Annotated in this window: 86 protein-coding genes and 8 pseudogenes (2 of these 94 running past the window's edge); 93 read left to right on the top strand and 1 reads right to left on the bottom strand. The window is 46.3% G+C overall.

Annotated features, from left to right (window positions below):
• The 28 genes and pseudogenes from L0M14_RS27710 to L0M14_RS27575 form a co-directional block, all read left to right on the top strand.
• On the top strand, nt 1-71 hold the end of the coding sequence (locus L0M14_RS27710; RefSeq protein ID WP_235119613.1) for an NADH-quinone oxidoreductase subunit C. The gene continues 340 nt to the left of window position 1, outside the view; only the last 71 of its 411 coding nucleotides appear in the window; its start codon lies beyond the left edge, outside the window; its stop codon occupies nt 69-71.
• Nucleotides 72-74: 3 nt separating this feature from the next.
• The gene (locus tag L0M14_RS27705) at nt 75-1175 is read left to right on the top strand and encodes an NADH-quinone oxidoreductase subunit D (protein WP_235119612.1); all 1101 of its coding nucleotides are present in this window, start codon (nt 75-77) and stop codon (nt 1173-1175) included.
• Nucleotides 1176-2182: pseudogene (gene nuoH, locus L0M14_RS27700) on the top strand (NADH-quinone oxidoreductase subunit NuoH).
• Nucleotides 2183-2306: 124 nt separating this feature from the next.
• Nucleotides 2307-2759 carry an NADH-quinone oxidoreductase subunit NuoI gene (gene nuoI / locus L0M14_RS27695; RefSeq protein WP_235119611.1) on the top strand — a complete coding sequence of 151 codons (453 nt, stop codon included), beginning with the start codon at nt 2307-2309 and terminating at the stop codon, nt 2757-2759.
• On the top strand, nt 2752-3282 hold the full coding sequence (locus tag L0M14_RS27690; protein WP_235119610.1) for an NADH-quinone oxidoreductase subunit J: 531 nt from the start codon (nt 2752-2754) through the stop codon (nt 3280-3282). Before nuoI ends, L0M14_RS27690 begins: the two co-directional genes overlap by 8 nt.
• Nucleotides 3283-3285: 3 nt before the next feature.
• Nucleotides 3286-3597, top strand: coding sequence for an NADH-quinone oxidoreductase subunit NuoK (nuoK, locus tag L0M14_RS27685; protein WP_235119609.1), 312 nt, complete (start codon nt 3286-3288; stop codon nt 3595-3597).
• Nucleotides 3598-3612: 15 nt separating this feature from the next.
• A complete protein-coding gene (gene nuoL, locus L0M14_RS27680; protein WP_235119608.1) occupies nt 3613-5538 on the top strand; it encodes an NADH-quinone oxidoreductase subunit L in 1926 nt (641 codons plus the stop codon).
• Nucleotides 5528-7150, top strand: coding sequence for a complex I subunit 4 family protein (locus tag L0M14_RS27675; RefSeq protein WP_235119607.1), 1623 nt, complete (start codon nt 5528-5530; stop codon nt 7148-7150). The genes nuoL and L0M14_RS27675 overlap by 11 nt, the downstream gene beginning before the upstream one ends.
• A 4-nt stretch (nt 7151-7154) precedes the next feature.
• A complete protein-coding gene (locus L0M14_RS27670; protein WP_235119606.1) occupies nt 7155-8666 on the top strand; it encodes an NADH-quinone oxidoreductase subunit N in 1512 nt (503 codons plus the stop codon).
• 132 nt (nt 8667-8798) lie between these two features.
• On the top strand, nt 8799-11327 hold the full coding sequence (locus tag L0M14_RS27665) for a S8 family serine peptidase (RefSeq protein WP_235119605.1): 2529 nt from the start codon (nt 8799-8801) through the stop codon (nt 11325-11327).
• Nucleotides 11328-11345: 18 nt separating this feature from the next.
• Nucleotides 11346-11600 carry a DUF1146 family protein gene (locus L0M14_RS27660; RefSeq protein ID WP_235119604.1) on the top strand — a complete coding sequence of 85 codons (255 nt, stop codon included), beginning with the start codon at nt 11346-11348 and terminating at the stop codon, nt 11598-11600.
• Nucleotides 11601-11842: 242 nt separating this feature from the next.
• Entirely contained in the window at nt 11843-13162 is a 1320-nt protein-coding gene (gene murA, locus L0M14_RS27655; RefSeq protein WP_235123049.1) for a UDP-N-acetylglucosamine 1-carboxyvinyltransferase, read from the top strand.
• A gap of 147 nt (nt 13163-13309) precedes the next feature.
• Nucleotides 13310-14341, top strand: a complete 1032-nt coding sequence (gene spoIID, locus L0M14_RS27650) for a stage II sporulation protein D (RefSeq protein ID WP_235119603.1) — start codon at nt 13310-13312, stop codon at nt 14339-14341.
• Nucleotides 14342-14431: 90 nt separating this feature from the next.
• Nucleotides 14432-15187: a M23 family metallopeptidase gene (locus L0M14_RS27645; protein WP_235119602.1), complete on the top strand. Its 756-nt coding sequence runs from the start codon at nt 14432-14434 to the stop codon at nt 15185-15187.
• A 351-nt stretch (nt 15188-15538) separates the two neighbouring features.
• Nucleotides 15539-15829, top strand: a complete 291-nt coding sequence (gene spoIIID, locus L0M14_RS27640) for a sporulation transcriptional regulator SpoIIID (protein ID WP_260115402.1) — start codon at nt 15539-15541, stop codon at nt 15827-15829.
• A gap of 164 nt (nt 15830-15993) precedes the next feature.
• Complete coding sequence (gene mreB, locus L0M14_RS27635) at nt 15994-16992, top strand: rod shape-determining protein (protein WP_235119600.1); 999 nt, start codon at nt 15994-15996, stop codon at nt 16990-16992.
• A gap of 40 nt (nt 16993-17032) precedes the next feature.
• Nucleotides 17033-17929, top strand: a complete 897-nt coding sequence (locus tag L0M14_RS27630; RefSeq protein ID WP_235119598.1) for a flagellar hook-basal body protein — start codon at nt 17033-17035, stop codon at nt 17927-17929.
• Between the two features lie 32 nt (nt 17930-17961).
• On the top strand, nt 17962-18822 hold the full coding sequence (locus tag L0M14_RS27625) for a flagellar hook-basal body protein (RefSeq protein ID WP_235119597.1): 861 nt from the start codon (nt 17962-17964) through the stop codon (nt 18820-18822).
• Between the two features lie 26 nt (nt 18823-18848).
• A complete protein-coding gene (locus L0M14_RS27620; protein WP_235119596.1) occupies nt 18849-19076 on the top strand; it encodes a DNA-directed RNA polymerase subunit beta in 228 nt (75 codons plus the stop codon).
• 106 nt (nt 19077-19182) lie between these two features.
• The gene (locus tag L0M14_RS27615) at nt 19183-19695 is read left to right on the top strand and encodes a CDP-alcohol phosphatidyltransferase family protein (protein ID WP_235119595.1); all 513 of its coding nucleotides are present in this window, start codon (nt 19183-19185) and stop codon (nt 19693-19695) included.
• A 158-nt stretch (nt 19696-19853) separates the two neighbouring features.
• A complete protein-coding gene (gene fabZ / locus L0M14_RS27610; protein ID WP_235119594.1) occupies nt 19854-20282 on the top strand; it encodes a 3-hydroxyacyl-ACP dehydratase FabZ in 429 nt (142 codons plus the stop codon).
• Nucleotides 20283-20315: 33 nt separating this feature from the next.
• A pseudogene (locus L0M14_RS27605) lies at nt 20316-22011 on the top strand (phospho-sugar mutase).
• Nucleotides 22012-22221: 210 nt separating this feature from the next.
• On the top strand, nt 22222-24273 hold the full coding sequence (locus tag L0M14_RS27600; RefSeq protein ID WP_235119593.1) for a DUF5693 family protein: 2052 nt from the start codon (nt 22222-22224) through the stop codon (nt 24271-24273).
• Nucleotides 24249-24803: pseudogene (locus L0M14_RS27595) on the top strand (polysaccharide pyruvyl transferase family protein); the annotation flags it as partial. The gene L0M14_RS27600 and the pseudogene L0M14_RS27595, both read left to right, overlap by 25 nt.
• A 78-nt stretch (nt 24804-24881) precedes the next feature.
• The gene (locus L0M14_RS27590; RefSeq protein ID WP_405031148.1) at nt 24882-25763 is read left to right on the top strand and encodes a polysaccharide pyruvyl transferase family protein; all 882 of its coding nucleotides are present in this window, start codon (nt 24882-24884) and stop codon (nt 25761-25763) included.
• 69 nt (nt 25764-25832) lie between these two features.
• Complete coding sequence (locus L0M14_RS27585) at nt 25833-26627, top strand: WecB/TagA/CpsF family glycosyltransferase (protein ID WP_235119592.1); 795 nt, start codon at nt 25833-25835, stop codon at nt 26625-26627.
• Nucleotides 26628-26759: 132 nt separating this feature from the next.
• Nucleotides 26760-27869 (top strand): MraY family glycosyltransferase, encoded by a 1110-nt coding sequence (locus L0M14_RS27580; protein ID WP_235119590.1) that lies wholly within the window; start codon nt 26760-26762, stop codon nt 27867-27869.
• Between the two features lie 252 nt (nt 27870-28121).
• Nucleotides 28122-32078 (top strand): S-layer homology domain-containing protein, encoded by a 3957-nt coding sequence (locus L0M14_RS27575; RefSeq protein ID WP_235119589.1) that lies wholly within the window; start codon nt 28122-28124, stop codon nt 32076-32078.
• A 268-nt stretch (nt 32079-32346) separates the two neighbouring features.
• Here the strand turns inward: L0M14_RS27575 and L0M14_RS32115 are convergent, their stop codons facing one another.
• Nucleotides 32347-32502: a hypothetical protein gene (locus L0M14_RS32115; RefSeq protein ID WP_350340485.1), complete on the bottom strand. Its 156-nt coding sequence runs from the start codon at nt 32500-32502 to the stop codon at nt 32347-32349.
• Nucleotides 32503-32558: 56 nt separating this feature from the next.
• Here L0M14_RS32115 and L0M14_RS27570 point away from each other — a divergent pair, with 56 nt between their 5' ends.
• From L0M14_RS27570 to secA, 65 genes and pseudogenes are all read left to right on the top strand, one after another.
• Nucleotides 32559-35624 (top strand): S-layer homology domain-containing protein, encoded by a 3066-nt coding sequence (locus L0M14_RS27570; protein WP_235119588.1) that lies wholly within the window; start codon nt 32559-32561, stop codon nt 35622-35624.
• Nucleotides 35625-35997: 373 nt separating this feature from the next.
• Nucleotides 35998-39063: an S-layer homology domain-containing protein gene (locus tag L0M14_RS27565; protein WP_235119587.1), complete on the top strand. Its 3066-nt coding sequence runs from the start codon at nt 35998-36000 to the stop codon at nt 39061-39063.
• Nucleotides 39064-39435: 372 nt separating this feature from the next.
• Entirely contained in the window at nt 39436-42501 is a 3066-nt protein-coding gene (locus L0M14_RS27560) for an S-layer homology domain-containing protein (RefSeq protein ID WP_235119586.1), read from the top strand.
• A 372-nt stretch (nt 42502-42873) separates the two neighbouring features.
• The gene (locus tag L0M14_RS27555; protein WP_235119585.1) at nt 42874-44925 is read left to right on the top strand and encodes an S-layer homology domain-containing protein; all 2052 of its coding nucleotides are present in this window, start codon (nt 42874-42876) and stop codon (nt 44923-44925) included.
• Nucleotides 44918-45940, top strand: a complete 1023-nt coding sequence (locus tag L0M14_RS27550; protein WP_235119584.1) for a pilus assembly protein N-terminal domain-containing protein — start codon at nt 44918-44920, stop codon at nt 45938-45940. The genes L0M14_RS27555 and L0M14_RS27550 overlap by 8 nt, the downstream gene beginning before the upstream one ends.
• Before the next feature lie 372 nt (nt 45941-46312).
• Nucleotides 46313-48346: an S-layer homology domain-containing protein gene (locus tag L0M14_RS27545; RefSeq protein ID WP_235119583.1), complete on the top strand. Its 2034-nt coding sequence runs from the start codon at nt 46313-46315 to the stop codon at nt 48344-48346.
• Nucleotides 48307-49377, top strand: coding sequence for a pilus assembly protein N-terminal domain-containing protein (locus L0M14_RS27540; protein WP_235119582.1), 1071 nt, complete (start codon nt 48307-48309; stop codon nt 49375-49377). The genes L0M14_RS27545 and L0M14_RS27540 overlap by 40 nt, the downstream gene beginning before the upstream one ends.
• 443 nt (nt 49378-49820) lie before the next feature.
• Nucleotides 49821-52895 carry an S-layer homology domain-containing protein gene (locus L0M14_RS27535; RefSeq protein ID WP_235119581.1) on the top strand — a complete coding sequence of 1025 codons (3075 nt, stop codon included), beginning with the start codon at nt 49821-49823 and terminating at the stop codon, nt 52893-52895.
• Nucleotides 52896-53294: 399 nt separating this feature from the next.
• Nucleotides 53295-56510, top strand: a complete 3216-nt coding sequence (locus L0M14_RS27530) for an S-layer homology domain-containing protein (RefSeq protein ID WP_235119580.1) — start codon at nt 53295-53297, stop codon at nt 56508-56510.
• A 68-nt stretch (nt 56511-56578) separates the two neighbouring features.
• Nucleotides 56579-57121, top strand: coding sequence for a hypothetical protein (locus tag L0M14_RS27525; protein WP_235119579.1), 543 nt, complete (start codon nt 56579-56581; stop codon nt 57119-57121).
• A gap of 88 nt (nt 57122-57209) precedes the next feature.
• On the top strand, nt 57210-57485 hold the full coding sequence (locus tag L0M14_RS27520) for an alpha/beta-type small acid-soluble spore protein (RefSeq protein ID WP_235119578.1): 276 nt from the start codon (nt 57210-57212) through the stop codon (nt 57483-57485).
• A gap of 440 nt (nt 57486-57925) precedes the next feature.
• A complete protein-coding gene (gene metK, locus L0M14_RS27515) occupies nt 57926-59137 on the top strand; it encodes a methionine adenosyltransferase (RefSeq protein WP_235119577.1) in 1212 nt (403 codons plus the stop codon).
• Between the two features lie 294 nt (nt 59138-59431).
• A complete protein-coding gene (locus tag L0M14_RS27510) occupies nt 59432-62038 on the top strand; it encodes a stalk domain-containing protein (RefSeq protein WP_235119576.1) in 2607 nt (868 codons plus the stop codon).
• Between the two features lie 84 nt (nt 62039-62122).
• Nucleotides 62123-63307, top strand: a complete 1185-nt coding sequence (locus L0M14_RS27505) for a sensor histidine kinase (protein ID WP_235119575.1) — start codon at nt 62123-62125, stop codon at nt 63305-63307.
• Nucleotides 63285-64031 (top strand): response regulator, encoded by a 747-nt coding sequence (locus L0M14_RS27500; protein ID WP_235119574.1) that lies wholly within the window; start codon nt 63285-63287, stop codon nt 64029-64031. Before L0M14_RS27505 ends, L0M14_RS27500 begins: the two co-directional genes overlap by 23 nt.
• Nucleotides 64032-64097: 66 nt before the next feature.
• Nucleotides 64098-64496, top strand: a complete 399-nt coding sequence (locus tag L0M14_RS27495) for a glycosyltransferase family 2 protein (RefSeq protein ID WP_235119573.1) — start codon at nt 64098-64100, stop codon at nt 64494-64496.
• Nucleotides 64497-64531: 35 nt separating this feature from the next.
• Complete coding sequence (locus L0M14_RS27490; RefSeq protein ID WP_235119572.1) at nt 64532-66454, top strand: ATP-dependent helicase ComFA; 1923 nt, start codon at nt 64532-64534, stop codon at nt 66452-66454.
• A 247-nt stretch (nt 66455-66701) separates the two neighbouring features.
• Nucleotides 66702-67169, top strand: coding sequence for a ComF family protein (locus L0M14_RS27485; protein ID WP_235119571.1), 468 nt, complete (start codon nt 66702-66704; stop codon nt 67167-67169).
• Nucleotides 67170-67359: 190 nt separating this feature from the next.
• A complete protein-coding gene (locus L0M14_RS27480) occupies nt 67360-67788 on the top strand; it encodes a TIGR03826 family flagellar region protein (protein WP_235119570.1) in 429 nt (142 codons plus the stop codon).
• A 178-nt stretch (nt 67789-67966) separates the two neighbouring features.
• Nucleotides 67967-68239 (top strand): flagellar biosynthesis anti-sigma factor FlgM, encoded by a 273-nt coding sequence (gene flgM, locus L0M14_RS27475; protein WP_235119569.1) that lies wholly within the window; start codon nt 67967-67969, stop codon nt 68237-68239.
• A gap of 36 nt (nt 68240-68275) precedes the next feature.
• Entirely contained in the window at nt 68276-68776 is a 501-nt protein-coding gene (locus tag L0M14_RS27470) for a flagellar protein FlgN (protein ID WP_235119568.1), read from the top strand.
• 12 nt (nt 68777-68788) lie between these two features.
• The gene (gene flgK, locus L0M14_RS27465; RefSeq protein ID WP_235119567.1) at nt 68789-70345 is read left to right on the top strand and encodes a flagellar hook-associated protein FlgK; all 1557 of its coding nucleotides are present in this window, start codon (nt 68789-68791) and stop codon (nt 70343-70345) included.
• A 37-nt stretch (nt 70346-70382) separates the two neighbouring features.
• Complete coding sequence (gene flgL, locus L0M14_RS27460) at nt 70383-71306, top strand: flagellar hook-associated protein FlgL (protein WP_235119566.1); 924 nt, start codon at nt 70383-70385, stop codon at nt 71304-71306.
• Nucleotides 71307-71323: 17 nt separating this feature from the next.
• A pseudogene (locus L0M14_RS27455) lies at nt 71324-71898 on the top strand (DUF6470 family protein).
• Nucleotides 71899-71966: 68 nt separating this feature from the next.
• Nucleotides 71967-72440: a flagellar assembly protein FliW gene (gene fliW, locus L0M14_RS27450; protein ID WP_235119564.1), complete on the top strand. Its 474-nt coding sequence runs from the start codon at nt 71967-71969 to the stop codon at nt 72438-72440.
• Between the two features lie 2 nt (nt 72441-72442).
• Nucleotides 72443-72673, top strand: a complete 231-nt coding sequence (gene csrA / locus L0M14_RS27445) for a carbon storage regulator CsrA (protein WP_235119563.1) — start codon at nt 72443-72445, stop codon at nt 72671-72673.
• 169 nt (nt 72674-72842) lie between these two features.
• Nucleotides 72843-74069, top strand: a complete 1227-nt coding sequence (locus L0M14_RS27440) for a flagellin N-terminal helical domain-containing protein (protein WP_235119562.1) — start codon at nt 72843-72845, stop codon at nt 74067-74069.
• Nucleotides 74070-74216: 147 nt separating this feature from the next.
• A complete protein-coding gene (locus tag L0M14_RS27435; protein WP_235119561.1) occupies nt 74217-74588 on the top strand; it encodes a hypothetical protein in 372 nt (123 codons plus the stop codon).
• A 226-nt stretch (nt 74589-74814) separates the two neighbouring features.
• Nucleotides 74815-76659 carry a motility associated factor glycosyltransferase family protein gene (locus L0M14_RS27430; RefSeq protein WP_235119560.1) on the top strand — a complete coding sequence of 615 codons (1845 nt, stop codon included), beginning with the start codon at nt 74815-74817 and terminating at the stop codon, nt 76657-76659.
• Nucleotides 76656-77656, top strand: a pseudogene (locus L0M14_RS27425) (UDP-N-acetylglucosamine 4,6-dehydratase family protein). The gene L0M14_RS27430 and the pseudogene L0M14_RS27425 overlap by 4 nt, the downstream one beginning before the upstream one ends.
• A gap of 34 nt (nt 77657-77690) precedes the next feature.
• Nucleotides 77691-79286: a phosphoenolpyruvate mutase gene (gene aepX, locus L0M14_RS27420; protein ID WP_235119559.1), complete on the top strand. Its 1596-nt coding sequence runs from the start codon at nt 77691-77693 to the stop codon at nt 79284-79286.
• Nucleotides 79283-80419, top strand: coding sequence for a phosphonopyruvate decarboxylase (gene aepY / locus L0M14_RS27415; protein ID WP_235119558.1), 1137 nt, complete (start codon nt 79283-79285; stop codon nt 80417-80419). Before aepX ends, aepY begins: the two co-directional genes overlap by 4 nt.
• Complete coding sequence (locus L0M14_RS27410; protein ID WP_235119557.1) at nt 80412-81104, top strand: class I SAM-dependent methyltransferase; 693 nt, start codon at nt 80412-80414, stop codon at nt 81102-81104. The genes aepY and L0M14_RS27410 overlap by 8 nt, the downstream gene beginning before the upstream one ends.
• Nucleotides 81098-81778: a phosphocholine cytidylyltransferase family protein gene (locus tag L0M14_RS27405; protein WP_235119556.1), complete on the top strand. Its 681-nt coding sequence runs from the start codon at nt 81098-81100 to the stop codon at nt 81776-81778. The genes L0M14_RS27410 and L0M14_RS27405 overlap by 7 nt, the downstream gene beginning before the upstream one ends.
• 101 nt (nt 81779-81879) lie before the next feature.
• Nucleotides 81880-82947, top strand: coding sequence for a 2-aminoethylphosphonate--pyruvate transaminase (locus L0M14_RS27400; protein ID WP_235119555.1), 1068 nt, complete (start codon nt 81880-81882; stop codon nt 82945-82947).
• Complete coding sequence (locus tag L0M14_RS27395; protein ID WP_235119554.1) at nt 82922-83137, top strand: hypothetical protein; 216 nt, start codon at nt 82922-82924, stop codon at nt 83135-83137. Before L0M14_RS27400 ends, L0M14_RS27395 begins: the two co-directional genes overlap by 26 nt.
• Nucleotides 83138-83178: 41 nt before the next feature.
• Complete coding sequence (locus tag L0M14_RS27390) at nt 83179-84180, top strand: alkaline phosphatase family protein (protein WP_235119553.1); 1002 nt, start codon at nt 83179-83181, stop codon at nt 84178-84180.
• Nucleotides 84181-84426: 246 nt separating this feature from the next.
• Complete coding sequence (locus L0M14_RS27385) at nt 84427-85470, top strand: class I SAM-dependent methyltransferase (protein ID WP_235119552.1); 1044 nt, start codon at nt 84427-84429, stop codon at nt 85468-85470.
• A 7-nt stretch (nt 85471-85477) separates the two neighbouring features.
• Nucleotides 85478-87244 (top strand): sulfatase-like hydrolase/transferase, encoded by a 1767-nt coding sequence (locus L0M14_RS27380; protein ID WP_235119551.1) that lies wholly within the window; start codon nt 85478-85480, stop codon nt 87242-87244.
• Between the two features lie 2 nt (nt 87245-87246).
• Nucleotides 87247-87771, top strand: coding sequence for an adenylyl-sulfate kinase (gene cysC / locus L0M14_RS27375; RefSeq protein ID WP_235119550.1), 525 nt, complete (start codon nt 87247-87249; stop codon nt 87769-87771).
• A 3-nt stretch (nt 87772-87774) separates the two neighbouring features.
• On the top strand, nt 87775-88398 hold the full coding sequence (locus L0M14_RS27370; RefSeq protein WP_235119549.1) for a hypothetical protein: 624 nt from the start codon (nt 87775-87777) through the stop codon (nt 88396-88398).
• A complete protein-coding gene (locus tag L0M14_RS27365; RefSeq protein WP_235119548.1) occupies nt 88388-89110 on the top strand; it encodes a formyltransferase family protein in 723 nt (240 codons plus the stop codon). Before L0M14_RS27370 ends, L0M14_RS27365 begins: the two co-directional genes overlap by 11 nt.
• Before the next feature lies 1 nt (nt 89111).
• Complete coding sequence (locus L0M14_RS27360; RefSeq protein ID WP_235119547.1) at nt 89112-92180, top strand: gamma-glutamyl-gamma-aminobutyrate hydrolase family protein; 3069 nt, start codon at nt 89112-89114, stop codon at nt 92178-92180.
• A 4-nt stretch (nt 92181-92184) separates the two neighbouring features.
• On the top strand, nt 92185-92958 hold the full coding sequence (locus L0M14_RS27355; RefSeq protein WP_235119546.1) for a phosphocholine cytidylyltransferase family protein: 774 nt from the start codon (nt 92185-92187) through the stop codon (nt 92956-92958).
• Nucleotides 92959-93069: 111 nt separating this feature from the next.
• Nucleotides 93070-94278: a glycosyltransferase family 2 protein gene (locus L0M14_RS27350; RefSeq protein ID WP_235119545.1), complete on the top strand. Its 1209-nt coding sequence runs from the start codon at nt 93070-93072 to the stop codon at nt 94276-94278.
• Between the two features lie 32 nt (nt 94279-94310).
• Complete coding sequence (locus L0M14_RS27345) at nt 94311-95966, top strand: glycosyltransferase (protein ID WP_235119544.1); 1656 nt, start codon at nt 94311-94313, stop codon at nt 95964-95966.
• The gene (locus tag L0M14_RS27340) at nt 95963-98398 is read left to right on the top strand and encodes an HAD-IA family hydrolase (RefSeq protein ID WP_235119543.1); all 2436 of its coding nucleotides are present in this window, start codon (nt 95963-95965) and stop codon (nt 98396-98398) included. Before L0M14_RS27345 ends, L0M14_RS27340 begins: the two co-directional genes overlap by 4 nt.
• Before the next feature lie 20 nt (nt 98399-98418).
• Complete coding sequence (locus L0M14_RS27335) at nt 98419-99771, top strand: glycosyltransferase family 2 protein (RefSeq protein WP_235119542.1); 1353 nt, start codon at nt 98419-98421, stop codon at nt 99769-99771.
• A gap of 22 nt (nt 99772-99793) precedes the next feature.
• Complete coding sequence (locus L0M14_RS27330; RefSeq protein WP_235119541.1) at nt 99794-100690, top strand: glycosyltransferase family 2 protein; 897 nt, start codon at nt 99794-99796, stop codon at nt 100688-100690.
• Between the two features lie 18 nt (nt 100691-100708).
• On the top strand, nt 100709-101209 hold the full coding sequence (locus L0M14_RS27325) for a hypothetical protein (protein ID WP_235119540.1): 501 nt from the start codon (nt 100709-100711) through the stop codon (nt 101207-101209).
• 16 nt (nt 101210-101225) lie between these two features.
• On the top strand, nt 101226-102398 hold the full coding sequence (gene glf, locus L0M14_RS27320) for a UDP-galactopyranose mutase (protein ID WP_235119539.1): 1173 nt from the start codon (nt 101226-101228) through the stop codon (nt 102396-102398).
• Between the two features lie 5 nt (nt 102399-102403).
• Complete coding sequence (locus tag L0M14_RS27315; protein WP_235119538.1) at nt 102404-103129, top strand: glycosyltransferase family protein; 726 nt, start codon at nt 102404-102406, stop codon at nt 103127-103129.
• A 52-nt stretch (nt 103130-103181) separates the two neighbouring features.
• The gene (locus L0M14_RS27310) at nt 103182-103751 is read left to right on the top strand and encodes a GNAT family N-acetyltransferase (RefSeq protein ID WP_235119537.1); all 570 of its coding nucleotides are present in this window, start codon (nt 103182-103184) and stop codon (nt 103749-103751) included.
• The gene (locus L0M14_RS31705) at nt 103744-105651 is read left to right on the top strand and encodes an NAD-dependent epimerase/dehydratase family protein (protein ID WP_311198790.1); all 1908 of its coding nucleotides are present in this window, start codon (nt 103744-103746) and stop codon (nt 105649-105651) included. Before L0M14_RS27310 ends, L0M14_RS31705 begins: the two co-directional genes overlap by 8 nt.
• A complete protein-coding gene (locus L0M14_RS27295) occupies nt 105648-106331 on the top strand; it encodes an HAD family hydrolase (RefSeq protein ID WP_235119536.1) in 684 nt (227 codons plus the stop codon). Before L0M14_RS31705 ends, L0M14_RS27295 begins: the two co-directional genes overlap by 4 nt.
• Before the next feature lie 5 nt (nt 106332-106336).
• Nucleotides 106337-107382 (top strand): annotated as a pseudogene (gene pseI, locus L0M14_RS27290) (pseudaminic acid synthase).
• Nucleotides 107367-108326, top strand: a complete 960-nt coding sequence (locus L0M14_RS27285) for a dTDP-glucose 4,6-dehydratase (RefSeq protein ID WP_235119535.1) — start codon at nt 107367-107369, stop codon at nt 108324-108326. Before pseI ends, L0M14_RS27285 begins: the two are co-directional and overlap by 16 nt.
• Nucleotides 108327-108356: 30 nt before the next feature.
• Complete coding sequence (gene pseC / locus L0M14_RS27280; protein WP_235119534.1) at nt 108357-109535, top strand: UDP-4-amino-4,6-dideoxy-N-acetyl-beta-L-altrosamine transaminase; 1179 nt, start codon at nt 108357-108359, stop codon at nt 109533-109535.
• Nucleotides 109536-109626: 91 nt separating this feature from the next.
• The gene (locus L0M14_RS27275) at nt 109627-110019 is read left to right on the top strand and encodes a flagellar protein FlaG (protein ID WP_235119533.1); all 393 of its coding nucleotides are present in this window, start codon (nt 109627-109629) and stop codon (nt 110017-110019) included.
• Nucleotides 110020-110047: 28 nt separating this feature from the next.
• Complete coding sequence (fliD, locus tag L0M14_RS27270) at nt 110048-111613, top strand: flagellar filament capping protein FliD (protein ID WP_235119532.1); 1566 nt, start codon at nt 110048-110050, stop codon at nt 111611-111613.
• Nucleotides 111614-111648: 35 nt separating this feature from the next.
• Nucleotides 111649-112055, top strand: a pseudogene (fliS, locus tag L0M14_RS32110) (flagellar export chaperone FliS).
• A complete protein-coding gene (locus L0M14_RS27255; protein ID WP_235119529.1) occupies nt 112048-112383 on the top strand; it encodes a flagellar protein FliT in 336 nt (111 codons plus the stop codon). The pseudogene fliS and the gene L0M14_RS27255 overlap by 8 nt, the downstream one beginning before the upstream one ends.
• Nucleotides 112384-112770: 387 nt before the next feature.
• Nucleotides 112771-112968 (top strand): cold shock domain-containing protein, encoded by a 198-nt coding sequence (locus L0M14_RS27250; RefSeq protein WP_235119528.1) that lies wholly within the window; start codon nt 112771-112773, stop codon nt 112966-112968.
• A gap of 169 nt (nt 112969-113137) precedes the next feature.
• Nucleotides 113138-113686, top strand: a complete 549-nt coding sequence (gene hpf, locus L0M14_RS27245) for a ribosome hibernation-promoting factor, HPF/YfiA family (protein ID WP_235119527.1) — start codon at nt 113138-113140, stop codon at nt 113684-113686.
• 308 nt (nt 113687-113994) lie between these two features.
• Nucleotides 113995-115343: pseudogene (gene secA / locus L0M14_RS27240) on the top strand (preprotein translocase subunit SecA); it runs 1161 nt beyond the window's last position.

Raw genomic sequence — 115343 nt, 5'->3', positions numbered from 1 at the left:
TCATGATGCCCGACGATTGGGTCGGATATCCGCTCCGCAAAGATTACGAACCGCTCGACCCGGAGGTGTAGCATTTGTTACGGACAGAAGAGCTGCTGTTAAACGTCGGTCCTCAGCATCCAAGTACGCACGGGGTTTTCCGTGTGATCGTCAAGCTGGATGGGGAGGTCATTCGAGAAGCCATTCCCGTCATGGGCTACCTGCATCGGGGAACCGAGAAGCTAGCCGAGAACCTGAATTATACACAAATCATTCCATACACGGACCGCATGGATTATGTGTCGGCGATGACCAACAATTACGTGCTCGTCCACGCCGTAGAAAAGCTCATGCAGCTTGAAGTGCCCGAGAAAGCGGAATTTCTCCGTTTGATCGTCATGGAACTGCAGCGGATTGCCAGCCACATGGTGTGGTGGGGAACCTATTTGCTGGACATTGGTGCCATGAGTCCGTTCCTGTATGCGTTCAGGGATCGCGAAATTATTATTAATCTGTTCAATGAGCTTTGCGGAGCAAGGCTTACTTACAACTACATGCGCGTAGGCGGCGTTAAATGGGATGCGCCTGAGGGCTGGATCGAGAAAGTGCGCGATTTTGTACCCTATATGCGCGGCAAGCTGAAGGAGTATGATGATCTCGTCAGCGGCAATGAGATTTTCCTGTCCCGGATCAAAGGGATCGGTAAATACGATGCGGAAACAGCTATCGCCTACGGATTGAGCGGTGCCAATTTAAGATGTACGGGTGTCGATTGGGATTTGCGTAAAACGCAGCCCTACAGCTTGTACAACCGCTTTGAATTCGATGTTCCTGTGCGTAGTGGCGGCGATTGCTATGACCGTTATGTCCTCAGATTGGAAGAGATCAAGCAGTCGCTGAGAATTCTTGAGCAAGCGGTGGAACAGTTCCCGTCCGAAGGCGAAACGATGGGCAAGGTGCCAAGAGTGCTGCGTCCTGCCGAAGGTGAGATCTATGCAGCGATCGAGTCTCCACGAGGAGAAATCGGCTGCTATATCATATCCCGAGGCAAGCAAGAGCCTTATCGGCTCAAGTTCCGCAGGCCGTCCTTTGTGAACCTGCAGATTCTGCCAAAGCTTCTCGTAGGAGAAACGATGACAAACCTCATCACAATTCTGGGCGGTATCGATATTGTCGTCGGGGAGGTAGATGCATAGATGCTGGATCTGCTGAATGAAAGCTTGACCTGGACAAATTTTTTTATCTTCCTGTTCTGGGGCATCGTGATGCTGCTGCTCGTACTCGGCTTTGTGACATATGCGATTTATTTTGAACGCAAGGTTCTGGGGTGGATGCAGCTGCGTATCGGTCCGAATCGTACCGGTCCGCTTGACTTCTACAGAGCGTTGCAGACGTGACCAAACTGCTCATTAAAGAAGATACGATTCCGCGTAAAGCGGAAAGAGAGCTCTTTATTTTGGCACCGATTATTACGTTTATCCCATCGTTCACGATCATCGCGACGATTCCTTTTTCCGATAAACTGTTCAATGCAAATTTAAATATCGGACTGCTCTACTATGTGGCACTCTCAGGCATTTCGACCATCGGCATTATTCTCGGAGGCTGGGCTTCCAACAATAAATACGCGCTGCTAGGCGGTATGCGCTCCGCTGCGCAAATGATCAGCTACGAAGTGCCGCTTGTCGTATCCGTGATTGGCGTCATTATGATGACAGGCACGCTGAATTTGCATACGATTGTAGATAATCAAGCTGGAGGCATCTGGCATTGGAACTTCCTGCCGCAAATCATCGGCTTTGTCGTGTTCGTGATTGCCGGTATTTCCGAGCTGAACAGAACGCCTTTCGACCTGCCGGAGGCGGAATCCGAGCTCGTTGCCGGTTATCACGTGGAATACAGCGGTTTCCGTTTTGCCTTCTTTATGCTTGCTGAATATGTGTACGTATTCGTTATTGCATCGCTGACCACGCTTCTCTTTCTGGGAGGCTGGCAATCACCCCTGCCGTTTCTTGATTTCATACCGGGTGTCATCTGGTTCCTGCTGAAGTTCTCGCTGATTGTCTTTTTCCTCTTCTGGATCCGTGCTACGCTCCCGAGGGTTCGCATCGATCAATTAATGGGCTTTGGTTGGAAAGTGCTGCTTCCGCTTGCTTTGGTGAACATTTTCGTTACGGCCATCTATATGGCAATTGTTTCGTAGTCTCATCAGATGGAAGTAACGCTAAGCAGGGCACCATAGAAGCTTGAACTTCCACTGGGATTACAGGAAAAAAGGCGACCCCGTGAACGGGTTCACCTAGCAGGAGGATTTAGGAGGGCTAATCATGAAGGGCTTAATGAAAGGTTTAGGCGTCACGTTCAAAAGCATGACTCAAAAGAAAATTACGTACGCATATCCCGATGTACCGCTTGAGATGCCGGACCGCTTTCGCGGTATTCAGCATTTTGATCCGGAGAAGTGCATTGTCTGCAATCAGTGCGCACGGATTTGTCCGACGGAATGCATTACGTTAACCGGTAAGGCGAATCCCGACCCTGAGAAAAAAGGGAAGGTCATCGACACATACGATATCAATTTCGAAATTTGTATCTTGTGCGATCTCTGCACAGAGGTATGCCCGACCGAAGCGATTGTCATGACCAACAACTTTGAGCTAAGCACCTACAGCCGTGACGATTTGTTCAAGAACTTGCAATGGCTCAATGATAATAACCAAAACATTCGTCAAGAGAATAACTCGGCCATGCCAAAAGGGGGAGCTAAAAAGGATGTTTAGCGGAATCGGCGATATCTTATCGAGCGGCACCAGCTGGGCCTTCTTTATCTTCGCCTTGCTGGCCATCGGCGGCGCGATCTTCATGATCAGTTTTACCAAAGTGATTCATATGGTTGTTTCGCTGGCTCTGACTTTTATCAGCTTGGCTGGGCTTTACGTGATTTTGGAAGCGGAATTTGTAGCTTTTGTACAGGTGCTGATCTACGCCGGTGCAATTTCTATTCTGATGATCTTCGGGATCATGATGACCAAGCACAGACAAGGCGAAGAGCAAGAGCCTCGGCGTCCTTGGCATGAGGGTCTCGCGATTGTCGGGGCATTAGGATTGTTCGGCATTTTATTCTATGCCATTCAGAAAACCACATTTACCGCAAGCGGCACACTGGACGCAGGCAAAGACAACACATTGGAAATCGGAAAGCTGCTCTATAACGAGCATGTGATTCCTTTTGAAATCATGTCTGTGCTGCTCACCGTAGCCTTTATCGGAGCTATTGTGGTTGCCAAGAGAGAGGAGGATTAGCACATGGGTACGATTATTACGCCCTACCTGACTCTGGCAGCGATTCTGTTTTGTATTGGTCTGTACGGGGCATTGACGAAGAAGAACGGCGTGATTGTTCTCCTGTCCATCGAATTGATGCTGAATGCCGTTAATCTCAATCTGGTGGCGTTCTCGAAGCTTGGAGATCATCCTGTACTTACGGGGCAAATTTTTTCTCTCTTTAATATTACGGTAGCTGCTGCTGAAGCGGCTGTTGGGATTGCCATACTGATTGCCCTATACCGCAACAAAGGGACAACGGATGTCACCGAAATGGATTCTATGAAGCGCTAGGAGGCTGAAAAGGACATGGTATCGGACTATTCACAATACGCATGGCTCATTCCGTTGTTTCCGCTGCTTGCTTTTCTAGCGCTTACGGCTATGGGGCGTCAAATGAAAGAAGCTGGCATTTATTTCAGTATTATCGCTATGCTTGCCTCCTTTATCGTGGCGCTGCTGATCTTCGTGGAGCGTCTTGGCGGCAATGTAGAAGGATATACCTGGGATAAGTTGGATTGGCTGAGAGTGGGCGATATAACGCTCAACATGGGTTTTGAAGTAACGAATTTAAATTCACTGATGCTGGTCATCGTGACGCTAGTCAGCCTGTTGGTGAATGTGTATTCCAAGGGATATATGAAGGACGATGAAAGGATCCACGTATTCTTCAGTTACGTTGCCCTGTTTTCTTTCTCCATGTTAGGGCTTGTTATCTCTGAAAATATGCTGGAGTTGTACATTTTCTGGGAGCTCGTAGGGGTATGTTCCTTTCTGCTTGTCGGCTTCTGGTATTTCAAACCGGAAGCAAGGGCTGCTGCGAAGAAAGCCTTCATCGTGACAAGAGTCGGCGATGTCGGTTTGTTTATCGGCATTCTGCTGCTCTTCTGGCACATGCCTGGGCATTCGCTGGATTTTAGCTCCATTCACAATGCATTCTCTACAGGCAAAATAGACCCGTCGACGACTACTTGGATCGCGATTCTGATCTTTATCGGAGCGATCGGCAAATCCGGTCAATTCCCGCTGCACACTTGGCTTCCTGATGCGATGGAGGGTCCTACGCCGATTAGTGCGCTCATTCACGCTGCAACGATGGTTGCCGCTGGGGTTTATCTAGTAGCGCGTACGTTTGATATTTTCCATGCATCGTCGGATGCTCTGCTCGTTGTTGCTTATGTGGGAGGCTTCACCGCGCTGTTCGCAGCGACGATTGGCGTGGCGCAGAACGATATCAAGCGGATCCTGGCGTATTCGACGGTCAGTCAGCTCGGCTACATGATGATGGCGCTGGGCATGGGTGTGTCTTATGCCTCGGGTATGTTCCATTTGTTCACGCATGCTTTCTTCAAAGCGCTGCTGTTCCTGGGAGCAGGCAGCGTCATTCATGCTGTACATACGCAGGATATCAATGAGATGGGCGGCTTGTCCCGCAAAATGAAGATCACGACGTGGACCTTTGCAATCGGGTCGCTCGCACTCTCCGGAATTCCGCCGTTCTCGGGATTTTGGTCGAAGGATCTCATTTTATCGGAAGCCTATGAGCATAATAAACTGCTCTTCTGGGCCGGTCTTATAGCCGCTTTCTTTACCGCGTTCTACATGGCTCGTTTGTTCTTCCTTGTATTTATGGGTTCGCCAAGTAAGAAGCATCACGCTGCGGCGGCGGATGGTTCAGACCATACTCATTCCGCGCACCATGAGCCGCACGAATCGCCGGCAACGATGACAACACCTCTGGTTATTCTCGCTGTGCTTGCGGTTGTCGCAGGTTTCGTGAATACGCCGATGAATGAGTGGTTTAGCCACTGGCTGACAGGCGAGGATCATGCCGAACCGGTTAATTGGTTCATTCTTATTCTCTCTACGCTAACGGGTCTGCTCGGTATCGGACTTGGTTATCTGATGTATCTGAAGCGTTCCGTACCTAGAGATGTGGTTTCAGGCAAGCTGCCGGGACTGCATACGCTTGTTTATCGCAAATATTTTATTGATGAAGCCTACGACGGTATATTGGTAAAGCCGCTTCGAGGGATGGGCTACATCCTCGAGCTCATTGATATCTACATCATCGACGGCATTGTCCGTCTGAGTGCTTATGCCGTTGTCAGCCTAGGACGTTTAGGTGCGCGTCTGCAAAACGGACAGCTGCAGACCTACGGGGTAATCACGATACTAGGCATGCTGATCCTGGCACTGGCTATTGCGGGAAGGAGGTTCATCCATGCTGAATAATCTGCCGATTTTAAGTATGATTGCCTTCTCGCCATTGCTGGGGATTCTGGTACTATGCTTCCTTCGTTCGGATAAAGGCAACCTGATCAAAACCGTCGCCATCCTGACGACGTTAATTCCACTAGTGCTGGCAGCTTGGCTGTACGTGGATTACAACTATCATGGCGATCCTCTGCAGTACAAGGAGCAGCTTAACTGGATTACGGTTCCGCTGAATCATGAGGCGATTGACAAATTAACGCAGTACTATTTTAAGTTTAAATATTCACTGGCTGTAGACGGGGTTTCACTACCTTTAGTATTTCTAACGGCTCTGATTTCTACGATGGCCGCCATGGCCTCCGTACATATCAAGAAGCGCTGGAAAACCTACTTTATCTTATTCCTGCTGCTGGAGATCGGGATGTTCGGCGTATTCATGTCCCAGGATCTGTTCCTGTTCTTCCTGTTCTTCGAGCTCACGCTGGTACCGATGTTCTTCTTGATCGGGATCTGGGGCTACATCAAGCGGGAGGAAGCGGCGAATCGCTTCCTGATCTATAACGGACTAGGCTCCGCCATTATGTTGATTGCTTTCCTGATTCTTGTCACGACGGCAGGCTTCAGTCAGTCGCCCTCGACTACGGAGGCTATCGTGTACTACAGCGGTGATATTCAAACGATCGCCCACAATTTATTGAAAGATCCTATGGCGCTAGTGAACCAGCCAGATACTCCTTTTTACTTGGGCAGCTCCATGAAGTGGACCCTGTTCATCATGCTGCTCGTAGCGTTCGGCATTAAACTGCCGATCTTCCCGTTCCATACGTGGATGCTGAAAGTACACACGGAAGCTCCGCCTTCCGTCGTCATGATCCACTCGGGCATCCTCCTCAAAATGGGAGCCTACGGTCTCATCCGCTTCGGGATTCTATTCTTTCCGACTGAGGCGAAGCAGTGGGCTTGGATGCTTGCGCTGCTCGGGGTCATCAACATTGTGTACGGCGCGATTCTGGCCATCGTACAGAAAGATTTCAAGCTTGTACTGGCATATTCAAGTATTAGCCATATGGGCGTCGTGCTGCTTGGTCTTGCGGCCTTTCAGGTCACCGGCTTGCAGGGCGCCGTATTCCAGCTTGTTTCGCACGGTCTGATCTCCGCGCTTATGTTCTTGCTCGTCGGCAGCATCTTCGAGCGTACGGAGACGACTATGCTGGATAGCTTGGGCGGTCTCGCCAAATCAGTACCGTTTATGAGCGGAATTCTGCTCATCTCAGGTATGGCATCCCTGGGCTTGCCGGGGCTGTCTGGCTTCATCAGTGAATTCCTGGCCTTCCTGGGACTATTCCAGTCTCATCCGGTGTACGCAATAGTCGGTACGTTAGGTATTATACTTGCCGCTGTGTACGTGCTTCGCGGGGTGCTTAGCATCACGTACGGCCCCTTGAAGGACCACCTGGCCGCTTATGAAATGCGCGATGCTAGATTGATGGAGGCCATTCCGATGATTGTGCTGGTCGCCTTTATCCTGCTGCTTGGCGTATTCCCAAGCGTGCTTAGCCAGGTTATGCATCAGACTTTAGGCAGCTTTGATCAAGTGATCCAAAGCGTAGCCGGGAAGATAGGAGGTTAGGCCGGTGGAACAGCTTCGTCTCCATGTCGCCGATTTGTCGCATCTTCTCCCTGAGCTCTCGCTGATTGCCGCCGCGATCATCCTATCGCTCTTGGATTTGCTTCTACCTAAGAACGTCAGCCGTTCCGTGATCGGCTGGTTATCTCTAGTTGGCATCATCATCTCCGCGGTGTTTGTTGTTCTGCAGCTGAATCCGGAGCAGCCCATACAGCTGCTCAACCAAAGCTACCGGATCGATGACTTCTCGAACCTGTTCAAGCTGCTCTTCCTAGCCGGTACGGGAGTCATTGTGCTGATGAGCCTCGGCTCGGTCAAAGAAGAGGAGATTCCGCATGTTGGGGAATATTATTACTTCTTGCTTCCGGCCGTGCTCGGCGCGATGGTCATGTCGTCCTCGGGCGATTTGATTACGCTGTTCGTAGGCTTGGAGCTTCTGAGCATCACATCTTATCTGCTGGTGGCAATGAAGAAAAAGAACCATCAGTCCAATGAAGGGGCCTTCAAGTACATCGTCATGGGGGGCGTTTCCTCTGCGATTATTTTATATGGCATGTCGTTCCTGTATGGCATGACCGGCTCTACCAATTTGATGGAGATCATGAGTGCACTTCCTTCGCTGATGCCGGGATACGAGTCGCTCTTGTACGTCACCTTCTTCCTGCTGCTGGCAGGCTTCGGCTTCAAGATCGCCGCCGCTCCTTTCCACAGCTGGGCGCCTGATGTGTATCAAGGTGCGCCGACACCGGTGACGGCCTTCCTGGCGGTCATCTCCAAAGCAGCGGGCTTTGCGATCTTGTTCCGCATGGTGTATCTGCTCTTCGGGTTTACCGATTATGGCGCCAGCAAAATTCAAGGAGACGTATTCCTAGCGTTGTCGGTTACCGCAGCCATCGCGATGGTTGCAGGGAACTTCATTGCTTTGAAGCAAACGAACCTGAAGCGCCTTCTGGCCTACTCGGGGATCGCCAATGCGGGCTACTTGCTTGTACCGATTGGCACCTATTTTTCCCCGGCGCATTATGGCAATTTCTCAGAGTTTATCTTCTATCTGATCGCCTATGTGTTCATGAATTTAGGGGCTTTCGCGGTTCTCATCGCGATGGAACGAGCAGAAGGGCATACGGAGCTTAAAGGCTTCGCAGGGCTCTACTACCGCGCTCCTTGGACGGCCTTGGGTATGGTGCTTATCATTCTTTCCCTAACCGGTATTCCCATATCGGGCGGGTTCTTCGGAAAGCTGTACATCATACTAGGTACGATGCAGACGCACCAATACTGGCTCGGTGCGCTTATGATCGCTACCAGCGTAGTCTCCTTCTATTACTACTTCGGTCTAGTGAGACAAATGTTTATGCGCGCGGACCATGAATCCGTCGAAGTACGAATCGCCGCTCCGCTTTGCATTTCTATATGGCTGTGTGCGCTGGCAGGCCTAGCATTAGGCTTCGTACCGCATCTTGTTCTGAAATGGATCGAAACCATCTTCAGCTTAAGCAAGGATTTTATCTTGTCGTAAAGACCTTCTAACCGAGTCTGCTCCTGCGTACATGTGGGAGTGGGCTCTTTTTTCGCGCTGAGGCAGGGAATCATGGATCCTATACAGAATGTATGTAAGATCAATATAGAAGGAAGAAGGACCTGTGATTTCATGAAAATGACCCGACAACTCTTGCTGCTTACATCATTGGCGCTGGTTATCGAATTTGCAGGATTGACAGGAAAGGCAGATGCGGCCTATCTGGAGTCGACGGATCCCATGCGGGTGAAGCAAACGTATCTGGATATGATTCATATGAACGAAGCTTGGGCTGCAGCGGTGGATAGCAAGTCTTCTCTCGTTGTAGCCGTTGTTGATACAGGTGTGGATCTCAAGCATCCGGATTTGGCGGGCCATCTGGTCGAAGGCGTCAATCTGACTCAACCGGGGCAGAAGCCATACGATGATAATGGACATGGAACCAATGTCGCCGGCGTAATCGCTGCCGTTCGCAATAACGATATCGGCATCGCAGGCATGGCTCCGAATACCAAGATTATGCCGATCAAAGCGCTGGAATCAGACGGCACCGGCGGGGAAGCGAAGCTTGGCGAAGGCATTCGCTATGCGGTGGACCACGGGGCCAAGATTGTGGTACTGTCCCTGGGACTGAACAAATACTCCGATTATTTAGCGGAGACCGTGCAGTATGCGGAGCAGCATGGCGTACTGCTGGTAGCTGCCGCAGGCAACGAAGGAACAAGCGTGAAGTATCCCGCTGCCTATCCGACCGTAGTAGGTGTCGGAGGCGCGACGGCCGATAAGCATGCGGACTACCGTTCCAACTATGGACCGGAGCTGGATATCGTGGCGCCGTGGGAGGTCTATACAACAGCTCTAGGCGGAGGCTATCAGTATCAGGACGGCACCTCAATGGCCGCTCCTCAGGTAGCCGCAGCAGCGGCACTGATATGGGCCAAATACCCCGGTCTTGCTCCCTACCAGGTACGCAACCTGCTGGAGCAAACAGCCGAGGATCTGGATGCGGACGGTTGGGATCCCAGCACGGGCAACGGGTTGCTGCGTGTGGACCGTGCGCTAACAGTCCCTTACCAAGAGGACCGCTTCGAACCCAATAATACGATCGACCAAGCTGCAAAGCTTTCCGTGCATGCGGTCACTCACGCGACACTCAGCTCCGCACAGGATCAAGACTGGTACGCCATTGATGCTCCCTATAGCGGAACGGTCCAATTAACGCTGCGCATGGAGGATGCCGGCGCCGGCATTCGTGTGCGCAAGGATGCAGGTACCACTTGGACGACTAATGGGTCGGATGCATCCGGTCCGATTACAATCCCAGTAAGCAAAGGACGTACGTATGTACAGCTGCAGACGGTAGACCGTTCTCGTCAAACAGCGCTGAGCTACTCGCTCCGCACTGATTTTCAAATTTACCGTGATCCCTATGAGGACAACAACAAGCAGTACAAAGCTTTTGTCATTCCCCCACGAAGTCAGGTCATCAGGGGGACCTTCCATGAAGAGAACGATTTGGACTGGTTTATGATCCCGCTGGAGCATTCAGGCACGCTGAGGCTGAAGCTTTCCACGGATACGGCCAGGATCGATCCCGCTATTTTGTTTCAAAAGGAAGGGGAGAAGTCGACACTAATCGACCAATCTGGTGACGGAGCGACGGAAGTGAGTTCCCAGATGGAGCTGCTGCCTGGTCAGTATTACATTCGCGTCAGCAATGTGAAGGATTATACGGAGCCGATTACCGGCGAGTATACCCTTGAGGTCGAGTATTCACCTAAGCTGATCGATCCGAATGAGCCTAACGACAAGTCGTATCAAGCGACTTACGCCGGCCTCTTTTCTGACTATGAAGGGGTGTTTCACAAGGATGACGACGTGGATTGGTTTGAATTCCGTCTGAATAAAGACAGCTTGGCGGAGCTGGACTTCTCCAATATTCCGGCAGCGAGAAGTCTGACGGCGACGCTTTATGACAGCGGGCATAACGAGCTTGGAAGCTACAAGAATGAATCCGGCTCTAGTAGCTTTCATATCGAGAAGACGTTGTCCCAAGGGAATTATTTTGTAAAGCTGCAAACGGATAAAGCCTTTAATAATCAGATGTACCGACTCAATATCGGCGGGTATCCGATCATTAGCGGGTATATTGACATTGACGGTCACTGGGCGCAGGACGCTATCGTGCAGATGACCGATAAACAGATTATTAGCGGATACGGTAATTACCGCTTCGCTCCGGACCGCCCGATCACGCGCGCGGAAGCGGCGGCTGTGCTGGCCCGCGCTCTGAAGCTTAACAAGCAGGAGGAGCTGCATTTCCGTGATGTAGACCCTTCGCACTGGGCATACGGGGAGATTGCCAAGATGGTCATGGCCGATCTGGTCGATGGGTATCCTGATGGGACATTTGGACCTGACAAGACACTTACTCGCATGGAAATGACGCAGCTGATTGCCCGCAGTCTGAATATGACGGGCAAACGCCGAGGCAATTCCCCTTTTACTGACGTCAAAGAATCGTACTGGGGAGTCGGCATACTAAAACAGATGTTTGCTGAAGGTTGGATTACGGGTTATCCCGACGGGACGTTCCACCCGGAAGAGCATGCGACACGTGCCGAGTTCGTGACCATGCTGGCCAAGGTCTTAAACCGATAATGAAAGGAAGCGCATAGCATGGCGGATGGCAATAACGTTTTAAGCTCGTTTGTGTCTTTTTCTACCGTTCTTCACATCATGATTTATCTGATTTGCATCGGCGTATCATGGTGGGCGCTTCAGGAATTTCGGTTCGACGTGCTGCTTAAGCGTCCTAAGAGCGCACCGGCCATCATGCTGCAAATTCTTTTGTCCATTGCCTTAGGTCAGCTCGTCGCCAGCTTCTTTATTCAATACCTGGGCCTGTCAATCGGCTTTGGCAACATGTTCTAATGGGGAGATTTCAGGGAATATTTCGAATAATGAGCAGTTTTCTTGTCAACAATGGATAATAGAACGGACCCAAAGAAAACTTTCATCCGAATCCTATGGATAGTTTAGGGGAATACCAAAAGAACACAGTTGTATGGATATAGGATGAAATGATAAACTTAGGAAATGTGAAAAGACAGACCTGTAAGACCCTGGATGTTCCAAAATGACGTTATTCAAAATAAGAGCGCGGAGGGACCATGATGAGCAAAATTATCGTCCGCGGTGGCCGAAAGCTAGCAGGCAAGGTAAAAATAAACGGAGCCAAGAATGCGGTGCTGCCGATTATTGCAGCCTCCATATTAGGTTCTGAAGGGGAGAGCGTCATTCACGACGCTCCGCCTTTGGATGATGTATTGGTGATTAACAAGGTACTAGAGAGTTTAGGCGTTGGCGTCGAATACAGCAACCAGACCATTCGGGTCCGGGCAGGTGAGATTGTGACCTGTGAGGCTTCCTATGATTTGGTTCGCAAGATGCGGGCATCTTTTCTGGTCATGGGACCACTGCTCGCCCGATTGGGATTAGCTCGTATTTCTTTACCCGGCGGCTGCGCGATTGGCACAAGGCCGATAGATCAGCATTTGAAGGGCTTCGAAGCGATGGGAGCAGCCATTGAGCTGGGCCAGGGCTATATCGAAGCGAAGGTGAAGGGAAGACTTAAAGGGGCCAAGGTTTACTTGGATGTAGCAAGCGTAGGCGCCACAGAGAATATTATGATGGCAGCCACGCTGGCTGAGGGCACCACGATTATTGAGAATGCGGCGAAAGAGCCGGAGATCGTCGATCTCGCTAACTATTTGAACGCCATGGGCGCTGTTGTCCGAGGCGCCGGTACCGGCGTGATACGTATTGAAGGCGTAGAGAAGCTTCGCGGGGCTGTACATACGGTGATTCCGGATCGGATTGAAGCGGGTACCTACATGATCGCAGCGGCTATAACAGGCAGTGAGCTCTATGTGGAGAATGCGATCGGCGACCACCTTCGCCCGGTAATTTCCAAAATGCAGGAGATGGGCGTTACGGTTGAAGAAGATGAGAATGGCATTCTTGTCCGTTCTACCGGTCCTCTTCGGGCTGTCGATGTGAAAACTCTGCCGTACCCGGGTTTCCCTACGGATATGCAGTCTCAAATGATGGCACTGCTGATGGTGGCGGACGGCACAAGTCTCGTAACGGAGACGGTGTTCGAGAACCGGTTCATGCATGTGGAAGAATTTATGAATATGAATGCTCAGATTAAGGTAGATGGGAGAACAGCCTTTATCAGCGGAAATTCCAAGCTGCAGGGAGCTAAGGTATGCGCGACGGATCTGCGGGCGGGAGCTGCTCTCATTCTAGCTGCGCTTGCAGCCGATGGGGAGACCGAGATTACAGGCGTTCACCATATCGACCGCGGCTACGTAGACATCACAGACGCACTGAGAGCGCTAGGCGCAGATATTCAACGCGTGGTCCCGCAGCCGGTAGAAGAAGAAGAGCCGGAAATAGGCTTCTTCAACATTCAGCCTTCGTTGGCTTAATAGCAGGTTGTTCAAATTCAAAGCTGGTCCTTAGACTTAGGGGGCCGGCTTTTTTCATTTTATAGGGTTATTTTCCGCGTTCTATTCTAGTAGAGCCATTCATAAGATGGGGTATACCAAAAGCCGCACCTATGGAGGCACTAGAAGATGATATATAAGAAGAGAAGAGTCCGAACCTACCGGGTCATCCTCTGGATGGCTGTTTGCTTGTCCTCCATGTTAAGTGTCACTATGATTGTGCCGGGATTGCTAGTTAAGAAGATTCCCGCCGCTGACCCTGCCGCTTCGCATATCTCCACGAATGGACTTACACAGGGACAGGAGGAAGGACTGATGATTCCCGTTTATTTAACCAAAAAAGAAGCCGTTGAGACGGTTCCCCTGGAGCAGTATGTCAAAGGAGTGCTGGCGGCTGAAATGCCGGTGGAATTCGAACTGGAGGCCTTGAAGGCTCAGGCGATGGCTGCTCGAACGTATGTTGTTCGCAGAGTGCTGGACAAGGATACCAGCAACGTACCTGTCAGCGATGCTTTGGTGACCGATACGACTTCCCATCAGGCATATTTAAATGAACAGGAATTAAGAGAACAATGGGGATCCGCCTATGAGAATAACATGGCCAAAATCGATAGGGCTGTTACCGAAACCAAGGATTTGATCCTAACCTATGAACATAAACCCATCAATGCTACGTTCTTCTCTACCAGTAACGGTTACACCGAGAATTCAGAAGACTATTGGGACGGAGTCATCCCTTATTTGCGGAGCAAGCCAAGTCCCTGGGATATCAAGCTTTCTCCTAAATACAAAGAGACCCTCACGCTCAGCTATAAAACGGTTTTGCAGAAGCTTGAGCTGCCCAGCATATCCAAGACCAGCGGCATCAAGGTTCAGCAGCAGACTGCAGGGCATCGAATCAAAACGGTAACCATTGGAGGAAAGAGCTTCTCGGGAAGAGAAGTGCGGGAAAAGCTAGGACTAGCTTCCTCGCAATTCGATTGGAAATGGGTAGGCTCGCAAATTGAGTTCACCACTTATGGCTACGGACACGGCGTTGGATTAAGTCAATGGGGGGCTAACGGCATGGCCAAGGAAGGGAAAAGCGCAGCGGATATTGTAACCTACTATTATACGGGGATATCTATCGAAAAGGCCGCAAATTTCGTCAAAACTACCTGAAAACAAGGGCCTTAGCTTTCTATAAAAATATCTTTCGGCAAAAGTATAAAACCTTTAAATGTGTCAAGAATGGTTGATGAGGTGATAACCATGAATGAACAAAACAAAGGTTTTCAAAAGGAAGAAGCTCCTAAAACTGTACAAGGAGCACAAGGCACTACATCTCCATGGAAGAGGTTGCTTGCAAAGAGATGGGTTTTCCCAGCTACGTATATGGCAGCAGCGGCAATTATCTTAACCTTAATGTGGGTGTATCAGGATGCCGGCAAGCAAGCAGTAGGCGAGAAGGACCTGGGTATTGAGGTTAGCAGTAACGATCAGCCAGTAACAGCACAAAGCTCCGCAGCACCAGACGGCGCATTAGCGGTTTCCGCTCAACCGGAGACGATGCAGTGGCCGGTGAAAGACAGAACGCAAGTAACAGTTTCTATGCCTTTCTATGACTCGAAAGCAACGAATGAGGAGAAGCAAGCAGCCATGATTCAATATGGCGATCAACTGATCCCTCATACCGCGATTAACCTGAAAGCGAAGGATGCTAAGGATGACGGAGCATTCGACGTCCTTGCAGCGATGAGCGGTAAAGTAACGGCTGTCGAGCAAAATCCGGTTGTCGGCAATCTGGTTGAAATTACACACAGCAACGGACTTGTGACGGTGTACCAAAGCTTGACTGATGTTCAGGTGACCAAAGGCGCTGAAGTGAAAAAAGGCGATGTGCTTGCGAAAGCGGGACGCAACGACCTGGAGAAAGAAGACGGCGTACATCTTCACTTTGAAGTTCGTCAAGGCACAGATGGAGCTGCGCTCAATCCAGAAACCATTTTGAATGATAAACAGCAATAAAAAATCGTTACATACGGAAGGCAGTCAGGCTAACTGGCTGCTTTTTTTGATATGACAGCGCAGTTGAGCAAGATTATGTGAGTCTGAGTTAGCTATGATCTTTGTTCTGGGGCTTTCCGCTACTGAGCAAAGTTTGCCGTGTGCGGGTCTGGCGTCGTATGACGGTCTCCAACCACGTTTTGTATACGCATTCACGCTCAGGAAGCTACATTTTGAAGGGAGAACGCCGGTTTTTGATGGTTTTTCATAAATAAATGCATGAATTGTGCTTGTCAGGCTTGGTCACGTAGAATATCTAGTCATGCCCCTCATATAATGTACCAAACTATCTCGAGTAGGGAGGCGAGGGGAGTGCACGATTACATCAAAGAGCGAACCATTAAAATTGGTACCTGTATCGTCGAGACCAAGAATACGGTTCGTACCATTGCCAAGGAGTTCGGCGTTTCCAAAAGCACGGTGCACAAGGATTTGACGGAAAGACTGCCGGAAATCAACCCGGACCTGGCCAATCAGGTCAAGCACATTCTGGAGTACCATAAGTCGATTAGGCATCTCAGGGGAGGAGAAGCGACGAAGATCAAATACCGTAAAACAAGAAGTCCGAAGAACGCCGAGCCCCTGGTTACGGTCAAGTCCTAACGAGCCTTCATCCCCGGCCGCTTCCTATAACTGGTCATGTCGAATTTTCACAAAAAAAGAGGAATTCATGCATTTGTAGCGAATTTAGCTTATAATTAGAACTATATATAAGAGCGCCGATTCTTCACGGGATGGACGGTTTGTTTAGGGAGGATTAACAGGAAATGTTCAGCAAGGATATTGGTATAGATCTAGGTACGGCGAACGTGCTGATCCACGTAAAAGGACGCGGCGTCGTGCTCGATGAGCCTTCCGTAGTAGCAATTGAAAGCGATACGAAGCGGGTGCTCGCTGTTGGTGAAGAAGCCTTCCGGATGGTAGGCCGTACGCCGGGGAACATCATCGCCATCCGTCCTCTCAAGGACGGCGTTATTGCCGATTTCGAAATTACCGAAATGATGCTCAAGCACTTTATCGCCAAGGTTGGGGGCAAGCAGTGGTATTCTCATCCGAGAATTCTCATCTGCGCCCCAACGAATATTACGTCTGTGGAGCAGAAGGCGATTCGCGAAGCGGCTGAACGAAGCGGTGCGAGGGAAGTCTTCATGGAAGAGGAACCGAAAGCAGCTGCGATCGGAGCCGGTATGGATATTTTCCAGCCAAGCGGCAACATGGTTGTAGATATTGGGGGAGGCACGACGGATGTGGCTGTCTTATCGATGGGCGACATCGTCACCTCCTCCTCCATCAAGATTGCGGGGGACAAGTTCGATACCGCAATTACGAAGTATATCAAAAATAAGTACAAGCTATTGATCGGTGAACGGACCAGCGAGGATATTAAGATTAGAATCGGAACGGTATATCCGGACGGACGCGATGAGTCCATGGATATTCGCGGAAGAGATATGGTATCGGGATTGCCGCTTACGATCTCGATTCATTCAAGTGAAGTGCAGGAAGCACTGTGGGATCCTGTATCATCTATTGTAACGGCAGCTAAGAGTGTGCTTGAGCGTACACCGCCTGAGCTTTCGGCGGATATTATTGATAGAGGCGTTATTTTGACTGGCGGCGGAGCACTGCTTCATGGTTTGGATCAGCTGCTTGCAGATGAATTAAAAGTTCCGGTGCTTATTGCGGAGGATCCAATGTCCTGCGTAGTGAAGGGAACGGGCATTATGCTGGATAATTTGGACAAGGTAACCAAGCGCAAGTTCTAGGATCTTGCAATCACCTAATGGGGCATAGGAGTGGACTAGCATGCTAAGAGGACTATACACGGCGGCCTCCGGGATGATCTCGGAGCAGCGGAGACACGATACCATCACGAATAACATTGCGAATATCAACTCACCTGGCTTTAAGCAGGGCAATTCGCTCTCCCGTTCGTTTCCTGAAATGCTGATTAGCACCATCCGCGGCGGAGAAGGGGCTTCTACGGCGCCTATCGGTAAGCTGAATACTGGTGTGTTCGCCGAGGAGAATATTTCTCTTCATGCACAAGGGGATTTGCAGGAGACACAGAATCCGTTCGACTTTGCTTTAGTGTCCAATATTCAAGTTCCAGGTGTGGCATTTGACGCTACAGGTAAGTATGTCAATGAGAATGGCGACCGGACTTTCCAGCCGCAGGCGCTATTTACCGTGCTCAATGCCAATGGGGAACCGCGTTACTCACTGAATGGTAAGTTTACGGTAGACCCGTCGGGACAGCTGGTGAACGCCAATGGCAATCAGGTGATGGGTAAGGACGGACAGCCGATCGTGCTTATGGACCCGGCGACGGGTGAAGCCATTCGTTCCTTTAAAGTAACGGATAAAGGAGAATTCCTTGATCCGGAAGGACGTCCGATGCTGAATGCCGCGGGAGAGCCGATCGGCCTGATGTTGTCCCGTGCGGAAGATCCGAACCGGCTGCTGCGAGAGGGCAATGGACTATACCGGATCAACCCCGGTGATGAAGCGACTGTCACACAAGTGGCTCCTGGAGACCAGGTTGAGGTACGTCAGGGCTTTGTAGAGCGTTCCAATGTGGATTCGGCACAGTCGATGGTGGATATGATGTCGGCGCTGCGCGCTTATGAAGCGAATCAGAAAGTCATCCAGTTTTATGATAAAAGCATGGATAAAGCCGCAAATGATGTAGGTCGCGTGTAAGTGGACTCGCATACGTTTAGGAGGAGAACTTCATGAACAACTCTATGATCAACTCGTCGGTATCCATGCACAGCTTGCAGCAAAAACTGGATATTCTGGCGAATAACATTGCTAACGTCAATACGACTGGCTTCAAGAAAAAAGAAGCCTCCTTTGAAGACGTTCTAACGAACGTTCAGAACCAACCTGAAGGTTTTCGCCAGCAGGGACGGTTTTCTCCGCTCGGTTTTAATCAAGGCTGGGGCTCGAGGCTGGTGCAGATTCAGTCCAATATGGCTCAGGGTGCCATTCAGCCGACGGGGAATACAACAGACTTTGCGATTCAGGGCGAAGGACTCTTTGAAGTATCGGTCAGCACGGTGGACGAGAACGGCAATCAGGTGTTCCAGCCGGCGTGGACGCGCAACGGAGCGTTCAACTTGAGTCCGGATGGCAACGGAAATACCGTACTGACCACGAAGGACGGACATTTTGTGAACGGAACCGATGGCAATCCGATTCTGATTCCGGACAACTATCGTCCGGTTGTGGAGCAGGATGGCACCATTAAAGCCTACAACGAGAAGGACCCGAGCGAAGCTCCGCTTAACGTTGGACAAATTAAGCTCGTGCGCGTCGTTCGTCCACAGCTGCTTCGCGATATGGGCGGCAACTTATACGCGCTTCCAGCCGGCGTAACGAATCAGGACGGCATTCTTCAGAATGTGAATGGAGCGGAAGGCACAGGGACGGAACGCGTATCACTTATGCAGGGTTACTTGGAGCAGTCTAATGTGAACTTATCGGATGAAATGACAGATTTGGTTATGGTACAAAGAGCGCTTCAGCTGAACTCCCGTGCAATCACGTCCTCGGATCAGATGATGAACATCGCCAATAACCTGCGCACCTAATCAAGATAGGGAGGGAACATGGCTCGATGTCTGAAGCTCAGGCTCCAACCAAGAAAAAGAAGAAGAAGGCAAGGCCCACTTGGCTGAAAGTGATCTTGGCCATTATAAAGGGGCTTCGTGTACCCGTACTTGCGCTGTTGGCTATCTATGCAGGGCTTTGGATTGGTTACAGCAAGCTTGGCGGTCAGCCTCCTTCGGAAATTTTTCATATCAGCACTTGGAAGCACTTATACGATCTGGTGTTTGCCAGCTAACGGAACTCCCGCAAGGGAGTTTTATTTTTTGGAAAGGAAAGGTATAATGAATGGAGGTTTAGGATGCCGGCATACCAATATGCTTAGCTGCAGAGGGAGGGGTACCTTGAATTTACCAAACATCCTGACAATCAGCAGGTTTATCTTGATCCCCATCTACCTGATCATATTTTTTGACGGTCATGCCAGAATTGCGTTCTTGATCCTCCTTCTCGCCGGAGTAACGGATATACTGGACGGACATATTGCTAGAACGAGGGGACTTATTTCACAAATCGGCATCATGCTGGATCCGTTGGCAGACAAGTGCATGATGATCGCTGTGATTCTCTCGCTGCTTATTTCCGGCATGATTCCCTGGCAGGCGGCGGTATTTATGTTTATTCGTGATATCAGCATGATTGCAGGTTCCGCCTTCTTCCATTTTCAAGGCAAGCTCACAGTGCCCGCTAATGTAATGGGTAAGCTGACGACAGTACTCTACTACCTGGCTATTCTCTTTATTGTGTTCGAAGTTAGCTTCGCTACCGTATACTTATGGTTTGTGATTATAGTCTCTATGATCACTTCCGTTATCTATATCGTCCAATTTATGCTGCTTAATCGCAAAGCAAATTGATGTGGAAAAAGAGCCTATATATGGGCCTGCCAAATAGGCTCATATATAAGCTCCCTTATATCAACCTTCACTGCTGCAGATCGTGAAGGGGGACATTCATATTGTAAGTAATTGCCTCGCATTTTATGCAAGGATCTCGAAAGGAGCTTACCGGTTACATGCTAGATATCAATCAAATTCAAGAAATTATTCCACACAGACCTCCCTTCTTACTTGTGGATCGCATTCTGGAAGTGGAAGAAGGCGTACGCGCCGTAGGCATTAAGAATGTGACGATGAACGAGCCCTTCTTTACAGGGCATTTTCCAGGCTATCCGGTCATGCCAGGCGTGCTGATTATCGAAGCGCTGGCGCAAGTCGGAGGTGTTGCCATGCTCTCCAAGCCGGAGAACAAGGGCAAGATCGGCCTGTTTGCCGGAGCCGACGGAATTCGCTGGAGAAAGCAAGTCGTTCCCGGGGATACGCTGATTTTGGAAATGACCATTACCCGTATGAAAGGCACTGTCGTGAAAGGTCAGGCGGTTGCTAAAGTCGGAGATGAAATTGTAGTCGAAGGCGAGCTTATGTTCGCCCTTGCTAATAAATAATTATAGAGAATAAAGGAGATGAAACTAACAACTATGACGCGCGTGCAAACACAATATCAATTATGGCTGGAAGACCCGGCAATTGACCCTCGAACCAAGGAGGAGCTTACTTCCATTAGCGGAGATGCCAAGGAGATCGAGGACCGCTTTTATAAGGACCTGGAATTTGGCACAGGCGGTTTGCGTGGGGTAATCGGAGCAGGCACCAATCGGATTAACATCTATACCGTTGGACGTGCCAGCCAAGGATTAGCGCAGTACGTGCTGAAAACCAAGGCGGCCAAGCCTTCTATTGTCATCGCCTATGATTCGCGTCATATGTCTCCTGAATTTGCGCTGGAATCGGCGCTCGTGTTCGCAGGCAACGGAGTGAAAGCTTACGTATTCCAAGCGCTGCGGCCTACGCCTGAATTATCATTTGCCGTTCGTTATCTGAACGCTTCGGCAGGCGTCGTCATTACAGCGAGCCATAACCCTCCTGAATACAATGGATATAAGGTATATGGAGCTGACGGCGGACAGCTGGTGCCCGAATATGCGGAGCAAGTGATTGCCGAAGTAGCGGGTGTAGACACCTTTGATAAAGTCAAAAAAGTTGACGCAAGCCGAAGCGGAAGCACAAGGACTGCTCGAATGGCTTGGAGAAGAAGTAGACCGCAAGTACATAGAAGCTGTTGCAGCTGTAAGTCAGAATCCGCAAGTCATCAAGGAAATTAGCGATGATTTCCGCGTTGTATTTACTCCGCTGCACGGTTCAGGCAATGTCCCGGTTCGCGAAGTACTGAAGGCGGTTGGCTTTGGACAAGTGAAGATTGTTGCCGAGCAGGAGCAGCCGGATGCCCAATTTTCAACGGTAAAGTCACCGAACCCGGAGGAAAGAGAAGCGTTCACGATTGCCATTGAGCAGGCGAAAGCATGGAATGCCGATATCATTATTGGAACGGACCCGGATGCAGACCGCATGGGAGCGGTCGTGAAGGATTCGAACGGCGAATACTTCGTTTTGACAGGTAACCAATCTGGAGCACTTATGGTCAATTACCTATTATCCAGTATGAAAGAGCGTGGTGAGCTTCCGGCTAACGGTGTCGTTATCAAGACGATCGTAACGAGCGAAATGGGTGCCGTGATTGCGGGTCATTATGGCATTCCGACCTTAAATACGCTTACGGGCTTTAAATATATTGGTGAAAAAATGACGGCCTTCGAGCAAAATGGTGAACATACGTTCTTGTTTGGCTACGAAGAAAGCTATGGCTATCTGGCTGGAGATTACGCAAGAGATAAAGATGCGGTTATCGCGTCCATGCTTATTTGCGAAGCAGCCGCCTACTATAAGAAGCAAGGCAAAACCTTGTATGAGGTTTTACAGGAGCTGTACGAATCATTTGGCTACTTTTTGGAAAAGCTTGAGTCAAGAACGCTTAAAGGCAAAGACGGCGTAGAGCAAATCGGCCGCATCATGCAGGACTGGAGAACCACTCCGCCTACTGAGATTCACGGTAAGGCTGTTGCGCAAATGGAAGATTACGAGCAGGGAATGAACGGGCTTCCGAAAGAGAATGTACTGAAGTTCATTTTGGAAGACGGCTCCTGGTTCTGCTTGCGTCCATCCGGCACAGAGCCGAAAATCAAGTTTTATTTTGCCGTGAAGGGTACTTCCGGTACGCAAGCATCGGAGCAGCTTAACGGAATCATTCAATACGTACTTAGCCGTGTAGACGGATAATAGAAAGAACTATTTAAGTTTTATAGAAAGCAGCAAACCTCTTCAGAAACTAATGCCGGGGATATATCGTCTAATGAATAAGTGGAAGTGTGTTCCACAAACAGTCATTAGAGGGATCTCTCGTTGGTACTAGGGAACTGGAGAGGTTTTCGACCGTATAAGTAAGTTTGGATTCTTCCATTACTCGCCCCCCAGACAGGAGTGAACGTGTTGTTACAGCGGTACCTATTTTGGAATAAGCCTTTTCGAAAAGTTTTATGGTGGTTAGTGATTATCGGCATGCTCGGCTCATTGCCATTAGCCTTGGCCAGGCAGCACACGGAGACCTCAGCGAACCAGGTGGAGTTTGTCTTTGATTACCGCGATCTCCTGGATATCGCCGATATTCAGACGAACCCGCAGGATTTCCTTGCGGAGCATTTGAAGCGAATGAAGGAAGCCGGCATTACCTCAATGGCAGTGTATGAATCAACGCTGTCTGAGCTGAGGGAAAGCCGCAGAATCGAGTATTACAATTCTCGGGATGCTATGATGATGATGCAAAACTACGGCAATCCCAATGAAAACTTTACCTACGTCTTGTTCGCAGACAGTGCGACACAGCAGGTCCTAGAGCCGTTGATTCAAAAAACGTTCAGTGACCTGAAGGTCGCGACAAGACCGTGGAGTTTCAAAAACAAGAATGGCTTGATCATTGAAATGAACTCGGACGAAGCGGCCATTCAATCGATGGACCCGGATCCGATGACGTTGAAAATGCTTAAGGACCAGGGCTTCCAGATCGTTGTGCGTCTATCCAACCGGAGACCTTTTGTCACGAATGAGATGGACAAGCTGTTAAAATCGCTGTATGACCTGGGAGTGCGCCGTATGATCGTTGACGGCAATGAGGTTCCTGGATATAGCGAAGAGAATACGGAAGTGAAATTAAATAAAATGGCGGACCTTCTGCATAAGAACGGAATCGGTCTGGCCGCGATCGAAATGCTGAAGGAACCGCAGGCGGGGTTCAGCACGTTAGCGAAGCAAACCAATTACGATGTAGTGCGATTGCATTCCTTTACGGAAAAAGACGGAGAGAAGCTGACGGAGCTCGTCAGTAAAGCGGAGCGTGCGGAGCGAATTCAGGGAGTTGCCGACCGATTTGTTCTTGCTGTCAAAGACCGCAACATTCGCATGGTGTTTTTGAACGCTAAACCGGTGAAAAATACGGATAAAGCAGTCCTAGTGGATCCGCTATCCGCGTATTATGAAGCTTTACAGGGGCCGGATGGCGCGATCCCGCGCATTGAGAAGGTCGGCTTCACGGTTGGCCAAGCGAAAGCCTTCCGGGTTCAGACCTCGGCGTTGCAGCCTGTAGCTAGTGCTCTTATGCTGATTGGCGGAGTTAGCTTGATTGCGCTCACGATTTCGTTTTTTGTACCGGAAGCCGCTTTGATTCTGTTTATTCTCGGCATTCTGGGTGCCGTAGCGCTGCATACGTTATCTGCGACATTGTATGCGCAAGGGCTTGCCCTGGCGGATGCCATATGTGCGCCGAGCGTGGCGGTTATGCTTGCAATTCGCTCGGTTCGCTCAGGACGCGCCGCCCAGTGGAAATCCGGGTTAGCCTATGGCTTCTGGCAGCTCATCAAAACTTCAGCGATTTCACTCATTGGCGTCGCCTACGAGGTTGCCTTGCTGAACCATATTACCTATGAGCTTGTGCTTCAGCAGTTCCGCGGCGTTAGTGCGCTGCATCTGCTTCCTATTGGAATCGCCGGACTGTACCTGCTGTTTTTCAGTGTGGAGAGCACATATGCTGAGAAGTTTGCGGCCGTTCGTAAAATCCTATCTTCGTATATTAATGTCCTTGGTATTGTCGTTGCAGTTGTTGCTTTGGGGGCAGTCTATTACTACCTCACACGAACAGGAAATGAAGGTCAAGCTTCGGCTTTCGAAAAGCTGTTCCGCTCTTTCTTGGAAAACACGCTGGGCGTAAGACCGCGTACGAAAGAATTCTTGGTTGCTCACCCGATCTTCTTGCTGGGAGCGTACTTGTCCGTTCGATATAGACATGCTGTGTATCTGATCTTTATCGGTGTTATCGGCCAGTTGTCCATTGTCGATACGTTTGCTCATCTGCATACGCCGCTGCATATCTCCTTGATCCGAATTTCATACGGTCTGGGCTTCGGTGCGCTAATCGGTCTAGCTTTCATTATCGTCTGGGAAATTGTCGCAAGGAGTTGGAAGCGTTGGGTACCTCGAGTATCAAAATAGTATTGTCCGGCTATTACGGCTTTGATAACAGCGGGGACGAGGCTGTGCTGCAATCGATCCTTTTCGCTCTGCAGGAGCAAGGTGAGGCGCACGGCGTTCAGATTGAGCCGATCGTCCTCTCTGCCAATCCGGAAAAAACATCGCAGATGTACGGCGTCCAATCGTATCACCGGATGAGACCGGGGCCGCTGCTGCAGGCGATAAGGCAAGCCGACGGGCTCATTAGCGGCGGCGGCAGCCTTTTGCAGGATGCTACGAGCGCCAAGACGATTCCATATTACTTGGCGGTCCTAAAGCTGGCGCAGTGGATGGGTAAGCCTACTTTCATCTATTCGCAAGGCATTGGCCCTGTCAACCGCCGCATGTTTGACGGCTGGATCCGCGGCACCTTCAAGCGGTGCCGGTATGTGTCCGTCCGCGACAACGAGTCCGCGGACTTGCTTGCGTCGATGCGTCTCCCTCGGGAGCGCATCGATGTCGTGCCCGACCCGGTCATGGGCCTGCCGCTGCGCGAAGCGCTGGGCGGGGTAGGGCCGGGGAATAATGCGGGGGCTTTGGCGAGTGAGTCGAGCCCAAGCAATGTCTTGGCTATAGCTGCGGAAGCAGGTGTGACAACGGCAGGTACATCAGCGTCGAGTGAGTCGAAGCTGAGCGGAGTTGTGGCAGGACATTCAGGAGCGAGTGAAGCACAGACGGACGCGGTAGAGCGGAGTGAAGCGAAGTCGAGTAAAGCCAAGGCTGGAATAGCGGGAGCGAGTGACGAAACGGCAGGCGTGTTGACGCCAAGCGAGTCAGAGTTGAGCGAAGCTGGGTCCGTGATCGCAAGTGGAGCACCGGTAGGCACATCTGCGCCGAGCGAGGCGAAGACGAGCGAAGTCGTGACAACGGCAGGCGTGTTGGGACCGAGCGACACGAAGCTGAGCGCCGCTGCCGGCACCAGCAGCCACGTGCGGACGGTCGGCGTGTCCGTCCGCTTCTGGAACCAGGACCGCTCGGAGCTGGAGGCTCTCTCGCGGTCCTTAGCGCAGCTGCTCGCAGCCCGCACGGATGTGCGGCTGCGGTTCCTGCCCTTCCACCTCCCTTCGGACAAGGTGGCCTCGCAGTACGTGATCGATCGCTTGGGCGGCGATCACGCGGGGCGGGTGGAGACGGCGCGCGGCGTCGTCCATCCGCAGGACATGCTCGCGGAGGTCGCGGGCTGCGACCTCCTGATCGGGATGAGGCTGCATTCCTTGATCTATGCAGCCTCGCAGTATGTGCCGATGGTCGGCATCTCGTACGATCCGAAGATCGACCAGTTCCTCCATCGGCTCGGCATGAAAGCAGCGGCATCGACCGCAAGCTTCGATGCCGGCGCATTCGCGTCCGAGGCGCTGCGCCTCTTGGACGGACGAGAGCAGTGGGCGGCGGAGAAGCGCGCCGCCATTGAGGAGCTGAAAGCGCAGGCGCAGCGCCCTGCGCAGCAGATTGCAACCTTTTTCCAGAAATAAACGTTAGTGAAATAAATCCGAATACTTGAACCAAGAAATTGAATGTTACGTCATAAAGGATGAGATTCCATGAGTACACAGTCATCGAAAGCGGCAAAGAGCGTATCCGAATCTGGGCTTGCGGCTATTCCGAAGATCCGAATCTACGGAGTTCCGATCTCCAAGATGGATATGAAGCAGACCGTTGCGTATTTGACGCAAGCCATTGAACAAAAAATCCCCCATCAAATTATTACGGCCAATCCGATCATGGTGATGGCGGCTCTAGAGGACCCTGCTTATATGAGCATGATGAAGCAGGCCGAGCTTATTGTTCCTGACGGCGCCGGTGTCGTCTGGGCGGCTGGATATGTGGGAGAGCACGTAGCGGAGCGGGTAGCAGGATACGACCTGCTGCATCAGCTGATGAAAGTCGGTGAACCAAAGGGTTGGAAGGTTTACCTGCTCGGGGCATCCCGTGAAGTAATCGAGGCAGCAGCCGATCGTCTGCGCGCCTTATATCCGGGTATTCAGCTTGTCGGCGTTCGGGACGGGTACTTCAACAATCAGCAGGATGAAGAGGTGCTTCGTGAGATTGAACAGGCAGCCCCTGATTTACTGTTTGTGGGCCGTTCGGCTGCGAACCAGGAACCATGGATTGCCAAATACAAAAACCGTCTGGAAATTCCCGTCATGATGGGCGTCGGCGGAAGTTTCGACGTACTTTCGGGTAAACTGAAAAGAGCACCAATCCTTTTTCAAAAACTTCGCTTGGAGTGGTTTTACCGTCTTCTTCAGGAGCCATGGCGCTACAAGAGGATGCTTATTCTCCCGAAATTCGCAGTGAAAGTCATCCGCGAGAAAGAGAAAGTCACAAAACCATGAAAATATTTCTGAAAATAACCTGAAAACGGGGAATTCAGACAAAATTAGCAGTGGTATTTGTGGACAATTGGGAGTATAATTCATTTCGGCGGACATCTGCCACCCAAGACAAGAGGAGCTGTGAAGAAAAACATGTATGGATTATACGCGATTGGGTTTATCGCTTCGTGCTTGCTAGCGCTGCTGCTGACACCCCTGGTCAAAAAATTTGCCTTCTGGGTTGGAGCTGTTGATGCCCCTAACCACCGTAAGGTACATACGCGAATCATGCCGCGTCTGGGAGGATTGGCTATATTCCTCGCTTTCGTAGGTGCGTACTTCGTTATTTCTCCGGCACTTGAAGTTTTTGATTACAGTGCTGCGCTCAGCTTGTTGATCGGAGGCGCTGTAATTGTCATTACAGGGGCTTTGGATGACCGATTCCAGCTTTCACCGAAATGGAAATTACTCGGACAAGTTATTGCTGCTTGTATCGTTGTCAGCTTTGGCTTGAAAATTGATTTGGTTAACATTCCTTTCGGAACGACGAACCTGCCTGTGGGCTGGCTAAGTATTCCAATTACGATATTATGGATCGTCGGCGTTTCCAACGCCATTAACTTGATCGACGGGCTTGATGGATTGTCCGCGGGTGTGTCCGGTATTGCTACCCTTACGATTCTCGTACTGGCCATCATGATGCCGAATGCTACAGTTGTTTTATTAAGTATCATTTTGCTGGGTAGTATTGTAGGATTTATGTTCTACAACTTCCATCCGGCCAAAATTTTCATGGGAGATTCCGGTGCTCTATTCTTGGGCTTTGCACTTGCGACACTGTCGATCCTTGGTTTCAAGCAGGCTGCCGTTGTTTCCTTGCTTTTACCGATTATGATTCTCGGAGTTCCGCTTTCCGATACTTTCTTTGCGATTATGCGCAGATATGTGAATAAGCTGCCTATCTCGGCTCCAGATAAGAGTCATTTGCATCACTGCTTGCTGCAGCTGGGATTTAGCCACCGCACAAGCGTGTTGATTATTTACGGCATTTCACTTACATTTGGCGGATGCGCGGTAGTATGCTCAGTCTTTATTTCCCAGCAGTTTATGTGGGGTCTTGTTGTAGTGATCGTAGCGCTGTTCATGCTTATGCTCGTCGGAGCGGAGGCTATCGGTATCATTAGCAAGAGCCGCAGGCCGGTACTCAGTTTCTTGCAGAGACTTGTACGCAGGCAAGTGCAGACGGATCGAGTCGGCAAGTAATGAACGGAATAGAGTATTCGTGAACCTAATCCATACTGGATTGGGTTTTTTTGTTTTTCATCAAATCCATGCAATCTCTAAACATTTCACTCCGTTTTACCGATAACAAAGGTACAACAACTTTTGACGCATTCGTGCGTCTAATTATGTAGAATCTTACAATATTTTAGGAGGTTTTGTCGGTTATTGAGGGTTCTAGCACTATCAGCTTTTAAATAGCCAAAATGAATGATGCATAAGGAGGAGCTAGTTTTGAAACGATTGCAGACCAAATGGGCAAGTCTTACGATCATATTGACTTTATTGATTAGCCTCTTGCCTACGATGACGGCTTACGCCTCTGCCACGCTGACCATTTCCAATCTGTATACCCAAACGAGTAATGCAGGGACAGCATCCGAGCTACCACTGGATGATGCAAGTGTAACTCGAGTCACAACTTTACCATTTGCACTCTACGTGGATATTACCGGTGTAACAGAAACACAAATCAATTCTTTATACTACGTGGTAACCAACCTGAACTCAGGAAGCATCAAGACAGAGAAGAATAACAAGGCGCAGAAGGCTTCCGCCAATCAAGTATTTTTTAATAATGTGAACTTGGAAGAGGGCCTGAATAAAATTGTTGTTATGCTGGGAGATACAGATACATACTCTTCAGCACCAGGCTGGATTTACTATGCCCCTACTACGAACTTGTCGGGCTTCACAGTGAATACGGCGAACTGGTCGGATAACACCATGTATCCTACCGATCGTACAGCACTTAAAGCCGGCAGCACGGGCATTCAAATTAGTGCCAAGGCGCCAAATGCTACCCAAGTAGAAGGGACAATGCTGGGTGATACGATCGCCAAGGACGGCTTTATTAGCAGCGATGGCAATGTTTATTTTACGGGTGACGATAAAACCAAAACGAATGCAACCTGCTCTTCAACTACGAATTTTTGCTTTACTCCCGGGGATAACCAAATTACATTCGTAGCAAGCAATGATACGAATAAGTATTCGGTAACTAAGAAAATTTGGTACGATAACGGCGGGCCGTTCGCATTTAATGGACAAATCGCGCAAACTTCCGCTACTCCGGTTTATCAAGATTTGATTACAGTTCCTACTTTTGAAAATACAAATCTAACGGTTAAGTTGAGCCTCAAAAGTGATTATTACGCAGGAACTACCGTAACCAAATATACGTATGCGGATATTGCCATCGATGGGCAGAGTATTGCTAACAATATCCTATTTTCAGCAAGCGACGCATCCGCTGTTGTAACGAACGGCAGTACGACTGCTACTTTGAACAAAAACAGCAGCCTGACCAAGTCCGGTGAGTATGCGGTAAGCGACCTTACTCTGGATACCAACATCGCGGGTTTAACGCTCGCAGCTAACCCTCAGAATCTAACGGTAACGTTCAAAGATAATACGGGAACACTGCCAGATGTGAGTACAACTTATAACTTTAAGTATGTAGATGCAACGAAACCATACATCAACTACACGGCTTTAAAATCAAACTCTGGCGTGGAAAGTCAATTAAGTTTAAGTGATACGAATGAAATCAGCGAGCTTCCTGCACAGTTAGTAGTGTACGCTAATAAGAATACAGCGACACTGAGAGTTGATGTTGACGGTTCGGCTTATACTTCCGACAGCGCTACTGCTACGATTAATGCATTCAATGCGCGAACACCGGACAGTGATTCAACAGCAGACGTGAACAAATTTACCATCACGCTACAAGGTCTAGCAGACGGAGCTAAAAATGTTCGTTTAACTCCATTTGATTCGGGAGGCTCAGCCTACAACGCGGCGATTACGGACTACACGATTAATATTAGTAATGCTCCGTATATTACGGTAAGTAATATTTCGAACAATATGACAATCAAGAATATTACTTCTTTGCAATGCGGTCTTTCAACTTCTGAACCGTGTATCTCGGGGCGAGCCATTAACTTTTACAAAGACGGTGCCGGGAATAAAATTGAAGTGTACATTAATGAGAAATCATTTACGCTTGACAGCAACACAGCCGATGCTATTTTCGATGATAATAACCAGTTTAAAATTCCTCTAAATGCAAGCACATTTGGGGCTTTGCCAAGCGGCTTTGTAGAAGGTTTAAATACGCTTAAATTTAGAGTTTACTTAGGCGGTTCTTTTATAACGCAGCAAACCTATAATATTTATTACTTCACAACAGAAGCGCCGGAGTTCACAAGTATCAAACCGGTTGAAACGGGTACAACAGGTGCTACGCAATATGTTCCAGCATCTACGGCCGGTACGTATACGACAACAGAGCGCACGGTTTCTTTTAAAGGGGTATTCTCCAGCTTAACATCTAGTGGAGATCCTACCATGAAGAGTTTATCGATCTATGTTCATACGAAGGATGCCAATGGCAATGCGCTTGTTCTTCATCAAACGGTGAACAGCAGCGGCGTCATTTCAGATCAAGATCCGAGCTCGACTTTGGCCCTTTCAACAGGAACGAGCTTCGTGGCAGGGGTAGTAGCTTCGTCTACACCACAATCTTTTACTACGGGCGCTTTTAAACTGTTAGAAAATAGTGACGTGGTGTTTGAATTTAGAATTACTAATAACTCAAACATTACAGCTACGAAGTCGATCACGATCACAAGAGCGAACGTACCGTATACCATCGTTCAACCTATCTTAATTACGAATAGTAGTGGAGATATGCAAGCCAACATCAACAAAAACTATTTCACCGTTAAGATTAATGCAGAGAATGCGGATAGTGTTGTAATTGGCAAAGATACAGCTACAAAAACAACGGTGTCGGATTCAACAGGTGACTATGATCAATATGTATACACTGTGAAAAATTTAAAAGCAGGAGCTAATACCATTAAGTTTACAGTTACTCGAGGTTCTAACAAATCATCAGGAACCTTCATACTGTACAATGCGAATACGGATGTCCAAGGCGCCGGTTACATGACAGATATGAGTACGAAGCTAAAAGCCTTTAATGGTAAGATTCAGCTTAACTTTCCAAGCAACACGAAGCTAATGAGAAATAAACCGGATAGCAATAACAATCAGTACATTACCAATGACCGTCAAGTTTTGTTTGGACTTGCTGATAGCACAGATGGACGACTAGATAAGACAACTTACACGACGAACAGCTATTATAAATCGCTGATCACACAAAAAATAACTGAGAATACTTTCGGACCTGCAAGTGAACTTTACTATCTGGATGCTGGTTTTATCCCGGATGCTACTTCAACTACAACCACAACAGCAGACTTATTAGCTGGTCTCACTGGTGCGGGGATGGATCCTTATGATGCTAGCAAATCGGGAAGAGCTTACTTCACCAGAAACTACGATGAGTTAGTCGTTCCGACAAACCCTGGTACACTCACGCTGGCATTCAATAGCGCACTTCGTATGGATGCAGGCAAATATGTTACGGTATTCTTCTATGATATTTATCCGAACTACTATTCACAAACAGATCGCGGTTGGAAAAACCTTGGCGGTGTCGTAGACACTTCGAAAAATACAATCACCGTTCCGTTCCAGAAGTTCGGGTATTATCAAGTCATGTACATGGATAAATCATTTGACGATATTACAGGACATGCGTACGCTCGTAATGAACTTGAAACACTGTATTCGAAAGGAGTAATGAAAGCATCCACCACGTACTCCTTTATCCCGGATAATGCGATTACGCGAGGCGAGTTTGCTGAGATGCTAGTCAAGATGTTCAAAATCCCTCTTGATTACGAAGGGGATTCCACATTCTCTGACGTGCTCAAAATGGACTACGGCTTATACGAGTACAAGTACATCGAGACCGCGGCGAGAGCTGGGATCATTAGGGGTCAAGCTAGTAACCGATTCAACCCAAGCGGATCTATCACACGTCAAGATGCAGCTATTATGATTGCACGCGCAGGTAACTTGAAATTAGGAACAGATCCAGCCAAATCTTTAACTTCACTGAGCAAATCCTTCACAGATGGCGCTGACATTGACTACTATGCAAGAACAGCAGTTGAAGCCATTGTAAAAGCAGGCTACATCGAAGGCATTGCAAACACAGTCGCAAATGGAACAAAAGCGACCTATCGCTTTGATCCTACCGAATTGCTTACACGCGCCCAAGGCTCCGTCATTGCCTACCGCGTCATGAAAAAATCAAAAATGGTTCCTTAATGAAACGGACGCCTCCTTGTGGGGCGTTTTTTTTGTGTTTAGCGCTAACAAGCTTACTATTCTTCAAGGTGATACTGAAACGTACGAGAAGATAACCGTATACCATATACACGTAGTCGTATTTAGCTGAAATCTTATGTTTCCTCTGATTCAACTAGTCACATGAAGAGCATATGGAAAATACTTATCAATGAAAAGTAGATAGCAAGATAGTATACTCATTCTTGTAGCCAAGATGATATACGAGTTGCTACACAGGAGTTGATCATCAAGTGTAAGCTGCACTATGATAGTAACGCTTATGCCACCAATAAAAGTCACCAATAACCAATTGGATCATTGGCGCATAAGTCTCCAAAAGAAACAGAGTTGCCCGCCGCAACCATTGCGGTCCACATGCCGCGTTACCACATTGGAGGCACAACCACAGGTTATAAGTTTTATAACAAAAACTTCACATACCAGGAGGAACCAACCCTTATGAAGAAAAGCCTATCTGTCGTTCTTTCTACAGCCGTAGCATTGTCGATGTTTTCTTCGATGGCATTCGCGAAAACATCTGCAGACTTCTCGGATTTGAAAGAGCTAGACGCAGCAACTCAGGCGAAGTTCGACGCGATGATCAGCGCCGGTATTTTTGATGGCGTGAGCGACACGACGTTCGGACTGAAAGATGAAATGAACCGCGCACAATTTGCAAAAGTAGCGGCCCTGATCATGGGTCTGGACGTAAATAAGGATCTCACAACTTCTAGCTTTAATGATGTTAGTGTAGACGATCCGGCGAACGGTTATGCACTTCCATATATTGAGGCTTTGAAAGAAGCTGGCGTAACAGACGGCTACGCTGAAGGCCAGTACAACCCAGCAGGCAAAGTAACGAAAGAGCAGTTGGCTACCTTCTTGGTTCGCGTACTGGGTAAAGACGCAGACGCTAAAGCCGTGACAGGCGAAGATGCCACAGTGTCCGACTGGGCACAAGGCTATGTCGCACTGGCACTGGAACTGAAGCTTCTTGCTAACGGCGAAGACGGCACATTTGGCGGCCAAGCCAATGCAACGCGCGACTTGCTTCTGACAGGTGCATATGAAGCGAAGCAGCAGTACGTACCAGCGGGTCAAGTATCTGTGACCGAAGCGAAAGCAACAGGCGTACAGCAAGTAACGGTTTCTTTTAACAAGCCGGTCGATACAGAGAAAGCGACACTATCCTTGAAAAAAGGCACAGCAGATGTAGCAACAACGGTGAAATTTGCTGATGATAAGAAATCTGCGGTACTATCGCTAACAGACGTAAAAGTAGGCGAAGGTGACTACACTGTAACCTTGTCTGGTCTTGATGCTGACGCGGTAGAGAAAACAACAGCTACATTTACAGGTGAAAAAGAAGCTGTGAAATCCATTGAGTTTGCAAGTGCAGGGGATACAGTAGCATATTCTAAGCAAGCAACGGTGCGAGTGAAGCCGCTGAACCAGTACGGTGAAGTAGCATCCTTCTCCGCAGGTGACTACAGTGTATACACAACAGACGGCAGCGCAACACTAAGCAAAGACAGTGTAGATGGATCCTTGATTGTGAAAATGAACACGATGGATATCACGGGCGTAGTACAAGGCGCAAGCATGATTCCTGTAACGGTGTACCACAACGATACGCGCATCAGCGCGCAAAAAACATTCAAGCTGGGCAACACATCGTTCATCTCCAAAATTGAGCTTGGCGATGCCAAATACAGCAACGGGTCGGCCCTATCTGATAAAGGCGACTACTTGGAAGTGCCGGTTCGCGAGCTTGACCAATACGGTAACGTTGTTACAGCCGACCAGCTCGAAGCAGACGGCATTAACGACAACCTGAACGCTGTGATTACGCCATACGAGAGCAACATTGCAGTCACGTATGACAAAGATAGCGAAGGAACCAACCGCATCGTCAAAATGACGCTGAGCGACAAGTTGGATAAAAACGGCGAGTACACAGCAACAATCTACGGCGGTGCATCATCCGAAACGATGAAATTCAACGTGAAAGCAGCCGCGGTCGTAACCAAAGTTGAGTTTGGCAGCTTTACGGGCACGCTAGCAGCGGGCGATGGCTTGGATGGAACCGATGCGCAGTACATTCCGGTGATTGGGTACGATGCGAGCGGCAATAAGCTGAGCACAACGGACCTGGTGAACGATACGAACATCGAGCGCATTAAAATTAGCGCATCGGGTAACGTACACGCAGTAGACGCTGCCGGTAACGCTAGCGCGCAGCTGATTAAAACAGGCGAGCATGCGGGATCGATTAAGCTAACCGTGGACAAAACAGCTGCGAATGGCACAGCGTACATTAGTGCCAACATCTCAGAGATGAACGCGAACGACTACAAATACATGAACCTGCCGATCGGCAAGGCGCGTGTAGCTGATACCATGACGGTAGCAACAGACAGCAAGAAAAAAGGAATTGGCACATCCGATACGGACTTGGTTGTCAAAGTCAAAGACCAGTACGGTGCGGACCTGAAAAACATCGTGGGTGATACAACTGAAAACGGCAAAGCAGTAACGTATGATGTGTACATGACGGTGACATCGGTAAACACGGATGCAGCGAATGAAGGAACAGGCTTTACCGTAACAGGTAAAGACGACAACGCCGCGTTTACAACGGCTCCGATTATTGGAGATAACGTGAAACAAAATTTCACGATTACACCGGATAAGTTCGATATCTTTAACGACGGCTTTACGATCAACACCAACAACACGATTGGAAAAGCAGAAGTGAAGTTTGAGCTTCGCAAAACCGTAGGAGACGGCACACCGTCGGTGATTAGAACGATCACGAAGACATTTGAAGGTTTGAACGCAGCCAAAGCAGACCTGACGTATAGCGTGAGCCAACCGGGAGAAGCATATGCGTTCCTGGATAACGCAGAGAACTTCGGCGCACTGGGCACAGCGTTAACAGCGAACTATGGCGGATCGAAGGTAGCGAAAGAAATTACGGTATCTGCAAAAGACTCCGCAGGTGATGAAGTGGCTATTCCGAACCAAGTACAGCGGGCAACAACAGGCGACCCTAACGTAGCCAAAGCAGTCATTGGTGACGGTGTGCATGGAGATGCAGGCAAAGCCTATGTGATGGGTAATGAGGCAGGCACAACGGATGTAACGGTACTCTACGAAACGCTGAAGGGCGAACTGAAATCAGTGAACACGAGCGTAACCGTGAAAAACGAAATGCCAGCGGTAGCCTCGATCACAGCCAATGGTGACAAAACGATTGCAGACGGCAGTGACATCAGCATCGACTCGATCATGGATCTAGCTGTAAAAGACCAGTTTGGAGACGAGTTTAAAGATGGCAACCAAGTCACATATAACGCGATTCTAGGTCTAACGTATGCGGTAGAAGATGTGGTAGGCGAAGGTAACATCACGATCGACCAAGACAACGGAACGATCAGCATCGATTCCACAGTTAAAGGCTTTACGCTGAAAGTCGTAGCACCGAACGGCAAAACAGCTTCCACAGCAGTAACGGTAAGCTAATCAATGAAAAGAGGGCCTTCGGGCCTTCTTTTTGTTATTTAGGGGTTTAGTGAGGTCAAGTAAGCTAAACAACGAATTCATGATCCGCCTAGTCCGCATACCTTTGATTCACACGGTGTCGGTGTTCCCGCAGGGAAACTACACATAGCCCCAAGTTTTGAATCCAAGTTAATTACAAGATGGAAAATACTTATCAATGAAAAGTTGCTTAGCAGATAGTATACTCATTCTTGTAGCTGATATGATATACGAAATGCTACACGATAGCGGTGAAAACGAGCGTCGGGCTCCAGCCGCCAACGGATGCAACACACTGACTCAGGTTATAAAGTTTATAACAAAAAACTTCACATACCAGGAGGAACCAACCCTTATGAAGAAAAGCCTATCTGTCGTTCTTTCTACAGCCGTAGCATTGTCGATGTTCTCCTCGATGGCATTCGCGAAAACATCTGCAGACTTCTCCGACTTGAAAGAGCTAGACGCAGCAACGCAGGCGAAGTTCGACGCGATGATTAGCGCCGGTATTTTTGACGGCGTGAGCGATACCACATTTGGACTGAAAGACGAAATGAACCGCGCGCAATTCGCAAAAGTAGCGGCCCTGATCATGGGTCTAGACGTGAACAAAGACTTAACAACTTCCAGCTTTAATGATGTTAGTGTAGACGATCCAGCGAACGGTTATGCACTTCCATATATTGAAGCTCTAAAAGAAGCCGGCGTAACCGACGGCTACGCAGAAGGTCAGTACAACCCAGCAGGCAAAGTAACGAAAGAGCAGCTGGCTACATTCCTGATCCGCGTACTGGGTAAAGATGCAGACGCTAAAGCCATGACAGGCGAAGATGCAACAGTGTCCGACTGGGCACAAGGCTATGTAGCTCTAGCACTGGAACTGAAGCTTCTTGCTAATGGCGAAGACGGCACATTCGGCGGTCAAGCCAATGCAACGCGCGACCTGTTACTCACAGGTGCTTATGAAGCGAAGCAGCAGTATGTACCAGCAGGTAAAGTATCTGTAAGCGAAGCGAAAGCAACGGGCGTACAGCAAGTTACGGTTTCTTTTAACAAGCCGGTAGACACAGAGAAAGCGACACTATCCTTGAAAAAAGGCACAGCAGATGTAGCAACAACGGTGAAATTTGCTGATGATAAGAAATCTGCGGTACTATCGCTAACAGACGTAAAAGTAGGCGAAGGCGACTACACTGTAACCTTGTCTGGTCTTGATGCTGACGCGGTAGAGAAAACAACAGCTACATTTACAGGTGAAAAAGAAGCTGTGAAATCCATTGAGTTTGCAAGTGCAGGGGATACAGTAGCATATTCTAAGCAAGCAACGGTGAGAGTGAAGCCGCTGAACCAGTACGGTGAAGTAGCATCCTTCTCCGCAGGTGATTATAGTGTGTATACAACAGACGGCAGCGCAACACTAAGTAAAGATAGCGTAGACGGCACCTTGATCGTGAAAATGAACACGATGGATATCACGGGCGTAGTACAAGGCGCAAGCATGATTCCTGTAACGGTGTACCACAACGATACGCGCATCAGCGCGCAAAAAACATTCAAGCTGGGCAACACATCGTTTATCTCCAAAATTGAGCTTGGCGATGCCAAATACAGCAACGGGTCGGCCCTATCTGATAAAGGCGACTACTTGGAAGTGCCGGTTCGCGAGCTTGACCAATACGGTAACGTTGTTACAGCCGACCAGCTCGAAGCAGACGGCATTAACGACAACCTGAACGCTGTGATTACGCCATACGAGAGCAACATTGCAGTCACGTATGACAAAGATAGCGAAGGAACCAACCGCATCGTCAAAATGACGCTGAGCGACAAGCTGGATAAAAACGGCGAGTACACAGCAACAATCTACGGCGGTGCATCATCCGAAACGATGAAATTCAACGTGAAAGCAGCCGCGGTCGTAACCAAAGTTGAGTTTGGCAGCTTTACGGGCACGCTAGCAGCGGGCGATGGCTTGGACGGAACCGATGCGCAGTACATTCCGGTGATTGGATACGACGCGAGCGGCAATAAGCTGAGCACAACGGACCTGGTGAACGATACGAACATCGAGCGCATTAAAATTAGCGCATCGGGTAACGTGCACGCAGTAGACGCTGCCGGTAACGCTAGCGCGCAGCTGATTAAAACAGGCGAGCATGCGGGATCGATTAAGCTAACCGTGGACAAAACAGCTGCGAATGGCACAGCGTACATTAGTGCCAACATCTCAGAGATGAACGCGAACGACTACAAATACATGAACCTGCCGATCGGCAAGGCGCGTGTAGCTGATACCATGACGGTAGCAACAGACAGCAAGAAAAAAGGAATTGGCACATCCGATACGGACTTGGTTGTCAAAGTCAAAGACCAGTACGGTGCGGACCTGAAAAACATCGTGGGTGATACAACTGAAAACGGCAAAGCAGTAACGTATGATGTGTACATGACGGTGACATCGGTAAACACGGATGCAGCGAATGAAGGAACAGGCTTTACCGTAACAGGTAAAGACGACAACGCCGCGTTTACAACGGCTCCGATTATCGGAGATAACGTGAAACAAAATTTCACGATTACACCGGATAAGTTCGATATCTTTAACGACGGCTTTACGATCAACACCAACAACACCATCGGGAAAGCAGAAGTGAAGTTTGAGCTTCGCAAAACCGTAGGAGACGGCACACCGTCGGTGATTAGAACGATCACGAAGACATTTGAAGGTTTGAACGCAGCCAAAGCAGACCTGACGTATAGCGTGAGCCAACCGGGAGAAGCATATGCGTTCCTGGATAACGCAGAGAACTTCGGCGCACTGGGCACAGCGTTAACAGCGAACTATGGCGGAGCGAAGGTAGCGAAAGAAATTACGGTATCTGCAAAAGACTCCGCAGGTGATGAAGTGGCTATTCCGAACCAAGTACAGCGGGCAACAACAGGCGACCCTAACGTAGCCAAAGCAGTCATTGGTGACGGTGTGCATGGAGATGCAGGCAAAGCCTATGTGATGGGTAATGAGGCAGGCACAACGGATGTAACGGTACTCTACGAAACGCTGAAGGGCGAACTGAAATCAGTGAACACGAGCGTAACCGTGAAAAACGAAATGCCAGCGGTAGCCTCGATCACAGCCAATGGTGACAAAACGATTGCAGACGGCAGTGACATCAGCATTGACTCGATCATGGATCTAGCTGTAAAAGACCAGTTTGGAGACGAGTTTAAAGATGGCAACCAAGTCACATATAACGCGATTCTAGGTCTAACGTATGCGGTAGAAGATGTGGTAGGCGAAGGTAACATCACGATCGACCAAGACAACGGAACGATCAGCATCGACTCCACAGTTAAAGGCTTTACGCTGAAAGTCGTAGCGCCAAACGGCAAAACAGCTTCCACAGCAGTAACGGTAAGCTAATCAATGAAAAGAGGGCCTTCGGGCCTTCTTTTGTTATTTAGGGGTTTAGTGAGGTCAAGTAAGCTAAACAACGAATTCATGATCCGCCTAGTCCGCATACTTTTGATTCACACAGTGTCGGCGTTCCCGCAGGGAAACTACACATAGCACCAAGTTTTGAAACCAAGTTAATTACAAGATGGAAAATACTTATCAATGAAAAGTTGGTTAGCAGATAGTATACTCATTCTTGTAGCCGAGATGATATACGAAATGCTACACGATAGCGGCGAAAACGAGCGTCGGGCTCCAGCCGCCAACGGATGCAACACACTGACTTAGGTTATAAAGTTTATAACAAAAAACTTCACATACCAGGAGGAACCAACCCTTATGAAGAAAAGCCTATCTGTCGTTCTTTCTACAGCCGTAGCATTGTCGATGTTCTCCTCGATGGCATTCGCGAAAACATCTGCAGACTTCTCCGACTTGAAAGAGCTAGACGCAGCAACGCAGGCGAAGTTCGACGCGATGATTAGCGCCGGTATTTTTGACGGCGTGAGCGATACCACATTTGGACTGAAAGACGAAATGAACCGCGCGCAATTCGCAAAAGTAGCGGCCCTGATCATGGGTCTAGACGTGAACAAAGACCTCACAACGTCTAGCTTTAATGATGTTAGTGTAGACGATCCGGCGAACGGTTATGCATTGCCATATATTGAAGCTTTGAAAGAAGCTGGCGTAACCGATGGCTATGCAGAAGGTCAGTACAACCCAGCAGGCAAAGTAACGAAAGAGCAATTGGCTACGTTCTTGGTCCGCGTACTGGGTAAAGACGCAGACGCTAAAGCGATGACAGGCGAAGATGCAACAGTCTCCGACTGGGCACAAGGCTATGTAGCACTGGCACTGGAACTGAAGCTTTTGGCTAACGGCGAAGACGGCACATTTGGCGGTCAAGCCAATGCAACGCGCGACTTGCTTCTGACAGGTGCATATGAAGCAAAGCAGCAGTACGTACCAGCAGGTAAAGTATCCGTAAGCGAAGCGAAAGCAACGGGCGTACAGCAAGTTACGGTCTCTTTTAACAAGCCTGTAGACACAGAGAAAGCAAAACTTGCCCTGACAAAAGGCGCAGCAAGCGTAGCAACAACGGTGAAATTTGCTGATGATAAGAAATCTGCGGTACTATCGCTAACAGACGTAAAAGTAGGCGAAGGCGACTACACTGTAACCTTGTCTGGTCTTGATGCTGACGCGGTAGAGAAAACAACAGCTACATTTACAGGTGAAAAAGAAGCTGTGAAATCCATTGAGTTTGCAAGTGCAGGGGATACAGTAGCATATTCTAAGCAAGCAACGGTGAGAGTGAAGCCGCTGAACCAGTACGGTGAAATAGCCTCCTTCTCCGCAGGTGATTATAGTGTGTATACAACAGACGGCAGCGCAACACTAAGTAAAGATAGCGTAGACGGCACCTTGATCGTGAAAATGAACACGATGGATATCACGGGCGTAGTACAAGGCGCAAGCATGATTCCTGTAACGGTGTACCACAACGATACGCGCATCAGCGCGCAAAAAACATTCAAGCTGGGCAACACATCGTTTATCTCCAAAATTGAGCTTGGCGATGCCAAATACAGCAACGGGTCGGCCCTATCTGATAAAGGCGACTACTTGGAAGTGCCGGTTCGCGAGCTTGACCAATACGGTAACGTTGTTACAGCCGACCAGCTCGAAGCAGACGGCATTAACGACAACCTGAACGCTGTGATTACGCCATACGAGAGCAACATTGCAGTCACGTATGACAAAGATAGCGAAGGAACCAACCGCATCGTCAAAATGACGCTGAGCGACAAGCTGGATAAAAACGGCGAGTACACAGCAACAATCTACGGCGGTGCATCATCCGAAACGATGAAATTCAACGTGAAAGCAGCCGCGGTCGTAACCAAAGTTGAGTTTGGCAGCTTTACGGGCACGCTAGCAGCGGGCGATGGCTTGGACGGAACCGATGCGCAGTACATTCCGGTGATTGGGTACGATGCGAGCGGCAATAAGCTGAGCACAACGGACCTGGTGAACGATACGAACATCGAGCGCATTAAAATTAGCGCATCGGGTAACGTGCACGCAGTAGACGCTGCCGGTAACGCTAGCGCGCAGCTGATTAAAACAGGCGAGCATGCGGGATCGATTAAGCTAACCGTGGACAAAACAGCTGCGAATGGCACAGCGTACATTAGTGCCAACATCTCAGAGATGAACGCGAACGACTACAAATACATGAACCTGCCGATCGGCAAGGCGCGTGTAGCTGATACCATGACGGTAGCAACAGACAGCAAGAAAAAAGGAATTGGCACATCCGATACGGACTTGGTTGTCAAAGTCAAAGACCAGTACGGTGCGGACCTGAAAAACATCGTGGGTGATACAACTGAAAACGGCAAAGCAGTAACGTATGATGTGTACATGACGGTGACATCGGTAAACACGGATGCAGCGAATGAAGGAACAGGCTTTACCGTAACAGGTAAAGACGACAACGCCGCGTTTACAACGGCTCCGATTATCGGAGATAACGTGAAACAAAATTTCACGATTACACCGGATAAGTTCGATATCTTTAACGACGGCTTTACGATCAACACCAACAACACCATCGGGAAAGCAGAAGTGAAGTTTGAGCTTCGCAAAACCGTAGGAGACGGCACACCGTCGGTGATTAGAACGATCACGAAGACATTTGAAGGTTTGAACGCAGCCAAAGCAGACCTGACGTATAGCGTGAGCCAACCGGGAGAAGCATATGCGTTCCTGGATAACGCAGAGAACTTCGGCGCACTGGGCACAGCGTTAACAGCGAACTATGGCGGAGCGAAGGTAGCGAAAGAAATTACGGTATCTGCAAAAGACTCCGCAGGTGATGAAGTGGCTATTCCGAACCAAGTACAGCGGGCAACAACAGGCGACCCTAACGTAGCCAAAGCAGTCATTGGTGACGGTGTGCATGGAGATGCAGGCAAAGCCTATGTGATGGGTAATGAGGCAGGCACAACGGATGTAACGGTACTCTACGAAACGCTGAAGGGCGAACTGAAATCAGTGAACACGAGCGTAACCGTGAAAAACGAAATGCCAGCGGTAGCCTCGATCACAGCCAATGGTGACAAAACGATTGCAGACGGCAGTGACATCAGCATTGACTCGATCATGGATCTAGCTGTAAAAGACCAGTTTGGAGACGAGTTTAAAGATGGCAACCAAGTCACATATAACGCGATTCTAGGTCTAACGTATGCGGTAGAAGATGTGGTAGGCGAAGGTAACATCACGATCGACCAAGACAACGGAACGATCAGCATCGACTCCACAGTTAAAGGCTTTACGCTGAAAGTCGTAGCGCCAAACGGCAAAACAGCTTCCACAGCAGTAACGGTAAGCTAATCAATGAAAAGAGGGCCTTCGGGCCTTCTTTTGTTATTTAGGGGTTTAGTGAGGTCAAGTAAGCTAAACAACGAATTCATGATCCGCCTAGTCCGCATACTTTTGATTCACACAGTGTCGGCGTTCCCGCAGGGAAACTACACATAGCACCAAGTTTTGAAACCAAGTTAATTACAAGATGGAAAATACTTATCAATGAAAAGTTGGTTAGCAGATAGTATACTCATTCTTGTAGCCGAGATGATATACGAAATGCTACACGATAGCGGCGAAAACGAGCGTCGGGCTCCAGCCGCCAACGGATGCAACACACTGACTTAGGTTATAAAGTTTATAACAAAAAACTTCACATACCAGGAGGAACCAACCCTTATGAAGAAAAGCCTATCTGTCGTTCTTTCTACAGCCGTAGCATTGTCGATGTTCTCCTCGATGGCATTCGCGAAAACATCTGCAGACTTCTCCGACTTGAAAGAGCTAGACGCAGCAACGCAGGCGAAGTTCGACGCGATGATTAGCGCCGGTATTTTTGACGGCGTGAGCGATACCACATTTGGACTGAAAGACGAAATGAACCGCGCGCAATTCGCAAAAGTAGCGGCCCTGATCATGGGTCTAGACGTGAACAAAGACCTCACAACGTCTAGCTTTAATGATGTTAGTGTAGACGATCCGGCGAACGGTTATGCATTGCCATATATTGAAGCTTTGAAAGAAGCTGGCGTAACCGATGGCTATGCAGAAGGTCAGTACAACCCAGCAGGCAAAGTAACGAAAGAGCAATTGGCTACGTTCTTGGTCCGCGTACTGGGTAAAGACGCAGACGCTAAAGCGATGACAGGCGAAGATGCAACAGTCTCCGACTGGGCACAAGGCTATGTAGCACTGGCACTGGAACTGAAGCTTTTGGCTAACGGCGAAGACGGCACATTTGGCGGTCAAGCCAATGCAACGCGCGACTTGCTTCTGACAGGTGCATATGAAGCAAAGCAGCAGTACGTACCAGCAGGTAAAGTATCCGTAAGCGAAGCGAAAGCAACGGGCGTACAGCAAGTTACGGTCTCTTTTAACAAGCCTGTAGACACAGAGAAAGCAAAACTTGCCCTGACAAAAGGCGCAGCAAGCGTAGCAACAACGGTGAAATTTGCTGATGATAAGAAATCTGCGGTACTATCGCTAACAGACGTAAAAGTAGGCGAAGGCGACTACACTGTAACCTTGTCTGGTCTTGATGCTGACGCGGTAGAGAAAACAACAGCTACATTTACAGGTGAAAAAGAAGCTGTGAAATCCATTGAGTTTGCAAGTGCAGGGGATACAGTAGCATATTCTAAGCAAGCAACGGTGAGAGTGAAGCCGCTGAACCAGTACGGTGAAATAGCCTCCTTCTCCGCAGGTGATTATAGTGTGTATACAACAGACGGCAGCGCAACACTAAGTAAAGATAGCGTAGACGGCACCTTGATCGTGAAAATGAACACGATGGATATCACGGGCGTAGTACAAGGCGCAAGCATGATTCCTGTAACGGTGTACCACAACGATACGCGCATCAGCGCGCAAAAAACATTCAAGCTGGGCAACACATCGTTTATCTCCAAAATTGAGCTTGGCGATGCCAAATACAGCAACGGGTCGGCCCTATCTGATAAAGGCGACTACTTGGAAGTGCCGGTTCGCGAGCTTGACCAATACGGTAACGTTGTTACAGCCGACCAGCTCGAAGCAGACGGCATTAACGACAACCTGAACGCTGTGATTACGCCATACGAGAGCAACATTGCAGTCACGTATGACAAAGATAGCGAAGGAACCAACCGCATCGTCAAAATGACGCTGAGCGACAAGCTGGATAAAAACGGCGAGTACACAGCAACAATCTACGGCGGTGCATCATCCGAAACGATGAAATTCAACGTGAAAGCAGCCGCGGTCGTAACCAAAGTTGAGTTTGGCAGCTTTACGGGCACGCTAGCAGCGGGCGATGGCTTGGACGGAACCGATGCGCAGTACATTCCGGTGATTGGGTACGATGCGAGCGGCAATAAGCTGAGCACAACGGACCTGGTGAACGATACGAACATCGAGCGCATTAAAATTAGCGCATCGGGTAACGTACACGCAGTAGACGCTGCCGGTAACGCTAGCGCGCAGCTGATTAAAACAGGCGAGCATGCGGGATCGATTAAGCTAACCGTGGACAAAACAGCTGCGAATGGCACAGCGTACATTAGTGCCAACATCTCAGAGATGAACGCGAACGACTACAAATACATGAACCTGCCGATCGGCAAGGCGCGTGTAGCTGATACCATGACGGTAGCAACAGACAGCAAGAAAAAAGGAATTGGCACATCCGATACGGACTTGGTTGTCAAAGTCAAAGACCAGTACGGTGCGGACCTGAAAAAACATCGTGGGTGATACAACTGAAAACGGCAAAGCAGTAACGTATGATGTGTACATGACGGTGACATCGGTAAACACGGATGCAGCGAATGAAGGAACAGGCTTTACCGTAACAGGTAAAGACGACAACGCCGCGTTTACAACGGCTCCGATTATTGGAGATAACGTGAAACAAAATTTCACGATTACACCGGATAAGTTCGATATCTTTAACGACGGCTTTACGATCAACACCAACAACACCATCGGGAAAGCAGAAGTGAAGTTTGAGCTTCGCAAAACCGTAGGAGACGGCACACCGTCGGTGATTAGAACGATCACGAAGACATTTGAAGGTTTGAACGCAGCCAAAGCAGACCTGACGTATAGCGTGAGCCAACCGGGAGAAGCATATGCGTTCCTGGATAACGCAGAGAACTTCGGCGCACTGGGCACAGCGTTAACAGCGAACTATGGCGGAGCGAAGGTAGCGAAAGAAATTACGGTATCTGCAAAAGACTCCGCAGGTGATGAAGTGGCTATTCCGAACCAAGTACAGCGGGCAACAACAGGCGACCCTAACGTAGCCAAAGCAGTCATTGGTGACGGTGTGCATGGAGATGCAGGCAAAGCCTATGTGATGGGTAATGAGGCAGGCACAACGGATGTAACGGTACTCTACGAAACGCTGAAGGGCGAACTGAAATCAGTGAACACGAGCGTAACCGTGAAAAACGAAATGCCAGCGGTAGCCTCGATCACAGCCAATGGTGACAAAACGATTGCAGACGGCAGTGACATCAGCATTGACTCGATCATGGATCTAGCTGTAAAAGACCAGTTTGGAGACGAGTTTAAAGATGGCAACCAAGTCACATATAACGCGATTCTAGGTCTAACGTATGCGGTAGAAGATGTGGTAGGCGAAGGTAACATCACGATCGACCAAGACAACGGAACGATCAGCATCGATTCCACAGTTAAAGGCTTTACGCTGAAAGTCGTAGCACCGAACGGCAAAACAGCTTCCACAGCAGTAACGGTAAGCTAATCAATGAAAAGAGGGCCTTCGGGCCTTCTTTTGTTATTTAGGGGTTTAGTGAGGTCAAGTAAGCTAAACAACGAATTCATGATCCGCCTAGTCCGCATACCTTTGATTCACACAGTGTCGGCGTTCCCGCAGGGAAACTACACATAGCACCAAGTTTTGAAACCAAGTTAATTACAAGATGGAAAATACTTATCAATGAAAAGTTGCTTAGCAGATAGTATACTCATTCTTGTAGCTGATATGATATACGAGATGCTACACGATAGCGGTGAAAACGAGCGTCGGGCTCCAGCCGCCAACGGATGCAACACACTGACTCAGGTTATAAAGTTTATAACAAAAAACTTCACATACCAGGAGGAACCAACCCTTATGAAGAAAAGCCTATCTGTCGTTCTTTCTACAGCCGTAGCATTGTCGATGTTCTCCTCGATGGCATTCGCGAAAACATCTGCAGACTTCTCGGATTTGAAAGAGCTAGACGCAGCAACTCAGGCGAAGTTCGACGCGATGATCAGCGCCGGTATTTTTGACGGCGTGAGCGACACGACGTTTGGACTGAAAGACGAAATGAACCGTGCACAATTCGCAAAAGTAGCGGCCCTGATCATGGGTCTGGACGTGAACAAAGAGTTAACAACGTCTAGCTTTAATGATGTTAGTGTAGACGATCCGGCGAACGGTTATGCACTGCCATATATTGAAGCTTTGAAAGAAGCCGGTGTAACCGACGGCTACGCTGAAGGCCAGTACAACCCAGCAGGCAAAGTAACGAAAGAGCAGCTGGCTACCTTCTTGGTCCGCGTACTGGGTAAAGACGCAGACGCTAAAGCCATGACAGGCGAAGATGCCACCGTGTCCGACTGGGCACAAGGCTATGTCGCACTTGCACTAGAACTGAAGCTTTTGGCTAATGGCGAAGACGGCACATTCGGCGGCCAAGCCAACGCAACACGCGACCTGTTACTCACAGGTGCTTATGAAGCGAAGCAGCAGTATGTACCAGCAGGCAAAGTATCGGTTACGGAAGCGAAAGCAACAGGCGTACAGCAAGTAACGGTTTCTTTTAACAAGCCGGTCGATACAGAGAAAGCGACACTATCCTTGAAAAAAGGCACAGCAGATGTAGCAACAACGGTGAAATTTGCTGATGATAAGAAATCTGCGGTACTATCGCTAACAGACGTAAAAGTAGGCGAAGGTGACTACACTGTAACCTTGTCTGGTCTTGATGCTGACGCGGTAGAGAAAACAACAGCTACATTTATAGGTGAAAAAGAAGCTGTGAAATCCATTGAGTTTGCAAGTGCAGGGGATACAGTAGCATATTCTAAGCAAGCAACGGTGCGAGTGAAGCCGCTGAACCAGTACGGTGAAGTAGCATCCTTCTCCGCAGGTGATTATAGTGTGTATACAACAGACGGCAGCGCAACACTAAGTAAAGATAGCGTAGACGGCACCTTGATCGTGAAAATGAACACGATGGATATCACGGGCGTAGTACAAGGCGCAAGCATGATTCCTGTAACGGTGTACCACAACGATACGCGCATCAGCGCGCAAAAAACATTCAAGCTGGGCAACACATCGTTCATCTCCAAAATTGAGCTTGGCGATGCCAAATACAGCAACGGGTCGGCCCTATCTGATAAAGGCGACTACTTGGAAGTGCCGGTTCGCGAGCTTGACCAATACGGTAACGTTGTTACAGCCGACCAGCTCGAAGCAGACGGCATTAACGACAACCTGAACGCTGTGATTACGCCATACGAGAGCAACATTGCAGTTACGTATGACAAAGATAGCGAAGGAACCAACCGCATCGTCAAAATGACGCTGAGCGACAAGCTGGATAAAAACGGCGAGTACACAGCAACAATCTATGGCGGTGCATCATCCGAAACGATGAAATTCAACGTGAAAGCAGCCGCGGTCGTAACCAAAGTTGAGTTTGGCAGCTTTACGGGCACGCTAGCAGCGGGCGATGGCTTGGACGGAACCGATGCGCAGTACATTCCGGTGATTGGATACGACGCGAGCGGCAATAAGCTGAGCACAACGGACCTGGTGAACGATACGAACATCGAGCGCATTAAAATTAGCGCATCGGGTAACGTGCACGCAGTAGACGCTGCCGGTAACGCTAGCGCGCAGCTGATTAAAACAGGCGAGCATGCGGGATCGATTAAGCTAACCGTGGACAAAACAGCTGCGAATGGCACAGCGTACATCAGTGCCAACATCTCAGAGATGAACGCGAACGACTACAAATACATGAACCTGCCGATCGGCAAGGCGCGTGTAGCTGATACCATGACGGTAGCAACAGACAGCAAGAAAAAGGAATTGGCACATCCGATACGGACTTGGTTGTCAAAGTCAAAGACCAGTACGGTGCGGACCTGAAAAACATCGTGGGCGATACCACAGAAAACGGCAAAGCGGTCTCGTATGATGTGTACATGACCGTGACATCGGTAAGCACGGATGCAGCGAATGAAGGAACAGGCTTTACCGTAACAGGTAAAGACGACAACGCCGCGTTTACAACGGCTCCAATTATTGGAGATAACGTGAAACAAAATTTCACGATTACACCGGATAAGTTCGATATCTTTAACGACGGCTTTACGATCAACACCAACAACACCATCGGGAAAGCAGAAGTGAAGTTTGAGCTTCGCAAAACCGTAGGAGACGGCACACCGTCGGTGATTAGAACGATCACGAAGACATTTGAAGGTTTGAACGCAGCCAAAGCAGACCTGACGTATAGCGTGAGCCAACCGGGAGAAGCATATGCGTTCCTGGATAACGCAGAGAACTTCGGCGCACTGGGCACAGCGTTAACAGCGAACTATGGCGGAGCGAAGGTAGCGAAAGAAATTACGGTATCTGCAAAAGACTCCGCAGGTGATGAAGTGGCTATTCCGAACCAAGTACAGCGGGCAACAACAGGCGACCCTAACGTAGCCAAAGCAGTCATTGGTGACGGTGTGCATGGAGATGCAGGCAAAGCCTATGTGATGGGTAATGAGGCAGGCACAACGGATGTAACGGTGCTGTACGAAACGCTGAAGGGCGAACTGAAATCAGTGAACACGAGCGTAACCGTGAAAAACGAAATGCCAGCGGTAGCCTCGATCACAGCCAATGGTGACAAAACGATTGCAGACGGCAGTGACATCAGCATTGACTCGATCATGGATCTAGCTGTAAAAGACCAGTTTGGAGACGAGTTTAAAGATGGCAACCAAGTCACATATAACGCGATTCTAGGTCTAACGTATGCGGTAGAAGATGTGGTAGGCGAAGGTAACATCACGATCGACCAAGACAACGGAACGATCAGCATCGACTCCACAGTTAAAGGCTTTACGCTGAAAGTCGTAGCACCGAACGGCAAAACAGCTTCCACAGCAGTAACGGTAAGCTAATCAATGAAAAGAGGGCCTTCGGGCCTTCTTTTGTTATTTAGGGGTTTAGTGAGGTCAAGTAAGCTAAACAACGAATTCATGATCCGCCTAGTCCGCATACCTTTGATTCACACAGTGTCGGCGTTCCCGCAGGGAAACTACACATAGCACCAAGTTTTGAAACCAAGTTAATTACAAGATGGAAAATACTTATCAATGAAAAGTTGGTTAGCAGATAGTATACTCATTCTTGTAGCCGAGATGATATACGAAATAATACACGAAAGTGAATGATCACAAGATTTAAACCGCAAGACGCACTTGGCGCTGCCAAGTATCAGCCAGAGTTGACCAGCATCTTGCTATTACACAGCCGCATGCCGCGGTAACCCATTGGCGGCACACCACAACAGGTTATAAAGTTTATAACAAAAAACTTCACATACCAGGAGGAACCAACCCTTATGAAGAAAAGCCTATCTGTCGTTCTTTCTACAGCCGTAGCTTTGTCGATGTTCTCCTCGATGGCATTCGCGAAAACATCTGCAGACTTCTCGGATTTGAAAGAGCTAGACGCAGCAACGCAGGCGAAGTTCGACGCGATGATTAGCGCCGGTATTTTTGATGGCGTGAGCGACACGACGTTCGGATTGAAAGATGAAATGAACCGCGCACAATTTGCGAAAGTAGCAGCTCTGATCATGGGTCTGGACGTCAACAAAGACCTAACTGCTTCTAGCTTTAATGACGTTAGTGTAGACGATCCGGCGAACGGTTATGCACTGCCATATATTGAAGCTTTGAAAGAAGCCGGCGTAACCGACGGCTACGCTGAAGGTCAGTACAACCCAGCAGGCAAAGTAACGAAAGAGCAGCTGGCTACCTTCTTGGTCCGCGTACTGGGTAAAGACGCAGACGCTAAAGCCATGACAGGCGAAGATGCCACCGTGTCCGACTGGGCACAAGGCTATGTCGCACTTGCACTAGAACTGAAGCTTTTGGCTAATGGCGAAGACGGCACATTCGGCGGCCAAGCCAACGCAACACGCGACCTGTTACTCACAGGTGCTTATGAAGCGAAGCAGCAGTATGTACCAGCAGGCAAAGTATCGGTTACGGAAGCGAAAGCAACAGGCGTACAGCAAGTAACGGTTTCTTTTAACAAGCCGGTCGATACAGAGAAAGCGACACTATCCTTGAAAAAAGGCACAGCAGATGTAGCAACAACGGTGAAATTTGCTGATGATAAGAAATCTGCGGTACTATCGCTAACAGACGTAAAAGTAGGCGAAGGTGACTACACTGTAACCTTGTCTGGTCTTGATGCTGACGCGGTAGAGAAAACAACAGCTACATTTATAGGTGAAAAAGAAGCTGTGAAATCCATTGAGTTTGCAAGTGCAGGGGATACAGTAGCATATTCTAAGCAAGCAACGGTGCGAGTGAAGCCGCTGAACCAGTACGGTGAAGTAGCATCCTTCTCCGCAGGTGATTATAGTGTGTATACAACAGACGGCAGCGCAACACTAAGTAAAGATAGCGTAGACGGCACCTTGATCGTGAAAATGAACACGATGGATATCACGGGCGTAGTACAAGGCGCAAGCATGATTCCTGTAACGGTGTACCACAACGATACGCGCATCAGCGCGCAAAAAACATTCAAGCTGGGCAACACATCGTTCATCTCCAAAATTGAGCTTGGCGATGCCAAATACAGCAACGGGTCGGCCCTATCTGATAAAGGCGACTACTTGGAAGTGCCGGTTCGCGAGCTTGACCAATACGGTAACGTTGTTACAGCCGACCAGCTCGAAGCAGACGGCATTAACGACAACCTGAACGCTGTGATTACGCCATACGAGAGCAACATTGCAGTTACGTATGACAAAGATAGCGAAGGAACCAACCGCATCGTCAAAATGACGCTGAGCGACAAGCTGGATAAAAACGGCGAGTACACAGCAACAATCTATGGCGGTGCATCATCCGAAACGATGAAATTCAACGTGAAAGCAGCCGCGGTCGTAACCAAAGTTGAGTTTGGCAGCTTTACGGGCACGCTAGCAGCGGGCGATGGCTTGGACGGAACCGATGCGCAGTACATTCCGGTGATTGGATACGACGCGAGCGGCAATAAGCTGAGCACAACGGACCTGGTGAACGATACGAACATCGAGCGCATTAAAATTAGCGCATCGGGTAACGTGCACGCAGTAGACGCTGCCGGTAACGCTAGCGCGCAGCTGATTAAAACAGGCGAGCATGCGGGATCGATCAAGCTAACCGTGGACAAAACAGCTGCGAATGGCACAGCGTACATCAGTGCCAACATCTCAGAGATGAACGCGAACGACTACAAATACATGAACCTGCCGATCGGCAAGGCGCGTGTAGCTGATACCATGACGGTAGCAACAGACAGCAAGAAAAAAGGAATTGGCACATCCGATACGGACTTGGTTGTCAAAGTCAAAGACCAGTACGGTGCGGACCTGAAAAACATCGTGGGCGATACCACAGAAAACGGCAAAGCGGTCTCGTATGATGTGTACATGACCGTGACATCGGTAAGCACGGATGCAGCAAATACAGGAACAGGTTTCACCGTAGTAGGTAAAGACGACAACGCCGCGTTTACAACGGCTCCGATTATTGGAGATAACGTGAAACAAAATTTCACGATTACACCGGATAAGTTCGATATCTTTAACGACGGCTTTACGATCAACACCAACAACACCATCGGGAAAGCAGAAGTGAAGTTTGAGCTTCGCAAAACCGTAGGAGACGGCACACCGTCGGTGATTAGAACGATCACGAAGACATTTGAAGGTTTGAACGCAGCCAAAGCAGACCTGACGTATAGCGTGAGCCAACCGGGAGAAGCATATGCGTTCCTGGATAACGCAGAGAACTTCGGCGCACTGGGCACAGCGTTAACAGCGAACTATGGCGGATCGAAGGTAGCGAAAGAAATTACGGTATCTGCAAAAGATTCCGCAGGTGATGAAGTGGCTATTCCGAACCAAGTACAGCGGGCAACAACAGGCGACCCTAACGTAGCCAAAGCAGTCATTGGCGACGGTGTGCATGGAGATGCGGGCAAAGCCTATGTGATGGGTAATGAGGCAGGCACAACGGATGTAACGGTGCTGTACGAAACGCTGAAGGGCGAACTGAAATCAGTGAACACGAGCGTAACCGTGAAAAACGAAATGCCAGCGGTAGCCTCGATCACAGCCAATGGTGACAAAACGATTGCAGACGGCAGTGACATCAGCATCGACTCGATCATGGATCTAGCTGTAAAAGACCAGTTTGGAGACGAGTTTAAAGATGGCAACCAAGTCACATATAACGCGATTCTAGGTCTAACGTATGCGGTAGAAGATGTGGTAGGCGAAGGTAACATCACGATCGACCAAGACAACGGAACGATCAGCATCGATTCCACAGTTAAAGGCTTTACACTGAAAGTAGTAGCGCCAAACGGCAAAACAGCTTCCACAGCAGTAACGGTAGCAGTATTAAACTAAGGCATATCAAGTGTATAAAACAAGAGGACTCCTAGGCTTAGAGAGGGTCCTCTTTGCTTTACAGATAAAATTAATGTCTTTTACTTAATCTGATGTAGAATCATTTATGGAATATAGCGAATTTCGAAATAAATTTTAGATAGTGTTAAAAATTTTTTTGAGAACGCAACTTTTTTTAAAAGTTTGCGTTTAATACTTTGAAACAAGTTAGTTAAATGAATCCATTTCATAAAAAAAGAAAATAACTCTTTACGACGCTATTCGACCAATGTATAATGTAAATTGGTGCAAGAATCTATGTATATTAGTGCGAGTTTACTAGTTTCTATGTGACGAAGTGTCGCAAATGAACTTAGTTATATTATGATGCTCAACTCTGGAAAGGGGGTGAACCGGACAATGAGTAAATCGAGCTACAATTTATTTTCAATAAATTCAAATAAAGCGAAAGATATTCAAGGAGGAGAAAAAAAGGTTATGAAGAAAAGTTTATCCGTAATTCTTTCTACAGCAATGGCATTATCCGTATTTTCTTCCGTAGCATTTGCTGATACAGCTGCTGCAACAAAAACTTCTGATAATTTTACTGATCTTAAAGATCTTGACGCAGCAACAAAAGCCAAGTTCGATGCAATGATCAGCGCTGGTATTTTTGATGGCGTAAGCGATACTGAGTTTGGTTTGAAAGATGAAATGAACCGCGCTCAATTCGCGAAAGTTGCAGCTTTAATCATGGGTCTTGATGTAAATAAAGACCTTAAGGACTCCAGTTTCTCTGATGTAAGTGCTGATGATGCAGCTAATGGTTATGCACTTCCTTACATTGAAGCTTTGAAATCTGCTGGCGTAACTGATGGTTATGGCGAAGGTACTTACAACCCAGCTGGAAAAGTAACCAAAGAACAACTCGCTACTTTCCTGGTTCGCGTACTGGGTAAAGATGCTGATGCGAAAGCTAAGACTGGCGATGATACTACTGTTTCCGATTGGGCACAAGGTTATGTAGCTCTGGCTCTAGAATTGAAATTGTTCCCTGCTGCTGAAGGTGGTTTCGATGGTCAATCCAATGCAACTCGTGACCTTCTGTTGACAGGTGCGTATGAAGCTAAACAACAATACGTACCTGCTGGTAAAGTGTCCGTAACTGGTGCTAAAGCTGCTGGTGTACAAAAAGTTGAAGTTTCTTTCAATAAACCAGTTGATACAGAAAAAGCTAAAATTTCTCTTAAAAGAGGAACAGTTGATGTTGCTACTACAACAACATGGTCCGATGATAAGAAGACAGCTACTTTGACTTTGACTGATGTTAAAATTCAAGAAGCTGACTACTCTGTTGCAGTAACTGGTCTTGATGAAGCTTCAGTAGAAAAAACAACTGCTGAGTTTAAGGGTGAAAAAGAAGCTGTTAAGTCTCTTGAGTTTGTAAATGCAGGGGATACAGTGGCTTACTCTAAAAAGGCAACTGTAAAAGTTAAAGCTGTAAACCAATACGGTGAGACTGCTTCATTCTCTGCTGGTGATTTTAGTGTTTACACGACTGATAGTGCTGCGACAATTACTAAAGATAGCACTGACGGTACATTGATTATCAAAATGGACACTAAGTCAGATAATAGCCTTATTCAAGGTGCTAGTATGATTCCTGTTACTGTGTACCATAATGATACTCGTATTAGTGCACAAAAAACATTTAAGCTAGGAAACCAACCGTTCATTTCGAAAATTGAGCTTGGTGATGTTAAATACAACAATGGAACAGGTCTTTCCGATAAAGGTGACTACCTGGAAATCCCAGTTCGTGAATATGATCAGTATGGCAATACTGTAACTGCTGATCAACTTACTGCAGATAGTATTAATGATAACCTGAATGCGATCGTTACTCCTTATGAAGACAACATCGATGTAACGTATGATGATGACAGTGAAGGTAATAACAGAATTGTTAAATTGACATTGTCTGACAAAATTGATAAGAATGGCGAATATACAGTTACTGTTTATGGTGGTTCCTCTTCACAAACTACTAAATTCAATGTGAAGGCTGCAGCAGTAGTAACTAAGCTTGAGTTTGGCACATTTACCGGAAGTCTGGCTGCTGGTGATGGTAAAGATGGTACTGACGCACAATATATTCCTTTGATTGGTTACGACGCTAGTGGTAACAAATTGAGTGTATCTGATTTGACAGACGATACAAACTTGAAACGCATCAAGATCAGTGCATCCGGCAATGTTACACTTGGTGATGGAGATGCTTCTATCGCAGGTGATCAGTTGATTAAAACTGGTGAACATGCAGGTTCAATCAAAATTGCTGCTGTGGATGAAACAGCTGAAAATGGAACTGCATACATTAGCGCCAATATCTCCGAAGTAAACGCAAATGATTACAAATACATCAACGTTCCAATTGGTAAGCCGCGTGTTGCTGACAATCTTACTGTAGCAACAGATAGCAAAAAGAAAGGTGTAGGAGAATCCGACACTGATCTTATCTTGAAGGTAAAAGACCAATATGGTGCTGACCTTAAAAAGATTGTTAATGGTCACACAACTGAAAATGGTAAGTCAGTAACTTATGATGTGTATTTGACAATTACACCTACTGTACAAGCGAACCTTGGTACAGTGGCTGATCCAGAATTGCAAAACGGTTTCTTGTTAGTTGGTAAAGACGATAATGCTGCATTCACTTCTGCTGCTATTCTCGGTGATGCTACCAACAAACAAACATTCACAATTGCTTCTAATGACTTTGACAATTTTAATGATGGTTTCAATCTGAAAACCAAAAGTACTATTGGTAAAGCAGAAATTAAGTTTGAGTTGCGCAAGAAAATTGATGGTGGTACACCTTCCGTTATTAAGACTATCACTAAAAACTTTGAAGGACTTAACGCTAAAACTGCTGACTTGACTTACTCTGTTTCTGATCTAGGTGCAACTTATGCATTCCTGGATAACCACAGTAACTTCGGCAATTTAGATGATTTAATTGCTACTACGTATGCTGGTTTCAAAGTTGCTAAAGAAGTAACTGTAAGTGCAAAAGATTCATCTGGTGACGATGTTGCAATTCCTAACCGCATTCAAAGAGTTACTACTGGTGACCCTAACGTAGCTCAAGCTACAGAAGGTAAAACTGTAGGTGCAACAACATACGGTGATATCGGTAAAGGTTACGTCCTTGGTAATAAGGCCGGTACAACTGATGTTACTGTACTTTATAAAACTCTTAAAGATGAGTTAAAATCTGTAAACACTAAGATTACTGTTAAAAACGAAGTTCCTTCTGTAGCATCTATTGACGGTAAATCCGATAAAGATGGTGTTACAACAAATGGCACAACTCCAATTTCTATTGATTCCCTTATGGATCTAACAGTTAAAGATCAATATGGTAGTGAATATAAAGATGGAAACCAAGTCACTTACAATGACATCCTTAACTTAACTTATGCGGTTGAAGATGTGGTTGGTTCTGGTACTGTTACTGTTGATCAAGAAAATGGAACAGTTACAATTCCTACTACGGTACAAGGATTTACTTTGAAAGTAGTAGCTCCAAACGGCAAGTCACTTTCCACAGCAGTTACTGTAGGAACAAACTAATAATAGTTAGTTAAAGAAATTGAAAGAGGACCCATTATGGGTCTTCTTTTCACTTTAGGAGTTTTTAAATGATAAGAAAAACTGTAGCACTTTTTTTTGTAACGTTTACAATTATTTTACCTACCTCCCAAGCCGAAGCCCCATCCCCCGGCTCCTCATCGGATCCGGTCATCACGAAAAGCTACTTCGACCAGAACACCTTAAGTGAAGCAAAGGTGCAAGCACTTATTGAAGATGCGCTAGCCAAAAACGTATCATCTCAGCAAGGTTCGTCGAGTACAACGACGACACCAACAACTTCTGCGACAGCAGCAAGCATCACCGTGATCCAGCTAAAAGCGGATCAAACTCTTTATGCAGGCGCTGGAGCGGAGTTTATCGTGCGAACCGGCAAGACTGTCGCGGTGAGCAACGATGGAGACGGCGTTCCGGATGTTACAGCCGGAAAGGATATAGCAAGCGGTTCAGCCGTAGAGCTGAATCATCTTTTGATTTTTCCTCGGGAAGGCCGAGGTATTAAGCCAGCTCCAAAGAACACAGCCGACATTTATATCATGGTAAGAGGCAGTTATCTTCTTCTTAATGCGGATGGAAGTACTGCTACTCCATAATTTTACCCATGCTGACAACATCTTATGCGTTTCGGCATTTGCTTTTCAGCCATACTAAAGTCGTACACAACTTAAGGAGGCGATGGTTATGGCTAGAAGCAATAACGTCAAAGTGGTTCCCGAGTCGAAGCAGGCACTGGATATCCTTAAGTATGAGATAGCAGCTGAGCTTGGGCTGCCAGTAGGAAAAAATATGATGGCTAACGCTGACACTGAGTTTGCTACGGAGTTGGGTGCAATACCGTCTTCCTCGATCAAAGAGGATTATTGGGGACATATTTCATCAAGAGATGCTGGAGCAGTAGGCGGTAGTATTACAAAACGCTTGATCCAGAAAGCAGAGGAAGTTATGTTTACCCTATAAAAGTCACGGCATCAGTCAGAATGTTAACCTGTCTTTAGCAGAGTTTTGTTTTGTTGGTCTGGAAAGAATTTATTTGATTCCGAATTCAAAATGAAAATTCGTTTTAAGTTGGGTATTTATTGTAGTGGTCGAGATTAGGACGTACTTGTTTTCCACTTTTTTGTATGCGGTGTGGCGTCGAATGTCGGTTGTCAATCACATGTTATCATTCTATTAATTCTTCCAATTTCATTGACACTAGACAACAATTCAAGTAAGATAATAAATTGAAGGTCAATGCAACCTTTTCCTTTTGGAAAAGGTTCTATTTTTTTGCTGTTATAATACATCATCAATGTCAGCATGAAAAGCTGCTGAATTAGCAAAAACGCTTATAAAGGCGAGAGGCATCAATTAGGGGCTTTTCATACATACTAAGAAGGTATAGGAGGATGAATGACATGGCACTGGAACGTGGTCGTCGTTTATTTACATCCGAATCCGTCACAGAGGGTCATCCAGATAAAATTTGTGACCAAATTTCTGATGCGGTTTTGGATGCTTTTTTGACAAATGATCCGAATGCACGTGTTGCGTGTGAGGTATCGGTTGCAACAGGTTTGGTACTGGTAATCGGAGAGATTACTTCAAGCTCTGAATATGTGGATATTCAAGCAATCGCTAGAAAAACGATCAAGGAGATCGGGTACACTCGAGCGAAGTTTGGTTTTGACTCTCAGACTTGCGCGGTTCTCGTTTCTTTGAATGAGCAATCTCCTGATATTGCACAAGGGGTTAATAAAGCCCTTGAAGCAAGAGAAGGAACTATGTCCGACGCTGAAATCGAGGCGATTGGTGCAGGCGATCAAGGTCTTATGTTCGGTTTTGCGGTGAATGAGACTCCTGAGCTTATGCCGCTTCCAATTTCGATTTCTCACCAACTGGCACGCCGCTTGACTGAGGTTCGCAAAAATGGCACTCTGCCTTACTTGCGTCCGGATGGAAAAACGCAAGTTACCGTTGAATATGATGGTGACAAACCGGTTCGCGTAGATGCAATCGTTGTTTCTACACAGCACTCCGAAGATGTTACTTTGGAGCAAATCCAACAGGATATCAAAGAGCATGTCATCAAGCCTATCGTACCTGCTCAGTTCCTGGATGAAAACACAAATTATTTTATCAACCCAACTGGCCGTTTCGTTATCGGCGGACCGCAAGGGGACGCTGGCTTGACTGGCCGTAAAATTATCGTTGATACTTACGGTGGTTATGCACGCCATGGCGGTGGCGCATTCTCTGGTAAGGATCCAACAAAGGTTGACCGTTCAGGCGCTTACGCAGCACGTTATGTCGCGAAGAACATCGTTGCTGCAGGCTTGGCTGACAAGTGTGAAGTGCAGCTTGCTTATGCTATCGGTGTAGCTAGACCGGTATCGATCAGTGTTGATACTTTTGGTACAGGTAAAGTTAGCGAAGAGAAGTTGGTAGAATTGATTCGCAAAAACTTTGACCTGCGTCCTGCAGGTATTATCAAAGAGCTGGATCTTCGCCGTCCAATCTATCGTCAAACAGCAGCTTACGGGCACTTTGGCCGTAATGATTTGAACGTTCCTTGGGAGCGTACAGATAAGGCTGAAATTTTGAAGGCTGAAGCTCTGATCAATAGCTAATTTTAATAAATGTAAAGGTCGCTCGATTTTGGGCGGCCTTTTTTTGTTGTCTTTTTGAATTACACATGTGTTCCTGGATTCAGTAAGTGACATTCTAACATGGTGCGGCATCAAATGACGCTCATCAGCCACACCCGAGCTATTCCCCCCAATATATCCCTTGATATATCTCTTTAATCCCTCATATAAATACAACGCTAGCAAACCCGTAACTTTTTCCATAGAAATAGAGTCTATATATTTGTTAAGTTTAGATCAGAGAGAAAGATTGAAAGAGGAGTGTGGAGAAGCAGTATGGAATTACGAAGGCGGTTAAGATTAGGTGCGTTGGCGTGTGCTGTGTCGCTGCAGATGTTCGCAGGAATGCCTGCATGGGCGGCCGATTCAACATTAACGTTAGGCTCGCAGGAGACAATTACTTCGGGTGCGATTCTCAAAAACTATGTGTGGACGACGACTAGAAATGATAAGCCGATTTCAGTGAATGCGAATGTCATTGAAGTAGATTTGACGAATCCGAATGTGAAGATCGATGCGATGGCGGGAACGAATAATCAGTTCACGAAGAACCAGAGTGTGCTCGGCATGGTTAAGGATACAGGCGCCGTAGCTGGTGTGAATGGGGACTTCTTCAATACGACGGCGGAAGGTGTTCCAGAAGGTGCGCAAATTACGAACGGTAAAGTGATGGCGACGCCAGCAAAGATTTCCGGTCTTTATTCTTTTGCGATTACGAAGGATAATCAGCCGATCGTCGATATTTTTGATTTTCAAGGGACGGTTACGGCGAAGGATGGAACGAGCTTTGAGCTTGGCGGTGTGAACAAAACCTTTTACTGGGACGATGACGGAAATCCATTGATCGCGGATGGACTGTTTCTATACACGGATGCGTGGGCGATGACGCAAAGAGCAGTTGACGGTATTCATGTACCTACGGAAGCGCTCGTCGTGAATGACGTAGTGAAGGAAATTCAAATCGACACGAATGTGAAGATGGCGGCTCCGGCCAATGGCTATATTTTAAGAGGATCGGGACTTGCCAAAGACTTCATCGTAAACCACTTGAAGGTTGGGGATAAGATCACAACGAAGTACGACATGATTCCCCATGATGCGTCGAAGAATTATGACTGGAAAAGCTTCAAAATGTTGATCGGCGGCAGCACGCTGTTGGTTGATGAAGCGAAGCCGAGCTATTTTACGCGGAATGTGAATGATTTTAACGGGTATCAGCCGCGGTCAAGGACAGCAATAGGCTACTCTCAGGATAAGAAAACAGCGTACATCATCACGGCGGACAACAACGGCAGCAGTAAAGGTATGACGCTTCCAGAGCTGCAGGAATTTATGATCCAAGCAGGCGTATGGCGGGGAATGGTGCTTGACGGCGGTGGATCGACACAACTAGTGTCGCGTCCTCTCGGAGAGTTTACTCCGCAGCTTACCAATAAAACAGAGTACGGGAACCAGCGTGCGGTAGCTAATGGGGTAGGGGTTTACAGTTTGGCGCCTAAGGGCGAGCTGAAGGGACTTATTTTAAAGGGACAGAACGTATTATTTAAAAATGAATCCAGCACTTATCAGTTTAATGCTTATGATGATTATTATAACCCGGTAGATATTACGAATATTATCCCTCAGTGGACTAGCTCAAGCTCGGTAGGTACATTCAAGGACAATGTGTTCACCGCAACACAAATCGGAAAGACGCAAATTACGGCGAAATCAGGTAAAGGTACTGCCTCTATGGATGTAGAAGTTGTCGGACGTGATCAGATCAATGCCATGACGTTTGCTGCGGGTGGATTTTCTTTGACTGCGGGGAATGATTTCAAGCTTCCTATCAAAGTAACGACGAAGAGCGGGTTAACGAAGGAACTTCCTCCTGCTGCGGCTGATTGGGAGTTGAGCGGTATTCAGGGCTCTATCAAGGATGGAGTGCTGCATGTAGATAGCACGGCAGGGAGCCAGTCGGCGCAGGTTATTGCCAGATATGACGGATACAGCACGATGGTGACATTACCAGTGGGGCAAGAGAAGGTCTGGTACGATTTGGATCACGCTTCCGTGCTAACGAATGCCTTTCAAGTACCTGCTGAGGTTGTATCCAACGTGAAGATCGCCCAGGACAAAGGGAACAAGAATATCGAGCTCAGCTACGATTTTACGAAGGGTACTGGTACTAAGGCCGCATATGCACGGTTTGATGCTGATAACGGTGGTGTGACGATTGCGGGAGAGCCAGAGTTTATTTCGGCTAATATTTTCGGCGATGGCAGCTTTAACTGGGTCCGCGCGGAATTTATTGATGCCAATGGCGATCAGCAGCTGAGGAGCTTTACAGAGAATATGAACTGGACCGGTTGGAAAAAGGTGACGGCGAATATTTCCGATCTGAAGTTCCCGGTTAAGCTTAAGAGCATCTACGTGGCGAATCCCGCAAACGGCCAGGATGAAAGAGCGGCGAAGGGTAAAATTAATTTTGATGATGTGTCCTTCATCTATAAAGGTGAAATGGCCGCGCTGCCTAAGAGTCAAGTGATGATGACCGTGAACAAAAAGCAGGTCAGCGTCAACGATAAAGCCATGACCTTGGAGCAGGCACCAACGATTATCGACGGTAATACGCTTATTCCGATTCGTTTTGTGACTGAGGCGCTGGGCGGTAATGTTAAATGGGATGACGCGGAACGTAAAGTGACGATTACTCGCGGGGATAAAATGATTGACCTCTGGATCGATAATCCCGATCTGATTGTGAATGGCCAGCGGGTCACAGCTGAAGTTGCTCCGCGGATCATGAATAACCTAAGTATGGTGCCGCTGCGCCTGATTTCGGAGAAATTAGGCTGGAAAGTAGGCTGGGAGCCGGAGAAACAAGGCATTACGCTTGAATAAATAGTGCTAGAAGTACACTCCAAATGTGTAGAAATATGTTACAATATGGGGTAGACTAATTTGTTTACAAAGGAGCTTGTTCCATTGCAGCCAGACGCTATCGATCGTGTCATAAAAAACGCCATTAACGTCATGGAAAGCAGCAAGTATCAAATCTTTGAAATTGCTGAAACGTCCCGGTTGGAAAAAGAGACTCTTACTCGTGAGCTTGAGGAGATTAAGCAGGAAACTAGCGTGACCATCGATCTGGTGGACAAGCTGGAAAAGGATTATAAGAGATCTCGTATTCGACTCACCGAGGTTAGCCGTGATTTTAATCGGTACCGCGAGGAAGATATCAAGACGGCTTATGAGGCTGCCATTGCCTTGCAGCTGGAGCTTACGATTGCACGAGAGAAAGAGAATCATCTAAAGGCGCGCCGCAATGATCTTCAGCAGCGTGTGAAGAACGTGGACAAGCAAGTGGAGCGAGCGGATACAATTGTTTCCCAAATGAACGTTGTGCTGGAGTATTTGTCGGGAGATTTGAATCAAGTGACCCGTATTTTGGAGTCAGCAAAGAATCGACAGCTGCTCGGCCTCAAAATTATATTAGCGCAGGAAGAAGAACGTAAGCGAATTGCCCGGGAAATTCACGACGGTATGGCTCAGACGATGGCTAATGTTGTACTTCGCACCGAAATCGCGGAGAGAATGCTGATGAAGCAGGATGCAACGGCAGCCCGGGAAGAATTAATTGATTTAAAAGGACAAGTCAGAGGGGGGCTTGAGGAGGTTCGCAAGATCATCTTCAATCTCCGCCCTATGGCGCTTGATGATTTGGGTGTTGTGCCGACACTTCGCAAATACCTGCAGGATTTCGAGGAAAAGAACAAAATTCGCACGGTATTTAATCTGGTGGGTAAAGACACCCGGCTTCCATCGGGCCTTGAAGTAGCTGTGTTTCGTTTGGTGCAGGAGGCACTTTCCAATGTGCTGAAACACGCAAATGCTACCTACGTGTCAGTTGAACTGACCTTAGAGAAGGAACAAGTGCAAATTTATGTAGCGGATAACGGTGTTGGCTTTGAAGTGGATCAGATTGAGCAGAAGATTGCGAAAGGAAATAACTTTGGTTTACTTGGCATGCGAGAGCGTGTTGAGCTGTTGGAAGGCTCTATGGAGTTGGAATCAACCAAGGATGTAGGCACTAAAATTACGATGCTGATCCCGATAGGCAGCGCTAAGAACAAGGAGGATACTCAGTATGGACAACACGGTGATTCATGATCGTAATGTACGCATTATTATTGCGGATGACCATCAACTGTTTCGTGAAGGCGTCAAGCGGATCATTAACATGGAAGATGACATGGAAGTGATCGGTGAGTGCGGAGACGGTATTCAAGTTATCGAACTGTGCAACCAAATTACACCTGACATTGTTTTGATGGACATCAACATGCCGCTTGAGAACGGCGTCGTCGCGACGGAGCGGTTGAAGCTTATTTTTCCAGATATTAAGGTTATTATTCTTTCTATTCATGATGATGAGAGCTATGTGTTCGAGACGCTGCGTAAAGGGGCATCCGGGTATTTGCTGAAGGATATGGAAGCAGAGTCCTTGATTAATGCGATCCGCTCTGTGGTTGCTGGACATGCATATATTCATCCTAAAGTAACGGGAAAGCTGATTAATCAGCTGAGAAGAATGACGTACTTGGACGATGCTGGTGTTGTAGGTACAGCCAGTACGCCTGCTCCAGGCCAGTCAGTAGTGAAAGACGCAGGGCTTAAATATATTCATAATGCCAACAGCCCGCTCACCAAGCGTGAAGCAGAAGTGCTCAGACTCATGGCCGAAGGTAAAAGCAATAAACTGATCGGGGAATTCCTCTATATCAGTGAAAAAACGGTCAAAAACCATGTGAGCAGCATCCTTCAGAAGATGGAAGTGGATGACCGTACACAAGCAGTTATTATCGCGATCAAAAATGGCTGGGTAACGTTATAATCCTTACTTGACCAGGAACCCCCTCTCCAACCGCGGCATACAATGCAGGTAAGGGAGGGAGCCGCCATGTGGATCGGATTGTTATGGATAGTCGGCTGCTACGGAATCAGCATTGCTGTGCTTCATATCTTGTTCGGTACACGCAAGGAGCGCAGCAGAAATCCGGCAAGAGTGCTAGTGATTACGAAAAACAATGAGAATCAGATTGAATGGTATCTTCGCTCTTTATTTTTCTTCTCTCGGTTTAAAGGACGGGAACTCCAGACAACGATACTCGATGAAGGTTCATCGGATGATACCATCAAGATCATTGAACGATTGTCCCACACGCACTCCATTGAACTGGGAAGCGATCTGGCTTACAGGTCTGTGGATGATTACTTGGGTCAGCATGAGAAAGACTCCGTCATTGTAGTCAATCTCAGCAATCAGACGGATCTCGCGGAGATCCCGTTTGTCACATAGCAAACGTTTACTTCAGTTGAAAGTTAGGTGAACGATTGAAGGGACAACTGTATGCGCTTAGGGTCGGTTCCACTTGGACGTGGAATTTGACTATACATATGCCTACTAACATTCAGTATTGGTTCGAGCAATACGGTGCCGATGTCGGCATGGTCCTGCTGGAGCCCTCTTTCTCGATAGGACAAGCTGTACGTTTATTACACAAGCTGACCTCCGAACCAACTCTCATTACCTCCTCTCAATGTCTCCCAACATTACGGCAAGCAGCTAAGTTCTGCGGCTTCGCCAACAGCCTAATCCAAGCGTTTCATGTACAGGTTATTGCATATTCAGACTGGATGGACGGAAAGTATCCGCCAGTTCGTTTGAACGCTGATCTTTACCGTAGTATGGTACTGGCTTGTACGGGCCGGTCTCTGCTAACGGAAGAATTTGAGCAAGTTTTAGACTTTGTTGGTATTAAGATGGATCGAAATGAATGGATGCCCTATGTTCAGCTTTCTTTCCTCCATGGCGATATGCAAGTAACGAATGGCTTGGCTGTTCAAGAGAGCAGAGATTGGCGTAGAGGCTTTCGGAAGCAAGTACAGTATCGGTGTAAAAGATGCGGCAGTGGGGACCATCGACTCTTCTGGTCGGAATGCCTGTATTGCGGTCAAGAATGCCCCTACTGCGAAGAATGCCTTACAATGGGAAGGACACGCTACTGCTCCTTGCTCATACTGGGGGCGGAAGCTGCTGCTGAGCAGATCGTGAATCGTGAGTATGCGGTCTGGGGGACAGGCGAGGATGTTAGTCGTGGTGCCCGCGGGGGAGCAGGACCACAGGTGAGACCTGGGATGGCCGCGTTAGAGCCATATCTGGAGCCCTGGGGACTAAGCGACGCTCAGAAGGCAGCTTCTCTGGAAGGTCTCCAATTTCTGGAGAACCGTGGGAAATATTTTACTGGCAAAGGACAATTTCTGATCTGGGCCGTCACGGGTGCCGGCAAAACAGAAATGATTTTTCCGTTTATTCATTATACGGTTGCTAGAGGCGGCAGAGCGCTTATCGCTACACCGCGCAAAGATGTTGTCCTAGAGCTTCAACCACGCATTAGTAAGGCTTTCTCCGATTATTCGGTCGTGACTCTGTACGGAGGCAGCGAACAGCGATGGGAGCAGGGCCAGATTACGATCGGCACTACGCACCAGCTGCTGCGTTTTCACGAAGCGTTTGATTTGGTCATTATCGATGAAATTGATGCTTTCCCTTATCACAATAACCCCATGCTGGAGTATGCGGCCATGAAAGTCTGCAAGCCCTCAGGCAATACCATTCTGCTATCTGCCACACCGCCCAAACCAATCCGAGCTGCCGCTGAGCGAGGCAGATTACCTCATGTTAGAGTCCCTGTCCGTTACCATCGCAATCCGCTTCCTGTTCCAAGGCTTCTCACAATGCCCCCTGTACAAAGCAGCATATCCAAACGAGCAATTCCAACGAAATTAGTATCACTCTTTCGGGCATCTCTAGATCGCGGAGCGCAGTTGTTTGTCTTTGTGCCTAACATTAAGCTTGTCGAACCTATGGTAGAGCTGCTGAGATTAGAGCTTTATCAAGGAGAAGCAGATGCGGGCTCGAATGTGCAAGGGACCTCCTCCAAGGACACGTTAAGAACGGAGAAGGTGCAGCAGTTTCGTCGGCGTGAGATTCGGCTGTTGGTGACGACTACGATTTTGGAACGGGGCGTGACGGTGCCCAAGTCCGACGTGTTTATTTTAGATGCGGATTCGGGGTTATTTGATGAAGCGGCGCTTGTCCAAATGGCAGGACGGGCTGGTCGCTCTATGGAAGATCCCGCAGGTTTGGTTTATTTCGCATCCAAGGATTGGACGAGTTCGCAAAAGGAAGCGGTGCGCCAAATCAAGCAAATGAATCGGATAGCGCGAAGGCAAGGATATTTGAAGGAGGGGTGAGGTGAGGAACACAATGAGTTGGAAAGCTTGGATAGCGCGAGCCATCTCATCTATGCATGATTTGTTGAGCCCTGGCAAAAGAGAGTGCTTGCTGTGTAAGCACCCCTCAGAACTGGACGCTGGTCAGATGGGCCTGTGCCGCACCTGCTACACTCACGTCCCTTGGATTCAGGAGATCCTCTGCCCTATTTGCGGAAGGGGAGAGCAGTGTCCAGACTGTGTGCGAAGAAAAGGCGGGTATTTTCACTTGAGCCGCAGTGCTGTTCGCTACGATGAGGGGATGAAGGAGATGCTCGCGAGGTATAAATACCGTGGCGACGAGAGGCTGCGCGGAGTGTTTGGCAGCATGCTTGTCTACCCTTACCGACTGCTTAACGCAGAAACGAAGAAGCTGGAGACAGACCGTCGTAAGACGAACAAAGTCATCACCTTTGTACCCGTGAGTGAACGGAGACTCTTAGAGAGGGGATTCAACCAAGCGGAGCAGATGGCAGTAGAGCTAGGTCGTCAGGTAGGACTGCCGGTCATGCCGCTATTACGGCGAAGCAAGCATACCGATAAGCAGAGCTTCAAGAGTCGAAGCGAGCGGATCGAGGATTTGCAGCATGTGTTTGAAGCTGAGCCGGATGCGATGGAAAGATTGAGAGGTGAAGCTTCCCGTAGCAGGGAGCCGGCTCTATATCTACATTGTCGACGATGTGTATACCACGGGTAGTACGATGAATCAGTGTGCCAAGGCCATTAAAGATCATCTGTCGGCAAGCGTATTTGGAATCACGTGGGCAAGATAAATTGGAAGGCTTACATAACCAAGAATTGAAAATTTATATTATGCAAAAGTTGTCGAACTGCGGTAAACTGGAATTAATAATAGGGTATTGGGAATATTAGAGGGAGGGCTGACTATGAGTCTAAATGTAGGAAACTGTCCGCGCTGCGGCCGCGTATACGTGAAGGGTGGCATCCATGATGTATGCCCTAACTGTTTGAAGACGATCGAGATGCAGTATGAGAAGTGCTTGAAATACTTGCGGGAAAATAGAGGCGCAACCTTGAATGAACTAAGCGAAGCGACAGAAGTTCCAGTAAGGCAGATTACCAAATTCATTCGCGAAGGGCGCATCTCCATTGTGCACGCACCTAATATGTCCTACCCTTGCGAAGTGTGCGGAACCTTGATTAGAGAAAGCAATATGTGCGAATCCTGCCGCAGCAAGCTGGTTAAGGATGTTGGTCATGTGAATGAGGATGAGAGGCGCAGACAATCAAACTTATCTGACAATCGCTCGGCGGGGACGTTTAACATTCAAGAACGATTAAAGGATAAAAGGTAAATTATGAATTGAAGCTGCGTAGATATAAAGTTTCATAAGCAGGATGCCGATAATAGTTCTAAAGATTATCGGCATTTTATTTTAGCGAATAAACCTTCCTCTAAACGCGGTCGATCATCTTAGAAAGACCTCGGGTAGAGGATTATCTCTTACGTCAGAAGCATAGGGGTGTACCAATATGAAGATTAATGAGAATCAGCGGATCGGCGCTGTCAATCCTTATAAGAAGGCGGCGGACGCGAAGTTTACCCAGAACGTTGGGAAGAAAGACAAACCGAAGGATCAAGTTGAGATTTCATCTGAGGCGAAAGAGCTGCTAGGTGCTCAAACCGTAACTCGGACCGAAGATCAGAACAAACGGATCGAGGATCTAAAGGCATCTGTAGCTGCCGGAACGTATCAGGTGGACGCGAAGAAGCTGGCTGAGAAGATTTTGCCTTATTTGAAGTAGTGATGTTGGAAATCGAGAATTGGTAGGTGAGATGTTGTGTCAATTGAATCCGTCATCTCGATTATGAGAGAACAAATTGATCTTCATGATTCATTACTAACGTTAGGTCATCAAAAGAAAGCGGTTCTTATTAACAATGAAGTTGCTCTATTAAATCAAATTGTTCTTAAGGAAAGCAAATTGATCAAACAAATCGAAGCGTTAGAGAAACAACGGATGATGGAAATAAGCAGCTTTTTATTATCAAGGGGTTTCAATCCAAACCCTAAGATTACGATAACGGATTTAATCAGAGTTGTTTTCAAAGCCGAAGATAAAGTGAAACTTCAAGAACATCAGAGAGAATTGTTTGGGAAAATACAGGAGCTACAGAAAGTCAATGAACTTAATCAGCAAATGATCAGACAATCTCTGAGCTTTATTGATTATTCACTGAACGTGTTAGTAGGTGATCAGGGCGATGAATTACTCTACAGCAACCCTATGCACCAGCAGTCACAGTTGAAACGGAACGGATACTTTGACACTAAAGCATAAGAGGGGTGCATTATGAGTTCAACATTCATGGGGTTAGAGACGGCGAAGAGATCGCTGTTTACACAAACGGCAGCATTAAATACAACTGGTCACAATATAGCAAATGCGAATACAAAGGGTTATTCCAGACAAGTCGTCAACATGGTAGCATCTCAGCCCATGGAAGCGCCTAGCTTAACTAGATCCAACACACCCGGTCAGTTAGGGACTGGGGTCGAATATACGTCCGTGACGCGGATACGAGAGAATTTCCTTGATGATCAATACCGCAATGAAAATAAAAAGTTAGGCAGCACTTCAATTCAACAGGACACATTGTCTAAGTTGGAAAAGATTTTTAATGAACCATCGGATACAGGGCTTCAATCGGTATTGGGGAATTTTTGGAGCTCGTGGTCAGATCTAAGCAAAGATCCGGAAAATACGGATGCTCGAAAAGTAGTGCGCGAGAACGCAATGGCGTTGACGGATACATTTCAATATGTAAGTAAAAGCCTCTCCGATCTAAGTAACGATTTAACAACGAATATTAATGTGAAGGTAAGCGAAATCAACACAAAGACGGCAGCAATCGCGGATCTAAATGAGGAGATTCAGAGGATTGAGGGGCTCGGAGATGATGCTAATGATCTTCGTGATCAAAGGGATCAACTCACAGATGATCTCTCCAAAATTGCGAGCATTACCGTGCAACGCACGGATCAAGGTTATAACATCTCGCTGGGATCGACTAATTTGGTAGCTGGTAAAACAGCAACAGAGACCAGCGGGGCTGCGTTGGAGTCGGCTTATGCAAGCGGTGATCTAAGCGGTGGCGAAGTATACGGCATGATTGTCTCCAGAGATAAGTATGTAAAGGACTATCAGACTGAACTAGATACGATTGCTAATACAATTGCTAATGGACCTGTAACCGTTACGATTCCTAAGGGCTCAGTTTTGCCGGAAGGTACTGTAATTAGCGGGGTTACCTACTCAGGAGCATCTCGAACTTTGACTGATGATCTTACTGTGCAAGTAAACGGTATAAACGGGCTTCATAAACTAGGCTATACGAACTTAAACGGCAGTTTGTCTACAGCAGGCGATTTTTTCACTTCATCGGATGGTAGCTCGGTTACTGCTTCTACTATTCAAGTGAGTGAAGAAATTCGAAACGATGTAAATGAGATATCGACCTCCATGCGGACGTCTACTTCGGGTTCCACAGAGTCAGTGGTTGTGGGAAATAACTCCATGGCGCTGTTGATTTCTCAATTAAAAGATACGAAATTTTCTTTTACCAAAAATGGAGTTACTACAACAGCAACAGTTAACGATTACTACAATTCAGATATCGGTCAGCTTGGCGTACAAGCCGAGCAAGCGAATCGTTCGTTACAGAACCAACAAGCTCTTGTTGACCAAGTTGAATCCAGTCGACAATCGATCAGCGGCGTCTCTCTAGATGAAGAAATGTCGAACTTAATTAAATTCCAGCATGCTTACTCGGCAGCCGCTCGTGTCATGACGACTTTTGACGAGATGCTGGATAAAGTCATTAATTCCATGGGTACTGTTGGTAGATAATTCATAAGGTCGTGGTCCACCAAAGGAGGAAACAGGGATGTCTCTACGCGTTACTCAATCCATGACAACTACGCAAATGTTAGGCAACTTGAACAATAACTTAATTCGAATGAATGCTATGCAAAATCAGTTGTCCACAGGGCGTAAAATTAATAAACCATCTGACGATCCGGTGGGTATTACTTATTCTTTGCGATATCGCGGAGAATTAAACGCTAATGAACAGTATACCAAGAATGTAGATTCAGCCTCGTCTTGGCTGGATAATAGTGACACGGTATTGGATTCCGCGAATACAGTGCTCCAACGTATAAGAGAGCTTGCGGTTCAAGGGAGCAATAGTTCCAATGACCAGACGGCCTTGAACTCTATTAAAAATGAAGTTGGGGAGCTGTACTCTCAATTAGTTGATGTAGGGAACACCAAGTTCAATGGGAAATATATATTGAATGGTCAGAAGACGGATGTGCAGCCATACTCTAAGGTTGATTTGACGGATACAAGCGGCGCTGCCAAAGCATACACGAATAATACAGATACTGGTGAAATTCCTTTTGAGCTTGGCTCTGGGACAACGATTCCGATTAATATCACCGGTTCTGAAGCTTTGGGAAGCAGTACGGATGATGATAACGCATTTAAAATTATTCAAGATCTGTATGACGCACTAGGAGCTGGTAATACTACCGGAGTAAGTGCGACCTTGGATCGAATTGACACCAGAATGAACAAGATATTGGAGAGCCGCTCACAGGTAGGGGCTAGAACGAATCGTGTCGATCTTATCAAAAACCGTTTGAGTGATACCAACACTAATCTGGAAACTCTGAAATCTAATGCTGAAGATGCCAATATGTCTGAGGTTATAATTAACTTGCAGACGAGCGAAAACGTCTATCAAGCATCTTTATCAACTGGCTCTAAATTGATTCAGTCGAGTTTGGTTGATTACCTCAAATAGGTAAGGGGCAAGTTATCATGAGCTCAATCGTCCCAAAACTCCAAATCCACCAACAGTTAGGCTTGTTAGGTATTCAGACAACACAGCGTGAACCTACAATTAAACAGCCGGAAGCAACGCTTGAATTGGAGCAGATCCAGCCCAAAGCGGATTGCAAAAAAGGTAGCTCTCGGCTGAACATTGACCAAAGCGATGCTTGGGACGCGCTCATGCTGGGGGGGCACTCAAGACGGCTAGCCGTGTCTATTCGCAGTCTAAGCAGGTGGTTCTTGAAGGTATCAAGCGCAGAGTGGCCGATGGACAGCGAATTATGGATTCACTCCATAATCATTCCAATGGGATTGCTGCTAATGCAAAAGCACATCGATTTGACTCTCACGCTATTCAAGCTGCGGGGCCAGCCTCCAGTTTGAATGTACATATTCGTTTTGATTTAACGCCGGCCAACATACGAGTTGAACCAGGGCATATGGAGAATCGTTCTCATTTGAATAAACCGGAGGTAAATGTAACACCCGCTAAAGTGAATATCTATGTGAAACAACGTAATTCAGTGGAAATCACTTCGCCCAATATTGATTTAACTTTATAAAAATGGACAGGAACTATAGGTGATTGCTTATAGTTTTTTGTCGTAACTATTACCAATTGGAGGTTTTTATGAAAGTTGATACGTTTCATTTTGGTGAGATTGAGGTCTTACAAGAGGAAATTGTAACGTTTTCCGGTGGGATACCCGGTTTCGAACAATTGACATCTTTTGCGATCTTGCGATTTGAGGAGCATGCGCCTTTTTATTACTTGCAATCACTGCAGGAAACAATGATTTCCTTTGTCATAACAAATCCTTTTGGTGTATATCCGGATTATGAATTTCATCTTCCCATATCTGAACAAGAGGAACTGGAAATCAGCGAAGAAGCTCAACTTGCTGTTTGGTCCATTGTTACAATAAGAGACAGCGCCGAAACGGCGACAATGAATCTTCTGGCTCCTATAGTAGTCAATGTAGAGAGACGGCTAGGCAAACAAATTGTATTGCATAATTCACATTACAAGACGAAGCATCCAATATTTCGAGAGAACTTCGAGATGCCGAGTGGGCCATCAGAAGCCTTGAAAGGGGTCGAATAGCGATGCTAGTGTTAACCCGCAAAAAAGGTGAAGCCATTATGATCGGTGATCAGATTGAGCTGGTGATCTTAGGGATTGAAGGGGATACGATTAAGGTAGGCATCCAAGCGCCAAAGCAGGTGGGTATTTACCGTAAGGAAGTGTACCTTAGCATTAAACAATCTAATGAGGAAGCATCTTCCTCGTCTGTTAACCTAAAGAATTTAGCCAAACTTTTAAATATCCCAAAATAAGGAATAAATAAATTTTTAAAAGTCGAAATTTTACTATAAACAATTATAAACTCCTTGACGATATATAAAGTATAGACAGCAAGGCGGGGCGGCCGACCTGCTAAGCTGTCGCAATAATCATCCACACGGATGTGGATGTATAAAACCACTTCAAGGAGGAAGTATTAACATGAGAATTAACACTAACGTAGCTGCTCTTAACACTTACAACCGTTTAACTGCAAACGAAAATGCAACAAACAAATCTTTGCAAAAGCTGTCTTCTGGTTACAGAATCAACACGGCTGCTGACGATGCTGCTGGTTTGGCGATTTCCGAAAAAATGCGTTCCCAAATCCGCGGTCTTGATCAAGCGACTCGTAACTCCCAAGACGGTATCTCCATGATTCAAACTGCTGAAGGTTCTTTGAACGAAACTCACGACATTCTGCAACGCATGCGTGAACTTGCTGTTCAATCTGCTTCCGATACAAATACTGACCAAGACCGTAACAATCTTCAAGACGAAATGGATCAGCTGACTAGCGAGGTTGACCGTATCCGTAATACAACACAGTTCAACACTAAGAATCTGTTGGATGGTTCCTTGGCTGCTAAGGCAAGCGGTGTGGCTGGTCGTGATATCAATAAAGCGATGGATACGAGCACAACTACATCAGATAATCTGGTAGATTTGAAAGATATTAATGGAAACAGCCTTGGTATTAAATCCGGTGATAAAGTAACTGTAACATACTTTAGCAATGGAACATTCCATAGTGGATCTGCAACAACAGTTGGAGCTTCTACAGCTTTAAGTTCATTGGCTACTTCTGATTTCTCTTTCGCTGTAGCTTCAAGTGGTGGTATTTATGCAACTGCTTCCGCTACTGGTGTATCCGGTGCGATTAACGGTTTGACAATTACAGTTACAGACAACAGTGGTAACGTGAAGTCAGTATCAACAAACGCGCTTTCTTCCTTTACAGTTGAGAGAAATGCGAAAAATAACGTTACTAAAGACAACGCTGCAACATTCCAAATCGGTGCAAATGCAGGCCAAAACATTAATCTTTCCATCGATGATATGGGTGCAACAGCACTGGGCGTTAAAGATCTGAAGATCGACAACAAAACTCGTGCTAACACTGCAATTCGTGCGATTGACGAAGCAATTCAAAAAGTTTCCGAAAACCGTTCCAAGTTGGGTGCATACTCCAACCGTCTGGAACACACAATCAACAACCTGAGCACAGCTTCTGAGAACCTGACAACTTCCGAGTCCCGTATTCGTGATGTTGACATGGCGAAAGAGCAAACTAAGTTCACTAAGAACAACATCCTTGTTCAAGCTGCTACAGCTATGTTGGCTCAAGCTAACCAACAACCACAAAACGTATTGTCCTTGTTGAGATAATCCGCTTGATTTCCGAAAAGATCCCACTCTGTGGGATCTTTTTAATTTATTGAATTTTCCTATACATAATTGAAGAAAATAACCGATAATAATATTAAGGAATTTTTTCGGCAGTATTTGACAAAACCTGCGCTGGAGGATGTTTCTATGAAATTACTTGTCGGTAATGAAATATATAAATATGCGAATGAGGCAAAGGCTGTTACGGGAATGTTGAATCATTTAAGTACAATTCTATCCGAACAACAATTAGCATTAGTAAGTCTTAACGTAGATGGAGAAGAAATCGACAGTGATTTCTATGGATTTATCAGCGAACACCTTGATTCCATTCAACAAGTTGTCGCCAATACAGTAACTTTACAAGAAATGCGGGATGAAACGATTCTGTCCTTGGAACAATATGTTGAGAGGGCTGTTCCGCTCGTTGAACCTTTGGCAGGGGATTTTACCAAGGGGGGACACCACAAAGCTGGAATGAATTTGTTAAGTTTGTTGAGGCACTGCAGTGGCTGTTGAGCGTTCTCATTAATTTGGAGGAGCCAGGCTTTGCTCCTAGTGATGTGGGTAATCTCAAAGAAGCTCGCAGGACCCTTCAATCTGCTGTTTTAGCACTAGGACAAGCGGTAGAACAAAAAGACACTACATACATTGGTGATATTTTAATGCATGAGGTTGTCCCCGTATTTACCAAACTGCTAAAAGAGGTTAAGGCTGGCTATAGTATCGAACGAGGTAACCAAACATGATCTTAACTGATAACGCAACGTTCCTGGAAGAGAAGTTTCCCCGAATTCTCGAGATGCTGAATCAAGATTTAGCGTCAATTAGGAGTCGTTCAGTCGAAGTCATGTCAACCCCGAACGGCAGTGAGACTGTGGTGATAAATAAAGGAGATACTTCTTTTTATCTTCACAGCAGATATGACCCGCTAAAGGAAGCGGAACTTCTGGTTGAAAAGTATAAAGATGCAGAAAAGTACAAGCATGTGTTTTTTTATGGAGTGGGACTTGGTTTCCATGTTGAGGCTTTGTTAAAGAAGCATCCTCAACTTAAATTTACGTTGTATGAGCCAGACTCGGCAGTTTTTTATAAATATATATCAACACGCTCCATGTCCAATTTGCCATTGGAGAAGCTTAATCAGATATATTTGGATTGTGCGACTGGGGATTTTATAAGGTGGTTACCACATTTTGTGAATAAAATCAAAGAAGATATTTTGATTGTTGTTCTTCCGAGCTACGAGAGAAAAGAGCCGGAGAAGGTCAGAAGGTTTTCTGAAAGTTTTATTGAGGCCATCAAAGAAGAGAAAACTTCCCTTCAGGTCAATAGCAGTTTTGAGAAGCTATGGATTGTTAACAGCATTATGAATCTGCAGAGAACTTTGAAAAACCCAAATATTTTCAGTAAAAGCCAGTACTTCGAGGGCAAGCCGGTCATTCTAGTCGCGGCTGGTCCATCCTTAGAAGAAGAAATTGATCGTTTAAGAACCATAAAAAAGGAAGGGCTTGCTTATATTTTTGCTGCCGGTTCAGCTAATAAGGCACTGATTAAATACGGTATTATGCCGGATGCGTTATGCACGTATGATCCGTTGCCATGGAATTTCAACGTTGTGCAGGATATCAGGGACCTTAAAATACAGGAAATTGCATTAATTTTCGGAAGTACGGTCGGCTATAAGACGCTTAATCATTACCCTGGGAACAAGTTTCACATGCTTATCAGTCAGGATACAGTTACACCACTTTTTCGAAAAATGTCACATATTGATCAACTAAATATTATTTCCGATGCTCCTTCTATTGCTGTGGTTTCGTTAGAGCTGCTTTATAAGCTCAAATTTGATCCAATAATTCTAGTTGGTCAAAATTTAGCGTTTAAAAATAATCAATTTTATTCGAAAGGTATTGTGTACAGCTACCGAGATGAAAAAGTAATCGATGAGGATGTAAGAGGCGCTCTTCTTGTCAAGGATGTGCAAGGGCAGCCAATTAAATCTAATGAGACATTCAATAGCATGCGCATTAACATGGAGCGTATTATTAGTGGCTACCATATGAAAAATGTTATTAACACGACCCAAGGTGGAGCGCACATAGAAGGTACGATTTTCAAGCCATTAGAGGAGGTAATGTCAGCCTACTTGGTAGAAAAGGCAGTTCATGTAGATGCCTTTACACATGAGACGAATCCAATTGATCCTGAAATGATGGCTCAAAAGTTGAAAAGAATCGAAGATGAGTACCTGTCCTTCAAGGAATTGATTTGGAAGTTTGAAAAATTATTTGTAAAAATACTTCAGCACTTGCGGTATGAGAAAAAAAGTCTATTGGAGAAGGATTTTGAATTGCTCAACGAACCTCTAAATAAAATGGAGAACAACCTGTTTTATAATCATCTAGTTCGACCCTTAAATCGGGTGCAACAGGAACTTTTGTTTCGAGAAATGGATGAAATTCGAAAAAATACCGACACGATTGCGAAAGCGAATCAGATTTTAAGTTCATTTGGCAGCTACATTGCCAATTGTAAGTCCGACATGGAAGAAGTCTTTCGTTTGCTAAAGGAGAAGACAACTCTATGACGATCTATAAGGATAAGAAAATACTCGTGATTGGTGGAACGGGTACAATAGGCAACCATCTGGTTAGAAGATTGCTGCAGGAGGATCCACAAGTTATTAGGATTCTGAGCAGAGATGAGTACAAGCAATATCAGATGTGTCAGGAATTGACAGACTGCCAGTCGCGACTTCGCTTTTTGATCGGGGATGTTAGGGACCAGGAAAGGCTTGTTCGAGCTATGGAGGGTATAGATTATGTGTTTCACTTAGCGGCTATGAAACATGTGCCCGCATGTGAATACAACCCTTTTGAAGCCGTAAAAACGAATGTTTTGGGTACACAGAACGTCATTCAAAGCGCAATTGAGACTGGTGTTGAGAGGGTATTATTTACAAGTTCGGATAAGGCGATCTCTCCAACGAACACTTACGGAGCGACAAAGTTAACTGCGGAACGTTTGATTTCGGCCGCCGAGTATCAGAAAGGACCTAAACGAACTGTTTTTTGTTCCGTCAGGTTTGGGAATGTGATGGGCTCGAGGGGTTCCGTTATTCCTTTGTTTACTAAGCAGATTTTGGAAAAAGGCTATTAACGGTCACTCATAACGATATGACGCGTTACATGATGACGCCAACTGAAGCAGTTTCTCTTCTGATGAAAGCTAACGAGCTTTCAATTGGTGGAGAAGTCTTTGTTCTCAAGATGCCAGTTGTACGGTTAAGAGACTTGGCCGAGGTTCTTATTGAAGAAGTATGCAAAAAATACAAAATTATTGATCCTATTAATATTGTACAAATCGGATTAAGACCCGGTGAAAAGATGTATGAAGAGCTAATGACGGCTGATGAAACGAATAAGGCACTTGAAATTCCAGGAATGTATATCATTCCTTCAATTCATAAAGAAAAATATTACGGTTACCCTGGAATCAAGGAGTTCACTCCTTACAGAGATGACGAAACCCCTATTTCTAAAAATATATTGAGATCATGGATTCTAAAAGAACAGCTCGTTTAAAAGAGAACCTGGACGTTTAAGGCGGGATAACGAAATGAAAAAGACAACTCAATTGAAACAAATGTTGAATTCCAATGAGCTGGAATTCATTATGGAAGCTCATAATGGACTATCTGCACGTATTGTTGAAGAAGCCGGCTTCAAAGGAATTTGGGGAAGCGGTTTGACGATTTCGGCATCACTTGGAGTAAGAGACAATAATGAGGCGTCTTGGACGCAAGTTCTTGAAGTATTGGAGTTTATGAATGACGCGACCAGTCTGCCGATTTTGCTGGACGGAGACACAGGGTATGGAAATTTTAACAATATGCGTAGGCTTGTCAGCAAGCTTGAACAGAGAGGGATTGGTGGAGTTTGTATTGAGGACAAACTTTTCCCGAAGACCAACTCTTTTATTTCCGGGGAAACGCAGCCTCTTGCCGATATCGATGAGTTCTGCGGGAAAATCAAAGCGGCGAAAGATACACAGAAGGACGATGACTTTTGTGTAGTGGCGCGGTTAGAATCTTTTATCGCGGGTTGGGGACTGGATGAGGCACTCCGGCGAGCGGAAGCATACCGGCAGGCTGGGGCAGACGCGATTTTGGTGCATAGCAAAAAATCAACTTTTGCAGAAATCGAGTTGTTTATGAAGGAATGGGGCAACCGGCATCCGATTGTTATCGTTCCAACGAAATATTACTCCACACCGACAGACAAGTTCCGCGACTTGGGTGTGAGTCTTGTTATTTGGGCAAACCACTTACTGCGGACTTCTATTACGGCTATGCAAAAAACAGTAGGTCAAATCTACACGGACCAATCCCTGATGCATGTAGAGGGTGCAATTGCTTCCGTATCTGAGGTATTCAGACTGCAAGGTGCGGAAGAATTAAGCGAAGCTGAGAAGAGGTATTTGCCAACATCAGGTAAAGAAGTTTCGTCTATTATCTTAGCTGCAAGTCAAGGAAATCTTGGAGAACTTACGGAAGATCGACCGAAAACATTGTTAAAAATCAATGGGAAATCGATACTGTCTATGCAGATTGATGATTTCAATCGTGTCGGTATCAAAGATATTACAGTTGTTAGAGGCTTTGCGAAGGATAAAATTAATCAAAGCAATATTTCTAAAGTCGACAATGATATTTACCTTCAAACTAAAGAGTTATACTCGCTCTACCTAGCCAAGGATAAGATTAAAAGCACGACGGTAATAAGCTATGGTGATATTGTTTTTAAAAATTATATTTTGAACGATTTGTTGAACGATGAGAATGATTTCACCGTTATTGTTGACGCTGATGTCAATATGGAAGGCACGAATCAGGATTTTGTAACAACGGATCGAGCGTATTCAAAAAAGCTGTACTCGGACACAGTAAGATTTGTTAAAATGGCAAGCGATTTGAAGCGGGATGAGATCAATGGCGAGTTTATTGGGCTTTGGAAAGTGTCTCCTAAAGGAGCCAACTTACTTAAAGATAGCTTGGAAAAGCTTTCGCAGCGCGAGGATTTCTATAACCTGACTCTTGCCGACCTTTTTCATGAAATTGTGAATTTCACGCCAATTGCCGTTAAATATATTAAAGGCTCGTGGCTAGATATTGACACGATCGTTGATTTGCAAAAAGCTGGTGATCTGTCATGATTTCTACCAAGGTATTCGGTGAGGAATTAAAAACGCTTGGGTATGATTTTTTCACAGGAGTACCCTGTTCATTCTTAAACGATTTGATCAATTACGCGATTAACGACTGTGAATATATTTCGGCGGCCAATGAAGGGGATGCGGTTGCTATTGCAAGTGGGGCCTACTTAGGCGGGCGCAAGGCGGTCACTCTCATGCAAAACTCAGGGCTTGCCAACGCAGTATCCCCCTTGGTATCCCTGAATTACGTGTTTAAGCTTCCGATTCTCGGTTTCGTTAGCTTGAGGGGAGAAGCGGGATTAAAAGATGAGCCGCAGCACGAGTTGATGGGGCAAATTACTACGGATCTTCTAGAGCTTATGCAGATTAAATGGGCCTATTTATCAGATGATATCACTGAAGCATCGAGACAGCTTGCTGAAGCTGACGGTTGGGTTGAAAAGAAGGTTCCATTCTTTTTCGTTGTGAAGAAAGGGGTTTTCGGCAAGGAACCTCTGCATTCGCAGGAATTCAGGACTCATCGCAATGAGACACATCTAAGAAGAAACAAATTAAAGCAGGAGATGCTTCCTTCCAGATTTGAGGCACTAACCGTCATCAATGCCAACAAAGATGCTACTACGGTTCAACTCGCTACGACTGGTTATACGGGGAGAGAGCTATATGAGGTAGAAGATTCTGAGCATAATCTCTATATGGTAGGGTCTATGGGTTGTGTCAGCTCAATAGGACTGGGTTTAGCGATGAGTCGGCCTGATAAAGATATTATTGCCATTGATGGAGACGGGGCTCTGATTATGCGACTAGGGAATCTAGCCACCAATGCATATTATAGCCCCTCCAATCTATTACATATTCTGCTGGATAATAACTGCCACGATTCAACGGGTGGGCAAGCAACTGTAGCGAAGAACCTTAGCTTTGTAGATATCGCAGTAGCAAGTGGATATTCTCATGTTGAGTATCTACATAATATTGAAGAATTGGAACAAGCGATTAAAAACTGGAGAGCAGATAAGAAGCTTACGTTCCTATACTTACGTACATCAAGCGGTGCTAAAGAAAATTTATCTCGTCCTCATGTTAAGCCTTACGAAGTGAAGGATAGGTTGGTGAGCTTTCTAAATGCCTGATTGGAAAGAGATCTGGTCTAGAAAACCCGTTACGAGTGAAGGCAGTCTAACACAGCAGGCTTTAATTGAAGCGGATGGGTTTAATAATGGAGCCGGTAAGGTGGAATTAGAAGATTGGTTGTCGTATGTAAATGCAGTCCGTCGAATGCTTTCGATAGCTCCTACTGACTCCATATTTGAATTTGGGTGTGGAAGCGGCGCATTGTTATATGAATTTTATAGGCAAGGTCACCATGTCGGGGGCATCGATTATTCCAAGGCTCTTGTTGATGTAGCACAAGAGGTAATGCCTGAGGGGGCGTTTACTGTTTCGGAGGCTATACAAGTAGAGGTCGCTCTTACCTATGATATGGTGATCTCAAATAGCGTTTTTCAATACTTTCCAGACTTTGCTTACGCAGAGGAGGTCTTGAACCGAATGTGGGAAAAGTCAAACAAAAAGATTGGGTTATTCGATCTCAATGATTTAGCCCGCAAAGATGAGGCATTGGAAATTCGCAGAGGCTCTTTGGATCAAGGAGAGTATGAGAAAAAGTATAATGGGCTGGATCACCTTTTTTTTGAAAGGGAATATTTTCCCAAGTTATTAAAAGATAAAAACTGCTCCGTTTCGGTTTTCGACCAGCGGATTAACAACTACGGAAATAGTCCTTTCCGTTTTAATGTGGTGATTGAGAAATGGTAAAAACAGCTGTGATTCTGGCAGCCGGTTTAGGAAGCCGTTTGAATGAACGAACGAAGGTCACGCCAAAAGGTTTTCTGGAATTAGGCGGTCTTCCATTGGTGGAACGTTCCATTTTGAATTTGCTGGAAGCGGGAATTGATAAAATATGGATTGGAATCGGGTATTTATCTGAGTTCTATGAAGGATTGGCAAAGAGGTATGAGGAAGTCTCGTGCGTTCATAACGCAGAGTATGCGGCCAGCGGGAGTATGTATACTTTATCTAAGTTTCGTAACTGCATTCATGATGATTTCCTTTTGCTTGAATCCGATTTACTCTACGACCCTGCGGGAATAAAAGAGCTGCTATATGATAGAAGGAAAAATGTGATCTTAGCAAGTGGGGAAACTCTTTCACAGGACGAGGTATATATTGAAACCGACGATCATGGGAACTTAGTAAGTATGTCGAAAGATCCAGCTTCGCTAGATCGAGTAGACGCGGAATTGGTGGGTATTTGTAAGGTTTCCTTAGGACATTTTCAAGCGATGTGCGAGCTTTCTGAAGAAATTTTTAAGACGAATTTGAGATTTGATTACGAGCAAGCGATGGCGGCTATTGCTGCCAAGCATAAGTTTGCTGTAAAAAAATCGAGGATTACGTGTGGTGCGAGATCGATACGGAGGAGCATCTGACCAGAGCGAAGGAGCTTATTTTCCCGCGACTTCAAGGACGTGAAAAGGCTGTTACCAGACATGTACTGCTAAATCCAGGGCCTGCTACAACGACAAACCGTGTGAAGTGGGCCCAGGTTGTACCTGATATCTGTCCTAGGGAGCTTGATTTCGGATATCTCATGAAATTCGTTAGTCGAAGCTTGACCCGTTTTGTAGCTTCCACAAAAAATTACGAAACGATTTTGATTGGCGGATCAGGTACCGCGGCTGTCGAGTCCGTAATCAGCTCGGTATCAGCAGATAAGGCGATCTTGATTATTAATAATGGCGCTTATGGAAAAAGAATGCTGGAAATTGCACAAGCGTATGGAATTAATGCCATTGAATTCGTTCAATCTCCTGTAGAGCCTATTAATACAGAAAGCTTATCAATTCTATTGGAGCAAAGATCCAGTGAAATTTCACATATAGCAGTTGTACACAATGAAACGACAACGGGGCTCTTGAATCCCATAGAGTTGATTGGAGCGATATGCCGGAAATTTGGCATTGAGATGATCGTGGATGCGATGAGCTCGTTTGGCGCTGTGCCGATACAAATGGAAGAAATGAATATTAGTTATTTGATAGCTAGCTCGAATAAGAACTTGCAGGGAATGGCGGGAGTTGGTTTTATTATTGCCAATAAGCAATCGCTGACCTCCTTGAGAGACATTCCACCAAAGAATTTTTATTTGAATCTATACCAAAATTACAAGTATTTCTTGGATAATCACCAAATGCGATTTACGCCACCAGTACAAACGCTTTACGCCTTGAGAGAGGCGATTATTGAAACTATGGAAGAAACGATCCCAGGACGTTATGAGCGCTACTCTGGTATGTGGAAGAAGCTCATCGAGGGCCTTAAAAAACTAGGTTTGGCGTTTTTAGTTGAAGAACAGTATCATTCCAAGATTATTACTTCCATCGTAGAGCCGCAGTTGCCAGGTTATTGCTTTGAAGATATGCATGATTATTTATTTGCAAACGGGTTTACGATCTATCCGGGCAAACTTCATGGCAAAAATACTTTTAGGATTGCGAATATCGGTGCAATTAATGAGCAAGATATTAGTAATTTTTTAATGCTGCTTGAAACCTATCTGGGAGGTGTATCGGGTGAAAATATTGAGCGTATTCATTGATATGCTGAGACCTAATCTCATGAATGTACACAATCATGAGGTTCCTGAGCACGAACTGGATCGCTTTTTTCGGCAACTAGGCGGCACTTTGTATACGAATTGTTACACTCCAGCACCGGATACGGCTAGAAGCATGGCGTGCTTTTGGTCAGGAGCTATCCTGCCCGCAACCATTGCGATAAACGGATAAGATGGCCTAGATTTTACATGGATCCTCATGGAGTGCATTTGTTGAAAATGCTACAGGACCAAGGGTACGATCTTAACATTTTTGCCAACCCGACAGAAAAGAAGCTGGGGCTGCTACCCCCAGGTTTCGAAATCATTGGTCATCATAATTCGGACTTGAATTTAGAACGGTACGCACAAAACTTGCGTATAACAGATCAATCATTTACTTTTATTTCTCTGCCTGATTTCCATTGGGCTCAAGACGACTATGGGTATAACAAGGATGCGGTACGGCTCGGATATGACCGAGTCTTGGACTCTTTACATATTATCGATAACCATCTCTCGGTTGAGCAATTCGATTGGTTTTTTATTTTTTCCGACCACGGTTTCAAATTAACTGGGCAATCCCAAGCCGAATCTTACTTACAGCTAAATGCAGATAGAACGAATACGTTCATGTTGATGAAAAGTAAGCAGGACAAAGAGCTTTCTCTGAACGACGAGCTGCGCTCCATCATGGATATATACCCAACCATCTGTGAGTTATTGGATGTAACCTCTTTGCAACTTGATGGTTTAAGTCTGCTTCAAGAACAAGAACATCCATTGATCGTTGTTGAGGATTTTACAAGCTTCTATCCGCAAATTAACCAGCAGGCCGATTTGTGGGCCGTTATCAAGAAACAGGGCGTGTATTATCGAACACTTGAGCAGCATTTTTTTGAGAACGCGGATACGTTTACTGAGACGGCAGAGGAATTGGATCAGATTATTGCTGATACTAGCAGCTTGTTTGGAGAGTACTTGAAAGAGCGAATAGTGTTTCAGCACTATAAAGAACTCAACGAGGACAACCAGCGGGTTCAGTATACTTCAGGTAAGCTAAGATATAGTCTCGAAAAATTTCAAAGGGATTTCCATGGCAAGAAGGTTATTGCTTTCGGCACAGGCTTATATGCCCAGGAACAGCTAAATCAATTTCCATATCCGATTGATTATTTCGTCGACAACAACGCTCAAAGATGGGGAGAGACGTTTTTTGGGGAAACCTATATATAGTCCTTCTATGCTTTTACAGGAAATAAAGAGTGAAGTTATTTTACTCATCACTAGTACATTTTATGACGAAATTTCCACGCAGCTAGAATCCATGGGTTTTAGTTTTCAACAATATTTTACACTAGGAATGCTCCGACGATTTTATCTTTGAGAATCTTACGAGGGGGTAATACGAGTTTGGCGTACATTGATACAAAGAAAACGATCATATTCGGCACTGGAGAGGCCAGTGACAAGTTTGGTCAAGTGCTTGAGAATGAAATTTCTTATTATGTAGATAACAACAAGGACAAATGGCATTCCTTATTCAATCAAAAAGAAATCAAACCTCCGTCTGCCTTGTTAGCTGAGAATCGTGATGAAATCGCGATTGTAGTCGCCAGCTCTTTTTTAAAAGAAATTGCTGCCCAACTGAAGGAAATGGGGTTCATTTATAACCAGCATTTTTTTAATAGCGGCGATATTATGATGGAGATCCAACAGCGTCACATTCAAAAAATGATCTTGAAAGCTTTGGCTATTGAGGATATCAGCGGTATAACAGCATTGGAAGCAAAGCATACGGAAATATACGGTCGCTACAGCGAAGTACAAAATATAACACAAGGCATGTTGTCCACTTATGATGCTTTGGCGATCGTGTATCTCATATTATATCACATGCATAAGTATAGCCTCGAACAAGTCAGGGCATTGGAACTAGGGTCCTGGACCGGTTTATCTAGTTTTCTGATATCGAAAAGCATCAATGCATTCTCGGAAACTAATTCATTGTTCTGTGTAGATAGCTGGGGCGAGTACACTGCCTATGCACCCTACAATGCATACTCTCATTATGTAGATGTGCTGCATGTTTTCAGAAGTCTTATGAAGGGACTGCGTGTAAACCAATATATTAAAGTGCTGTTTATGCCTACGGATGATGCGTTTGCTTTACTCAAAAATGATCTTATGGATATGGCCTTTATCGATGCCGACCACACTTACGAGTACGTGAAAAGGGATATAATCAATGCAGTTCAGGTTTTAAAGCCGGGCTCAATTCTGTTCGGCCACGATTTCCACCATTATGATCGAGAGCTGCCTCCTAGAGAGTTATTGCAGAACCATATTCATGAGAGAATGCTTTCTTACGAAGGGCACGATTACTTCCCAGGTGTGCTTCAGGCTGTTTATGAAATATTCGGTGTTACTGCTCATAATGTCCCCTTCTCCAGTATTTGGTTTAAGGAAATTACTGTGGAGGATAAAAAAAGAATAGCCTTGATGGTTAACGATAAAAAAGGGTGAGTTTTTGATGGATTATAATCATGAGTTGGAGAAGCTGATCGCCAAGCATTCTATGAGGAAAGCATCATTTTTAAATAGATGGAGCCAGCTAGATTCTCATGATGTGGTGGCTATATGGGGGGCAGGGGAGCATACTAGAATATTGTTGGATATGGTTTCTCTTTGCGATAAGAACGTTATATGCATTGTCGATAACGATCCGCAAAGAATTGGGACTGAAATTGAGGGTCTCCCTGTCTACCATCCTTCTCAGATTAATGAGCTTGGGATTGATACGGTGGTAATTTCTTCTTTTGTTTATGCCGAAGCCATCATGCAGGAAATACAAATGAGGTTTCCGCAATTACACTGTCTGCAAGTTTACACAGAATATGAGCCCAATCCAATCACAGATCCATGGAAATTGTATTATGATCTACAGCATCTCAATAAAGAATATCGTACTGCTAATGACGAATCCATAAAAGAAAGATTCCTTTGGGAACTGATTTGTGCTTATGTGGAAATTAGAGATTTTGAATTGGCTCAAGAACATATAGCTCTTTACGCGCAATATAAGTTTCCTAAAGCCGATTTGCTGCTTCGTTTTAAAGATGAATTGAATGTGCTTCTAGATCAATTGAAATCTGATTTGCAGAATCGGAAACAAAAGGATATCTCTCTATTTGTTATAGACTCTTTAAGAGCGGATGATTTGTACGATTCGCAGGAACTGCGTATGCCACGTACACATGGTTTATTAGAACATTCTTTGATTTATACAAATGTACATACAACTTCGACGTACACGAAAGCAGCCGTAAACGCTATGTTGACTGAACGTTTAATGATCGATGATGAGTTGTATCTCGAAAGAAAAATAGATGCGAATCACTCTAATCTGTTGAAGTTTTTATCTCAGGAACGTTATTTATTAATTAATTTCAGCGGAGCTTTCGAATTTGTCGAAGTGGAAGCCGCTAGAGTGCACAATGTATACAGAAGTACCAGAAAAACAAAAATCAAAAAGCAGTGGCCGACAGCGACAATTATTTGGAATTATTTTTGTACGCTTGCCAATAATAAGGATCAGCCAATTTTTGCGTTAATTCATTCGTTGGATGTTCATTTCCCCTTAGTCTGTCCCTATCATTCAAAATTTCAGGATTTAAGGGATGCTTCCAGAAAATTTTATACGGAACAATTTTATTTTAGAGATCATAAGGAGCAGATTTTGTTCCAGAGAAATGAATGTCTGTCCTATATCGACAGGAAATTGCATGATTTTCAGCAGTTTATTTCGAGCCCACATATTACGATAATTTGTAGCGATCATGGCGAATCTTTAGGAGAAAATCAGTCCTTCGGCCATCTCTTCTCGAAGAATACTAGTGTTACGCATATTCCTCTCGTGGTACACGGAATATCGCGGCAACCTCAAGAAATCGGTAAATTGTTCAGTATGAAATTTTTTGGAGCGGAAATCGTGAGCCTTTTGACAGGTCAGCCGGCAGTTCCCGCCCAAAACGAAGTCATGATTCAACGAGACCCTATTTATAGCACGGAGATACATGTCGACGGATTTACGGCTTTTGTAGATCCTAGAATACTCCAAGGCTTTAAAATTGTTCGGGGTCAAGCGGACAGTTATGTTTTATATGATGACGGCTCGGAAGAATATTATTCGATTAAAGATGAGTCCGCTAATTTAGCGGCGGATACATGCTATTCGGAACGGATCGACCATTTGAGAGCGATAGCTATAAAAGCTGGTTTTCCGTACAAAGGAGAATGAAGATGAAACAAGCCTTTACAGTATGGCTAACAGGTTTAAGCGGCGCAGGTAAAAGTACATTGGGCCAAGCCATTGTGAATTTTTTGAAAGAAAGACAACAACCTGTACAACTGCTTGATGGCGATATTGTCAGAAATGAGATCGGACACTTGTTTGGTTATTCGAAAGAAGAACGAATGAAGATGAGTAAAGTGATTCGGTTTACCTCCAAAATGCTAAACCAGAACGGTACTATTGTGGTCGTTGCAGCGATAGCACCTTATCAGGAAATGCGGGAGGCGAATCGTAAAGAAATGCCGGATTACTTGGAGATATTTGTTAACTGCCCACTGGCAGAATGCATCAAACGGGATACGAAAGGTATGTACAAAAAGGCTATTCAAGGTGAGATGAAAAATGTGGTCGGCATCGACGACGTATATGAGATTCCGCAGAGTCATGATCTTGAAGTAAATACGTCTCTCGAAACGATTGATCAGTCCATGGAAAAAATCGCTGTTTTATTAGAGGCTCGACTGGGGAGTTGAAGCATGGTGTATGTCTATGTAACTGAAGATAATCTTAAATATCCTCAGAAGTATATGTACTCTGCTTATGAAGGAATTCATTTTCTTCAGGTCTATATCCAGAACCGAGAAGCTGCGATAGAGAAAATCGGTCAATTAACAAATAGTAAATTTCATGTAAATGAGCAGCTCGAGTATATAAAAAATCGTTATGCTTCTTCGGCCGGATTGACGGTAAGTCCAGATGCTCCTTTGCTGGCGAACCTCTCCGTCTCCTTACTAGTTATTCTCGATCAGGATTGTGAAGCGGAGGGGAACGTAGGATGGCTTGATGGTTTGATCAAAAGCTTTGAAGTTCGAAAACGCCTATACGCAGGTTATGACGAGAAATTCAAGCCGGTTAGCGACCAGTATCATGACTTGGAGCTTTATGCGCAGTTTTCATGCTTACTCGCTCTCCACTACAAATGCAATCAAAATCTTAGATATTTAAATGTACTGTTAAAGGTTAACGACACGTTGATCTCGCAGCTCCCTAGAATCGGGGATCCAGACTTGTTAAACATGGTTCGGTTAGCTTTGACTATGGAGAAGAGCTTCATTGAGGATCTTTGTTTAAAAAAAGGGGTGCGGCTCGATGCTGAATGATGTTGCTTTTCTCTGTGCGCCGAGCCATCGCTCTAAAGCGTACCTCCAGCTGATGTGTCGGCACGAGGTGCAGCCTAGCTTTTGTTTAATTATGACCCCAGATCCCGAACGACTCCTCTCCGAAGAAAGAGAGTATGTCGACGGTTCGGTTGAACCTGACTATTTTCAAGCAGAAGAGCCATTGCTATTCACTTTGAAGCAGCATGGCATTCCGTATGACTTCTGCGCCATAGATAATGTGAATGATGAGCTGCTATTGCCAAGACTATCCCTCTTGCAGCAGCATTATGTCGTTTACTCGGGATACGGCGGACAAATTCTCAAGGCGCCTGTTCTAGAGGCCGGAAAGAAATTTATCCATATTCATTCTGGGATTGTTCCCCGCTACAGGGGGAGCACGACCGTGTATTACAGTTTACTTGAGGAATCGAATTGCGGGGCTTCGGCGATCTTCTTCGACCAACAGATCGATACAGGGCCGCTAATCGCTACGAAAACTTTCGAAATTCCAGAGAACGCGCCGGACATGGATTATATTTTCGATCCCTACATCCGGGCGCAGCTCTTGTCCGAAGTACTTATGCATTATAAAGAATATGGATTTTTCCCCACAAAGGAACAAGAAGGTGCAGAAGAGATCTACTTTATTATTCACCCTATCCTGAAGCATATTGCTGTCTTAAGTGAAATAGAACCGAAAAGGGGTCTCTAGTATGAATAAGACTGCTTTTTCTTTTGGAACCAAATACGATAATTTGTTGCAACTACGAGGGAATTTGGACAAAGCTATCGTACCGGACCTGATCAAGTTCACTATAGCCCAGTGGGAAAACTCGCCAGCGGAATGTTTGGAAGTTATTGCGAACAGATTTAAAACTGGTTCCATCATCATAAGGAGCAGTGCGCCGAACGAGGATTCTTCGATGTTCTCGATGGCTGGTTTTTTTGTAAGTGTAGGATCAATTGCAGTTAACGATACTGAGGCTGTCGTTCAAGCCATTCGTATGGTAACGGCTAGTTACCACCGCGTTGCTGATCATGACCTGAAGCAGTTTCCTTTCATTGTACAGCAAATGGTACAGGATGTAGCGATAAGTGGTGTTATGTTCACGAGGGATTTGGAGAAATTTGGTCCCTACTATGTATGTAATTACGACGAGTCTGGCTCTACGGATGCGGTAACATCGGGCAGCTCGCAGTCACACCGAACAGTACGTATCTTTCGCTATGCGTCAAACAGTATCATCGATGCGAGGCTTCTCCCCTTGTTGGAAGCGGTGAAGGAAATTGAATTGTTGACTCAGCATGAGGGGCTGGACATTGAATTCGCTGTCGATCGGTCAGGAGTTGTCTATATTTTGCAGGTAAGACCGATTGTTTTGAAAAAAATATGGTTTAGTCAGGCTGTGGATAAAGCGATTTCCAAAGAGCTGAACTTTATTGAAAAGTATTTGGAACAAGTATTCAAGCCCGATTTCGGGTCTTATGGCCGAAGCACCATTCTAGGACAAATGCCGGATTGGAACCCCGCAGAAATTATCGGAGCACATCCTAAGCCGCTTTCCTTCTCATTGTATCGCTACTTGCTCTTGAAAGGGGCTTGGCGGGAAGGTCGTAGCTTGCTCGGATACAAGCATCCTTATCCTAAGCAGCTCATGATGAATATTGGGGGCCGTCCTTATATTGATGTAAGGCAGAGCTTCCATTCTCTTTTGCCTGGAGACCTGCCAGACGCCCTGTCGGAGAAGCTGCTCGATCATTATTTAGGAATGTTGAAAGCAAATCCGGTATATCACGATAAAGTTGAATTCGAGATTGTGATTTCGTCGCTGGATTTCGATTTTGAGCATAAGCAACAAAGGCTCCTGTTGAACGGCTTCAGTACTGAAGAAGTTCAAGAATTTCGCAATCATTTGCTCGGACTGACGAACCGCATCGTGATGGATGACTCCGGGACATTAGAGAAGTTAGGCCAGAGGGTAGGACAGCTTAGAAATTATCGCGAGCATATTCAGCAAAGCGATATTCACGTTGGCCAAATTCCCCGTATTGTAGAGCACTTGCTAGAGGAATGCATGTATTATGGGACGATTCCTTTCTCTGCATTCGCCAGATGCGCATTTATCGGAAGTTCGTTCCTGAAATCCATGCGGAGCAGGGGATTTTTATCCGGCGAGCAGTATGACCGTTTTTTAAGAACTATAGAGACAGTCACATCCCATTTAATGGACAGCTTCGACGGTTTTTTAGCAGGACAGTTGACGCTTAAAGATTTCCTTCGTAAGTACGGTCATTTGAGACCAGGCACGTACGATGTCCAATCGTATAGTTACGAAGAAAATCCGGAGTTATACTTGTCCCTAAACGATAAAAAGCTCATACGCAAAGAAATTCCCGAGGAACCGGAATTCGAATTATCTTTACGGGAACAAGCTGTTTTGAATCAAGGACTCAAAGAGCTGGGGTTCGAGTTCTCCGCAGGCCATCTTTTTACTTTCATTAAAGAAAGCTTACGTAAACGGGAAGCGATTAAATTCGAGTTCACCAAGAATTTGAGTCTTGCCTTAAAGCTGCTATGTGTGTATGCCGAATATCACGGAATCTCCAGAGACGATCTTGCATTTGTAGAAATCGAAGATATTCTGAAATACGCCTACAGTACACAGGATGCGCACAGTATTGACTTTTTGAAGGAAGTTATCCAGTTTAACAAAAAGAAATACGATACGCAGACACTGATGTATTTTCCTGATCTGATTACGTCTATCCATGACATTAAATATATTGCAGCTAGCGAAAGATCGCCAAATTTTATTACACAGAAGAGCATTGTCGCCCCGCTTGTTGATCTAAACAAATGGGGAGGAAGCTTCGATAGCCAGGACTTTATAGGCAAGCTCATTCTTATCGAAAATGCCGATCCCGGGTTTGATTGGCTATTTACCAAGGGTATTGCAGGCATCGTAACCAAATACGGTGGGGTCGCCTCCCACATGGCCATTCGCTGCGCAGAGCTAGGGCTTCCCGCTGCTATTGGATGCGGTGAGGAATTGTACGCGCAGCTGCAAAAGCTTCTACAGTCCAGCTCAATTGTCTGGAAAATAAAATTAAGCCGATCGGGGTTTATTATGAAAGCAGTTCTATCACAAAGGATCGTGCAAGCACCCAATTATCATGAGATTCGGGATGCGCTCAGTCAAGAATGGACCGTTTACATGGGCCGTTTTGGGATACTGCCTATTCCAATCCCGAATGTACTGCCCCGCGTAGACGCCTTTTTAGATGCGGTACGTCCGGATTTGATTATTTTAACCGGAGGAAATACTGTCGCTATTGACGAGACGGATCGGCGTGAAGATGTATTCGTATGCCGGGATTACACGGAGCGCGGTTTGATTGCCTATGCTGTTCACCATGGTATCCCTTTGCTAGGCGTATGTCGAGGGATGCAGATGCTTCATGTATACTTTGGGGGGAAATTAGGCGAAAGTACGGACGGCCACGTAAACTGCCGTCATGCGGCTGAGTTTGTAACCGGAACGAGACCGATATGGGAACCGACGACAGTTCAGGTGAACTCTTATCATAATCAAAGTATACGCGGCGGTTCTCTTTCCTTCACCCTACAGCCGTTGGCTTACAGTCCTTCAGATCAATCGGTTGAAGCATTCCTTCATCATACGCTGCCGATTGCAGGTGTGATGTGGCATCCGGAGAGGAATCAAGAACCTGATAGCTGGGACATCCAGCTTATGAATTACTTATTGAGTCAAAGGAAGTGACGCCATGAAGGCTATTATATTGGCCGCCGGTCAAGGAACCAGGCTGCGTCCATTGACAGACAAGTGCCCTAAAGCCATGGTCAAGCTGCATAACAAGTCTTTATTAGACTACCAGATCGAACAATTTCATCGGGCAGGTATTCAGGACATAGCCGTTATCACGGGCTATAAGCGGGAAGCGGTTACGACAGAACATGCGATCAAACTGTATACAAATGAACGGTTTGCCGAGACGAACATGGTATATACCTTGTTTTGTGCGCAAGATGAACTGCAGGAAGATGTAATCGTTTCGTACGGCGATATTTTCTATTCGGAGCCTGCTTTGCAAAAATTGATGTCATCCGAAAGTGACATTTCCGTGGTGGTGGATACACAATGGAAATCGTACTATGCAGAGCGTTTTGGTAATCCCTACGATGATGCAGAGAGCTTGGTCCTTAATGAAGCAGGACAAATCCGGTCCATCGGGCAATCCCAACCGCTTCTTGAGAACATTCAAGCTCAGTACATAGGACTTATGCGGTTTAAACAACGCGGCTTGGAGCAAATAAAAGGCATTTTTCATGAGTCTATGCAAAGCGACGCTCCCATCGGTTGGGGGAGAGCTGCCGAGAAAGCCTATATGACGGATTTGCTTCAGGAAGCAATTCATAGAGGCTTTGACATTCAAGCTGTGCCGATTGATGGCGGATGGTTTGAAATCGATTCGTTGCATGATTATGAAGTTGCTTTAAAGTGTATGGACAAGTCCGAATTGTGGAAGAAGGCTAAATAATGAATAAAATAACAAGTCTAGCACTGATTATCGCCCTCGAGAGTTAGAAGTGAAAAATTCGTAAAGACGCCCGATGGCCTTCAGTTATTGAGTTGTAGGGGGAATACGGAAGTGAAGAGTCCATTCATCTCGGTTATCATGCCTGTATACAATGGGGAGAGTTTCGTAGCGGAGGCTGTGGAGAGTGTGTTGAGTCAGACCTTTACGGATTTCGAAATGATTATTATCAACGATGCTTCTACGGACCGTACGGCCGATATCCTTGAAGCTTATCAGGATCCTCGTATTGTGGTGGTTCATAATAAAGCTAATTTGAGGGTTGCTTCTTCCCTAAACAAAGGAATTCTTTTGGCCAAAGGCACCTACATTGTTCGGATGGACGCAGACGATAGATGTATGCCCGAGCGCTTTGCAAAGCAGGTGGCTTTCATGGAGAGGAATCCTGATTGCGCAGTGTGCTCTTCCTCCGTGAGGATCATGGGGAGCAATCGCATTGTTTCCTTTCCAATGAATCATGAGGAAATCTCAAGCCATCTGGTTTTCTATTGCTGCATCGCACACCCTACCGTTATGTTGCGTAAAGAAGCTATTTTTGAGTTTTCGTTGCTATACTCTGCCAATATGAAGGAAGCAGAAGACTATGAACTTTGGACGAGGGCTTCCAGATTGGTGGACATGCATGTCCTTGAAGAACCATTACTTGAATATCGTCTTCATCCTAATCAAGCAACGGTGAGAGGGTTTCAAGAGATGAATCGTTTGGTTGATCAAATCAGGAAGCAGCAACTTCTAAGATTGGATGTTGTCCCGACCGATGACGAATATCGCGTTCATCGTCTGGTCTGCGATGGAGCAGCTGCGGTCTATCAATCTACTACGCCTGCGGTAACAGCGGACTATTCGGCTGTCCAGCAGTGGATTAAGCATCTCATCGAGCGTAATCGGATGAAGAAAGTCTTCGATCTTTCAAGCTTTGAAGATTTTTTACTGGCATACAGCCAACGGGCGAAAATTGCGCATGAACGTTTGGATAAGCTAAAAGAAGTGAGTTCCAGCAGAGTTGTTTGGATATGGGGGACAGGAGCTAACGCGGGGGTTACGTTGGAGACACTCCAGAAGTACGGTGTAGACATCGGTGGATTCATCGATAATAATTCCACCAAGTGGGGAACTCTTTTTGAAGGATTGCCTGTGGTTGAGCCAACAAAGGTGACTTCAAACGCGTATGTGCTGATTTGCTCTATGTATAGTCGCGAAATTTCGAAGCAGTTAAACGATATGGGCTTTGAAGTACATACGGATTTTTTACCTGAAATATAGTCGAACGAACGAAAGGGGAGCTCAAGCAAGCTATGAAAATAGCCTACGTATTTCCCCGAATGGGCGGAGGCGTTCAGCAATATGTGAATACGCTCACTTCATCGTTAGTTGAACAATTCGATCACATTGAAATTCATCATATTTTTGCGGAGTACTGGGATGCTGCCGGGCCAGAAACGTTTGGACATACTTCGGTCTTTTATCACGAAATGAAGCTGCCTGCATCGGCTAGTTTGCTGTACGATGCGTCCGAGGACTGCATTCAAACCCAGGTGGAGGCAGAGTTTGTAACACTTTTGGATGAGATTGATCCGGATATCGTACATTTTCAGCATGTAGCGGGTCTGGGAGCTTCTTTGATCGGCTTAGCGAAGCAAAAAGGGATGGCGACATTCTGGACGCTGCACGATTATTGGAGCATTTGTCCGCGTTTCTTTTTATTGAAGCACGATTTGAGTTATTGCGAAGGACCGAATCAGGGGGCTAGCTGTTTTCCATGCCTGCACGGTACCGAGCAAGCCTGTGCTGGTGCAGAACAGCAAAAATATTTAGAGCGCTATCGGTTCATTAAATCCATCATGATCGAAAAAACCGATCAAATCATTACCGTGTCCGATTCGGTTCGGGACAAACTGATCGCCGAAGGTATACCGGAGGCGAAAATCCGTACAGTATACCCTGGAGTTCGGTCCTTCACACCTGTGCCAAAGCCTCGTAAAAAAGATCCAACGACGATCACGTTCGGATACTTAGGGCAACTTTCCACGCATAAGGGAGCACATGTGCTGATTGATGCTTTTCAGCAACTGCCGCATCCGGAATCGCATCGTTTGCTGCTATACGGCGGAATTGATCGCATGTACAAGGAAACACTCATGAAGCTCATTGCCGGCCGTACGAATATCGACTTAAAAGGAGCTTATCAAAGCAACCAACTATCGGACATTTTGGCTGAGATGGATGTGCTTGTAGTCCCATCCGTTTGCCCGGAAACGGCTACGCTAGTTACGCAGGAAGCACTCATGAGTGGTACGCCAGTCATCGGATCAAATATCGGAGGTATTCCTGAATTTATAAAAGAGGAGTATGGCGCTTTATTTGAAGCTGGAAACAGTGAAGCCCTTGCCAAGATCTTAACTCTAATCACTGAGAATCCGGCTATCCTTCAGTCCTGGAGTAACCATATCCCTGCACTAACTTATTTGCAGGATATGACCAGTAGCATGTACGCGATGTATGAGGAGAAGAGCCGCCAGCGTCGCCGAAAAAGACCCCTTCATAGGGGGCATTTCAACATTTTACACCCTGCGGATAGGGCTTATATGCGCGGCATGTTCTTTACGAGACAGGTCAGTGAAGCGGCGGGCTTTTTTCGCAGGCACGATTATGAACGAATAGGGATATTCGGTTCGGGATTAGCGGGTCGGCAGGCGGCGGAATTTTGGAGGCAGCAGGGGTTAACAATCCCCTTATTGCTCGATAATAATCAGGCCAAGTGGGGGACGTTGTGTCAAGAGATTCCTGTCGTAAACCCGGAACTTTTGTATGAACAACAGGACGCGCTGGATGTGGTCATAATTATTTCGGAATGGGAATCGTCGATCATGGAGCAGCTCAAATCAATGAATCTCAGAATTCCAATACTTGGTTTTTATAGCTTTGCTGGAGAAGGAGGCGGCGTGTTGTGACATCCTTAGAACAGGACGCAGGCAGTCCAAAGGAACATAACGGCTTGTGGTTGGAGGATGAATTTTTGGCGCCATGGGCCGACCGATGGAATCAGCTCGAGGTCATAAGCTTCGATATCTTCGACACCATTGTATTCCGCGGATTTAACAACCCAGAGGAGGTGTTTCTGGAGGTTGGCCGGAAGGCGTTAGAACTCGGTTATTTGCGTGCGGGACTAACAGCGTATGAATTTCAGCAATTGCGTATTCTGGCCGAACAGCATTCTCGTATTGTAAAAAGGCAAAGACAGGGTACGATAGAGGTTACATTGGAAGAAATCTATGCGTCCCTTCCCCCTCATACAGGGCAAATTCACAAACTGTTAGAACTGGAACTGGATGTGGAGAAAAATGCTACGATGCTTAACCCCAGTGTTGAGTCACTGGTTTATTATTTGAGCAGCAAGCAAAAAGTGATTGTCCTTGTATCCGATATGTATCTAAGCGAAGATCAGATTCGGGGACTGCTAGCGGCGAATAGTTTTCCTGTTAACATGGTGGACCACATTTTCGTTTCCAGCGAATATGGTGTGAATAAGTCCTCGAGCCTGCTATTCGAGAAACTGCTGAAGAAATATCCGCAAACCGATAAAAGCCGGATCGTCCATATCGGAGACAATAGGGTATCGGATGTTCAAGGAGCTGAGCAGGCCGGAATTCTAGCGATTCATTACGGCGTGATCCCAGTTTCGTTCCACAGCTCTATTAAGTGGGAAGAAGTGCGACACGAAAGCCTACTGCCCCGCCTGAGAGCGATGCGGCAGCTCGCTTCATGTCTAAATGCTTCCTGTGAAGAGGCATATAAGTTCTGGTTTAAATTCGGCGCGAGCATCCTGGGACCGTTCTTAACGGGGTTGTGCGAGTGGACTCTGCGAATTTGCGTAACGGAGGGGCATCAAGCCGTATACCCTTTAATGCGCGAAGGTGCGCTACTAAGTGAACTGCTGATGAATAGCTCCAAGCACAAAGGGTTTCCGTTGCATATCGCTCCACTATATGTTTCACGGGCCTCCACTTTTTTTGCAGGCATCAAGGAAATTAACGAAAAAGAGCTCGACTTCCTGTTTCAGAGAAGGCACGTGACGGTTGGACAACTGCTGGAGCCATTCGGATTGATCGACGCCCATGAGTTCGCAGCCTACCGGGAATACTTTCACTTGAATGCGGATGAGACGAAGGATATTACACTGCAGGAAGGCGGCACGTTAAAGCATCATTTGTTAAACATACTAACGAGGGAGCCTGCCAAACAGAAGGTTCAAGCATTTATTAATAAATCCAGGGCGCTATTGGTTTCCTATCTTCAAGGTACGGTAGGATCCTTTCAGGATATGGTGACCATTGATATGGGGATTTACGGTACCATTCAGAAATCTTTGGATGCTGCACTGAGTCAGGCGGGCGTAGGGTATCGGACAACTCATCTATTGGCGATGGGCGGAGACTTGAATAGAAATTTGCTGTTTCAAGGCATGGACATTCGAGGGTATGCTGGGAACGCTGGAGAGCATTTCGCGATGATTCGGACAATTGCGCGAAGCCCTGAAGTACTGGAAGAACTACTGATGATAGGGGAGGAGGGTTCGACGCTCAGTTACCGGGACAATGGGAACGGTACCGCTCTTCCCGTCACTGCTGAGCGCTCGTCTTCGGAAGAAGAGCATAAGCAGAAGCTGGTCTGCCGTGATGGTATTGTTGCTTTTCAAAAGCTTTATTTCAAGATGTCGGCCTCCAGTGCTGCTATTAATGAAGAAGATTTTCTTAACGGTGCGGAGATGTGTAAAATCATTCAGAGAGTCATGGAGATGCCCACGTATGAAGAAGCTCAACAGCTAGGCTCTTTGAAATATGATGAAAACTTCGGGAGCCGGACATTAAACTCGATTTGCAACGTGCAGGATCAACAACTGCTAGAGCAGTTGGGCGTAGAACGATTCTTAGAATTTAGCCGTCATGGGTGGAAGCACAGCAAGGTTTACTGGCCACAAGGCGTGGTAACAAGGTCTGCGCCGCTGTATATTCTCCAGAAACATCTGAAGGTGTCCTCGTCCCACAGTTATCTGGTGGATCTCAGCGATCTAGTGGTCGAAATCGTTCGTCAAGGGATAGGCACTATCATGATTTATGGGGCTGGGGATGCAGGACAGACGCTGATGCAATTAGCCAAGCTGCACGGGCTTGCAGTTGCCGGTTTTGTCGATAAAAAGCTGTCCTTGTGGGGGCAAAGAATCCAGGAAGTTGAAGTGTTTTCGCTTGAGCGGGCTGTTGCAGGTGACATTCATGTTTTTGCCATCGGCTCGATCGCGTTTTACAAAGAAATTCGCAATGAGATTATTCGCTGTTACCAAGCCAATGACAAGGAGCCGCCGCTTATTTTTGCAGTCAATATATGAGAAGATTGGGGGAAACCGATATGTCAGCAAGAGTAGCTGTTGTTATCTGCAACTGGAATAAAAAGGAATATGTTCTGCGATGTCTAGACTCCCTTCAAAAATCGACTTATCGTGATATCGACATTATGGTTGTCGATAATGCATCCTCGGATGGTTCAGCCGAAGCGATAAGAGCACAATTCGGGAATCAAGTTACCTTGCTTGTTAATGAACGCAATCTGGGGGGCTCCGGCGGGTTTAATACAGGGCTGCGTCAGGCCCTTTCCGGCTCGTATACATATATTTATTTACTGGATAACGATGTCATGGTTGACGCTGCCGCACTGCAGGAACTGGTCAGCTATATGGAGGATCATGAGGATGTAGCTGCTGTAGGGTCCAAGCTGTTTGTTCTGGATCGGCCGTATGAAATTCAAGAGATGGGCGCCTCAATTGATTGGGAGCGGTTCAATGTTAATCCTCACTATAAAGGAGCTGTCGACAACGGTACTTTGCCGGAAATAGTCGAATGTGACTATGTACCCGCATGCTCTGTGCTCATCCGCTCCGAGGTCATTCGCCAGGTTGGTCTGTTGGACGAGCAGTGTTTTATTTATTGGGATGACATTGAGTGGTTCTACCGCATGAAGTTGGCCGGTTATCGGGTCGTTGCGAACGGCAAATCGAAGGTGTGGCATAAAATGGGCGCAGCCAACAGAACGAGCACCTTTCCAACGTACTATTTTTGGAGAAATCGGATTCGCTTCTTCGTCAAGTATACGCATGAATCTTCCCGGTCCTATTTTGTGGACAGGCTATTCGATGATATGTTTCGGGCTGTATACTTTTCTAATTATAAAGGTCAGCTGCAGACCGCACGAACCGTGCTACTTGCTGTTGAAGACGCCATTGGAGGGATTAGCGGCAAAGCCTTGGAAGGTCGTGTCGTCCAGCGTGAGCCGCTGGAGGAGACATTTAACCGGATCATTCAGGAGCAACACCGCATTGCTATCAAAGATAACGCACACATGAACCACCTGAGAGATATCTTTGACCGGATCGTACAAGTGAATCCTTCAGCACAAATTGTATTGATAGCAGGAAAGCATGAACCGGAGCTGTTAAAAGGCCAGTTTAATTGTGGAATCTATACTGAATCTGCACCTGCTTCAGGTTACTTTATATGTGAAGCCTGCGATCATATTGTCGAAGTCCGAAATCAATTAGAACGTTCCGTTGACCTCTATGTGGACGGTTATTTCAATACAGCACATACAGATCAGGATATGCAGAGCCTACGAGGCTTTGATTCTGCGCTCAACGTTTATTTAAATATTTATAAGCCAGTCTTGGACATAAAAATCAAAGAATTGCACACTATCATGAGTTCTTAATGATGTAGCAGGAGGCGAACCCATGAACCCAAAAGTATCCATCGTCATGCTTTGCTGGAACCGCAAAGACGATGTGCGGGAGAGCCTGTCTCGCATACGCGATATCGAATACCGAGATTATGAGCTTCTTGTCGTAGACAACGGCTCCACAGACGGCACACAGGAAATGGTTGAGGCTGATTTTCCAGAAGCCAAGCTTATTCGCATGTCCCATAATGTGGGGATCGAGGCCTATAACGTAGGCTTTGAGAAAGCCCTCGGCGAGTATCTTGTCATCATTGATGATGACTCCTTCCCAGCGTCACGGGCTATTTCCCGAATGGTAGAGAAGTTTGAGAGAGATCCGAAACTGGGTGTAGTTGCTTTCGATGTGCGTAACTTTTTTCATTATGATGATATTAAGAATTTGGAAGAAAAAACCGAAGATAGTAATAGAAGCGCTGATTCAGATAAGTATGTAATGTCCTATAACGGTGCCGGGGTCGGTATCCGAAGGGAGTTATTTCGTCAAGTGGGATATTATCCAGAGGAGTTTTTTCTGTATAACAATGAACTTGATTCCGCATTTCGCATCTGGGACGCAGGCTATAAGATCGAATTCTATGCTGATATTGTAGCCTATCATAAATATTCGCCAAAGAATCGAGCCTCGTGGAGAGCGCCGTATTTTTACACAAGGAATGCCTTTTGGCTCGTTTGGAAAAACTATCCGATAGGCGAAGCTCTGACAACAACAGGGCAACTGATGTATCGGTGTTTCTATGCCACATTTGAGCAGAGGACGAATGTTTATTTGAAGGCTATGTTCGATGCATTCAGAAAGATTAATGTGCTTAGTGGTAAGAGAAAAGCCGTGCAGCCGTACATTGTCGAGAATCTGCGTGTACCTCTGGATGTGTTTTTTACCTTTTATCGTTAAGAAGGAGGAGCACTTGATTTGAGTAGACATGTAAAGTCAGCACTGATTGTGCGTTCCGCCAGCTTTCAACAGTTAGACAAGAATCTGCCGGAACTCGAAGCATTTTTTCCGGAGCATGAGTTCAGTATGTTGACTCATGAGCACGGAGTTCAGCTTGCTGAGAAGTATAAAGTCATTAAGCATATTTATGTCTATCCTTACAAAGCGAGTTTTAGTTATTGGCGAAAATTCAAAGCAGCCAATCTGCCGAGTGTTGACGCAGTGATCGTACCTGTAGCCAATATAACGGGCGCGGGTTTTTTTAACGTACTTCTTTTTTCTTTATCTATTAGGGCGAAGAAGCGATACCTTTGTAATATGATCTCGGAAATCAAGGAGTTCTCGGTTGTCTCTGTATTGTTAGAGGGTGTACTGAATTTATTGTACAAATTGCTTGCCGCGTTGTTTTCATTGCTCGTGATGATTCCGACGGTGCTTTTGCTCCTTGTATTTTTAAAGAAAATAGATAAGAAAACTTGAACCGGAGGTTGTACTCATGTTTGACTATATCATTGTAGGCGCAGGTTTTTCCGGTTCTGTTATAGCTGAACGGATCGCTAACGTGTTACATAAGAAAGTGCTTATCATCGAAAAGCGCAATCATATCGGCGGAAACGCTTTCGACCGGTTTAACCAAGAAGGTTTGATGATCCATCAATATGGACCGCATATTTTTCATACAAAATTGAAGTACATATGGGATTACGTATCACAATTTGCGGAGTGGCATTACTATCATCATCGGGTATTGGCGAGCATTGATGGCCAGCAGGTTTCAATTCCGTTCAACCTACAGGCATTACAGGATTTGCTGCCAAGCGGGCTTGCTCAAGAACTCGAAGACAAGCTGGTTCGACAATTTGGACATGGAGTGAAAGTGCCTATTCTGAAGCTGCGGGAAACGGAAGACCGGGATCTTCGATGGCTAGCTGAGTTTATTTATGAAAAGGTCTTCCTTCACTATACGACGAAGCAATGGGGGATGACACCGGAAGAACTGGATCCAATGGTAACGGGGCGTGTTCCTGTATTTATATCGAAAGACGACAGGTACTTCCAGGATGCTTATCAGGGTATGCCGAAGCTTGGTTATACGGCTGTATTCGAGGGTATGCTACGGCATTCGAACATTAAGATCATGTTAAATACAGATTATAAGGAATTGCTGGAAGTTGATTCGGGTACGCAAAGTATTCGTTTTATGGGTCGAGCATTTGAAGGGCAATTGATCTACACCGGCAAGATCGATGAACTCTTTAACTACGAGTATGGAGAACTGCCTTACCGCTCCCTGCGCTTCGAATTTGAGACGTTGCAGCAGGAGAAGTTTCAGAACACCGGCACTGTGAACTACCCGAATGAATACGATTTTACTCGGATTACGGAGTTCAAACATTTAACTGGGCAAAAGCATCCATATACGGCGATTGTTCGCGAATATCCGCAAGCATATGATCGTCAGAGAACAGGACAAGACGTGCCCTATTATCCGATTCCTAAGAGTGAGAATCAGGAACGTTACAGCCAGTATGTCCAAAAGGCGAAACAAATGAGCCAGCTGATTTTGTTAGGGCGATTAGCCGAATACAAGTATTATGACATGGATGCGTGTATTGCCAAGGCGCTAAAAGTGTTCGAAGACCGAATTGCTGGACGACAGGAGAATTGAATTCAATGAAAACGATTCTGATCATACAAGCCCGAATGGGATCCTCCCGGCTTCCTGGGAAAATACTGTTTCCATTAGGGGAAACTGTTGTTCTCGATTATGTTGTATCCCGATGCAAGCAGATCGATCAACTGTATGATGTTATAGTGGCAACCTCAACGCTAGAGCAGGACGACGCCATCGCCGAATGGTGCGCCGCTACCCAAACGACATGCTTTCGTGGTTCGGAGGGCGATGTTCTGTCAAGGTATTATGAATGTGCCAAGACGTACATCCCTGATTATGTAATCAGAGTGACAAGCGATTGCCCGTTCATCGATCATGAAATAGCCTCGGAGCTTATCAAAATAATGGCGAGTGGTCCATCTGATCTGATAACGCTCGAAGGTGAGTTGCCACGGGGATTATGGAGTGAAATGGTGTCCTTTAAGGCTTTGGAATATATGTACAAACATGGCCAAGAACCTCGGCATAGGGAGCATGTGACGTACTATGCCTATGAGCATACAGATCAATTTCAAACAGCGCATTATCGAGTCTCTGATTCCATGCGGCATCCGGAGCTTCGAATCACATTGGATACCCCTGAAGACTATGCGATGCTTCAAAAAATTTCTGATCACTTTACTGGGGATCGTCTTATTTCTAGTAGACGAGTGGTAGAGTACTTGCTGGAACATCCCGAAGTAATAGCGCTAAATGCTCATATTCAACAGAAGCCCGTTTTGTAAGATTGCACAAGTGCTGACCAGTGCACGAAGGGCTTTTTTTCAGGAGGTACCTATGAAATACCGTTGCTTAACGAACCAAGAATTCATATACGGGGACTACCAGATAGTGCCGCTTCGCGAGCAAGACATCTTTCATATCAAGCAGTGGAGAAACGAGCAAATTACAGTGCTGCGTCAAAAGCGCTTGCTGACGAACGAAGATCAGCTTCGCTATTACCGTAACGCTGTAAGTCCGACTTTTGAAGTGGAACAGCCCTCCATTGTGTTGTTCAGTTATTTGCTTCAAAATGACTGTATTGGATATGGCGGATTGACGAATATCGATTGGGAATCAAAACGGGCGGAAATTTCTTTTTTGCTGAATACGAAACGGATCTCGGATCCAGATATATACAAGAAGGATTTCCAGTCGTTTTTGACTCTCATGAAAAAGGTTGCCTTTGATGAACTGCGATGGAACCGCCTTTTTACAGAGACCTATGATATACGACCTCATCATATTCGCATATTGGAGGAGAGCGGGTTTCAGTTTGAGGGACGAATGAGACAACATGTGCTGATTGACGGGGACTGGGTGGACTCTTTACTTCATGGTTGTTTAAAGGAGAGTTGGCATGCTTAAAGGGAAAAAAGTGTTTATTAGCGGTGGAGCTGGCGTCATCGGGCGAGCGCTGGTATCTAAATTGCTGGAAGCAGGCTGTGAGCTGTTTGTAGGTGATCTTCAGCCGAGACCCGCTAGCTGGAGCCCTGCTATTCGCTACCGTCAGGGGGATTTGAATTATATATCTCGGGAGGAGCTCGACGATTTTTCGCCAGAGCTGTTTTTCCATTTAGCGGCAACTTTTGAGCGTTCGACGGAAACGTATGGCTTTTGGGATGAGAATTATGACCACAATGTTAAACTTAGCCACCATTTGATGACGTTAATGAAATCTTGCGCATCCGTGAAAAAGGTTGTCTTCGCCTCCAGCTATCTCATCTATGATCCGCATCTGTATAGCTTCCCGTCACCTGCGGAGCAGCCGGCAATGCTCGAAGAGTCTGCACCTATCCGTCCAAGGAATATGTGCGGCGCCGCCAAGCTGCTTCATGAAGTCGAGCTGGAGTTCTTGGGTCATTTCCGTGAGCACGATATGCAGACAGTCTGCGCCCGAATTTTCAGAAGCTATGGCAAAGGCTCGAGGGACATTATTTCTAGGTGGGTTCGTATGCTGCTGAAGGGTGAACCCATCACGGTTTATAAAAAAGAGGGTTTGTTCGATTATATATTTGCCGATGAAGTAGCGGAAGGGTTGCTTAAGCTTGCTGAGAAGCCGGTCACAGGTATAGTTAATTTAGGCAATGGTCGTGCGCGCCGCGTATCGGAAGTGGTGGATGTATTGAGGCGGCATTTCCCCTCGTTGGTGGTCATTGAGGGGGATCTGGATATCCCTTACGAAGGTTCTCAGGCGAATATGGAGTTATTCCATTCTCGAGTGGGGTGGGCGCCAACTCGACAAATTGAGGATACGATTCCAGAGATCATTGAATACGAGAAAGCTGCTGCAGTTGAAAGCAGAGATGTTGCTGCATCCACAGCTGGAAATATACTCATAACTTCCATTTCGAAAAAGGTGCCGCTGCTCCGTGCCGTGAAGTTGGCTATAAGTAAGCTTGGCGGCGATCGGCGACTCATCGGTGCTGATGTCGATCCTAACTGTTTAGGTCAGCACTTCGTTGATGATTTTTGGCTCATGCCAAGACTAAGCAAGCTTTCTATCGAGGAATTGATTACTTATTGCTCTAATCAAGGTATTGTATGTATTATCCCAACCCGCGATGGCGAGCTTGGTTACTTTGCATCGCACAAGGCTGCTCTGCAGGCTCATGGAATTTCCGTGATGGTATCAAATGCAGAAGCGGTAGAGTTATGTTTGGATAAACTGGCCTTCTATGAGAAGCTCCAAGCTTTGGGTTACCCAGTCATTCCAACAGCGTTATCCAATGGAGACATTGGGGCTGAGTGCCTGGTGGTTAAGGAGCGTTACGGAGCGGGTTCCCAATCCATAGGCTTGAACTTGGGGAAAGAAGAAGCGGTCTTGCATGCGAAAATGCTCAATGAGCCAGTTTTTCAGCCGTATATACCGGGTACTGAAGTATCGGTTGATCTATATGTGACCCGTGAATGTCACGCTAAAGGAGTCATTGTAAGAACCAGAGACTTGATCGTGTCAGGCGAATCACAAATCACCACCACAATCCGCAACGTAGCTCTTGAACAGCTTTGTTCCAAGCTGGCCCAAGAGCTCGGTCTATACGGACATGTCGTCATGCAAGTCATCATAGATGCCACCGGCCAGTTTCACATTATTGAATGCAACACTCGGTTTGGCGGTGCTTCAACACTAAGCATTGCTGCAGGATTGGATACCTTCTACTGGTTTCTGCTGGAGTCTGAAGGAAATAGCCTTGCATCTTACCCGTTTTTAAGATCAGCGGAAGAGAAGAAACAAATTCGCTACGCAGGCGATCTCATTTTATGAGTGTACTGGTATTCGATTTGGACGACACTTTGTACGATGAGTCAAGCTATGTGCGGAGCGGTTTCCAGGCTGTCGGCAATTGGCTGCATCAGGAGTATGGCATTGATCCAGAGCAGAGCTTAGTATATATGATGCAGGTACTGAGTGAAAAAGGCCGTGGACAAGTGTTTGACAACGTCCTTCGCCAAATCGGGCATTATTCTAAGAAAAATGTCCAGCAGTGCTTATCAGTTTATCGTGGACATAAGCCGAATCTTACTCTTCATGAGGACGCTGTTCGCTGTCTTGAAGCCTTTAAAGAATATCCCATGTACATCGTCACCGATGGAAACAAACTGGTTCAACAAAGAAAACTAGAGTCCCTTGGACTAATGAGCCATCCTGCCATAAAAAAATGTTTTATCTCCAGAAGATTCGGGTTACATAATGAGAAGCCTTCACCGTACTGTTTTCATCAGATAAGCCGGCTAGAGGGCATCGGTCCTTCTGATATTGCATACGTTGGAGATAACCCAAATAAGGACTTCGTGGGAATCAAGCCCTTAGGTTTTCACACGGTTAGAATTCGTAGGGGGCCTTTCGCGATTTGCAGAAGCCGCAGGAATACGAAGCGGAATGTGTCATCGATAGTCTGGATGAGCTGTGGGAGCTACGTCATCAGATTTTTACATAAGGAGTGAAACATATGGAATTTCAAATTGGCACCCAATGGGTCGGCCGCAATCATCGACCTTTTATTATCGCTGAGATGTCAGGCAATCATAATCAGTCATTAGAGCGTGCGTTGCAGATTGTTGAAGCCGCGGCCGAGGCAGGGGCCCATGCCATTAAGCTGCAGACGTATACGGCAGATACAATGACGCTGGATATTAATAAAGGGGAATTTTTATTGACGACCCTAACAATCTGTGGGAAGGCAACTCTTTATATAATTTGTACAAGCTGGCTTATACCCCATGGGAATGGCACAAGCCTATTTTTGATCGCTGCAAGGAGCTTGGTATGCTAGCCTTTAGTACACCGTTTGACGAAACGGCTGTAGATTTTCTTGAGTCCCTAGACGTGCCGTGCTATAAAATCGCTTCTTTTGAAAATGGGGATCTTCCCCTTATTCGTAAGGCTGCCGCTACGGGGAAGCCGCTAATCGTATCTACAGGGATGGCAACAATTGCAGAGCTTGATGAATTAGTACGCGCTGCCCGTGAAGCGGGATGTTCGGATTTGGTACTGCTAAAGTGCACAAGCTCGTATCCATCGTCTCCGCTTGATTCACACATACTGACATTGCCGCACATGAGAGAATTATTTCAATGTGAAGTCGGTCTGTCGGATCACACATTTGGAATTGGCGTATCTGTTGCCAGTGTAGCCTTAGGGGCTACAGTAATTGAAAAGCATTTCACTCTCGATCGTGCAGATGGAGGCGTTGATTCCGTATTCTCCATGGAGCCAGAGGAAATGAAGGCGCTGGTCATAGAGACAGAGCGTGCTTGGCAAGCGCTGGGGCAAATTAGCTATGGTCCGCTTGTCAAGGAACAAGCATCTATGAAACATCGACGTTCTCTGTATGTTGCGGAGGATATGCAGCCGGGGGATGTATTTACAGCTAAGAATGTAAGGGCAATTCGGCCGGGTCATGGTTTGGCACCGAAATATTATGACATTATTATAGGCAAGCAGGCAAAAACAGCTATTAAGAAAGGAACTCCATTATCATGGGATCACATATAACTTCAGATCAGAGGGTTCTCGTTACAGGCGGAGCGGGTTTTATCGGTCGATGGGTGGTAAAGAGGTTGCTAGAGGACGGCCAGCAGGTATGGGTGTTGGATGATTTATCGAACGGCGTCGAGGAGAACCTGGAAGAGTTTAAGACACATGCCAATTTTATAAAGTTTATTCAGGGGGATATCAAAGAAGAAGCCCTGTTGGAATCTTTGTTTGCTGAAGTTTCCTTTGATATTTGCTATCACTTGGGAGCTTCCATCAACGTTCAGGATTCCATCGATGACCCGCGGACCACGTTCAATAATGATACGCTAGGTACGTTTTATGTATTGGAGCAGTGCCGCAAGCATCAGACGAAGATTGTTTTTATGAGTACTTGTATGGTCTATGATCAGTGTACGGATGAGACGGGTATTAGCGAGCTTCACCCCATTAAACCGGCATCGCCTTACGCAGGGTCTAAAATTGCTGCAGAAAATATGGTCTTGTCCTACTATTATGCATATGGTTTGCCTGCTGTCGTCATACGTCCGTTTAATACTTACGGTCCTTTCCAAAAATCCGGCGGCGAAGGTGGAGTCGTAGCAATCTTCATCAAACAGAAATTAGCTGGCAAAGAAGTTCATATCTACGGTGAAGGTACACAAACACGCGATTTACTTTTCGTAGAGGATTGCGCTAGATTCGTAGTTATGGCCGGGTATGCTACTGAAGTAGATGGACAGATTGTGAATGCAGGGTTAGGTAGGGATATAACAATTAACGATCTGGCTAAGCTAATTGTTGGAGACGAGTCCAAAATCCACCATGTGAAGCATATTCATCCCCAAAGCGAAATTCAAAAGCTTCTTTGCAACTTTAATAAAGCGAAGCAGCTGTTGGGCTGGGAGCCTTTGGTTACACTTGAAGAAGGCATTGTTAGAACAGAAGCGTGGATGAAGCATTAATACTCATAACTAAGGAGGCAAGATAGAGCCATGTTAGCAATTGAAGGCGGACGACCTGTTCGTGATGAATTCTTGCCTTACGGCATGCAGTGGATTGATGAAGAAGATATAGCGTTAGTTGTAGAAACGTTAAGGGGGCCCTTGATTACACAAGGCCCCCTTATTGCCAAGTTCGAGCAGGCTGTTGCTGAGTTTGTCGGAGCGAAATATGCCGTTGCCTTTTGCAACGGAACAGCAGCCTTGCATGGTGCTTGCTTCGCAGCTGGTATTGGACCCGGAGATGAGGTTATTACCACACCGATTACATTTGCTGCAAGTGCAAATTGCGTACTCTACATGGGCGGTAAACCGATTTTCGCGGATATTAATCCTGAGACTTACAATATTGACCCTGGACAGATTCACACTCACATTACACCCCGTACTAAGGCAATTATCCCCGTGGATTTCACAGGTCAACCCGTAGATATGGATGAAATTTATGGTTTAGCAAAGGCACATGGGCTCACGATCATTCAAGACGCAGCACACTCGCTAGGGGCCCTCTATAAAGGGCGTAATGTCGGTACGCTTGCAGATATGACGATGTTTAGCTTCCATCCGGTGAAGCATATTACAACGGGTGAAGGCGGCATCATTGTAACAGATTCTGAGAAGTACGCGGACAAGTTGCGTCTTTTTCGTTCCCACGGGATTACCAGAGAAAACATGCTTAAAGATGAGGGACCTTGGTATTATGAGATGCAGGAACTGGGGTACAACTATCGCATAACCGACCTGCAAGCGGCACTCGGAATTTCACAACTCGAGAAGCTTCCTATGTTTCTGGAAAAAAGAAGGTCGATAGCTGAGGCTTATGATGCTGGATTCAAGGATATGGAGGAAGTCGATACACCCTATCAATTACCTAATACGCAGTCATCTTGGCACTTGTACATGCTGCGATTCAACATAGAGCTTCTTACGGCAACACGCCGGCAATTGTTTGAGGCGCTAAGAGCCGAGAACATTGGTGTACACGTACATTATATACCTGTTTATCTGCATCCCTATTATCAGCAGCTTGGGTACACGACAGGCCTCTGTCCACGGGCGGAGAAGTGGTACGGAGAGGTATTGACCTTGCCGATATTTCCGAGAATGTCGGCGAAGGATTTCCAGGATGTAATAGATGCAGTAAAGAAGGTAATCCGTCGTTACCGAAAATAATATTTTGTGAAATGTCGAAAATATTTATAAAAATTAAGCCCCTCTTAGCCGATATAGATATATATGAACAGAAGGTGATGGAGGGGTTACCGTGAACACAAGTAAGATAACAGGCAGCTCATGGAATACAGGGGTGGAGCGGGTTGCTTTTCAAGCAGACAACAACTCTTCGGCGGATTACGATGTTGCCAATACTAACGGCGTTTCCGGAGATGCTCAGGTCAAGATAAGCGCAAATAATGCAGGCGATTCGGCACTTAGTGATGAGCAAAAAAAGAAAGAATTAGATCGTGCAATTAAAGCAATTCAAGGTGCATCGGTATCACTTGAAATGTCTGTCCACAAGGAAACAAAAGAAATTATGGTGAAGGTCATGAATAAAGAAACAGGTGAAGTTATTCGAGAAATCCCTTCCGAAAAGACGCTCGATATGATCGCTAAATTAATGAAAAATGCCGGGATCATTATCGATGAACGTAGATAGATGATTTTAAGGAGAGAGGAGTGAAGAAATGACAACTCGAATTACAGGAGCTGTATCCGGATTAGATACGGATTCGTTAGTTAAATCAGAAATGCAGCCGCTGCAAACTAAGCTGGATACGTTGAATCAAACGAAGCAGACCGTGACTTGGCAGCGCGATGCTTACAAGGAAATGAATGCGAAAATCCTGGATTTCAGGAACAATAAGCTCACTACGTTTAAAACGGACACTGTGCTTCGTGCTCGCAAAGCCGAGGTCACAGGTGATACTGATGCGGTAAAGGTTACAACGAACGGAGGAGCCGCTACAGGAAGTATGACAATAAAGGCAATGCAATTAGCCACGGGGGCCGCATTGAAGAGCAGCAACTCCATTGTGAAGTCAGGGAGTACACTCGACACTAAATCAACGCTTACTAGTCAACAAGCTAAACTGCAGGGCGGATCTAGCATGCAAAGCACCTACACGTTTAGCGTGAACGGGACTTCCATTACGGTCGACACGGCAAAAGATTCACTCTCTGATGTGATAAGCAGAATTAACAAGCAAACTAATGTAACGGCGTATTACGACTCCGGAACAGGAAATATGTCGTTCACTTCTAAAGATGCAGGGGATACATCGAAGGTTGAAATAACCAACGATTCCAAGGACTTTTTCAAAAATATTCTTCAGACTGATACTAGTACCGACACAGCAACGAACACACAATATTCAAAAGGCCAAAATGCTATAGTGGAGATTAATGGTATTAAAACTACCAGAACAAGCAACACATTTACCGAAAATGGGATAAACGTCACGCTCAATAAAGTGAGTGAACTTACGGATTCCACTCAAGCAGGTTCAACGGATCCACAGTATTATCAAGCTTCGACGATCACGGTTACTCCGGATTCGGATAGTATCGTGAGCGCGATCAAAGATTTCGTTACGCAGTATAATGATGTGTTAAAAACTTTAGAAGACAAAGTAGATGAAACTCGTTATCGTGATTACAAGCCACTGACATCGGATCAGCAAGAAGCGATGAACGAAACGCAAATCAACCAGTGGAATGAGAAGGCGATGAGTGGCTTGCTCCGCAATGACTCGATCTTGACAAGTGCGGTCAACAAGATGAGAAACGCCGCGAGTTCAATTGTCGGAACGGGCAGTAAATATAATACATTGGCCTCTATCGGTATTACGGCCGGGGATTATACGGAGAAGGGTAAGCTCTACGTAGATGAGGATAAACTGAAGGCGGCTATTGAGGCCAATCCGGACTCTGTCGCAGATATTTTCAGTCAGAAGGCAAGCTCTACCTCCACGAACGTGACGGATAACGGATTTGCGACCAGAATGTACGATGATTTGTACAACACGATGAAAGATCTGTCAACTCGTGCAGGTACATCAGCATTCTCCGCTTCGACTTTAAAGAGCGACAGTACGCTGGGGAAACAATTAAGCAACCTAGAGACGCAAATCGATGATCAGGAAGATAAAATGAATGACTACGAGGACAGGTTATATTTGAAATATTCCCGAATGGAATCTGCACTTAGTACGCTGCAGTCTCAGTCGTCTGCCCTTACTTCTTTGAAATAGTTTTCCCAAAACGTTAGAGAAAGAAGGACAATCTTATGATTTCAGCTCAGCAGCAGAATAAGTATTTGGAAAATACAATTCGCACCGCTACGCCTTCACAATTGCTGATCATGTTATATGATGGTGCTATTCGCTCTTGTAAGCAGGCGATTGATGCTATTCAGAAAAAAAGCCACAGGATGCGCATACAAGCATTATGAAAGTCCATGATATTATCATGGAGTTTGTCATTACACTAGATAGAAGTGTGCCCCTTTCGGACAATTTAATGAGCTTATATGATTATTTTATATTTCGTTTGAAAGAAGCGAACAGTAAAAAAATTATTGAGCCTATCCAAGAGGTTATGGGGCTCTTAACAGAGCTTAGAGAAGCTTGGGTTGAGGCGGCAAAAATTGCAATGAATCCTTCGACAACAGCCACTGGGACTCAACATGCATAGCTTGATCGAACGTCTTTACGTAATGACTAAAGAATCTGTGGATAGGCTTCATGAGGCCACTGCAGAGGAAATTGTTCAGTTTATCGAAGAGCGGGAGATGGCCATCGACCGTATAAGAGCCGAATCAACTGAACTTAGTCTCGATGAGGAGAATAGAAAAACGATTGATAAAATTGTGGCTATGGATAAATTGATCGAGAACAGGCTTGTACTGTTGCAGAACCAAGTAAAAAAGCAGCTGAATCAAACAGTTCAGCATCGTAAAGTGACGGCCAAGTATGTGAACCCTTATTCGGCAGATAGCTTCTTCTTCGACAAAAAAAAGTGAATGTACAGTTCAGACGCCCTCTGTATCCACAGAGGGTTTTTCGCGTTTCCGGACTTTTGCACACCTTACCTCAGATTTCGCCAAAGTTACCCCCGTTATACCAAATTGCATGTGGACAGCCTGTTTCGGAGCCGAAACGGATGTGTACAAACTCCACATTTTGCGCCCAAAAGTTGTGGACAACGTATTTTTATACCTGTGGATAATGTGGACAATTTTGTGGGTAACTAATGAAAACAAGCTTTCACGACATTTTTCGATAAATTTCAAATGTGAATACGTGAATTTTCTAAAAATTTAAAAAGAAAAAATTGACAGGCCAAGCAGATGAGTGTTATAGTCAAAAAGTAAGGGCTTACATTTTATTGGTGAAGGGAATGTGTTCCAATGCAAGGTAAAGTAAAATGGTTTAACGCAGAAAAAGGCTATGGCTTCATCGAGCGCGAAGATGGTGGAGATGTATTCGTTCATTTCTCCGCAATTCAAACTGATGGTTTCAAAACTCTTGAAGAAGGTCAATCCGTTGAATTTGACATCGTAGAAGGCGCGCGCGGCCCACAAGCTGCTAACGTAACTAAACTATAAGAACATCCGGCTGAGAAGCCGCTTGAATACAATGGAACCGACAGCACCTGGATCGATAAGATCTTAGGTGCTTTTTTACGTTTTACAAGAAAATCTAGGATCGGAATATGAAGGAATTTTAAAGATGAGGTGGAATGTAGTATAATGTAGTAGAAGGGAGAGATGCACTATGAATTTTACAATTCGCGGAGAACACCTTGAAGTAACCGAAGCCCTTAGGGACTATGTCGAGAAGAAGCTGAGAAGACTAGAGAGGTATTTTGAAGCTCCCCTTACATCCGATGTTTATGTAACTTTAAGCGTACTGAAAGGCTATCAGGCGGTTGAGGTGACGATTCCACTAGCCGGTGTGCTGCTGCGGGCCGAAGAGCGGAACAACGATATGTACGCATCGATCGATTTGGTTGTAGACAAGCTCGAACGCCAAATCCGCAAGCACAAGACGAAAGCGAACCGCAAGATCAGGCAAGAAGGCGGCAAGCGCGATCTATTTAAAATTGAAACGGCTCCGACCACCTATGTGGATGAGGAAGATGAATTTGAACTCGTTCGTAACAAGCGTTTTGCACTAAAACCGATGGATGTAGAAGAAGCGATTCTTCAGATGAACATGGTGGGACACAGCTTCTTTGTATTCTCCAACATGGACACAGCCAAGGTGAACGTCGTGTATAAACGGAATGACGGGAAATATGGCTTGATTGAGCCGGCGCAATAAGATTAAGAACTCATACATTGATTTTATAACGAGAAGCTTGGTTCGATTTCGGTCGAATCAGGCTTTTTTATTTATATGCTAGCCCCGGAGGGCTTCAACTGCTCGGACATGTTCCCTCTTGCATGCATGCATTTGGGCTTTGGATTTCATACTAAGATGACGAAGTTTGACAATAAGGCGAGCTCTATAAGTTTGCTTATACATGCGGCAATTGGCAAGCATAGCCAAAAGTATCGCACGTTTGTTGCGGCTCGACCGCCAAACTGATACAATTTAAGGATACGAATGCAAGGGAAAGGGGTTCACCGATGCTAGGACTTGTAAAGAAAATTTTTGGTGATTCCAATGAACGGGAAATTAAACGGTATCTCAAGGCCGTTGAGCAGATCAACGAGCTGGAAGCATCCATTACACCTCTCTCCGATGAGGAGCTCCGGGGGAAGACCGTAGAGTTCAGAAACCGACTGGAGCAAGGTGAAGAGATCGACGATTTGCTGCCGGAAGCTTTTGCAGTAACCCGGAAGCTGCTAAGCGTGTGCTGGGCAAACGCCATTATGATGTACAGTTAATCGGGGGCATGGTGCTTCACGAAGGCCGCATTGCGGAAATGAGAACTGGTGAAGGTAAAACGCTTGTAGGAACGCTGCCGGTTTATCTGAATGCGCTTCTGGGCAGGGGTGTACACGTAGTGACAGTCAATGACTACTTGGCGCAGCGGGATAGTGCTGAGATGGGTCAAATCTATACATTTCTTGGCCTGACAGTTGGGGTGAACCTGCACGATTTGTCGCATGAAGAGAAGCAGGCTGCTTACAATTGCGATATTACGTACGGTACGAACAATGAGTATGGATTCGACTACCTGCGTGATAACATGGTGCTGTACAAAGAGCAAATGGTGCAGCGTCCCTTGTATTATGCGGTGATTGACGAGGTGGATTCCATCTTGGTCGATGAGGCGAGAACGCCGCTCATTATCTCCGGACAAGCTGCGAAGTCGACGGATCTCTATTACGCGGCTGACCGGTTTGTCGCCAAGCTGCAAGCAGAAGAAGATTATACGATCGATATCAAGGTCCGTTCCGTAGCATTAACGGAAGAGGGCGTGGCTAAGGCTGAGCGCGCATTCGGGATCGAGAACCTGTTCGATCATCAAAATGTGAACATCAACCATCACGTGACCCAAGCTTTGAAGGCTCGCTTTATTATGAAGCGCGATGTCGATTACGTCGTGCAAGAAGATGAAGTCATGATCGTGGACGAATTCACAGGCCGGATTATGACAGGTCGCCGCTACAGTGACGGTCTGCATCAAGCGATCGAAGCCAAAGAGCAATTGCAAGTGCAGAATGAGAGCATGACGCTGGCAACGATTACGTTCCAGAACTACTTCCGGATGTACCGCAAGCTGTCGGGTATGACAGGGACGGCCAAGACGGAAGAAGAAGAGTTGAAAAAAATCTACGGTCTGGAAGTTATCGTCGTTCCAACGAACCGTCCGATGATTCGGAAGGATATGCCGGACATCGTATATAAATCCGAGCAGGGCAAGTTCAAAGCGGTTGTAGAAGAAATCGCCGAACGTCATAAAAAGAATCAGCCTGTTCTCGTCGGTACCGTATCGATTGAGAATTCCGAGCATCTATCTGAAATGCTG

It is taken from the genome of Paenibacillus hexagrammi, from assembly GCF_021513275.1.
Lineage (GTDB): Bacteria > Bacillota > Bacilli > Paenibacillales > NBRC-103111 > Paenibacillus_E > Paenibacillus_E hexagrammi.
Note: the sequence above shows the minus strand (reverse complement) of the source record. Positions and strands in the feature narration are given on the sequence as shown.

Coding starts and splice junctions, on each gene's coding strand:
- nuoI (WP_235119611.1), top strand. CDS start 2,307: ATGAAGGGCTTAATGAAAGGTTTAGGCGTCACGTTCAAAAGCATGACT.
- L0M14_RS27690 (WP_235119610.1), top strand. CDS start 2,752: ATGTTTAGCGGAATCGGCGATATCTTATCGAGCGGCACCAGCTGGGCC.
- nuoK (WP_235119609.1), top strand. CDS start 3,286: ATGGGTACGATTATTACGCCCTACCTGACTCTGGCAGCGATTCTGTTT.
- nuoL (WP_235119608.1), top strand. CDS start 3,613: ATGGTATCGGACTATTCACAATACGCATGGCTCATTCCGTTGTTTCCG.
- L0M14_RS27675 (WP_235119607.1), top strand. CDS start 5,528: ATGCTGAATAATCTGCCGATTTTAAGTATGATTGCCTTCTCGCCATTG.
- L0M14_RS27665 (WP_235119605.1), top strand. CDS start 8,799: ATGAAAATGACCCGACAACTCTTGCTGCTTACATCATTGGCGCTGGTT.
- L0M14_RS27660 (WP_235119604.1), top strand. CDS start 11,346: ATGGCGGATGGCAATAACGTTTTAAGCTCGTTTGTGTCTTTTTCTACC.
- murA (WP_235123049.1), top strand. CDS start 11,843: ATGAGCAAAATTATCGTCCGCGGTGGCCGAAAGCTAGCAGGCAAGGTA.
- spoIID (WP_235119603.1), top strand. CDS start 13,310: ATGATATATAAGAAGAGAAGAGTCCGAACCTACCGGGTCATCCTCTGG.
- L0M14_RS27645 (WP_235119602.1), top strand. CDS start 14,432: ATGAATGAACAAAACAAAGGTTTTCAAAAGGAAGAAGCTCCTAAAACT.
- mreB (WP_235119600.1), top strand. CDS start 15,994: ATGTTCAGCAAGGATATTGGTATAGATCTAGGTACGGCGAACGTGCTG.
- L0M14_RS27630 (WP_235119598.1), top strand. CDS start 17,033: ATGCTAAGAGGACTATACACGGCGGCCTCCGGGATGATCTCGGAGCAG.
- L0M14_RS27625 (WP_235119597.1), top strand. CDS start 17,962: ATGAACAACTCTATGATCAACTCGTCGGTATCCATGCACAGCTTGCAG.
- L0M14_RS27620 (WP_235119596.1), top strand. CDS start 18,849: ATGTCTGAAGCTCAGGCTCCAACCAAGAAAAAGAAGAAGAAGGCAAGG.
- fabZ (WP_235119594.1), top strand. CDS start 19,854: ATGCTAGATATCAATCAAATTCAAGAAATTATTCCACACAGACCTCCC.
- L0M14_RS27585 (WP_235119592.1), top strand. CDS start 25,833: ATGAGTACACAGTCATCGAAAGCGGCAAAGAGCGTATCCGAATCTGGG.
- L0M14_RS27580 (WP_235119590.1), top strand. CDS start 26,760: ATGTATGGATTATACGCGATTGGGTTTATCGCTTCGTGCTTGCTAGCG.
- L0M14_RS27570 (WP_235119588.1), top strand. CDS start 32,559: ATGAAGAAAAGCCTATCTGTCGTTCTTTCTACAGCCGTAGCATTGTCG.
- L0M14_RS27565 (WP_235119587.1), top strand. CDS start 35,998: ATGAAGAAAAGCCTATCTGTCGTTCTTTCTACAGCCGTAGCATTGTCG.
- L0M14_RS27560 (WP_235119586.1), top strand. CDS start 39,436: ATGAAGAAAAGCCTATCTGTCGTTCTTTCTACAGCCGTAGCATTGTCG.
- L0M14_RS27555 (WP_235119585.1), top strand. CDS start 42,874: ATGAAGAAAAGCCTATCTGTCGTTCTTTCTACAGCCGTAGCATTGTCG.
- L0M14_RS27545 (WP_235119583.1), top strand. CDS start 46,313: ATGAAGAAAAGCCTATCTGTCGTTCTTTCTACAGCCGTAGCATTGTCG.
- L0M14_RS27535 (WP_235119581.1), top strand. CDS start 49,821: ATGAAGAAAAGCCTATCTGTCGTTCTTTCTACAGCCGTAGCTTTGTCG.
- L0M14_RS27530 (WP_235119580.1), top strand. CDS start 53,295: ATGAGTAAATCGAGCTACAATTTATTTTCAATAAATTCAAATAAAGCG.
- L0M14_RS27525 (WP_235119579.1), top strand. CDS start 56,579: ATGATAAGAAAAACTGTAGCACTTTTTTTTGTAACGTTTACAATTATT.
- L0M14_RS27520 (WP_235119578.1), top strand. CDS start 57,210: ATGGCTAGAAGCAATAACGTCAAAGTGGTTCCCGAGTCGAAGCAGGCA.
- metK (WP_235119577.1), top strand. CDS start 57,926: ATGGCACTGGAACGTGGTCGTCGTTTATTTACATCCGAATCCGTCACA.
- L0M14_RS27510 (WP_235119576.1), top strand. CDS start 59,432: ATGGAATTACGAAGGCGGTTAAGATTAGGTGCGTTGGCGTGTGCTGTG.
- L0M14_RS27500 (WP_235119574.1), top strand. CDS start 63,285: ATGGACAACACGGTGATTCATGATCGTAATGTACGCATTATTATTGCG.
- L0M14_RS27495 (WP_235119573.1), top strand. CDS start 64,098: ATGTGGATCGGATTGTTATGGATAGTCGGCTGCTACGGAATCAGCATT.
- L0M14_RS27480 (WP_235119570.1), top strand. CDS start 67,360: ATGAGTCTAAATGTAGGAAACTGTCCGCGCTGCGGCCGCGTATACGTG.
- flgM (WP_235119569.1), top strand. CDS start 67,967: ATGAAGATTAATGAGAATCAGCGGATCGGCGCTGTCAATCCTTATAAG.
- flgK (WP_235119567.1), top strand. CDS start 68,789: ATGAGTTCAACATTCATGGGGTTAGAGACGGCGAAGAGATCGCTGTTT.
- flgL (WP_235119566.1), top strand. CDS start 70,383: ATGTCTCTACGCGTTACTCAATCCATGACAACTACGCAAATGTTAGGC.
- fliW (WP_235119564.1), top strand. CDS start 71,967: ATGAAAGTTGATACGTTTCATTTTGGTGAGATTGAGGTCTTACAAGAG.
- csrA (WP_235119563.1), top strand. CDS start 72,443: ATGCTAGTGTTAACCCGCAAAAAAGGTGAAGCCATTATGATCGGTGAT.
- L0M14_RS27440 (WP_235119562.1), top strand. CDS start 72,843: ATGAGAATTAACACTAACGTAGCTGCTCTTAACACTTACAACCGTTTA.
- L0M14_RS27435 (WP_235119561.1), top strand. CDS start 74,217: ATGAAATTACTTGTCGGTAATGAAATATATAAATATGCGAATGAGGCA.
- L0M14_RS27430 (WP_235119560.1), top strand. CDS start 74,815: ATGATCTTAACTGATAACGCAACGTTCCTGGAAGAGAAGTTTCCCCGA.
- aepX (WP_235119559.1), top strand. CDS start 77,691: ATGAAAAAGACAACTCAATTGAAACAAATGTTGAATTCCAATGAGCTG.
- aepY (WP_235119558.1), top strand. CDS start 79,283: ATGATTTCTACCAAGGTATTCGGTGAGGAATTAAAAACGCTTGGGTAT.
- L0M14_RS27410 (WP_235119557.1), top strand. CDS start 80,412: ATGCCTGATTGGAAAGAGATCTGGTCTAGAAAACCCGTTACGAGTGAA.
- L0M14_RS27405 (WP_235119556.1), top strand. CDS start 81,098: ATGGTAAAAACAGCTGTGATTCTGGCAGCCGGTTTAGGAAGCCGTTTG.
- L0M14_RS27380 (WP_235119551.1), top strand. CDS start 85,478: ATGGATTATAATCATGAGTTGGAGAAGCTGATCGCCAAGCATTCTATG.
- cysC (WP_235119550.1), top strand. CDS start 87,247: ATGAAACAAGCCTTTACAGTATGGCTAACAGGTTTAAGCGGCGCAGGT.
- L0M14_RS27370 (WP_235119549.1), top strand. CDS start 87,775: ATGGTGTATGTCTATGTAACTGAAGATAATCTTAAATATCCTCAGAAG.
- L0M14_RS27365 (WP_235119548.1), top strand. CDS start 88,388: ATGCTGAATGATGTTGCTTTTCTCTGTGCGCCGAGCCATCGCTCTAAA.
- L0M14_RS27360 (WP_235119547.1), top strand. CDS start 89,112: ATGAATAAGACTGCTTTTTCTTTTGGAACCAAATACGATAATTTGTTG.
- L0M14_RS27355 (WP_235119546.1), top strand. CDS start 92,185: ATGAAGGCTATTATATTGGCCGCCGGTCAAGGAACCAGGCTGCGTCCA.
- L0M14_RS27345 (WP_235119544.1), top strand. CDS start 94,311: ATGAAAATAGCCTACGTATTTCCCCGAATGGGCGGAGGCGTTCAGCAA.
- L0M14_RS27335 (WP_235119542.1), top strand. CDS start 98,419: ATGTCAGCAAGAGTAGCTGTTGTTATCTGCAACTGGAATAAAAAGGAA.
- L0M14_RS27330 (WP_235119541.1), top strand. CDS start 99,794: ATGAACCCAAAAGTATCCATCGTCATGCTTTGCTGGAACCGCAAAGAC.
- glf (WP_235119539.1), top strand. CDS start 101,226: ATGTTTGACTATATCATTGTAGGCGCAGGTTTTTCCGGTTCTGTTATA.
- L0M14_RS27315 (WP_235119538.1), top strand. CDS start 102,404: ATGAAAACGATTCTGATCATACAAGCCCGAATGGGATCCTCCCGGCTT.
- L0M14_RS27310 (WP_235119537.1), top strand. CDS start 103,182: ATGAAATACCGTTGCTTAACGAACCAAGAATTCATATACGGGGACTAC.
- L0M14_RS31705 (WP_311198790.1), top strand. CDS start 103,744: ATGCTTAAAGGGAAAAAAGTGTTTATTAGCGGTGGAGCTGGCGTCATC.
- L0M14_RS27295 (WP_235119536.1), top strand. CDS start 105,648: ATGAGTGTACTGGTATTCGATTTGGACGACACTTTGTACGATGAGTCA.
- L0M14_RS27285 (WP_235119535.1), top strand. CDS start 107,367: ATGGGATCACATATAACTTCAGATCAGAGGGTTCTCGTTACAGGCGGA.
- pseC (WP_235119534.1), top strand. CDS start 108,357: ATGTTAGCAATTGAAGGCGGACGACCTGTTCGTGATGAATTCTTGCCT.
- fliD (WP_235119532.1), top strand. CDS start 110,048: ATGACAACTCGAATTACAGGAGCTGTATCCGGATTAGATACGGATTCG.
- L0M14_RS27255 (WP_235119529.1), top strand. CDS start 112,048: ATGCATAGCTTGATCGAACGTCTTTACGTAATGACTAAAGAATCTGTG.
- L0M14_RS27250 (WP_235119528.1), top strand. CDS start 112,771: ATGCAAGGTAAAGTAAAATGGTTTAACGCAGAAAAAGGCTATGGCTTC.
- hpf (WP_235119527.1), top strand. CDS start 113,138: ATGAATTTTACAATTCGCGGAGAACACCTTGAAGTAACCGAAGCCCTT.